Genomic DNA, 112,598 nt, shown 5'->3' on the forward strand with positions numbered 1-112,598 from the left:
CCTCGGGACTCGAGCCGACGTACGCGCTCGGAGCATGTTGAGGGCGCAGCGCCTGCGATCGCGGCCAGCTCGCGCATCGGGATCCTGGCGTCTCGCTGGAGCGCTTCCAGTATCCGGCGATCGGTCCGATCAAGGTTCGGAGTTTCGCTCATTTTCCGATCATATAGCCGACGGCCACCGCATGACCGGGTGAACCGTCCAGACTTCTATCTATGAGCCGATCAGACCTTCAATCCACCCGTTTCGATCATGAAGTGCTGCGCGTCGAGCGCGGTCCTCGTTCTGATGTCGCCATCGCCGTTGCCGTTCATTCAACGCAGGCGGGCCCTGCGATCGGCGGATGCCGGATCAAGTCCTACCCCGACTGGCGCGACGGGATCACCGACGCGACGCGCTTGGCTGCTGCGATGACCGAGAAGTGCTTGCTGGCGGGGCTCCCGCACGGTGGTGGGAAGGCCGTCGTGATGGATCCAGGGAATCTCCACGACGCTGATGTACGTCACCTGGTCCTGGAGGACCTCGCCGACGTCATCACCGGACTCGGCGGGACCTACATCACCGGTCCAGACATCGGCTCGACCCCAGAGGACATGGACGCCATCCACCAGCTGACTGGCGGCCTCTCCTTCTGCCGCCCCGAGGCCAGCGGAGGCAGCGGCAACTCGAGCAACGCGACGGCGCAGGGAGTGATCGCGGCCCTGGTCGCCGGCGCGGAGCACGTCTTCTCGACGAGCTCACTGTCAGGGCTTCGGGTCGGGATCATCGGCTATGGCAGCGTCGGCAGTCTGGTCGCCGAGTCGCTGGCGTCACGTGGATGCACGGTGACGGTGGCTGAGGCGAATCAGCGGCGGCGCGACGATGTCGAAGCCGCCGGCCTGGCCTGGGCACGGGGCGACCTTCTCGACGAGGACCTCGACATCCTCGTGCCGGCCGCGGTCGGTGGCTTGCTGTCTCCAGAGAGCGCTCGCGCATGTCGATCTCGGCTGGTCGTCGGTCCGGCCAACAACCAGCTCACAGACGAAGGTGTCGCCTCGATCTTGCATGAGAACGGCACCACCTGGGTGCCTGATGTCGTCGCGAGTGCGGGCGGCATCATTCACGCGGTCTGCCGGGAGGAGATGGGCCTGGACGAGCAGGAGACGGCCAGTCGCGTCGCCGCGATCGGCGCCACCACGGCGGAGATCCTTGCAGAGTCACGCGACGTGGCGATCACCCCGCAGGCTACCGCCCGCAACATCGCCGCGCGTCGGCTGAAGGAGATGGCATGAGCAGCCCTGCTGCCCCGCCTGCCCAACGCGTCGTACTCGTGGTCCGTGAGGACCTGCCGGTGGGGCAGGCCGTCAATGCGGGCACCGTGCTAGGGGCGAGCGTCGGTTCTCTGCTCGAACTCCCCTTGGGGGCGGGTGGCGCCGATGCTTCCGGAACCAGCTATGGCGGCATCGTCACCACGCCAGTACCGGTGCTGGCGGCCGGCGAGAAGGAACTCACGCGGCTGTTCCGTGCGGCGAACATCGACGAACGCCTGGTGGCGCTGTCGCTCACCGAGACCGCCCGTCGCGCCCGCACCTATGAGGTGTACCTGGCGAGTCTGGCCGATACGGACGAAGCCGATCTCGACATCGCGGCACTCATCGTCGCGGGGCCGCGAAACCGCGTCACGCGGGCGACGAAGCATCTACCTCTTTTCGGAGCCGACTCTGCTTGACGACTGACGTGGACATGCAACATTCTCCAGATCATTGCATTTCTGCATTGAATCTGGATATGTTGCAGATCCACCCTCTGAAAGGAGCCCGCGATGTCGGCGCCGGGCGAACGTCCTCGCACAACGAGGTTGTCGCGGAGCCTGCATGGCCCCAAGGCGGCAGACCGGACCGGGCCGCTGATGGCGTTCGACATCTCCAGGAAGGCATTCATTGCCGGAGAGCGCGTGGACATGCAGGGGTTGGCCTCGACGCTCGGAGTGGACCGGGCCACGCTCTTTCGCTGGGTCGGGAACCGTGACCAGCTGTTGGGAGAGGTGATCTGGTCGGTCGCAGAGCCGACGCTGCGCCGAGCGTTCGACGCTGCCGAAGGAGAGGGAGCCGAGAGGGTTTCCGATGCCATCGCGGGGTTCGTCGTGGCGGTCACCGAGGCAGAGTTCTTCGGTGTCTACCTCAGACGCGAGCGCGAACGCGCCCTGCGACTCCTGACCACGCAGGCGAGCAGCTTCCAGCACAGGCTGATCGGTGCCTTCGAGGAGCTCCTGGTCAAGGAGAACGTGGCTTCGGGGGCAACTGGCCTATTACCCGTGCGCGACCTCGCCTACGTGATCGCGCGTATCTGCGAGTCGTTCATCTACTCCGACCAGATCACTGGCGAACCCCCGAATCCCGACAAGGCGGCGCTGGCCATCGCGGCCCTTCTGGGCGTCGTTCACGAAAGGCATTCCAGCGCGGACCACGACACCAACGGAGAGGTCGGATCATGAGGTCGAACATGCGTCAGGCACGGGTCAAGGCAGCCATGACGGCCGTCGTCACGATGGCAATGCTGTCGCTCGGCGTCGGCCCTGCCGGAGCCGATCCCACGGTTTCCGTCGGTGCTGATGCCGAGGGCTACGCTCCCGTCGACCGCCCGGGCCCAGCCCTCGAGGTGCCCGCCGCGAAGCTCGCCGCCAGCGTCGAATGCACTGCCAACGCCACCCGTGCGACCAGGGAGGTGGCCCTGTTCGTGCCCGGAACCACATTGACTCCGGACGAGTTCGCTTGGAACTGGTTCAATGCACTGGATGACCTCGGGTTCCCGTACTGTGCCGTCACCCTGCCCGGCAACGCCATGACCGACGCCCAAGTTTCGGCCGAGTACGTCGTCTACGCGATCCGTCACGTGAACAGGATCAGCGGCCGCAAGGTGGACATCCTCGGACACAGTCAAGGCGGCACTGAGCCTCGCTTCGCGTTGCGCTTCTGGCCAGACCTACGGCAGATGGTCGACGAGTACATCGCCTTCGGCGCGACCAACCATGGGAGCCCGCTGATCCACGCCCTGTGTCCACCGGCTCTGGGCTGTGCCCCCTCCTTGCATCAGCAACTTCCCGACTCGGAATACATCAAGGCGATGAACTCGGGCCAAGAGACCTTCCCCGGCATCTCCTACACCAACATCTACACCCGCACGGACGAGTTCGTGCAGCCGAACCTGGACGACACCGGCACCTCCAGCCTCCACGGCGGCGGAGGGCGGATCACCAACGTCGCGATCCAGGACGTCTGCCCGGCAGACCTTGCGAGCGAGCACATCGCCATCGCGACCTACGACCCGGTGGGCTATGCGTTGGCCCTTGACGCGCTCACACATGACGGGCCGGCGGATCCAGCTCGGATCGCCCCCTCGACGTGCCGCAGGACGTTCATGGCGGGGGTCGATCCGGTCACCTTCGCCACGGACCTGGCCGCTCTGGACGCGACGATCGCCCGGGAGCTCGCGCTCCACCCCAGGGTGCAACGCGAGCCGGCCCCGAAGCCGTACGTCTTCGCGGACTAGGTCGAAGAGGGCTTGATGCTGCGCTGTGCCGACGTCACGTCGTGACGTAGGCCCGCAGATGGGCCATCGTCGCGTCGAGCAGGTCGGGGAGCGAGGCGTCCTCGTCGGCGAGCCATGCCTGGTAGGAGGTCAGGGCGAGGGCGAGGGAGACCTGGCCGATGGTCTGGGGGAGGAGGTCGTCGGGGCGCCCATCGGTGCGCTCGGCGACGTACTCGGCGATGACCTCGCGCCAACTGGCGTAGCGGAGCACCGAGTGGGCCTGTAGCGCCGGGGTGGTCAAGATCAGGCGCATCCGGTCGCGGTGGCTGGGGCTGGCGTCGGTGGGGAAGTCGTTGAAGGCGAGTACGCCGCGGTGGATCGCCTCGTGCAGCGGGAGGTCGGCGGGCATGGCGTGCAGGATCTCGCGGAAGCCGTCGAGGGTGCGGTCGAACTGACCCCAGGGGATGTCGTTCTTGGAGGGGTAGTAGCGGGTAATCGTGCGCCTGCCGACCCCGATCGCCTCGCCGATGTCGTCGAGGGTGGTGGCCTCGAAGCCCCTGGACACGAAGAGCCGGAAGGCGGCCTGCTCGATCTCCGCGTGCGTGGTCGCGGCGGGGCGTCCGCGGAGCGAGCTGCGCCGCGTCGCGGGAGCGGGGCTGGTCGGCATTCGTCGGAATCTATCAGCCGCCTCAGGCGCGCCGACGGCAAAAGAGTTCCAGGTTCGAGACAACCTCTATCTTTTTGACCTTGAGTGTCATTAATGTGTTGTGCGTCACCCGAGATGAAGGAGAGCTGTCATGAACCCTGAAGAGAACACCCAGGTCGTGGACGAGGCCCTGACCGAGGAGTCGCTGATCGAGGAGGTCTCGATCGACGGCATGTGCGGCGTCTACTGATGCTCGTCACGCTGGAGAGCGCGTGGGCGCTGTCGCCGTCGGTCGAGCTGCGGCCCGAACCCTTCGGGGCGCTGGCCTACCACTTCGGGAACCGGAAGCTGACCTTCCTCAAGCGTCCCGAGCTGGTGGCGGTCGTACGTGCCCTGGGGTCGCACCCGGACGTGCGCGGTGCGCTCGTGGCATCGGGGGTGCCGGAGGGCCAGCACGCTGCGTACGTCGCTGCGCTCTCCGGCCTGGCCCGGACCGACATGATCCGTCCCGTGACGTGAGGAGCCTGTGATGAAGCTGGTGGAGCACTTCGAGCTCGGCCTGGATGCGCCGATCTGCCTGACCTGGGAGCTGACGTATGCGTGCAATCTGGAGTGCGCGCACTGCCTGTCGAGCAGCGGCCGGCGCGACCCGCGTGAGCTGACTACCGAGCAGTGCGAGTCGGTGATCGACGAGCTGCAGCGGATGCAGGTCTTCTACGTGAACATCGGCGGTGGCGAGCCGACCGTACGTCCCGACTTCTGGCACCTGGTCGAGTACGCCGTCGCCCACGATGTCGGGGTGAAGTTCTCGACCAACGGCGTTCGGCTCACGCCGGAGCGGGCGCGGTGGCTGGCCGCGAGCGACTACGTGGATGTCCAGATCTCGCTCGACGGGGCAACGGCCGAGGTCAACGACCGGGTGCGGGGGACGGGGTCCTACGACACTGCGATCACCGCGCTGCGCAACCTGCACGAGGCGGGGTTCCGCGACGCCAAGCTCAGCGTGGTCTGCACCCGGGAGAACATCGGGCAGCTCGACGAGTTCAAGGCGATCGCCGACCGGTTCGGGGCGACGCTGCGGCTGACCCGGCTGCGTCCTTCGGGCCGCGGCGCCGATGTGTGGGACGAGCTCCACCCGCTGCCTGAGCAGCAGCGGGAGCTCTATGAGTGGCTTGTCGCCAACGGCGAGGACGTGTTGACCGGCGACTCGTTCTTCCATCTGGCCGCCTTCGGGCCCGAGGACGGCAGCGGTGCGTTGCCGGGGCTCAACCTGTGCGGCGCCGGCCGGGTGGTGTGCCTGATCGACCCTGTCGGGGATGTCTACGCCTGTCCGTTCGCGATCCACGACCAGTTCCTGGCCGGCAACCTGCTCACCGACGGCGGCTTCGACAAGGTGTGGAAGACCTCGGCGCTCTTCCAGGAGCTGCGTGAGCCGCAGACCGGTGGGGCCTGCTCGGGCTGCGCCCACTACGACTCCTGCCGCGGCGGCTGCATGGCTGCGAAGTTCTTCACCGGCCTGCCGCTGGATGGGCCGGACCCGGAGTGCGTCCAGGGGTACGGCGAGACTGCGCTGGCCGGTGCCCGGACCATTCCCGCGGTCGGTCAGGACCACTCCCGCAGCACCCCGAGCCGCAACGCGCCGGTGCTGCTGACGCTCTCCCGACGGCGTCCGAACTCGGATCTGGCCCCACCCGTGAGCCCGCCGGTGAGTGCGTGCGCCGAGTCGCCGCTGGCCGGCTTCGCACGCAACTGACCTTTGAGAACAGAAGCGAGAAGAGACATGGCCTGGAAGAACCCCTGGAAGCAGAACCCGTGGTTCGAGTCCGTCGCGGTGGCGCAGGAGCGTGCCCGCAAGCGGCTGCCGAAGCCCGTGTACGCAGCTCTGCTGGCCGGTTCGGAGCGCGGCCAGACGATCGCGGACAACCAGCAGGCGTTCGCCGATCTCGGGCTGGCGCCGCATGTGGCCGGCCACCATGACAAGCGCGAGCTGGCGACCTCGGTGCTGGGCCAGGAGATCGGGTTCCCGGTGATCATCTCGCCCACCGGCGTACAGGCAGTCCATCCCGACGGTGAGGTCGCGGTCGCGCGGGCGGTGGCGGCCCGGGGCACGGTGATGGGGCTGTCCAACTTCGCCTCGAAGTCGGTCGAGGAGGTCGTGGCGGCCAACGCGGCGACGTTCTTCCAGATGTACTGGACCGGCGACCGCGACGTGATGATCCGCCGGATGCGCCGGGCCCACGCGGCCGGGGCGAAGGCGCTGATCGCCACCCTCGACTGGTCCTTCTCCATGGGCCGTGACTGGGGCAGCCCCGAGATCCCCGAGAAGGTCGACCTCTCCGCGATGCTCAGGTTCGCGCCCCAGGTGATGAGCCGGGGGAGATGGCTGGCGGCGTACGCCCGCAGCGGCGGCATTCCCGACCTGACCGCCCCCAACCTGGCACCGATCGCCGACGACGGCAGCCTGGGGGAGCCGCCCACGTTCTTCGGTGCCTACTACGAGTGGATGACCACGCCGCCGCCGTCGTGGGACGACGTCGCCTGGATGGTGAGCACCTGGAAGGAGCTGAGCGGAGGCAAGCCGTTCATGCTCAAGGGCGTGTGCCGGGTCGACGACGCGCTGCGCTCGGTCGACGCGGGTGTGGACGCGATCTCGGTCTCCAACCACGGCGGCAACAACCTCGACGGCACCCCGGCCACCATTCGGGTACTGCCCCCGATCGCCACCGCGGTGGGCGACCAGATCGAGGTGCTCCTCGACGGCGGCGTACGCCGCGGCTCCGACGTCGCCAAGGCGCTCGCCCTGGGTGCACGTGCGGTGATGGTCGGGCGCGCCTACCTGTGGGGCCTGGGTGCCAACGGTCAGGCCGGCGTCGAGAACGTCCTCGACATCCTCCGCAACGGCCTCGACTCCGCGGTCCTCGGCATGGGCAAGGCCTCCATCCACGACCTCACCCCGGAGGACCTGGTGATCCCCGACGGCTTCGAGCTCGCCCTGGGCCGCCCACTGGACCGGCCGTGAGCCTGGTCGACCGTCCCTGGCCGGAGATCGTGCCGGGCGGCGCGGTCCTGGTGCCGGTGGGGTCCACCGAGCAGCACGGCCCACATCTGCCCCTCGACGTCGACACGGTGATCGCGACCGCGGTGGCCGACGAGCTCGCCCCGCTCATCGGCGCGTCCGCCGCCCCGGCGGTGCCGATCGGTGCCAGCGGGGAACACCAGTCGTTTCCCGGGACCATCTCGATCGGGACCGCGGTGCTGACCTCGGTCCTCGTCGAGCTCGGCCGCTCGCTGACCACCTGGGCCTCCCGGGTCGTCCTGGTCAACGGTCACGGCGGCAACCTGGACGCGGTCACGGCCGCCGTCACCGTCCTTCGCGCCGAGGGGAGGGAGGTCTCCTGGGTGCCCTGCCAGGTCCCGGACGCGGATCCGCACGCCGGCCACACCGAGACCTCGCTCATGCTGCACCTGGCCCCCGAACGGGTACGTCTGCGGCAGGCCGTCCCCGGCAACACCCGCCCGATCGCCGAGCTGCTGCCGGCGATGCGGGCAGGCGGCGTCGAAGCGGTCTCAGCCAACGGCATTCTCGGCGACCCGACCGGAGCGAGCGCCGAGCACGGCAAGCGCATCCTCGAGGCGATGGTCGTCGGTGCCTATGACCGTCTCCGGATGGGAGCGGCGGCACGATGAGTGTCGAGGCGGGACGGGTGGCGCTGGTGACCGGCGCCGCGCGCGGGATCGGCGCGGCGACCGTGCGCGGTCTGGTGGCCGAGGGCGTACGCGTCGTCGCGCTCGACTGGTGCGCGGGCGAGGACTCTCCGGCCGGCTATCCCCAGGCCACGAAGGCCGACCTGGACACCCTGGTCGCCTCGCTGCCGACCGGCTGGGTCGAACCGGTCGTCGGTGACGTACGGGACCCAGCGGCGCTGACCGCCGCGGTCGATGCCGCGCAACAGAGGTGGGGTCGGCTCGACATCGCCGTCGCAGGTGCGGCGGTGATCGCCGGCGGACGCCCGCTGTGGGAAGACACCTCGCTCGCCCTGCAGTGGCAGATCGACGTCGCCGGGGTCTGGAACACCGCGGCGGCCGCCGTCCCGGCGATGCTCGCCGGGCCCGATCCCAGCGGCTGCCGGTTCGTCGCGCTCGCCTCCGCCGCGGGCTCGCGCGGGCTGTTCCACCTCGCCGCCTACAACGCCGCGAAGCATGCCGTGGTCGGTCTGGTGCGAGGCCTGGCCGCCGACCTGGCCGGCACGGGCGTGACCGCCTGCGCCGTCTCACCGGGCTCCACCGACACCGCGATGCTCGCCGCGACCGCGGACCTCTACGGGGTCGGCCCGGACGACCTCGCCGCACACCAGCTCCTGCGCCGCCCGCTCACGCCCGACGAGGTCGCCGCCACCGTCGTACACGCCTGCTCGCCTGCCGGGGCGGTGCTCAACGGCTCGGTCGTCGCCGCTGACGGAGGCTTCAGCGGATGACACAACGGATGACGCTGCCGCATGGGTTCACGGTGCGGGTGCGCGATGACGTACGTCTCCTGCCGACGGCGGACGGTGGGTTGTCGCTGGTAGGAGGCTCCCCGTTGCGGTCCATGCGCTTGGCGTCCGCGGCTGCCGACCGGGTGGCCGGCAGGCAGGTGCAGGTCCACGATGCCACCTCCGAACTCGTCGCTCGCCACCTGCTCGACGGCAACCTCGCCGATCCCGCGGGCCTGGCGCCCGTCGACCCGGCCGAGCTCACGGTCATCGTCCCGGCCCACGACCGGCCCGAGCTCCTCGACCGCTCTCTGGCCGCGCTGAGCGGGCTCGGCGTCATCGTCGTCGATGACGCCTCCCGCGACCCGGACGCCGTCGCGGAGGTCGTACGTCGCCACGGCACCACCCTCCTCGCGCTGACCGACAACCTGGGACCCGCCGGCGCCCGCAACGCCGGACTCGCCCAGGTCGACACGACCTACGTCGCCTTCGTCGACTCCGACGTCACCGCCGCCCCGGACATGCTCGCGCAGCTGGCCGGTCATCTCGCGGACCCTCGGGTCGCGCTGGTGGGGCCGCTGGTGCGAGGGCACAGCGACAAGGCTCGGCCGGCGTGGTTCGAACGCCACGACATGGCCGCCTCCTCGCTCTCCCTGGGCACCAGAGCCTGCTCGGTGCGCCCCGGCGCGGCCGTCGGCTGGCTCCCGTCGGCCTGCCTGGTCGCCCGCACCTCGACCCTGCGAGAGGTCGGTGGGTTCGCCGGCGACCTGCGCGTGGGCGAGGACGTCGACCTGGTCTGGCGCCTGGTCGAGGCCGGGCACGGGGTCCGCTACGCGCCGGATCTCGAGGCTCTGCACGAGGTCCGCGGCACCGTACGCGGCTGGCTCGGCCGCAAGCTCGTCTACGGCACCGGGGGTGCCGAGCTCGGGCGCCGCCACGGGGACGCGATCGCCCCGGCCGTACTCTCCCCGGCCATGGCCGCCGCCGGAGCCGCGATCCTCGCCGGCCGCTGGTGGTCGGCGCCCGCGGCGCTCGCCTCGCTGGTCTGGGGCAGCCGCGTCGTCTCGGATGCCCTTCCCGACGTACCCGGCCGCCGTGGCCTCGCCTCCCGCCTCGCCGTGAGAGGACTCGGCTGGTCGCTGCGCCAGGAGTCAGCGCTCCTGCTGCGTCACTGGTGGCCGCTCACGCTGGTCGCCTGTCTGTTCAGTCGCACCGCACGCCGGATGGTGCTCGTCGCGCTCGTCGTCGACACCGCCGTCGCCTTCCATGAGACCGACGTCCGGCCCACGACCCTCCTAGGTCGCCGCCTCGATGACCTCGCCTACGGCGCCGGACTCTGGCTCGGCGCCGCGAGATCGCGGTCCGTGCAGTGCCTCGCCCCGCGCCTCGTGCGCCGGGCATCCCGATAGACCCTAAGGGACTTTCGAAAGAAACTTGCATACTTTCGCATGGTGAATTTGGACTATTGACTGGTGCTTGGCTGAAACCGTAAGTTGACGATCGCACAACGTGACGCAGGTCACAGTTGCGGCTCACTTGGCTTCACCCTCCCGAAGGAGCACTGATGCGCAACCGTCCCACCCCTGCCGCGAACCACGAGGTTCCGGCTATCGCACGCAAGCTCGGGCTCAACCGTCGGCAGCTGCTGGCGGCCACGACAGGCATGGCCGCGGCGGGAATCGCCCTCGGCGGTGTCCCTCTCGCTGGATCCGCAGCAGCCGACGCGCTGCTGATCCCGCGGCCGCGGCGCGGCATCATCCTCTACACGGTGCGCGACGCGATCAGCCGCGACCCGGCCACCAGCCCGTACGCCTCGGGGTTCAAGGCGGTCTTCGAGGAGCTGTCGAAGATCGGCTACCGGCAGATCGAGTTCGCAGGCTACAACCAGAACGCCAACGCTCCCGGCGGCAACGTCAACAACATCGATGGCGCACACCAGTTGCGGATGTGGCTCGATGACAACGGCCTCGAGGCCGAGGGGAACCACGGGTCGGTCCCTTCCACGATCACCGATGCGTCGCTGGCCTCGTTCGACGCGGCGTGCGAGATCGCGAACATCTTGGGGATGAGGCACATCGGGACCGGAAGCGATCCCACCGGGTCGGCCTACCTGGCCGACTGGCAGGCCGCAGCCGATCGCTGGAACATCCTCGGCGAGCGAGCAGCCGGACACGGGCTCAAGCTCTACACGCACAACCACGACATCGCGTACAGCTTCCTCTTGGACAGCGGACCCACCGACGCGCTGGGCCGCCCGACCCGGTCGTCCGGGGTGCGCCGGCTGGAGTGGTTCTTGGCGAACACGGACCCCGGCTACGTCTCGCTGGAGATGGACATCTACTGGGCGCACGTCGCCCAGTACAAGCACCACACCTACACCGCTGCCGACGGCAGTCTCGTCGAGGACCGCTTCGACCCGCTCGAGGTCGTCAAGTCCGCGCCGATGCGCTTCCCGCTGTTCCACGCCAAGGACGGCAAGAAGGACGAGACGCAGGCCAACGGCTATGTGATGGCGCCGTTCGGGGAGGGCGACATCGACTACCAGGCCTTCTTCGGCGACATGCCGGCGCGCGGCTACCACAACCCGATGTGGGAGCAGGACACCGCGCCCGGCGGTGCGATGAACCCAGGCCAGTCCCTGGCCTTCGCCAAGCTGAGCTACCAGAACATGGACGAGCTCCGCGGCTGACCGGCCGCCACCTCTCCCTTCGCGAACAGCCGGAGCGCGCCCTCACCGGGTCGCGCTCCGGCCACCGGCGTGCTCGCACGCCGTTCCGGCTTCGCCCGCCCTCGCTCTCCAAGGAACCGTCATGCCCATACCCAGCTCAGCCGGTGGGGTACCCCGCCGTCGTGCCCGGCGATCACTCCTCGCGGTGACCTCCGGGCTCGCGCTCGCTCTCGCCTCCGGGGTCGCACTCGCGACGCCCGCTGCCGCCCACGACGGCGTCGACCACGGCACCGAGCCCGGGGCCGGTCTCGCCCTGGACTGGTCCAACTACGAGAAGGTCACTCTCACCAAGGACACCGGTGAGCCGATCGACATGGCCGTCCTGCCGGACCGGCGCGTGCTCACCACCGCGCGCAACGGCGACATCCGGCTCGTCGACCCCGACGCCGGTACGACCCGCGTGGTCAACACGATCGCGACGTACAACAACTCTGAGGACGGCCTGCAGACGGTCACCCTCGCGCCCGACTTCGAGGAGTCGGGCTGGGTCTACCTCTACTACGCGCCGCGCACCATGACCGGCCCGTACCCGACGACCACTCCGTCCGGCTCGGCACCGAACACGCTGCCCGCCGGTCAGACCGAGGCCTACTGGGACCAGTGGAAGGGCTACAACCAGCTCACCCGCGTGAAGTGGGACGAGGCCGCCGACAAGCTGGACCTTGCGACCGAGCAGGTGATCCTCAAGGTCGAGGTGCAGCGCGGTCAGTGCTGCCACGTCGCCGGCGACGTCGACTTCGACGACCAGGGCAACCTCTACCTGGCCACGGGTGACAACACCCCGGCAGGTACGCCGGGCGCGAACGGGTTCGCGCCCAACAACGACGCCCCAGGGTTCAACCCCGGCTTCGACTCCCGCCGCGGCGCGGGCAACACGAACGACCTGCGCGGCAAGATCCTGCGGGTCGCGGTCCAGGAGGACGGCTCCTACACCATCCCCGAGGGCAACCTCTTCGCCCCCGGCACGGAGAAGACGAGACCGGAGATCTTCGCGATGGGTCTGCGCAACCCGTTCCGGATCGATGTCGACGCCGCCACGGGCTCGGTGAGCTGGGGCGACTACGGCCCGGACGCCGGGGCGCCGAACCCGGAGCGTGGCCCGATGGGGTACGTCGAGTGGGAGACGACCGCGATCGACGAGCCGATCAACGGCGGCTGGCCCTACTGCACCGGCGACCACTTCAACTACAACGAGTGGGACTTCGAGACGGCGACGCCGGGGGAGTTCTTCGACTGCGCCGCTGGTGCGGAGAACAACTCGCGATGGAACACGGGACTCTCGACGGTCCCGCCGGCCACGGCTGCGACCCTCTACTACGGCGACAACAACACCCACCAGCCGTGGCCGGAGCTGACCGACTTCGGTCCGGCGGGCGGCCAGGGACCCATGGGCGGTCCGGTGTACCACTACGACGCGGAGAACCCCTCGCCGACGAAGTTCCCCGAGTACTGGGACGGCAAGGCGTTCTTCGCCGAGTTCTCCCAGGACTACCTGGCGGCGTTCACCGTCGACTGGCCCAGTGGCCCGGTCTCGCACATCGAGCAGTTCCTGCCCAACACCGATCTCGAGACGAACCGGCAGCCGATCACCGACAGCCCGATCGACATCGAGTTCGGGCCGGACGGATCGCTGTACGTCCTCGACTACGGTGATGGCTTCTTCCGCGCCAACCCGGACGCCGGGCTCTATCGGATCGACTACAGCGTCGGCAACAAGGCACCGCGAGCCGACATCGTCGCCGACCCCATCTCCAGCAGCTCGGCACCGCTGACCGTCGACTTCGACGGCTCGGGCTCGGTCGACCCTGAAGGCGGCGCGCTCACCTACGAGTGGGACCTGGACGGCAACGGCACCTTCGACGCCACCGGGGCGACCACGACGCACACGTACGCCGAGCTCGGCCGCTACACCGCCCGGCTCCGGGTCACCGACGCCGAGGGGCGTCGCGGCATCACCTCGACCTCGATCAGCGTGGGCAACGTAGCGCCGACGATCGAGGTGGCCACGCCGGCCGAGGGAGGCTTCTTCGACTGGGGTCAGGCGGTGCCGTTCGATGTGAAGACCGACGATGCCGAGGACGGCAACGCGACGGTGTGCTCACGGGTGACCTGGACGTTCGGCCTCGGCCACGACGTCCACGCCCACCCGCTCAGCCAGGGGACCGGGTGCCGATTCGCGATCCCGACGCCCGCCGACGCCACCGAGCACGGCGAGACGGAGAACATCTACGGAGTCGTCGTCATCGGCTACACCGACAACGGCGCCAACGGTGTCCCGGCGGCCCGGTCCGAGGTGTCGATGATCCTCAACCCGAAGTCGCAGGAGGCCGAGTGGGCCGACGCCTCCGAGGGCGTCGCCATCGCTCCGGACGACACTGCCAGCGGCCTGCGGAAGGTCACCTCGCTCGATGCGGGCGACTGGCTCTCCTGGAAGCCCGTCAACCTCGCCGGCATCACCTCGGCCAAGCTGCGCGCCAGCGGCACCGGCACCGTGGAGCTGCGATGGGGGTCGGCCAATGCGACGCCATTCGCCTCCTTCGACGTCGCCGGCGAGGACTGGTCCGAGACGACGTCTGACCTGACCGGAGCGCCGTCGGGCAGCGGCGAGCTGTTCGTGACCTCCACTGGCGGCGTCACCTTGGATCGGATCAGGTTCGTCGGCGACGGCTTCGCCGACGTCACGGCTCCCACGGTCTCCGCGACGCTCAACCCGGCGCAGCCGACCGGGCAGAACGGCTGGTGGACGGGGAACGTGTCGGTGGCGGTCGCCGCGACCGACAACGGCACCGTCGCCTCACGGCAGCGCTCGACCAACGGTGGCCAGACCTGGGAGAACGCGAACAACCCGCTCACTGTGTCCGCGGAGGGCGTCACGACCGTGCACTACCGCGCGACCGACAACGGCGGCAACGTCTCCGAGGTAGGACAGGTCGTAGTGCGGATCGACAAGACCGCTCCGCAGGTCGCGGTCGACGGTGTCACCGACGGCGCCACGGTCGGCAACTCCGGGAATGCGTCATGGTCGGCCACCGACGCCACCTCCGGTGTCGGGTCCGTGACCGCGACCCTGGACGGTGCCGCAGTCACAGGCGACGTACTTGCCCTGTGGCGACTCTCGCTCGGGTCACACACCCTCGCGATCACCGCGACCGACAAGGCGGGACACGCGACGACGAGAACGGTGACGTTCACGACCACCACCTCGTTGGCCGAGCTCACCGCCCTGACCGAGCGGCTCGCCCGCTCCGGTGAGATCACGCCCGCGGGGGAGAGCGTCCTCGAGAAGCGGCTCAGGCAGGCGGCCAAGCATGTCGACGCCGGGCGCCTCGCCTCCGCGCGGTCGCAGCTGGGGGAGTACGCCGACCTGGCGGCCAGCTCGCTCAACGTCGCCGATGCCGAAGCTCGTGCCGCCCTGCAGCGGGACGCCAGGGCGGTGATCAGCCAACTCTGAGGTGACTCATCCGTGCGGGTCCAAGGGCATGCCCTTGGACCCGCACCGGCGTGTAGGTCAGTCGGTGAGGAAGTCGGCGGCGACCGGGGCGAACTTCTCGTAGAACTGGAAGATCCCGCCGTGACCGGAGTTGGGGTAGATGATCAGCTGGCTGCCCTTGATGCGGCGATGGAGGTCTTCGGAGAGAGCCGTGGGCACCATCCGGTCGTGGTCGCCGTTGGCGATCAGCGTCGGCATGGTGAGCGCCGAGAGATCTGACGGGGCGGAGCGACCGTACTTCTGGATCGCCTTCAGCTGGGTGCGCAACGCCTTGATGGTGGCCGGCCGGTCGCGGTCGATGGTGCGTTCCTGGAGCCGCTTGACGAACGCCTTCGCGGCCGATTTTCCGGTGGCGTCGCGGTTGAAGAAGAGGAACTCCTTGGGGTCCGACCTGGTCAGCGTCGCCCGGAGGATGTCCCGGTAGGTGACTCCGGCGACCTTCTCGATGTCCTTGCCGCCCCGGGGCCCGGTCCCGGTCAGCACGAGCCTTCGGACCAGGCCGGGGTGCTCGAGGATCAGGTCCTGGGCGATCATGCCGCCCATCGAGAAGGAGAAGATGTCGATCTCCTCGAAGCCGAGCGCCGCGATGAACTCGTAGGCGTGATCGGCGGCTTCCTCGATGGTGTCGGGCACCTCTCCGGTCGAGGCGCCGACGCCGCGCTGGTCGAAGGTGATGACGTGTCGCTTCTCGGCGATGGGGTCGACGATGCGGGGGTCCCAGTTGTCCAGGGTCGCCGCGAGATGGACGAAGAAGATGACGGGTACGCCGCCCTTCGGGCCGAGCTCGCGGTAGGCGTACGTCACGTCGCCGACGGTGACGGAGCGGGTCGGGGCCTGCTCGTAGGAGGTGATGACGGGCTCGTTGCCGGGGATGCTCATCGGGTCACCACGATCTTGCCGTTGGCCTTGCCCTGCTCGACGTACGCCATCGCTTCGATCGTGTCGGCGAAGGGAAAGGTGCGGTCGAGGACCGGCCGGAGGATGCCGTCGTCGTAGAGCGCGGCGAGGGTCGTGAGCTGGGTGCCGTTCGCCTCCATGAAGAGGAACGAGTAGCGCACGCCGAGCTTCTTGGCGCGGGACCGGATCTTGCGGCTCAACAGGGCCATGACGGGCTTGAGGAGCGGCTTGGCCAGCTGGTCCGCCATGTGCGGGTCGGGTGGACCGACCACGCTGATCGCCAGACCGCCCGGCTTCAGGACGGTCAGCGACTTCTCGAGGCTGGCGGTCCCGAGGGAGTCGAGCACGACGTCGTAGCCGGACAGGACCTCGGCGAAGTCGGTGCTGGTGTAGTCGATGACCTCGTCGGCACCGAGCGCCCGGACCCTTTCGACGTCTCGGGTGTGGGCGGTGGTCGCGACGTAGGCACCGAGGTGCTTGGCGACCTGAATGACGGTGGAGCCGAGGCCACCGCCTCCGGCGTGGACCAGGACCTTCTGGCCGGGCTTGACGCTGGCCAGGCCGACCAGGGCCTGCCATGCGGCGAGGGCGACCAGGGGTACTGCCGCGGCCTCCTCGAACGACAAGGACCTCGGCTTGAGGGAGATGTCGTCGGCGTCGATGGCGATCTGCTCGGCGAAGGTGCCGATGCGCAGGTCGCGCGGCCGGGCGTAGATCTCGTCGCCGACCTTGAAGTCACGGACCTCCGGCCCGACCTCGGTGATCACGCCGGAGACGTCGTGGCCGAGGGTGAAGGGCGGCTTGTAGTTCAGCAGCTGCTTGAACTCCCCGTTGCGGACCATCTTGTCGAGCGGGTTGATGCTCGCGGCGCGGACGTCGACCAGGACGTCGCGAGGCCCTACCGTCGGCGCCGGGACAACGGCCGCCTCGAGCCCGTCCGGGCCGTAGTGGGTAACGACGAAGGCCTTCATGGTGACTCCTGGGTGGGTGTTCCCGCGGGGCCCGGACGGGCTCCCGCGATGGTCATGGCTTGGGTGTAGGCCGCGGCGAGGATGCGGTCGGAGAGCTCGGCGTCGGTGACGGCGCGAGCCAGCTGCAGGGACCCGACCAGGAGCGTGAAGATGCCGATCGAACGCTCGTCGGTCTGCTGGGCGTCACCCTCGTCGAGGTGGCGTGAGATCGCCTCGATCATCGAGCGGGCGCCGTCGGTGTAGGCGTCTCGGGTCGTCGCGTCGCAGCGACCGATCTCGTCCAGGAGGGCTGCCGACGGACAGCCTTCGGCGGGATCGTCGCGGTGCTCGGCGGAGAGGTACTCGCGGAGGAAGGCCTCGACGGATGCGAGGCCTGCGGGCAGCGCGTCGACGACGGCGACCTGGTCCGCGAGCTGCTGGGTCACGACCGAGGCGACCAGGTCCTCCTTCGATGCGAAGTGACCGTAGAACGCTCCGTTGGTCAGTCCGGCGTCGGCGACCAGCGTCGCGATGCCCGAGCCGTCGATGCCGTCGCTCTTCAACCGGCGGCCGGCGGTCTCGATCATCCGGCGCCGCGTCGCTTCCTTGTGCTCCGGGCTGTATCTCGCCATGAGGTGAATCTCCTTCCAGGGGTTGTCAATACCTTAGCATTATGACCATACTATTACGAACGTACTGCAATCCACGAACTGGAGCATCCATGGCCTCGCTTGCTGATCCGCTCGACCTTCCGTCCGGCGTACGCCTGCCCAATCGCATCGCCAAGGCGGCGCTGAGCGAGGCTCTGGGCGATGCGGACAACTCGCCCGACGAGCGCATCGTCACGCTCTACCGCCGCTGGGCGCAGGGCGGCTACGGCCTGCTGATCACCGGCAACGTCATGGTCGACCGCCGGCACCTGGGGGAGCCGGGCAACATCGTGATCGAGGACGACCGTGCCCTCCCGCAGCTGACCGCGTGGACCAAGGCGGCGCACGACGGCGGCGCCGCGATCTTCGCCCAGCTCAACCATCCGGGCCGGCAGTCCAATCTGATGGATATCGGCCACCAGCCGGTCGCGCCGAGTCCGGTGCCGCTCGCGCTTCCCGGTGCGACCGTTCCGCGCGAGCTCACCGGTGCGGAGATCGAGGAGATCATCGAGCGCTTCGCTGTCGCGGCGAAGGTCTGTGAGGAGGCCGGCTTCGACGGCGTACAGCTCCACGCGGCGCACGGCTACCTCGCCACCCAGTTCCTCTCCCCGCTGACCAACCTGCGCGAGGACGAATGGGGCGGCGACGCCGAGCGGCGCATGCGCTTCCTGATCGAGGTCGTACGCCGCGTACGCGGCCGGGTGGGTCCCGGGTTCGCGGTGTCGGTCAAGCTCAACTCCGCCGACTTCCAGCGTGGCGGGTTCACCGAGGAGGACTCGCGCGCCGTCGTGGAGGCCCTCGCAGTGGAGGACGTGGATCTGATCGAGGTCAGCGGCGGCAACTACGAGTCACCGGCCATGTCTGGCACGGCCGCCTCCTCGACCCGGGCGCGTGAGGCCTACTTCCTCGACTACGCCCGGTCCGTCCGCAAGGCGGCCGGAGACGTGCCGCTGGCGGTGACCGGCGGTTTCCGTTCGCGCTCCGGCATGCAGGACGCGCTAACCGCCGGGGACTGCGACCTCGTCGGCATCGGCCGCCCGACGGTGACGACCACCGACTCCGCCGATGCGATCCTCCGGGGGCATGCAGCGGAGCTGAGCACCCACGAGATCGAGGCCGGCATGCGTGGCCTGCTCGGCCGGTTCGCGGATCTGAAGACTCTCGACGGAGTCCTCAACCTCGCCTGGAACACCGACCAGATGCACCGGCTGGCCCGCGGGCAGGAGCCGGATCTCGACCGTGGTGTGCTGCGCACCGCGGTGGCCATGGTGCGCCGCAACGGCCGGGTGTCGTTCGCGCCGCGCCGGGGCCTGAAATGAGCCGCCTCGCGTACGACCTCGCCGGCAAGGTCGTCCTGGTCACCGGTGGCAACGGCGGGATCGGGGCCGCCACGGTCGGCACCCTGCTCGACCGGGGAGCCCGCGTGGCGGTCGCCGACATCGACCCGACGACGCCCGAGCGGGCCGGCGGGCTGCATGCGTCCGACTCCTTCGGCTGCGTGGCCGACGTCCGCGACCCCGCCTCGCTCGAGGCTGCGGTCACCCAGACCGTCGACCGGTACGGCCGGCTCGACGTCGTGATTGCCAACGCCGGTCTGCTGGCCAAGGCGGCCACACTGCGCAACACGCCCACAGCGGACATCGAGGCCACCCTCGCGGTCAACGTGACCGGTGTCGCGAACACGGTCTCGGCCGCGCTACCCCAGGTGATCGCACAGCGGGGCCAGATCGTCCTGATCAGCTCCGTGTTCGCCTTCCTCAACGGCATGGGCACGATTCCGTACGCCATGAGCAAGGCAGCCGTCGAGCAGCTCGGGCGCGGACTCCGCGTCGAGCTCGCCGACCACGGTGTCTCGGTCCTCACGGCCTACTTCTCGCTCGTCCAGACCGACATGATCGCCCGTGGCGTCGACGAGGACCCGGTCGTCATGGAGCTGCTCGGCGCGCTGCCCAAGGCGATGCTGAAGCGGATCACCCCGGCGCAGGCCGCGGCCGGCATCGCCGAAGGGCTCGAGGCGCGCGCAGCCCGCGTCATCCTGCCGAACCTGTGGCGTCCGGTCTCCTCCTGGCGCGGCTTCCTGGGCCCCGTGCTCGACTCCCGCTTCGCCCGCGACCGCCGCATCCTCGATGTCCTCGCCCGTCTCGACGCCCGTCTTTCCACGCCTCCCGCCGCCGTCCCGGCGGCACTCTCACAAAGGAACAAGTCATGACCACCACCTGGAAGACCACCCCGAACAAGACGATCGACGTCGGCGGCACCTCGTTCGCCTATCGCGAGCTCGGCAGGCCCGGCGGCGTACCGGTGGTGTTCCTGCATCACTTCACCGCCGTCCTCGACGACTGGGACCCGCGCGTCCTCGACGGGGTCGCCGCGCAGCACCACGTGGTCGCCTTCGACAACCGCGGCGTCGGTGCGACCGGCGGCAGGGTGCCGAACGACATCGAGGAGATGGGTGCCGACGCCATCGCCTTCATCCGTGCGCTCGGCCACGAGGAGGTCGACCTGATCGGCTTCTCGCTCGGCGGCGCCGTCGCCCAGATGGTCGCCCTCCAGGCCCCCGATCTCGTACGCCGCATGGTGGTCGCCGGCAGCGGCCCGCGCGGTGGCGGCGGCATCTGGAAGATGCCGTTCATCGTCGGTGGTGCCTACACCAAGGCGTTCCTGGCCCGGAAGGACCCGCGCCACTTCCTGTTCTTCCAGCGCACCCCGGAGGGCAAGAAGGCGGCCAACGCCTACTTCGAGCGGCTCGCGGAGCGTACGGCCGGTCGGGACAAGCCGATCTCCGCGCAGGCGGGCCTCGCTCAGCTGCGCGCGATCACCAGCGCGGGGATGCATCCCGCCGACGACCTGGAGCAGATCAAGATCCCGGTCTTCGTTGCCAACGGTGACAAGGACCTGATGGTCGCCAGCGAGCACTCCAAGGACATGGCGGCCAGGCTGCCCGACTCCCGCCTGCGGATCTACCCGGCCTCCGGCCACGGCGGTGTGTTCCAGTACCACCACGAGTTCGTCCCCGAGGTCCTGGACTTCCTCGGCTCGAAGACCGAGTCCGCGGCCTGAGCGGGCAGTGATGAGCCGGCCGGACTTCCTGACCGTCGATGCCTTCCTGCGGCCGCCCGGCGGGCGGATCAGATGGCGGCGCGACCTCAGGCGCACGATCGACACCGGCATCGACGGCCTGCGTGGGGTCACGGTGAACTACGCCAACAACGGCACCCACTCCCTCGCGCCGAATCTCCTGCCGGGCGGCTGTGCGCTCGTCGCCGCGTGGGAGTCGGCGGAGGCGGCCGAGGCCGCCTTCGCCGGTCCGCTGCGCCGAGCCATCGACGGGCCCGGACGGTTCAGCCTCGACAGCGAGATCGTGCGGGTGAGGATCGACTCCGAGTCCGAGCGCGACCACTGGCACGGCTGGAAGCCCAGCGCCGAAGGGGCGGAGCCGCTCGCGGACGGCGAGCCCATGGTCGCGGTCGTCCACGGCATCCTCCGGCATGGCCGGCTCGTCGAGTTCATGCGCAACAACCTGCACGCGGCGAGCCGCGCCGCCCACCACCCCGGGCACCGCGGCAGCATCGACATCTCGGCGCAGCTGCCGTACGAGCACACCTCGATCAGCCTCTGGAAGACCTACGCCCTGGCCCGGGACTTCGCCTACAAGAAGGGCGGCCATGCCAGCGCCATGAGCCATGCGCTGAAGCAGAAGACCCATCGCGTCGGCGTTTTCCTGCAGGCCCGGCCACTGGCCTGCACCGGGACGCTGGGCATCGACCAGCCGCCCTACCCGCAGCTGCCCGAGGCGCGGCGCGCGGGCAGCTAGTCGCTGGGCTCGCCGCGGGTGTCGCGGCCTCGGCCATGCGCCTTTGCCGGATGGGCCCTGGCCGTTTGGGAATACGATCATCATCCCATGTGCTATTGTCGTATGAACGTACTCCTAAACGTCAGGAACTCATGATGACAACGACTCCGCAGATCGCCCTCGTGACGGGCGCCTCCTCAGGCATCGGCAAGGCCACCGCGATCGCCCTGGTCGCGGCGGGCTTCCAGGTGATCGGCACCAGCCGCAACACCGCGCGACTCACCGCGCCCACGGGGGTGACGTACCTCGACCTCGACGTGACCAGCGATGACTCGGTCGCCTCGGCGGTCGAGCAGGTCATCGACCGGTTCGGGCGTATCGACGTCCTCGTCAACAACGCCGGCGTCGGGTCGACCGGGGCGGGCGAGGAGTTCTCGATCCGCCAGACGCAGGACATCTTCGACATCAACGTCTACGGCGTCATGCGGATGACCAAGGCGGTCCTTCCGCACATGCGCGCTCAGCGCAGCGGGCGCGTCATCAACGTCTCCTCCCTCAGCGGATTCGTCCCCAGCCCGTTCATGACCGTCTACGTGGCGACCAAGCACGCGGTCGAGGGCTACTCCCAGTCGCTGGACCACGAGGTGCGCGAGTACGGCGTCCGGGTCCTGCTCGTCGAGCCCGGCCCGATCAACACCCCGTTCGCCGGCCACAGCGTCGAGGCCGACACCCCCATGCCGCTCTACGCGGCCGGACGGCGCAACTACGACGAGCTGATCACGAAGAACCTCAGCAACGGCGACGACCCCGCGGTCGTCGCCAAGGTGATCGTCGGGGCAGCCACCGACCGCAACCCGAAGCTGCGACGTACGGCCGGCTCGACCGCCCGGACCATCAACGCGGTGCATCGCATCGCTCCGGCGCGCAGCTTCGACCGCGTCATCCGCAAGTTCAACCGGATGCCGAGCTGAGACGATGGTGCGCTACACGGAAGAACACAAGCAGGAGACCCGGCAGCGGATCATCTCGACCGCAGGTCGACGTCTCAAGCGTGATGGCATCGACGGCTCCGGGGTCGCGACGCTGATGAAGGACGCGGGCCTGACCAACGGCGCCTTCTACCGACACTTCGAGTCCAAGGACAACCTCGTCGCGGAGGCGATCACCGACCAGCTGCACACGCTGCACGCCAACATCGTCGAGCGGGCGGAACCGGGCCGGGCCGGCCTGGAGCAGATCGTGCGCTGGTATCTGTCGGCCGAGCATCGGGACAACCCGGTCGACGGCTGCCCCAACGCCGCCCTCCTCGACGAGATCGCGCGCAGTGAGGAGGCGACCAGGCAGGCGTACACCGAAGGCGTGCTGGTCGTCATCGACGGCCTCGCGGCGCGGATGGCATCCGACGATTCGCCCTCGGCCCGCGTGAAGGCGCTCAGTCTCCTCGGCCTGATGGCCGGGACGCTCCAGCTCTCTCGCGCGCTGGCCGACCGGCAGCTCTCCGACGACCTTCTCGAGCAGGGCCTCCGCAATGCGTTGTCCCTGGTGGACGCCGAGGTCGGCCGATGACCCGCGAGCAGACCTTTCATCCGCAGCTGCGGATCGCGCGGTTCCTTCCGCGCACGATCATCACGGCTCGTACGCTGCCGACGCTCCGTCGCCTCACCAAGCTCTCCGCGCGTACCCGGCGGCCCGACGCGCAGGTCGTCGCCGTGGACGACAACGTGTCCGTGCACGTCTTCCGGCCGGCAACGGCTCGGCCCCGCACCCCGGCGCTGCTGTGGATCCATGGCGGCGGAATGGTGCTCGGCGACGCGGGGCAGGACCGCGCGTTCTGCCGCCGGGTCGCCGACGAACTGGGTGTCGTGGTCGTCTCGGTGGAATACCGGCTCGCTCCCGAGCACCCGTTCCCGACGCCGCTGGAGGACTGCTACACCGCGCTGCAATGGCTCGCGAGCCAGCCCGACATCGACCCAGCACGCATCGCCATCGGCGGGCAGAGCGCCGGCGGCGGCCTGACCGCCGCACTGGCGCTGCTGGCGCAGGAGCGTGGCGAGATCCGTCCGGTCCTGCAGTTGATGTCCTACCCGATGCTGGACGACAGGACGACGACCCGCACCGACATCGACCCGCGCCGCCTACGCATCTGGAGCCCGGCCAGCAACCGGTTCGGCTGGAGTGCCTACCTCGGCGCATCGGGCGGCGAGGTCTCCCCACTGGCCGCGCCGTCCCGCTACGAAGACCTCTCCGGGCTGCCGCCCGCATGGATCGGCGTCGGCACCAACGATCTCTTCCACGACGAGGATGTCGCCTACGCCCGGCGCCTGCAGGAGGCCGGCGTCGACTGCGCCCTGCATGTGGTCCCGGGTGGGTACCACAACTTCGACTTCACCGAAGCGAAGGCTCCCGTCTCCCGAGCTTTCGTCAAGGCCCAGATCACGGCACTGGACGAAGCGCTCAACGGAGACTGAAGGAGGGTCAGGGGCCCGGGTGCCAGGCTCGCCGGAGTGCGGTCTCGTGCGAGGCGAGGGCGGAGGCGGGATCGGCTCCGAGGCCGACGCAGAACGTGACCCCCATCGAGACCAGCACCTCTCGGACCGGGTCGGCGAACTCGACGAAGTGGTTGGCCAGGTCGAGGGTGATGTAGCCGTGGACGTAGCTCCACATGGCCCCGGCGGCCGCTCTCGGGTTGTCGATGGTGAGGTCGCCGGTGGTGCTCAGCCGCGTGGCCGCCTCGACCACGTGGGCGTAGGCGGCGTTGAACGCGGGGGAGTGGCCGGCTCGCCGTTCGCCCTTGGTCGGGGTGGGCCGGTAGGTCGCCCGGGTGGAGAGGCCGAACATGGCGTCGTACAGGTGCGGGTTCGCCTGTGCGTAGGAGAGCGTGGTCAGCGCCATCGTGAAGAGGTCGGCGATGGCGTCCTCACTGGCGCCCACCTGGGCGAACGCCTCGCCCAGCTGGTCGAAGCCGTGGTCCACCACCGCACCGAGCAGCTCCGGGACGCCGCCGAAGTAGTTGTAGACGACCATGCTCGACATGCCGGCCTTCGCGGCGACCGTCCTGGCCTTGATGGCGGAAGGTCCTTCCTCGGCGAGCATCGTGACGGCGGCGGCGATGAGTCGTTCCGGGATCCCGTTGGAGGGGCCGTCCGTCACCGTGGAATCTCTCGACATGGCCGTCATCGTCCCAAACCGGCGTCGGGGATGTGCGACATGGCGTGCTCGGCCAGCGCCGTGATCGTCAGCGCCGGGTTGACACCGGGGTTGGCGGGCAGGGCGGCGGCGTCGCAGACGACCATGTTCCGGTAGCCGAACACCTGCAGCTCGGCATCGACGACTCCGGTGGCCGGGCTCGTGCCGACCACGGCTCCACCGAGTACGTGGGCGGTCATCGGCCGGTTGCCGAAGACCTCGAAGACGCTGCTCTGCGCGACGCCTCCGGTGCGGTCCGCCAGCCAGTTGGCGACCTGGTGGCCTGCGTCGATGTACGTCGGCGCGGGCCGTTCGCGGTCACGCTCGGTGGTGAGCTGATATCCCCGCCCCAGGAGTCGTTTCCTCGCGGTGAACCGGATCGCGTTGTCTCGCGGCTGCATGACCAGCATCATCAGCGTGCGCGCGGACCAGCCCGATCGCATCGTCGAGAACCAACGGCGTGGGTGGCGGATCACAGTGCGGAGCCAGGCAGACAGGCGGCGTACACCCCGGCCCTCGCCCACCAGGACCGTGAACATCAGGCGCATGAAGTCGCCTCGCGGTCCATAGGTGAGGAACTCGATCTGGGTGTCGCCGTCGAGGACCACCCGGCTGCTCGCAGTGACGTCGCGCCAGGTGCCGACGTCCTCGGGAAGCAGGACGGAGAGCACTGCCTCGCTGTTCGTACGCGCGAGGTGGCCCAGTCGGTCGCTGACCGCGGGCAGTGACCCGCGGTGCTTGCAGTCCGCGAGGAGGGCGTTGGTGCCGACCGCGCCGGCGGCGAACACGACGCCGCGCGTGGTGATGCTCTCGCGGCGGCCGCCCCGGACCCCGGACACGCGGGTGGTGATCCGGTAGCCGTCGCTCCCGTCGGCCGCCCCGAGCGGAGTCACGTCGACCACCTCGCGCTCCGCGACGACCTGGGCGCCGTGCTTCTCGGCGAACCAGAGGTAGTTCTTGGTGAGCCGGTTGGCGGCACCGACCCGGCACCCGGTCATGCACTGCCCGCAGCGGGTGCAGCCGGTGCGGTCCGGGCCCTCGCCGCCGAAGTAGGGATCCGGCACCGTGACGCCGGGCTCGCCGAAGAAGACCCCGACCGGCGCCGCGGAGAAGCTGCCGCCGAACCGGTCGGCGACCTCGCGGGTCAGTCCGCTCGTCACCGACTCCCACGGCGTCGTGCTCGCGCCGAGCATCCGCTCCGCCGTGGCGTAGTGACGCTCGAGGACCTCCTCCCAGCGGGCCGGCCGCGGCCATTGCGGGTCGGCGAAGAAGTCCTTGTGCGGGCGGAACAGGACGCCGCCGTAGACGAGGCTCCCGCCGCCGACTCCGGTCTGGGTGGAGCTGAACACGTGGCGGAAGAGCACGTTGCGCATGATCCCGCGCAGCCCGACCGACGGTGCCCAGACGAAACGGCGGCTGTCGGATGCCGACGCGGGCAGCTCCTCGTCGGCGTACGCGCGGCCGCGCTCGAGGACCGCGACCCGGTGGCCCTTCTCGGCCAGTCGCAGGGCGGCGACGCTACCGCCGAAGCCCGACCCGACGACGACCCAGTCATGGTCCAGCGGGGGATGGGTGGTGCTGTTCACGGCGGCTCCTCGGGGTTGTGACATCAGGATAACTTCGTTATCGTCGTGAGGACAAGGGTCGCACGAAACGCCCTCACCGCACTCAACGGAGACCGGTCATGACAGAAGAAGTACGAGGCAACCTCGAGATCGAGGACCGCGGCGCGGTGCTGGTCGCCCGCGTCGACGGCGGCCCGCTGGGGCTGTTCGGCAACGACATCGCCGAGCAGCTCGACGCGCTCGTCGACCGCGCGGACGGCGATCCGGCGATCCAGGCCGTCGTGTTCACCGGCACCCACCCGGACCGCTTCGTCTCGCACGCCGAGGTGCGCTGGCTGCAGGAGGGCGGCGCCACCGTCCCCTCGGTCGGCGTCCGGGGCGCCTCCGCCCTCGCCCACACGGCACGCGGGGTGAATCGGGCCGGCGGCCTGAAGGCAGCGCTCGGCAGGACACCGCTGTGGCCGGCGGTCCAGCTGGAGCGGGTGCACCAGACGTTCCTGAAGATGAACCGCAGCGGCGTCGTCTTCGTCGCGGCCCTGAACGGGTCGGCGCTCGGCCTCGGAGCCGAGTTCAGCTGGGCAAACGACCTGCGGGTGATGGCCGACGGCGAGTACGTCATCGGTCAGCCGGAGGTCCTGCTCGGGATCATGCCCGGCGGCGGTGGCAGCCAGCGGCTTCCGCGCCTGGTGGGCAACCACAAGGCGCTGCTGGCGATCCTGTCCGGTGAGCCGTTCACACCTGCGCAAGCGCTGGAGATCGGTGCGGTCGACGACGTGGTGGCGTCCGATCGGCTGCTCGACCGAGCGATCGAGCTGGCCGAGCGCCTGGGTTCGCGACCGAAGACGTCGCGGGCGGCGATCAAGCGATCGGTCTACTTCGGCGGCTCGGTGAGCCTGGAGGTGGGGCTGCACATCGAGCGCTCCGAGTTCCTCGCCACCGCGCTCTCGGACATCGGCCAGGAGCTGATGCTCGACTACATGGCCAACACGGAGGCGAGCGGCGAGCTGCCGCTGTACCAGCCTGGAGTCTTCGAGGAAGTGCTCCAGGCGGGCAACACCCGTGGTGCCGGTGCCGCGGACAAGGGGGCCCGGCGATGAGCGGCCATACCGTCACCCGCCACGACGTCGGCTTCGAATCGGCCGGGGACACCTGCGCCGCCTGGCTCTTCCTCCCCGACGGCGTCACCAACCCTCCCGTGGTGATCCTCGGACACGGCCTGGGCGCCACCCGGGAGATGCGTCTGGACGCATTTGCCGAGCGATTCGCCCAGGCCGGGATCGCGGCGCTGGCCTTCACCTATCGCCACTTCGGCGACTCCACCGGCCAGCCCCGGCAGCTGCTGTCGATCAAGCGGCAGCTGGCCGACTGGGATGCCGCCATCGCCCACGTCAAGGCGCGACCCGACGTCGACGGCACTCGCGTCGCGGTCTGGGGAAGCTCGTTCGGTGGCGGTCACGCCATCGTCGTCGCCTCCCGCCACCCCGAGCTGCGCGCGGCGGTATCCCAGTGCCCGTTCACCGACGGCCTGGCATCGGCTCGGGCCCTCGGCCCGGTCGGCACGATGCGACTGCTGCCCACCGTCGCCCGCGACCTCGTCGCTGCGACTCTGCGGCGGGACCCGGTGCTCATCACGCTCGCTGGGGCGCCTGGGGAGAAGGCCCTGATGACCGCTCCGGACGCCCTGCCCGGCTACCTCGCCCTCGTCCCGGAGGGCGCCGGCTTCACCAACGAGGTCACCGCCCGCGTCGCCCCCACCATCACCCGGCACCGTCCGGGCAAGGTCGCCAAGGACGTACGGATGCCGATCCTCTTCTGCATCTGCGACCACGACTCCGTCACGCCGCCCGAGGAGACGCTCGCCTACGCGCGCACGGCGCCTCGCGGCGAGATCAAGCGGTACGACGCCGGCCACTTCGACATCTACCTCGGCGACGCGTTCGAGACCGTCGTCGCCGACCAGACCGAGTTCCTCACCCGTCACCTGAAGGCCTGAACCATGACGTTCTCCACCATCATCGACCGGCGCGCCACCGACGACCCGTCCGGTCCGGCCCTCGCCGACTCGTCCCAGCGGCTCACCAACGCCGAGCTCCTCGACCTCGTCCGTGCCGGCGCAGCGCATCTCGCCGAGCTCGGCGTCGGCGTCGGGGATGTCGTCGCACTCAAGCTCACCAACCGCGTCGAGTTCGTCGTGCTGCTCTTCGCCGCATGGCGACTCGGAGCGACCATCACACCGGTCAACCCGGCCCTGACCGACGCCGAGGTCGCTCGACAGCTCGACGACTCCGGCGCGAAGCTGCACGTCATCGAAGACGGCGCTCGCCCGATCGGTGACGTACCCGCCCTCTCGGTCTCCGACCTACGCCGGGAGCCGGGGCAGGACGAGCCCGCGCCGGTCGTGGACAGTGCGCTCCTGGCGCTGCTCATCTACACCTCGGGCACCACCGGCGTACCCAAGGGGGTGATGCTCGACCACGCCAATCTCGAGGCCATGACCGCCATGGGGCGCGACGCGCTCGAGGTCGGTCCCGAGGACCGCTGCCTGCTGATCTTGCCGCTCTTCCATGTCAACGGCATCGTCGTCAGCATCCTCACCCCGCTCCTCGTCGGTGCCAGCGTGGTCATCGCGGACCGCTTCAATCCGCACACGTTCTTCGACACGCTCGAGAAGGACCGCCCGACGTTCTTCTCCGCGGTCCCCACGATCTGCAGCATGCTCGCCGCGCTTCCCGATGACGTACGTCCCGACACGAGCTCGGTCAGGTTCGCGGTCTGCGGTGCTGCCCCGGCGTCGGCCGACCTGCTCGCCCGGTTCGAGGACCGCTTCGGCTTCCCGCTGATCGAGGGCTACGGACTCTCCGAGGCCACCTGCGGCTCGACCATCAACCCGGTCGGAGGCCCGCGCAAGGCGGGAACCGTCGGGCTCCCGTTCCCCGGTCAGGAGCTGCGCATCCTCGGCACCGACGGCAAGCCGGTGCCGCCGGGCGAGAACGGCGAGGTCAGCGTCCGCGGGGCCAACGTCATGCGCGGATACCTGGGCCGTCCGGACGACACCGCCGCCGTGATCAGCGATGGCTGGCTCTCCACCGGCGACCTCGGCCACGTCGACGAGGACGGCTACCTCACCATCGTCGGCCGGTCGAAGGAGATGATCATCCGAGGTGGCGAGAACATCTACCCGAAGGAGATCGAGGACGTCCTCGCCGGCGACCCGACCGTCCTCGAGGTCGCGGTCATCGGACTGCCCGACGAGAAGTGGGGCGAGGTCGTCGTCGCCTTCGTCCAGGCCCGCCCCGGCGCGACGGTCGACGTCAAGGCCCTGATGGCGAGGTGCCGGGAGCAGCTCAGCGGCTACAAGCGACCGACCGCGATCCATGTGCTGGATGCTCTGCCCAAGAACACGGTGGGCAAGCTCGACAAGCGGGCACTTCGCAACCACCGAGGGAGCGACGCGCCTGTAGATTCATCTGTGTGAAGAGGCCTCGAAGTTCCAACCGCTCACCCAGGTTCCGATCGGACGGTGAGCGGGCCTGATGGACAGCCAGACGTTCCTCAGCCTCGGGCTGGTGCTGGTGTTCGTGCTGGTCGGCGGCGTCTTCGCCGCGACCGAGCTGGCGCTGGTGTCGCTGCGAGAGAGCCAGCTCGCCGCCATCGAGCGCAAGGGCCCACGTGGCGCACGGGTGGCGGCGGTGGCCCGCGACCCCAACCGCTTCCTCGCCGCGGTGCAGATCGGCGTGACCGTCGCGGGCTTCCTCTCCGCGGCCTACGGCGGCTCGGCGATCGCTCCCGACGTCGCGCCCTACCTCGAGCGGCTCGGCCTGACCGAGGCGCTGGCCGAGACCACGGCGCTGATCGTGCTGACCCTGTTCATCGCCTATCTCTCCCTGGTGCTGGGCGAGCTGGTGCCCAAGCGACTGGCGCTGCAGAAGGCCGCCGGCATCTCGCTGGCCGTCGCGCCCGTGCTGGACAGGTTCGCCAGCGTGATGCGGCCGGTGATCTGGCTGCTCTCGGTCTCCACCGACGCCGTCGTACGGCTGCTCGGCGGTGACCCCAAGGCCTCGGCCGAGCAGGTCTCGGAGGAGGAGCTGCGCGAGATGGTCTCCACCAACCGGGACCTCGAGGAGGACGAGCGCCGGATCCTGCGTGACGTGTTCGCCACCACCGAGACGACGTTGAGGGAGGTGATGCGTCCGCGCGGCGACGTCACCTTCATGCCCGCCTCGATGCCGCTTCCCGCGGCCGCCGAGACCGTGCGTGACCTGCCCTACTCCCGCTACCCGGTGACCGGAGAGGGCTTCGACGACATCCTCGGTTTCCTGCACGTGCGCGATCTGCTCGGTGTCGTCGCGACGGACGAGCGCACGATCCGGGACATCTGCCGCCCGGTGCTCTCGCTGCCCGGGAGCAAGCGGGTGATCCCGTCGGTCGCCACGATGCGCGAGGGCGGCACCCACCTGGCGATGGTCGTGGACGAGTACGGCGGCACCGACGGCATCGTGACCCTCGAGGACCTCGTCGAGGAGATGATCGGCGACATCCGCGACGAGTACGACCACGGCGAGGCCCGCATCCGCGACCACGGTGACCTGTCCCGGATCGACGGCGCGATGACGATCGAGGACTTCGCGGACACCACCGGCATCGAGCTCGAGGACGGCGCCTACGAGACCGTCGCGGGCTATCTCATTTCGCGGTTGGGGCACATCCCGCAGGTCGGGGAGGTGCTGGCGCTCCGGGACGGCACCCTGGAGGTGACCGCCCGGAACGGCAACCGCATCACCGAGATCGCGCTGCGCCCCGAGGCGTCACCTCCGGCACCGGAGTGAGGACGGTGCCGTCGGCGAGCCAGCGGTCGAGGTTGTCGAGGGTCAGCTGCTCCATGGCGGCACGGGTCTCGACGGTGCCGCTGGCCAGGTGGGGGAGGAGCACCACGTTGTCGAGGTCCGTCAGCGCCGCGGGGACCGCGGGCTCCTCGGTGTAGACGTCGAGGCCGGCGCCGGCGATGCCGTCCTCGAGGAGCAGCTCGACCAGCGCGTCCTGGTCGACCACGGAGCCACGCGCGATGTTGATGAGATAGCCCTCGGGGCCGAGCGCCTCGAGCACCTTGCGGTCGACGAGGTGCTGCGTACCGCTGCCGCCGGAGGTGGCGAGGACCAGGATGTCGACGTCGGCGGCGAGCTGTGCGGGGGAGGCGGCGTAGGTGTAGGGGGAGCCGGGGACCTCGCTGCGGGAGTGGTAGGAGATCGGGCAGCCGAACGCCTCGAACCGGGTTGCGATGGCCTGGCCGATCCGGCCCAGACCCAGGATCCCGACCCGCTTGCCCGAGACCTTGCGGGTCAAGGGAAAGTTGCCGGCTTCCGGCCACTCGCCCCGGCGTACGAACCGGTCGGCGGCGCTGAGTCCGCGCAGGGTGTCGATGGCCAGGCCGATCGCGGTGTCGGCCACGCAGTCGGTCAGTACGTCGGGGGTGTTGGAGACCAGCACCCCACGCGCGGCCGCGGCCTCGACGTCGGTGGTGTCGTAGCCGACCCCGAAGTTGACGACGGCGCCGAGCTCGGGCAGCTGGGCCATCAGCTCGGCCGGTACGCCGGTGCGTCCGGTGGTCACCACGGCGCCGATCGAGGCCCCGTGCTCGGCGAGGAACGCGGCGCGGCTCTCGTCGTCGGGCAGCACCAGGGCGTCGTAGCGGTCGGTGAGGGTGGCGGCCAGCGACGGCTTGAGCGGTCCTACCTGGAGGATGCGGCGGGTCACGGTTTCTCCTGTCGGTCGGATGGCCGTCAGATGACGGTCTTGACGAGGGCGGTCAGCTCCGCCAGCTCGTGCTCGGTGAGGTCGGTCAGCGGGGGACGTACGGGACCGGCCGGACGGCCGGCCGCGGTGAGCCCGGCCTTGACGATCGAGACGCCGTAGCCGGCCCCACGGTCGCGGATCGCGATGTAGGGGACGACGAAGTCGCGGAGCCGGGCGAGCACGTCCTCGCGGTCGTGGTTGCGTACTGCGGTGTAGAACTCGACCGCCCACTGCGGTGCGAAGTTGAAGATCGCCGAGGAGTAGGTGCTGACGCCGAGCTCCAGATACGGCAGGGCGTACGTCTCGGCGGTCGGCAGCCCGCCGACGTAGAGCAGCCGATCGCCGAGGCGGGCGTTGAGCGTGGCGAGCAGGTCGATGTCGCAGATGCCGTCCTTGAACCCGATGAGATTCGGGAACTCCTCAGCCAGCCGGACGATCGTGTCGGCGTCGTGGCGGGCGTTGGCGCGGTGGTAGACGATCACGCCGAGCGAGGTGGCCGAGCAGACGCGGGCGACGTGCTCGTACAGGCCGCGCCCGGGCAGCTCGGTGAGGTAGGGCGGCAGCAGCAGGATGCCGTCGGCGCCGTCCGCCTCGGCGCGCTGCGCCATCGCGACGGCCTGGGAGGTGCCGTAGCCGGCCGCGCCCATCACCGGGGTGCCGTCGCCGACCTCCTCGACGGTGGCCCGCAGGACCCGGGACACCTCGTCGTGGGTCAGCGAGAAGAACTCGCCGGTGCCGCCGGCGGCGAAGAGGCCGGCGACGTCGAACCCGTCGAGATGCTGCAGGTGCGCGCGGTAGCCGTCCTCGTCGAAGGCGTAGTCGGCGGTCGCGTGCGTCACCGGGAACGACAGCAGGCCGGCGCCGAGGGCGTCACGGAGCTCGGTGGGGGAGTAGCGGCCCATGGGGTCTCCTCAAGGGGGTCGGACGACGTCGGAGATCCCGAGGCTAGGTAGCGGAAGCGATACGCGTCCAACATCGTGACAGCATCGCTCGATGCCCTATGGGCATTGCCTGACGTGCTTGACGTCACACAAAACTCGCTCGTACGGTTCATCCACGAATGACAACGACGTCCACATATGTAGATGTCGCCGATCGACTGGAGGAACAGTCGCATGAACTTTCGTCCCTCGCTGCGGTCCCGCTTCGGTCTCGCAAGCGCCTCGCTCATGGCTGCCTCGCTCACCCTCTCGGCGTGCGGCGTCGCCAACTCCGACAGTGCCGGCGCCACTGGTGACACGGTCCGGATCGTGCTCCCGCAGGAGCCGCCGACCCTCGAGCCCTGCGATGCCAACCTGACCTCTACGGGCGTCGTGGTGCGCTCCAACATCACCGAGCCGCTGGTCGAGCGCGACCCCGCCTCCGGTGAGCTCCAGCCGCTGCTCGCCACCGAGTGGGAGCAGACCGAGCCGACCAAGTGGACCTTCACGCTGCGTGAGGGCGTGAAGTTCTCCGACGGCTCCGCCTTCGACGCCGAGGCCGCCGCGCACTCCATCGACCGTGCGGTCAACGGCACCTTCGGCTGCAACGTCGAGGGGTACGTCTTCGGTGACGACGACCTCCAGGTCAAGGCCGTCGACGCCACCCACCTCGAGGTGACCACCACCGAGGCCGACCCGATCCTTCCGCTCCGCCTCTCCTTCATCGAGGTCGTGCCCGCGAAGACGAGCGACACCGCCAAGGTGCGCGAGCCGATCGGCACCGGCCCCTACAAGATCGAGGACTGGCAGAACGGCACCAAGCTGACCCTCGCCGTCAACGACGCCTACTGGGGCGACGCCCCCGCCTTCAAGAAGGCGGAGTACCAGTGGCGTGAGGAGGGCAGCGTACGCGCCGCCATGATCACCAACAACGAGGCGGACATCGCCACCGGCCTCGCGCCCGAGGACCTCTCCGGCGACGCCGCGGTGCGCTACCCGAACAACGAGACGACCGCGCTGCGGTCGACCGGGACGTACGCTCCGCTCGACGACATCCGGGTGCGCCAGGCGATCAACTACGCGATCGACCGCGAGTCCATCGTCGACAGCCTCTTCGAGGGCTACGCCGACGTCGCCTCCCAGCTGGTGCCCGAGGGCGTCGTGGGCCACAACCCCGACCTCGAGGCGTGGCCGTACGACCCGGAGAAGGCCAAGTCGCTCATCGCCGAGGCGAAGGCCGACGGCGTGCCGACCGACACCAAGATCCGGCTGATCTCCCGCAACGGCCTCTTCCCCAAGGTCGGCGAGACCGTCGAGGTCGTGCAGAAGGCGCTCGAGGACATCGGTCTCAACGTCTCCATCGAGATGATGGACACCGCCGCGTCGGTCGAGTACCAGTCCCGCCCGTTCCCGAAGAACACCGGGCCGTACATCATCCTCGTCCAGCACGGCAACCAGGCCGGTGACGCCCAGTTCTCCGTCGACCAGTACATGCTCAGCGACGGCGCCCAGTCGACGTTCGGTACGCCGGAGTTCGACGCCCAGATCGGGGCCGCCGACAAGGCCGAGGGCGATGACCGTCAGGCCGCGTTCGCCGGCATCTTCGCCGACGAGCCCGAGAAGGTCTCGCAGTTCGCCTACATCGCGCATATGACCGGGATCATCGGCGAGTCGGACAACGTCGAGTACGAGCCCAACTCGGCGACCGGCGACGAGATGCGCGTGACCGAGATGAAGCCGGCCAAGTGATCCCGGCCGCGACTCACCCAGGAGGTCATCGATGGTGACGTTCCTCCGCAAGCGAGCCCTCACCTCGCTGCTGCCGCTCGTCGTGGTGCTACTCGGGGTGTTCTTCCTGGCCCGCCTCACCGGTGACCCGGCCAGCCTGTACCTGCCGGAGAACGCCACCGAGGCCCAGAAGGAGACCTTCCGAGAAGTCAACGGCCTCGACCTGCCGGTCTGGCAGCAGCTGATCGACTACCTCCAGGGCATCCTCCGCCTCGACTTCGGCACCTCGCTGAGCACGGGTGAGTCCGCGGCCGCGATGGCGTTGCGGGCCTTCCCCGCGACGCTCCAGCTGGCGATCACCACGATGCTGATCGCGGTCCTCCTCGCGGTCGTGATCGGCTCGTGGGCGGCGTACCGTCCGAACTCGCTGGCCGACCGGTTCGCGTCGTTCCTCTCGATGACCGCCGCGAGCGTCCCCGACTTCTGGCTCGCCATCATGGGTGTCTGGGTCTTCGCGGTGATGCTCGGTGTGCTGCCGACCTCGGGTGTCGACGCCGGGCTGCTCTCGTGGGTCCTGCCGATCGCGACCCTGCTGCTGCGCCCTGTCGGCGTGCTCACCCAGGTGGTGCGGGGCGCGATGGTGGCGGCCCTCTCTGCGCCGTACGTCCGGCTGGCACGCAGCAAGGGTGCCGACAGCCGTCGGGTCGTCGCGCACCACGCCCTGCGCAACGCCGCCGCCCCGGCGCTGACCGTGGCCGGCGACCTGGCGGTGGGGCTGGTCAACGGTGCCGTGGTCGTGGAGTCGATCTTCGGCTGGCCCGGCATCGGCAAGCTGATGATCGACTCGATCACCGGCCGCGATTTCGCCATCCTGCAGGCGGCCGTGCTGCTCACCGCGGTGACGATCTTCCTGCTCAACATCGCCATCGACATCTGCTACGCCCTGCTCGACGCCCGTGTGCGCGACAAGGCGATGGTGTGAGAGAGGAGAACCGATGAGCATCTCCATCGATCCCGTCGACGCCCCGCCGGTCGACGCCCCCAGCCGCTCCGGCAAGGTGAGCTACTGGCGGATGCTGCTGCGCGACAAGGTCGCGACCGTGGCCGCCGTGATCCTCTGCTTCATCCTGCTCGTGGCGGTCTTCGGGCCGGTCCTGCTCGGCAGCGAGGCCAACGCCCAGGACCTGACCCGAGGCAACAAGGCACCGCTCGAGCTCGACGGCTGGCTCTACGTACTGGGGACGGACTCGCTCGGCCGCAGCATCCTGGCCCGGATCATCGTCGCGACCCGGACGACCCTCGGCGTCGCCATCCCGGCGGTGCTGATCTCGCTGGTCATCGGCTCGGTGGTCGGCATGTGGGCCGGCTACCACCGCGGCTGGCGCGAGACGCTCGTGATGCGGATCGCCGACGTCATCCTGAGCTTCCCGTCGCTGCTGATGGCGGTCGTCGTGCTCTACGTCTACTCGCCGAGCCCGCGCAACATCGTCATCGTGCTGGCGATCACCCGCATCCCGATCTACCTGCGCACCGCGCGGGCGGAGTCGGCCGAGCTGCAGAGCCGGGTCTTCGTCGACGCGGCTCGTACGTTCGGGGCGGGGAGCTTCAGCATCATCCGCCGTCACGTCGTCCCGATCGTGCTGCCGACGCTGCTGACGGTCGCCACGCTCGACTTCTGCTACGTCATGCTCGCCGAGTCGTCACTGAGCTTCCTCGGCATCGGCATCCAGGCGCCCGACGTCAGCTGGGGCCTGATGGTCGCCCAGGGGCAGAACTACCTGCAGACCGCATGGTGGCTCTCGTTCTTCCCCGGCCTGGCCATCGTGATCGCGACGGTGTCCGCCGCCGTGCTCGCCGCCTGGGTGCGGCTGGCCACCGATCCCGCTCAGCGGTGGCGGCTCACCGTCCCGCGCCGGCAGCGGCGCCGCGCCACCCCGACCGTCACTCAGACCGCTACGGAGGACGCCCAGTGAACAGCGCTCTGACCGAGAAGGCCGTCGCCCTCGACGTCGACGGCATGAGCGTCGACATCCGTACGCCCCATGGTGTCGTCCGAGCCGTCGACAAGGTGACCTTCCAGGCGCGCCGGGGCGAGACCCTCGCGCTGCTCGGGGAGTCGGGCTGCGGCAAGTCGATGACCGCCACCGCGGTCGTCGGTCTGCTGGAACCGGTCGCCGACGTCACCGAGGGTGCCGTCCGCATCACCGGTGACGGTGGCACCACCGACCTGCGGACCGCCTCGGCGAGGCGCCGGCGCGACATCGCCGGCAAGGAGCTGGCGATCGTCTTCCAGGACGCCCTCACCGCGCTCAACCCCGTCTACACCGTGGGTACGCAGCTGGCCGAGCCGTTCCGCATCCACCGAGGTATGTCCAAGAAGGCCGCCCGCAAGGAGGCCATCGAGCTGATGCGCCGGGTCGGCATCCCCGAGCCGGAGACCCGGATCGACTCCTACCCGCACCAGTTCTCGGGCGGCATGCGGCAGCGACTGCTGATCGCGATCGGCGTCGCACTGTCGCCGGCCGTGCTGCTCGCCGACGAGCCGACCACCGCGCTCGACGTCACGGTCCAGGCCCAGATCATGAGCCTGCTCAAGGACCTGCGCGAGGAGCGCGACATGGCGGTCGTGCTGATCACCCACGACCTCGCCCTGGTCTTCGAGCAGGCCGACCGGGTCGTGGTGATGTACGCCGGCAACGTGGTCGAGCAGGGCCTGGTCGAGGAGGTCTTCGGCTCCCCGAAGCACCCCTATACGGCGGGCCTGCTGGAGTCGGTGCCCGTGCACGCCGAGCGCGGTGCCGAGCTCAAGTCGATCGGCGGCTCGCCGCCCGAGCTGGCCGCGATCCCGGCCGGCTGCGTCTACCAGGACCGCTGCCCGATCGCGCGCGACCGCTGCCGCGACGAGCGGCCCGCGGCCCGTGAGGTCGCCCCCGGCCACCTGTCCGCCTGCCACTTCCCCGACGAGGTGAACCGATGAGTGAAGCACCGCTTCTCGAGGTCCGCGACCTCACCAAGATCTTCCCGGTACGCCACGCCGGCAAGCGCAAGGAGCTGCGAGCGCTCGACGGCGTCAGCCTCGACCTGCACCGGGGCGAGACGCTCGGCCTGGTGGGGGAGTCCGGCTGCGGCAAGTCCACGCTGGCCCGCACGCTGCTCATGCTGGAGACCCCCGACGGCGGCTCCGTACGCTTCGACGGGGTCGACCCGACGACGACCAAGGGAGCCGACCTGCTGGCGTTCCGGCGCCGGGTGCAGATGGTGTTCCAGGACCCGTTCGCCTCGCTCAACGCCAGGATGTCGGCCGGCGACATCGTGAGCGAGCCATGGCGTACGCACACCGGCCTCCACAAGACCTCGCGTGAACGCGCTGCCCGGGTGCGGGAGCTGCTGGACCTCGTCGGGCTGCGGCCGGGCGACGCCGGGAAGTATCCGCAGGAGTTCTCCGGTGGCCAGCGGCAGCGTCTCGGGATCGCCCGCGCGCTGGCGCTCAACCCCGACGTGATCGTCTGCGACGAGCCGGTCTCCGCGCTCGACCTGTCGGTGCAGGCACAGGTGCTGAACCTGCTCAACGACCTGCAGCAAGAGCTCGGGGTGGCGTACCTGTTCATCTCGCACGACCTGTCGGTGGTGCGGCACGTCGCCGACCGCGTCGTGGTGATGTATCTCGGCCGGATCGTCGAGCAGGGCGAGACCGAGTCGACCTTCGAGCGGCCTCAGCATCCCTACACCGGGGCGCTCCTGTCGGCGGCGCCCTCGCTCGACCACGAGCGCCGGCGCGAGCAGATCATCCTGTCCGGCGAGATCCCCTCGCCGCTCAACCCGCCGTCCGGCTGCCGGTTCCGGACCCGATGCTGGAAGGCGACCGACGAGTGCGCCACCGCGCTTCCGCCGCTCGCCATCGACCCGGTCGACGGCGGTCACACGGCGGAGTGCTTCCATCCACTGGGGGCGGAGGAGCAGGAGCTGGCCGCGGCGCAGGCGGGCTGATGGGGCTCTCGATCGGGTCCTTCGCGCTCGTCGCGGTCGCCGTCGTCCTGGCATCGGCGCTCCAGGCCTCGATCGGCTTCGGCATGGGCATGCTCGCCGCCCCCGTCGTAGCGCTGGTCGATCCGGGGCTGCTGCCCGGCACGCTGGTGATGCTCGCCTTCGTGGTCACGGTCATGGTGGTGGTCACCGAACGGCAGCACATCGACCTCGGCGGCACCGGGTGGGCGCTGTTCGGCCGGGTGCCCGGGACGATCGCGGGAGCGCTGCTCGTGGCGGCGCTGCCCGAGCGGGGTCTCGCCCTGCTGCTGGCCGCCGTCGTGCTGGTCGGTGTCGCGCTCAACTCGCTGGGCTGGCAGCCGCGGCCGGTGCGCCGCAACCTCGTCACCGCGGGTGCGGCCTCGGGGCTGCTCGGCACCGCCACCTCGATCGGCGGCCCGCCGATGGCGTTGGTCTGGCAGCAGAAGCACGGTGCGGTGCTGCGCAGCTCGATGAGCTCGTTCTTCCTGGTCGGCTCGGTGCTGTCGTTCCTCGCCCTGGCCACCACCGGGTCCGTCGACCAGCGCACCCTGCTGGTCACCGCGGCGCTCGTGCCGGCTCCGTTCGTCGGATGGGGGCTGTCGCTGCTGCTCAACCGGGTGATGTCGCCGGTACGTCTGCGGCGTACGGCGATCGCGGTGTCGATCTTCGGCGCGGTGGTGCTGGTGGTCGACCAGCTCCTCGGCTAGCTCCTCGTCACCGGGTTGCGCAGCGGCCGGCCGTCGGCGAGCGCGTCGACGTTGTCGGTGATGTCCTGCGCACGGCCGGCGAACACCTCGGCGGTGTGCCCCGACTGGTGCGGGGTCAGCACGACGTTGGGCAGCTTCGTGAAGTCGAGGTGCGAGGGCGGGGGAGCGTCGGGGTCGCGCGGGTTGCGCCACCACACGTCGATACCGGCCCCAGCGATCGTGCCGGCGGTGAGCGCGTCATGGAGCGCCTGCTCGTCGGCCACGGCGCCGCGGGCGACGTTGATCAGCACGGCGCTGGGCCGCATCGCGGCGAGGGCGGCGGCGTCGATGAGCCCACGGGTCGCATCGCTCAGCGGCACGGTCACGACGACCACGTCGGAGGCGGCCAGCAGCTCGTGCAGGGCCGAGTCGGGCCCGACCCAATCCAGCTCGACGCCTTCGGGCAGCGGGGCGTCGGGGTTGCGGCGTACGGCCCGGACCTTCATCCCCATCGCGGCGCCGAGCCGGGCGACGCTGGAGCCGATCTCGCCGAAGCCGACGATGCCCAGGGTGCGGCCGGTCAGTACGCCGCCGAAGGGGTAGTCGCCGGACACGATCGCGTTGCTCCACACGCCGCGGCGCATGTCGGCCTCGGACCGCAGGACGCCGCGCAGCAGCATCATCGACACCATCATCACGTGCTCGGCGATGGAGCGGCCGTGGTGGTAGGTGTTGGCCAGACGTACGTCACTTGGCAGCGCCTCGAGCGGGATCCTGTCCACGCCGGCACCGGTCACGTGCACCAGCCGGAGCCGGGGCATCGCGGCCAGCAGCTCCGGCGTCGTCGAGGAGCAGACCAGCACCTCGGCCGTCGCGGCGGCCTCGGCGAGCCGGGGGTCGTCTCCCCAGGCGAACGTCCACTCGTGCGGCGAGGCGTCCTCGCGGGTCAGGACATCGGTGAAGCGGGCCATGATCGGCTCGGTCACCAGCACGTTCAGCGGCGTGGCGGGAGAGGACACGTCCGCGATTGTGTCATGCGTCTACATCTGTGGACAAGCGTTCCATATGAAGGTCAGGTCCAGGTGAGGGAGTTGCGGATCGGGCCGACCACGCGGACGATCCGGTCCGCGGCCTGGCGCAGGGCGGCGATGACCTCCGCCTCCCGCTCGGGGGTGAGCCGGGCGATCGGGATGGAAGCGCTGATCGCGTCGGAGACCGGCTCGTCATAGTCCAGGGCGACGGCGATGCAGCGCAGTCCGAGGGTGTTCTCCTCGTTGTCGATAGCGTAGCCGCGTCGGCGGGTCGCATCGAGCTCGGCGGCCAGTGCGCCACGGTCGGTGAACGTGTGCGGTGTGAGCGGTGCGAGCTCGGCCGGCAGGTGGTCGGCGACCTCGTCCTCGGGCTGCGCGGCCAGGACCGCCTTGCCCAGCGAGGTGGAGTAGGCGGGCAGCCTGCGGCCGACCCGGCTGTAGGGGCGGAGGTACTGCGACGACTCGCGGGTGGCGAGGTAGACCACATCGGTGCCGTCCAGACGCCCGAAGTGGAAGGTCTCGTCGAGCTGCTCGCGGAGCTCGACGAGGAACGGGGTCACCTGGGGCAGGTAGGGGTCGGTGTCGAGGTAGCTGGTGCCGGCCAGCAGGGCACGGATGCCGATGCCGTAGAGCGTGCCGGTCGGGTCGCTGCGTACCCAGCCGTGCTTGGCGAGCGTACGGAGCAGGGCGTGCAGGCTGCTGCGAGGGACCCCGAGCGCCTCGCTCAGCTCGCGCAGCCGCACCGGGCGGTTCTGGCGCGCGGCGAGGAACTCGAGGATCTCCACTGTGCGGGCGGCGGACTTCACCTCGCGCACCCCTCCGGTGGTGGCGTTGGGCGCGGCAACGTCGTTCATGTCCGCAGAGTAGTGCGCACGTCAGATGCCCGTCCACGTATGAAGACGGGTCGGCGGGCTATGGCTGGTTCTGCTCGTCGCGCACAGGTGCTGCCGGGGCGGCGGGTCCCGGCCCGGCGCCGTTGCGCAGCCGCGTCTGCCAGCCCTGCTGGTCCCACGTCGCCGGCGCGGTGCTCCGGATGAACTGCTCGACGGCCATCACGAAGCGGCCGGGGTCGGAGCGGAACGGGAAGTGGCCGGCACCCTCGAACACCTCGAGCGTGGCCTGCGGCATCGCCGCCTGCGCCTGCGCGGCGTGGCGGTAGGGGATGACGCCGTCGCGGTCGCCCCAGATCATCAGCAGCGGGATGTTCTCGGCCAGGTAGCAGCGATCGAGCATCGTGACGACCTGGCCGCGCCAGTCGACGACGGAGCGTAGGGTCCGGGCGAACGCCTGGCGGGAGTGGGTGTCGGGCAGTGCGTCGACGATCCGGGCCAGGTCCAGGACGTCGACGCCGAGATCGTGATCGATGCGGCGCAGCAGGCCCAGGGAGACGGACATCCCGGTCCGCGAGATCGGCAGCCGCAACAGCTTGAGCAGCTCTGGTGCCATCGGCAGGGTCGCGAGTCGCAGCCAGGTCGAGACGCCGCGCCCGGAGCCGCCGTTGGAGACCAGCACGATCCGCTCGACCAGCTGTGGGTACTGGTAGGCGAGCTGCATCGCGATGCCGCCGCCGAGCGAGTGGCCGACGAGGGTGACTCGCTCCACGTCCAGCACGGACAGGAGGTCGCGCATGCCGTTGGCGAACCCGCCGATCGAGTAGTCGGCGCGTGGCTTGTCGGAGTCGCCGTGACCGAGCAGATCGGGAGCGATGACCAGATGGTTGTCGGCGAACATGGGCAGGACGTCGTCCCAGGTCCGCGAGCTGTCGCCGATCCCGTGGATGAACATGATCGCGGAGCCGTCACCGCCGGTGCGGAACGCGCGCTTGTAACCGTGGATCACCCGCGACTGCTGCTCGATCACCCGCGTCATGATTGCACGCTAGTCGCCATGGGTTTCAAGCGTGTTGCCGCTGTGCCGGCGAGGGTGCCCGAAGGGGCCGCCCGGTGAACCGGGCGGCCCTTCGGTTGGGGTGGAGGTGGGGGATCAGGGGTCGATCACGATGGTGCAGGTGACCGTCCGTGGTGACGGGTCGATCGCGATGCCCTCATGGGTGATCGTGTCGTCCCAACCGGTGGCGGTGCCGGTGTCCGGCGCGACGCCGGTGTTCTCGCAGGTCATCGACGTCAGGCTGGTCTCGCCAGAGCCGCCGTCACGGAAGTTGACCTGGATGTCGGCGAGTGGCGCGTTGGTGAACGTCGCGACCGCCGCACCTGTCGGCTGGTTGTCGGTGCAGTTCGTTCCGCTGACCACGGTGACGCTCTGTGCGTCGCCGGGGGCGTCGGCGTACCCGGGAGGCGGCGACGTCTCCGTCACGTCGTAGTCGCCGAGCGAGAGCCCGGAGACGCAGACCTCACCGACATCGGCATCCTGATCGCCGGCGCCGTTGTCGGTCACGCTGGTGCCGTCGTACGAGAAGACCGCTCCGGCGTTGGTGACTGCGCCACCCTTGGTGCTGTTCTTCACGATCTTCAACGCCCCGAGCTGGAGCTGGTTGGTGTAGGTGCAGTCGAGTACGTCGTCGGCGTCGTTGATCGCGAACGTCACGGTGGCCCCGTTGATGCTGGGACTCACCCCGGTGCTGGCATCACAGTTGACGCTGACGAAGGCCCAGTCGGATGGGATCACGTCCTCGACGACGGTGTAGCCGGTGCCGAAGAGCACGGTCTTGCCGTAGTTCTTCACGCCGTCATCCTGGAGCGTGAACGTGTTCACGGAGGCGGGGTCGGTGCCGAACGCCTTGGTGTAGCCGAAGTTGGTGGCGTTGGGGTCCTCGTCCGGGAGCGTCTGCTTGCGGATGATCACCTGGCCGCAGTTCTGCAGGTTGATCCCGACAGGGGCCACGAAGTCCTTCAGCTGAGAGGTGAAGGAGTCCGAGGACCGGCTCTTCAGCATCGCGCTGCCGAACGACGCGCACTTGTTGGGCTGGAACAGCAGCCGCAGGTCGAGCTGCGCCTCACCGAAGGTCCGAGCCTGCTTCGAGCCGGTGCTGATCAGGCCGTCGGATTCTGCAGCGGGGATGGCCGAGGAGTTGATGGTGCCTGCCGCGCACGGAGCGCCGCCGCAGGTGGCGGAGGGGACGTCCAGGTCGGTAGAGGGACCCCACGCGGTGCCGGTCCAGCGGCGCGCGGAGATGTCCGCACGGGAGCCGCCCTGGTCGATGGCGTACTCGATGAGCAGGTCGCCGGCGGTGCGGACGACATTGGGTCCGGAGGCGCACTTGGTGCTCGACTGGTTGAACTCGAAGTCCATCAGCGTGGTGCCGCTCGGCTCGCTCACCCGGCTCCAGGCGAGGTTCAGGAACCCGGGGTGGCTTCCGGTGCCGGCTTCGCGGTAGACGTGGAAGCTCAGCAGGTCGCTCTTGTTCGGCGGGATCGAGTCGGTCACCTCACCGGGACAGGAGGTGTCCTCCTTGACGCCGCCGGCGTAGGAGTTGTCGCCGGTGCCGTTGACCTTGTCGGTGGCCCGGATCTCGGTGACGCTGGCCCAGTCGAGCGACGGGGCCGGGTCGTCGACCTTGAGGTTGGCGTCGACGTCGATCTCGAAGTTGCTGCCCGCGAGGCTGGCTTCGGGGTGGGACGCCGAGGCGCCGGAGGCGACGAGTGCGGTGGCGACGAGAGCGGTGGCGCACAGCGCCGCCAATCTCTTGAAGAACCTCGGCTTGCGTGCGCGAGGCATGAGTGGGCTCGGTATCGAGCGCATGGCGTGTCCCCTTTCAGGAGACTTCGCGGTCGCTGTCTACAGGAGAGGGCGGGCTCGCTCCCCAGAGGCGGGCTCCGTCGGCGCGTGTGGCTGCGGCCTGGACGGTTGGTGTCTGCAACGGGGACGGGCGCCGGCTGGGGGTTCGATGCTTTTCCGCGTTATTCGATCGTTATCCCGCTTGGGGTACCAGCGCATGCCGAAGATCGGGTATGTGCTCTTTACCTTGCTGCCGCCGCGGTGCTCGTCCGGGTAGGCCCGCGACCGATCTCGCTCCGCTGCCCTTACCTGCCCGTTACCGGACCTCAACGACTCGGTCATCCCGGCCCCGGATCATGGATACCGAGGACCTTCCCCCACCTGTGCCCGAACCACGAGAAGGAGCCGGAGATGGCCGTCGACGTCCCGAACATCCACCGCGAGAGCCGCATGGCCCGGCTCATCCGGTGGGCCGACGACTACACGCTGTGGGCGTTCAACCCGCCCGATGCGCTGGCACCGGGCGGATCGCCGACCCGCCGGGCCATTGCCGACCTGCCGGACGACCCGGCCGCGACGCTCCGTGACCTGGAGAACCAGCGCTGCCAGGTCGACAGGCACCTCGAGGATCTGCATGACGAGAGTGCCCGGGCCGTACGGCTGCTGCGGCGCCGCGGCTGGTCGTTCGGGCGGATCGCGGCGGAGACCGGGATCAGCAACCAGCGCGTCGCCCAGCTCGCTCGAAGCTCACTGGGCGCCGCCAGGTGACGATCCGGTGGTGACCGCGGCTCAGCGTGCCGCGGTCACCGTCTCGGGTCCGTCAGCGTTCTCCATCGCGGCGGCGCTCCGGCCGAGCAGCGCGCGGGAGCACACCAGGGAGATCACGGTGGTCACGACGCCGAAGGCGACGGGCACCACGATGCTGCCGGAGGTGTCGAGGAGCCACTGCAGGATCATCGGCGTGGTCCCGCACAGCGCACCGGAGAGGCCGTACGTCACCGAGATGCCGGTGTAGCGGACCCGGGCAGGGAAGGCCTGGGCGAGCATGCCCGCCATGACCGCGTAGAACATCACGTCGGGGATGGTGGCCATCACCGCGCCGATCATCGCCAGGGTCCAGTTCCCGGTGCCCATCAGCACGAACATCAGCGCAAGCGCGGGAATCTCGAGGGCGAGCAGGACCGTGACCAGGGTGCGCGGGTTCCAGCGGGTGGCCAGCACGGCGCCGAACGGCTGCACGAAGAACTGCACGACGCTGGCGATCAGGATGATGGTGAGGAAGGAGTCCTTCTCGAAGCCGAGGTGGGTCGTGGCCCAGGAGAGCGCGAAGGTGTCGCGGGCGTAGACGACCACGAAGACGCACAGGATGCCGAAGACTCCGAGGGTCAGCTCGCGGGAGTTGCTGCGGAACAGCTCGATCACCGGGACCCGGACGACCTCGTCGCGCTCCTGGAGGTCCTTCATCGCCGGCGACTCCTCGAGGCTGAGCCTGATCACGAGCCCGACCACGACCAGCGCGGCCGACGCCAGGAACGGCAGTCGCCAGGCCCACTCGAGAAGCGCGTCGTCGGGGAGCAGACCGGTCACGGCGAGGAAGCTCAGGGTCGCCAGGATCCGGCCGGCGGGGGAGCCCTGCTGGGCGAAGGCACCGAACAGGAAGCCGCGGTCGGGACGGGTGTGCTCGGTCGCGATCAGCACCGCGCCGCCCCACTCGCCGCCCACGGCGAGGCCCTGCAGCAGCCGGAGGATGATCAGCAGCACCGGTGCGGCGGCGCCGATGGCCGCGTGCGTCGGCAGCAGGCCGACGCCGACCGTGGTGACGCCCATCAGCAGCAGCGTCAGGATCAAGGAGCGCTTGCGGCCGATCCGGTCACCGAGGTGCCCGAAGACCACACCGCCGAGCGGCCGGGTCAGGAACCCGACGGCGAACGTCGCGAAGGAGAGCAGGGTCGCGACCGCGGGCTCGGCGTTGCTGAAGAACAGTGGCCCGAAGACCAGAGCGGACGCGGTGCCGTAGATGTAGAAGTCGTACCACTCGATGGTGGTGCCGACGAACGCGGCGATGCCCGCCTTGCGGGCCATCCGTTCGTCGGGGACGCGCGTTGACTGGGTCATGGGACTTGCTCCTCCGGGGGTTGTGTGTCGTCACGCACCGGAATGCTGTGTGACCGCGTTCACACTAGGAACCCGCGCCATTGCACGTCCAACACCAAATCTAGATGGCATTGATATCACCCATGAGCCTAATAATGCTCCGGGCATGCCGAGGCCGCCGATCGTCCGCAGGGAGGATCGGCGGCACTCGGGAGGCGTCAGGGAAGGACCAGCGTGATGCTCTCCGCGACGCAGACCGGTCGCTCGGCGCCCTCGGCCTCGACGGTCCAGGCGACCAGCACCTGGGTCCCGGCCGGGACCGCCCGGACCTCCTTGATCCGGGGTGTGGCCCGGATCTTCGTGCCGACCTTGACCGGCGCTGGGAACCGCACCTTCTCGAGACCGTAGTTGAGCCGGGCGGACCCGGTATCGATGGTGTAGAGCTCGGCGGCGAAGGCGGGCAGCATCGACAGCGTGAGGTAGCCGTGCGCGATGGTGCCGCCGAAGGAGGAGGCGGTGGCGCGCTCGACGTCGACGTGGATCCACTGCTGGTCGCCGCTGAGTTCGGCGAAGCGGTCGACGCCCTCCTGGGTGATCTGCACCCAGTCCGTGGTGCCGAGATCGTCGCCGGCAGCGGCCTCGATCGCCGCGATCGAGGTGAACGTACGCATCAGACCACCCGCTCGAAGACGGCGGCGAGGCCCTGGCCGCCGCCGATGCACATGGTCTCGAGGCCGTAGCGGGCCTCGCGGCGGTGCAGCTCGCGGGCGAGCGTGCCGAGCATCCGTACGCCGGTGGCGCCGACGGGGTGGCCGAGGGAGATGCCGGAGCCGTGGACGTTGGTGCGTTCGAGGTCCTCGTCGGTGAACTTCCACTCGCGCATCACCGCCAGCGCCTGAGCGGCGAACGCCTCGTTGAGCTCGATGACGTCGATGTCGGCCAGGGTCAGACCGGCCTTGGCGAGGGCCGCCTCCGTGGCGGGGACTGGGCCGATGCCCATCACGTCAGGACGTACGCCGGCGGCGGCCCAGGACACGAGCCGGACCAGCGGCCGCAGACCGAGTCGCTCGGCGAGGTCGGCGGTGGTGACCAGGCACATCGCGGCGGCATCGTTCTGGCCGCTGGCGTTGCCGGCGGTGACGGTCGCCTCGGAGTCTGAGGAGCCGAGGATCGGCCGCAGCTTCGCGAGCGACTCGAGCGTGGTGTCCGCGCGGGGGTGCTCGTCGGTGTCGACCACGACGTCGCCCTTCCGGGACGGCACGGTGACCGGCACGATCTCCTCGGCGAAGACACCGCTCTGCTGGGCGGCGACGGCGCGCTGGTGGGAGCTGACGGCGAGCCGGTCCTGCTCCTCGCGGCCGATGGCGTACTCCCGGCGCAGGTTCTCGGCGGTCTCGAGCATGCCGCCGGGCACCGGGTGGAACCGGCCGCCGGGGGTCTGCCGGCCGCGGGTGAGGCCGTCGTGGATCTGTACGCCGGTGCGCGCGCCGCCCCAGCGCATGTCGAGGGAGTAGAAGGCGACGTTGCTCATCGACTCCGCGCCGCCGGCCACCACGATCTCGCTGGCGCCGGAGGCCACCTGCATCACCGCGTTGGCGACGGCCTGCAGCCCGGAGCCGCAGCGACGGTCGACCTGCTGACCGCCGACGGTGACCGGGAGCCCGGCGTCGAGTCCGACCACCCGGCCGATCGCCGGTGCCTCGGCATTGGGGTAGCAGTGGCCGAGGATGACGTCGTCGATCCGCTCCGGGTCGATGCCGGTGCGGGCGAGCAGCCCCTGCAGTGCGGTGACGCCGAGGTCGACCGGGCTCAGGTCCTTGAAGACGCCGCCGTAGCGGCCGATCGGGGTGCGGACGGGTTCGCAGATGACCACGTCGAGGGCGGTGTCACTCATGGTTGGTGCCTTTCAGAGGTGAGGGTGGCCAGCTCGGCCGTCAGGCCGGCCAGCGCGGTGCCGTCGGGGCGCCGCAGCGCCATCTCGGCAGTGTCTGGGGCGGTGTCGGGAGCGGGGCGGTCGACGGCCACGTGGGCAGGGTCTCCGCAGAACAGCGGTGCGGTGTTGCGGTGCTTCAGACGGCGTACGACGCGGTCGGGGTGGACCAGACGCAGGGCCTCGGCTAGCACCAGGGTCGAGAGTGGGCCTTGCACGACCAGCCCGGGATAGCCCTCGACCCGGGTGGCGTAGGGCCAGTCGTAGTGGATCCGGTGCGGGTTGGCGGTCGCCGCGCTGAACCGCATGAGCAGGGTCGGGTCGGTGACGAACCGCCAGCCACCGTCCTCGGCCACCAGCGGCGGCCCGGCCGGTGCGATCGCCGAGGCGGGCTCGGGGTCCGGGAACGACGTCGGCGATGGCGCGGCATCGCGGTAGATCAGGTCCTGCCGCTCGTCCACGAGCAGGTCGTCCCGGCCGGCGTCGACCAGCCGGGTGACCACCGTGACGATCGCCAGCCGCCCGCTGCGGCCCGACTTCTCCTCGACCGAGACCACCTCGGACTCGCGGACGACCTCGGTGCCGACCCGGAGGTCGCCGTGGAACGTCACCTCGCCGCCGGCGAACATCCGCCGAGGCAGGTCGATCGAGGGCAGGAAGTCGCCGCGGCGCGGATGACCGTCGACGCCGATGCCCGACGACGCCGGCCAGCGCGGCAGCGCCACCCAGTGCCACAACGGCGGGAGTACGTCCCCGGCGGCAGGCACCGGAGCGCCACTGTCGAGGAGAGCGCCGAGAGCGGCGACCGGCCCCGCGTCGAGGGTCTCGACCGAGGTCACCCCCCGCGGCCGCCAGGTCACATGAACCTTCCGCCGGTCACCTCGGCGACCGTTCCGGTCATGTACGAGGAGAGCGAGGAGGCGTAGAAGAGCGCGACGTTGGCGATCTCGGCCGGCTCACCGGCGCGGCCCATCGGGATCTCGGCCATCTTCTCGTCCCAGATCCGCTGCGGCATCGCCTCGGTCATGGCGGAGCGAATCAGCCCGGGCTGGATCGCGTTGACCCGGACCCCGTGGTGGGCCATCTCCTTGGCCGCGGCCTTGGTGAGGCCGACGATGCCGGCCTTCGCGGCCGAGTAGTTGGTCTGCCCGACCATCCCGACCTTGCCGGAGATCGAGGAGATGTTCACGATCGCGCCGGACTTCTGCTCGCGCATCCGGGCGGCGGCGAGCCGGGTGCCGTGCCAGCAGCCCTTGAGGTGCACGGCGATCACCTGGTCGAACTGGTCCTCGGTCATCTTCCGCATCGTCGCGTCGCGGGTGATGCCGGCGTTGTTGACGACGATGTCGAGTGAGCCGTACGTCGCGACCGCGGTCTCCAGCGCGCGCTCGACGTCCTCGGCGCTCACCACGTCGCAGGCGATGCCGGTGGCCACGTCCGGGCCCAGCTCCTTGGCCGCAGCCTCGGCGGCGGCGCCGTCGAGATCGGCGAGCACCACCCGCGCTCCTTCCGCCACGAAGCGCTCGGCGACGGCGAGGCCGATGCCCTGCGCACCTCCGGTGATGACCGCGGTCCGGTTCTCGAGAAGTGCCATGTCAGTTCTTTCCCTTCTGGTCGCGCGCCACCAGCTGGGCGGCGATCACGTTGCGCTGGATCTCGTTGGTGCCCTCGCCGACGATCATCAGCGGGGCGTCGCGGAAGTAGCGCTCCACGTCGTACTCCTTGGAGTAGCCGTAGCCGCCGTGCACCCGCACCGCGTCGAGGGCGACCTGCATGGCCGCCTCCGAGGCGAAGAGCTTGGCCATCCCGGCCTCCATGTCGGCGCGGTCGCCGGCGTCGAGCCGCTCGGCCGCGTCGAGCGTCATCAGCCGGGCGGCGCGCATCTTGGTGCCCATCTCGGCGAGCAGGTTGCCAACCGACTGGTGCTTCCAGATCGGCTTCCCGAAGCTCTCCCGGGTCTGGGCGTAGGAGAGAGCGTCGTCGAGCGCGGCCTGGCCGACGCCGACGGCGCGGGCGGCGACCTGGATCCGGCCGACCTCGAGGCCGCGCATCATGTGGCCCCAGCCGAGGTCAGGCGTGCCGCCGAGCACCGCGGTCGCCGGCACCCGCATGTGGTCGAAGGTGAGCTCGCAGGCCTCGATGCCGCGGTAGCCGAGCTTGGGGATCTTGCCCGAGACGGTGAGCCCGTCGCCGGGTTCGACCAGCACCACGCTCATGCCCTGGTGTGCGGGCGAGGCGGAGCGGTCGGTGACGCAGAGCAGCCCGATCAGGCCGGCGTGCTGGGCGTTGGAGATCCAGGTCTTCGAGCCGGTGATGACCAGTTCGTCGCCGTCGGCGTCGGCGAACGTACGCATCCCCTGCAGGTCGCTGCCGCCGGACGGCTCGGTCAGCGCCATCGTGGCGCGCAGGCTACCGTCGGCCATCCGGGGCAGGTAGGACTCCTGCTGCCCCGGGGTCCCGAAGTGACGGACCAGATAGCTGATCACCGAGTGTCCCCCGATCGCGCCGGCCAGGCTCATCCAGCCGCGGGCGAGCTCCTCGGTCACCCGCGCGAAGCAGGCCGTGCTCACGTCGACGCCGCCGTGCTCGGCGGGCACCAGGAGGCCGAAGAAGCCGAGCTTCTTCATCTCCTCGATGAGCTCCTCGGGGTAGATGTCGTCGGCCTCGAACTCGCGCACCCGGGGGCGTACGCGCTCGTCGACGAAGTCGGCGACGAGCCGGACCATGTCCTGCTCGTCGGGGGTCAGGCTGTTCATCTGGCTGCTCCTGGGGTGGGTCGGTTGAGGGAGACGATGCGGCGGGCGCGGGCGACGACGGGGGCGTCGACCATCCGGCCGTCGACGAGGGCGACGCCGTCCTCGGTCGCGGCGGCCAGGACGCGCTCGGCCCAGGCGAACTCGTCGGGTGTGGGTGCCAGGGCCGCGGCGGCGGGGGCCACCTGGCCGGGGTGGATGCAGAGCTTGCCGGTGAACCCGAGGGCGGCGGCCGCGGTGGCGTCAGCGGTCAGCCGCTCGTGGTCGCGTACGTCGCCGGTGACGCCGTCGATCGGGCCGGCCAGGCCGCCGACCGCCGAGGCGAGCACCAGGTGGCCGCGCGCGGGCGCGAGGGCGGGTGCGTGGTCGGGATCGACGCCGAGCTCGGCGGCCAGGTCGAAGCTGCCGAAGGCGAGGCGTACGACTCCGGGGGAGCGGGCCAGGTCGATGGCCCGCGCGACGCCGAGCGCGGTCTCGACCAGGGCGACGACGGCGGAGCCGTCGGGGAGCGTGGCCAGGACGGCCGCCACGGTCTCGGGGCTGTCGGCCTTCGGGAGCACCACCAGCGACGGCCCGCCGAGGGCGGCGAGCGCGGCGACGTCGGCGTCGTGCCAGGTGGTGCCGGCGGCGTTGATCCGCACGGCGACGGTGACACCTGCTCGGGGGAGCCAGTCGGTGACGTGGGTACGGGCCGCGTCCTTGTGCGCCGGGGCGACGGCGTCCTCGAGGTCGACGACCACGACGTCGGGGCCGGCGGCGGCAGCCTTGGCGAACCGCTCCGGCCGGTCCCCGGGGACGAACAGCCAGGTGCGTGCCGCCCCGGCGATCTCGGCGGTGCTCATCGCGACACCACCTCCCGGGTGCCGATGACGCCGCGGCTCAGCAGGTCGTCGAGCCGCTCCGTGGCCAGGCCGAGGGCGCCGGCGAGCACCTCGCCGGTGTCCTGCCCGACGGCGGGGGCGGGCCGGGGAGCGCTCCGGTGGCCGTCGACGGTGATCGGCGCGCCGGGAGCGAGCAGCTCGCCGACACCGGGCTGGCTGACGGTCGAGAACAGCGGATGCTCGCGCAGCAGCCGGGCGTCGTCGGCGGCGAGGTCGCGGAAGCTGCGGTAGGGCGACCACAGGATCCGGGTCTTCGACAGCGCCCTGGTGACGTACGCCGTGTCGTGCTGCTCGAACCAGGCGGCGATGAGGCCGCCGAGCACGGTGCGGTGCCGGAACCGCGCGCCCTCGTCGGAGAAGTCGGCATCGAGCGCGCGGGCCAGCGCGGCCACCGCCTCGGCGAGGCCGGTGATGCCCAGCAGGTCCGACCACTGTCGTGGGGTGAGTGCCACCAGCATGAAGCGGTCGCCGTCCGCGGTGGTGAAGTCGCGACCGAAGGTGCCGTACACGTGGTTGCCGATCGAGCCGCGCTCGCCCGCCGGCCGCAGCTGCGCCTCAGCGAGATAGCCGAGGTTGCCGGCGGCAGCGAGGGCGACGTCCTCCAGTGCGACGCGCACCTCGGCGCCCTCGCCGGTGACCGCGCGTCGTCGCTCGGCGGCGAGCAGGCCGGTCGCGAGGTGGAGGCCGGCCGCGAGGTCCCACGCCGGCACCACACCGTTGACCGGTGCCGCATGCTCCTCCGGGCCGGTCACGAGCGGGAAGCCGGTGCCGGCCTGCACGGTGTAGTCGACGGCGGTCCCGCCGTCGTGGCGCCCGGTGAGGAGCACATGGATGACGTCGTCGCGGCGGGCGCGCAGCGCGGCGTACCCGAGCTCCGACCAGCGTTCGGTGTTGGTGACCACGATGCCGCCGGACGGACCGCCCGAGACGACCAGGTCCGCGACCAGCTGCCGCCCCTCCGGGTGGGTGCAGTCGACTGCGATGGCCTTCTTGCCGGGGTTGAGCCCGTTCCAGTAGAGGCTGGCGCCGCCGTCGCTGAGCGGCCAGCGAGTTCGGTCCGGGCCGCCTTCGAGCGGCTCGACGCGGATCACCTCCGCGCCGAGCTGCGCCAGGGTGGTGCCGCACAGCGGAGTGGCGACAAAGCTGGACACCTCGACCACCCTCAGGCCCGCGAGTGGTCCGGAAATGGGGTCAGGCGTGGGATCAGCGGTGGTCATGGAACACCCTTTCTGCGGAGGGCTCGGAGGACGGGGCCGAGGGGCCGGCCATCGCCCAGGTCAGGGCGACCGCGGCGACCGGGACGCCGTAGACGAGGGAGAGGTTTCCGGTCGGGTAGGCGATCGCGACCCAGGAGTAGCCGACGGCGAGGCCGGTGAAGCGGAGCATGTTGTGGAGGCCGAGCGCGACACCGTCGGCGGCGGCCGGCGAGGTCATCAGACCGAGCGCGGAGGTCGCCTGGACGACACCGATCGCCGCGCCGGTCAGCACGAGCGCGGCCACGGTGAACGTGACGATCGTGCCGGACCCGGACCCGGAGGCGGTCGCGGCCAGGGGGAGCGCGAGCAGGCCGAGCGCGAGGAGCACCAGCCCGCCGCGCAGCGTGCGCCGGGCGGTGAACCGTTCGGTGACCCGGGAGGAGAGCGGCGCCGCGAGCGTCATCGCCAGGGCCAGCGCGAGCATGGTGATGCCGATGTGTCCCGGGCCCAGGCCGAGGTCGCGGCCCAGGTGCAGGGGAGTGGCGACGATCGCGACACCGAGGCAGCCCATCACCGTGCCGGCGGCCATCGTGCTCGCGACGAACCTCCGCTCGGTGAGGAGGCCGGGCGGGACGAACGGTCCGGCGCTGGTGCGCCCGAGCTGGCTGTGCACGGCCAGGGCGAGCACGCCCACGGCCGCCATCCCCGCGGCCACCGCGACCTCGCCGTGCTGTCCGAGCCAGCTGACGGCGCCCACGAGCGCGCCGATCCCGACCAGGAGCGTCGCCATCCCGCTGACGTGGAGCGGAGCGTACGACGCGGGCACGTCGGGCACCACGGTCAGGCACAGCACCAGCAGCACGGCGCTGAGCGTGGCGTGGGTGATGAACACCCACCGCCAGCCGAGCGTGTCGGCGACCAGTCCGCCGAGGGGCGGCCCGAGCGCCTGACCGACGCCGATCGCGGCTGCCCAGGCGGCCATCACCCGGGCCCGGTTGCCGGCCCAGTGCCGGCCGAGCACCTGCTGGATCGCGGGCGGCACCGCGGAGCACGCAATCCCCTGCAGGGCACGCATCACGACCAGGAACCCGAGCCCCTGGCTGAAGGCCGCGCCCGCCTGTGCGGCCACCATCAGCAGCAGCGACCCCGCGAGCACCCGCCGAGAGCCGAACCGCTGGCACATCCAGCCCGAGATCGGTGCGAAGACGACCATCGCCAGCGTGAACGCGCTGACCGCGAAGACGATCCCGCGCGGCGAGGCCCCGATCGCGTGGGCGATCACGTTGATCGGGGCGCTGATGATCGTGCTCGACAGGGTGCCGAGCGTGGAGCACGCCAGCAGGGCGACGTACGCCGACCGGCGCGGTTCCAACGTGATGGTGGAGGGGCTCATCGGAGGTAGAGCCGCACCGTGTCGATCTCGTCGCGGAGCAGCCGGACCTCCTCGACGGTCGGCCGGCCGGTCTCGCGTACGTCATCGGCGACGCGGATGTCCCACCCGGTGGCGGCGCGGACGTCGTCGACGGTGAGGCCGGGGTGGACCTCGCTGATCTCGAGCTCGCCGAGCTTGTCGGGGCGGCGCAGCACCGCCATCGGGGTGATCACGGTGGAGACCCCGTGGCCGCGAGGCACCATCCGGGGGTCCTCCTCGTACGCGCGCACCGGGCTGGGCGAGGTGCAGAAGTCGAGCTGCGCCGGAAGGGCGCCGGGGTCGTGGCGGCGCAGCACGACGATGCACTCGCCCGCGTTCGGCATGATCTCGGCGGCGCCGCCGGCACCGGGGAGGCGGACGGCGGGCTTGTCCCAGTCGCCGATGAAGCTGGTGTTGAGGCTGCCCCAGCGGTCGATCTGGGCGGCGCCGAGGAAGCCGACGTCGACATGGCCGCGCTGCAGGACGTAGCCGAAGAGTGCGGGCATGCTCAGCACCGCGGCGGCCCCGGAGACCAGCACCGAGTCGGCGATGCCCTCCGCCAGGCCCTCCGGCTGTGCGCCGCAGATGCCGGACTCGTAGACCAGCTCGACGTCGGGGTTCACGGTGCGGCGCGCCAGGTCGACGGCGAGCGTCGGCAGCCCGACGCCCGCGAAGACCCGGTGCTTGCCGACGAGCTGGCGGGCGGCGACCGCGGCGAGGAACTCGGTGCTGGACGGAGCCACGTACGAGAGCGGGGCGTTCACGAGGCCACCTCCTTGGCGGCCACCCGGCGGCGGCCGAAGTCGACGGGCTGCGAAGGCCGAGGAGCGACACCGAGCCCGTCCCAGCGCTCCGCTCCGAGCTTGTCGAGGTACGCAGCGCGGTCGGGCACCTGGTGCACCCACTCCTCGAGCCAGCCGAGCACCGCCTCGCGGTCGCGGCTGATCGGCGTCCACTCGCGGTAGAAGGCGTTGTCGCGGTCGTAGTGGCCCTGCGTGTAGGACGGGTGCGCGCCGCCGGGAACCTCCACCACGGCGGTGACCGCGTGGGACGGCAGCACGGTGCGGTTCGGATCCGAGCGGACCACGTCCTCCTCGACGATCTCCTCGACGGTCGCGATCACGGTCTCGGCTGCGTACGCCGCTTCCTGCTGGGCTCCGACGATGCCCCACATCTGGACGTTGCCGGAGCGGTCGGCACGCTGGGCGTGGACGATGGTCACGTCCGGGCGCAGCGGCGGCACGACGTAGATGTCTGGTCCGCCGTAGGGATCGGAGACCTTGCGGATCAGCGGGTTGAGCTTCGGGAGGTCGCTGCCGGCGTACGAGCGGAGCGGGAAGAACGGCAGCCCGGCGGCGCCCGCCTGGTAGCGGCAGACCATGCCGTAGTGGCTGTACTCCTCCACCTCGAGCGGTTGCGGGTCGGCGTTCTCCACCCGGCGCCGGACCTCGTGCAGGGAGCCGGCCGAGCCGCTGGCGAAGAAGGAGGCCACGAGCTTCGAGACGCAGCCGGCGGCGATCATCTGGTCGGCTAGCAGGTCGGGAGTCATCCGGCAGAACGTCAGGTCCCGACGGCCCTGGCGGATGATCTCGTGGCCCGCGGCGAACGGGATCAGGTGGCCGAAGCCCTCGAGCGCGACCGTCATGCCGTCCTGTACGTGAGCGGCCACCGCCGAGCTGAGATCGGTGACCTTGTCGGGCGCGGCCATGGGTGCTCCTCGGGGGCGGGCAGGGGTTGGTCAGTGGTCCCAGCCTGACGCCAGCCGCGTGCCGAACTCCAATACTTCTTCCGCCGCTCATTGTTGACGGATACGTATGAATAGTTCGAGACAGATATCGAATGTGATGACAAACGACGGCACAATGAGCCGGGTGGACCCTGCCTCTCCTGCCGCTGACACCCGTGCTGCCGTGACCCTCGACGAGCTGCTCGACCTCCTCGACCTGAGCTGCGTCGACGAGCCGACCGGCCGGGTCAGTCACTGGATCGGACAACCGCAGCAGCACCCCGCCGGCAGGCTCTTCGGTGGCCTTCTCCTGGCTCAGGCGCTGGTCGCCGCCGGCCGTGGGGTCGGGGCCGACCAGCGGATCATTAGCCTGCAGGCCGACTTCGTCGGCGGAGTGCCGACGGACCGGCCGCTGCACTGGGAGGTCACGGTCGTCTCCGACGCGCCCTCGCTGGCGACCCGGCGCAGCCGGCTGCTCGACGACGCGGGGGAGGAGCTCTTCGGAGCGGTCACCCGATGGGCGACCGTACGTACCGACCTGCCGTCGCACAGCTCGCTCCGGCCGCGGCCCGCGCCCGACCCCGAGACGCTGCCGGACCTGGCCGATCGGTTCGGCTCGGACGAGCGGATCCCGCCCTGGTGGCGGCTGCACCGACCGGTCCACTTCCGGCACGCGGTGGCCCCGCCGTACTTCACCGTCGCCGAGCCCGGCGACCGGCAGAGCAGCTTCTTCCGGGCGACCGGCCCGCTGCCGGACGACCCGGTCCTGCGGGCCGCGCTGGTCGCCTACGTGAGCGACATGAGCATCCTCGAGGCGTCGTTCCTGGCGCTCGGGTCGGCCCGGCACAAGCCCGGCGCCCGGATCCTCAGCCTGACCCACGCGCTGACGTTCCACGCCGCGTCCGACCTGACCGACTGGCACCAGTTCGACTGCCGCGTGGAGTCGGTCGCCCACGGACGTGCCCACGGCGTCGGTGAGCTGTTCGACGAGACCGGTCGCCATGTCGCCACCGCGTCGCAGGTCGGTCTGGTGAAGGTGGCGACCGACCGCTGACCGGTCTCAGGCGGGCGGAGTCGACGGCAGCTCCGGTGTTGGCAGCGCCTCCTCCGAGGCACGCAGCACCGCGTGCAGCGCCGGGCTCCGGTCCTCCTGCCGCCAGGCGAGCTGCTGGAATGTGGGGCGGTCGCACTCGCTGATCCGGACCACCTCGATGCCGGTCTGCACGACGTTGGCGATCGCGGTGTCGAGCGTGAACGTGATGCCGACACCGGCCGCGACCAGCGCGACCGCGGTCCAGCTGTCGGGTGCGGTCTGCACGATGTTGGGCACGAACCCTGCCTGGGACGCCGTCTCGATGAAGGCGTCGCGCACGCTGGAGCCGGGGTCGGCCGGCAGCGCCACGAACGGCTCGTCCCGGCACTCCGCCATGCTGACCTCCCCGCGGCCGGCGAGCCGGTGACCGGCCGGCACGGCGAGCACGTAGTGCTCGACCGCGATCACGCGGTGCGCGAGGCCCTGCGGCTCGATCCGCCATCGAGCGATGGCCAGGTCGAGCTCGCCGTCCTGCAGCGAGCGCAGCGCCTCGTAGTTGTACGTCGTGCTCTGCAGCATCAGCTCGATCCCGGGATGCTGCTCGCGGACGATCCGGCCGAGCTGGCCGACGAGCACGTGGGAGGAAGGACCGGCGAATCCGATCCGGACCCGGCCGGTCTCGCCGCGGCCGGCCGAGCGGACCGCCCGGCGCGCGGTGCGCAGGCCCTCGAGCACCTCCTGGGCGGGACGGACCAGTGCCTCACCGGCCGACGTCAGCCGTACGCTCCGGGTGGTGCGGTCGAACAGCTGGGCGCCGAGGTCGCGCTCGAGCTGCTTGATGGTGCGGCTCAGCGGCGGCTGGGCGATGTGCAGCCGCTCGGCCGCCCGGCCGAAGTGGAGCTCCTCGGCGACGGCCAGGAAGGCCTCGAGATGGTGCAGGTCCATAGGGACAACTCTTGCATCAGTGGGAACAATCCTCCAAGGATTAGGTATTGGACGCGCATAAGAAGTCGCGGGATGCTTTCTGCATGACCACCGACATGGGCATCGACCTGCTGCCGCTGGAGGGCATCACCGTGGTCGCCCTCGAGCAGGCCGTCGCGGCCCCGCTCGCCACCCGTCACCTCGCGGACCTCGGCGCCCGCGTGATCAAGCTGGAGCGGGTGGGCGAGGGTGACTTCGCCCGCAACTACGACCATGCGGTGCACGGCCTCGCCTCCCATTTCGTCTGGCTCAACCGCGGCAAGGAGTCGGTGGCGCTCGACCTCAAGTCGCCCGACGGCGCCGAGCTCGCGCGACAGTTGGTCGCCCGCGCCGACGTCTTCCTGCAGAACGCCGCGCCCGGAGCTGCCGAGCGGCTCGGCCTCGGCGCGGAGGAGCTCGCCGAACGGCACCCGAGGCTCGTCGTCGCCGGCATCTCCGGCTACGGCACCGGCGGCCCGCTGCGCGACCGCAAGGCGTACGACATGCTGATCCAGGCGGAGTCCGGGCTGATCTCGGTCACCGGCACCCCGGAGACGGCGACCAAGACCGGCGTCCCCAGCTCCGACATCGCCGCGGGCCTCTACACGAGCCAGGCGATCGTCGCGGCACTGTTCCGGCGCGAGCGCACCGGCAAGGGCGGCATCGTCGACGTGTCGATGTTCGACGCGACCGTCGAGTGGCTCGGGCACCCGATGTACATGCAGATGTATGGCGGCCGCCAGGTGCCGCGGATGGGGCTCAGCCATGCCTCGATCGCGCCCTACGACGCCTACCCGACCGCCGACGGGGAGATCCTGATCGGAGTGCAGAACGACCGCGGCTGGCGGGCACTGGTGACCGACGTCTTCGAGCGGCCCGATCTGGTCGACCATCCCCGGCTGGCCACCAACCCGCTGCGGGTCGCCCACCGCGAGGAGTGCGACGCGGTCGTCGCCGAGCACACCCGCGGCTTCGCCACCGCCGACCTCGACGCCCGGCTCGCCGCCGCCGGCGTCCCGGCGGCCCAGATCAACGACATGTCCGGCCTGGTCGAGCACCCGCAGCTCGCCGGTCGCGACCGGTGGCGCGAGGTCGCCACTCCTGCCGGGCCGGTTCGCGGCGTACTGCCGCCGATGACGTTCCGCGACGTCGAGCTGCCGATGGGCGCGATCCCGGAGCTCGGCGCCCACACCGATGCCGTGCTCGCGGAGCTCGGCCTCGCCGCCGGCGCGATTGACAGGCTGGCCGCCGGTGGCGTGGTCGGCCGGCCCACCGACGTACCCGTTCCCACGCCTTGACCACGCCTTGACCCTCCCGCACGAAGGAGCACCCATGGAGCCCGACGAGTTCACGTCGATCCTCGACGCCGTCCGCGCGTTCGTCCGCAAGGAGGTCGTCACGGCCGAGGACGAGATCGAGGAGACCGACCAGATCCCCGACCGTCTCCGGCAGCAGGCCGCGGCCATGGGGCTGTTCGGCTACGCCATCCCCGAGGAGTACGGCGGTCTCGGCTTCACCATGTCCGAGGAGGTCCGGCTGGCGATGGAGCTCGGCTGGACGACGCCGTCGTTCCGCTCGATGTTCGGCACCAACAACGGCATCGCCGGTCAGGTGCTGGTCAACTGCGGCACCGAGCGGCAGAAGCAGCAGTACCTGCCCGGGCTGGCGAGCGGCGACCTGGTGGCCTCGTTCGCGCTCACCGAGCCCGAGGCCGGCTCCGACCCGAGCGGCCTGCGCACGCGCGCGGTCCGCGAGGGCGAGGAGTACGTCATCAACGGGCAGAAGCGCTTCATCACCAACGCGATCTGGGCCGACCTGCTCATGGTCTTCGCGCGCACCGGTGACCTCGGTGAGGGCGCGAAGAACATCTCGGTCTTCGTGGTGCCGACCGACACCCCCGGCGTCACCATCGGTCCGAAGGACCACAAGATGGGCCAGCGCGGATCCGTGACGTCGGAGATCTTCTTCGACGGTGTCCGGGTGCCCGCCGAGAACCTCGTCGGCGAGGTCGAGGGCGAGGGTTTCTCCGCGGCGATGCGGTCGCTGGCCAAGGGCCGGCTGCACATCGCGGCGATGACCGTCGGCCTGGCCGACCGGCTGATCGAGGAGAGCCTGCGCCACGCCACGACCAACGGCCAGGGCGGCCAGAAGCTGGCGGAGTTCCAGCTGATCCAGGCGATGCTCGCGGAGAGCCGGACCGAGGCGTACGCCGGTCGCGCGATGGTCCTCGAGGCCGCCCGCAGCTGGGACGACGGCAGCGACCGCCGGACGGCACCCTCGATGTGCAAGCTGTTCTGCACCGAGGCGGTCGACCGGATCGCCGACCGTGCGGTCCAGATCCACGGCGGTCTCGGCTACATGCGCGAGGTGCCGGTCGAGCGGTTCTACCGCGACGCGCGGCTGTTCCGGCTCTACGAGGGCACCAGCGAGATCCAGAAGCTGATCATCGCCAAGCAGATGGTGAAGGAGTTCCAGGGGTGAGCGGCGGCCGCGCCGGCGCGGTCCGGTTCGAGGACCGTGGCCACGTCCGGATCCTCACCCTCGACCGCCCCGAGCGCCGCAACGCGCTCGACCTCGCCGACCGGCTCGACCTGCTCACCGCGCTCCGGGCCGCCGACCAGGAGGCGCGTGCCGTCGTCCTGACCGGCGCCGGCTCGGTGTTCTCCGCGGGCGGCGACATCCGGTCGATGTCGCAGGACCGCGACGTCGCCCGGCAGCGGCTCGAGGTCGTCAACGCCGTCGTACGCCAGCTGGTCACCGGCGCCCGACCGGTCCTCGCCGCGGTCGAGGGCGGGGCGTACGGGCTCGGTCTCGCGCTGGCCGCCGCCTGCGATCTGGTGGTCGCCGGCCGCTCGGCGACCTTCTCGACGTCCTTCGGGAAGATCGGGCTCGGCCCGGACACCGGGCTCGCCTACACGCTCCCGCGGCGCGTCGGGCAGGGCAGGGCGCGTGAGCTGCTCCTGACCGTACGCACCTTCGACGCGGCCGAGGCCGAGCGGATCGGAGCGGTCGAGACCGTCGTCGACGACGGCACCGCCCTCGACCACGCGGTCGAGCTGGCCTCGCGTCTGGCCGAGCTCTCGGCGCCGATGGTCGCCGGCACCCGGCGCATCCTCACCCAGCCCGACCAGAGCCTCGACGGCGTACTCGCGGCCGAGGCCGACCTCCAGGTCGAGCTGCTCACGGGCCGGCAGTTCGCCGAGGGCCGGTCGGCCTTCCTCGAGCGCCGGCGGCCGGACTTCATCAGCGCCTGAGCGGGTTGTAGGTCCGGCCGATCCGCGCGAGGCTTCGGGTATGAAGTCCCCGCTGGTCCGGGTCCACTCGCTGACGACGCTCGTCGAGGCGCCGGTGGAGGAGGTCTTCGGGTGGCATCGGCGTCCGGGGGCGATCCACCGGCTGACGCCGCCGTGGATGCCGGGTGAGGTGCGCGTGGAGGCGACCGACCTGGCCGACGGGACGGCGGTGATCTCGCTCGGCCGAGGCGCCGACTGGGTGGCCCGGCACGATCCTGACGCCTACGACCCTCCGCACCTGTTCACCGATCGACTCGCCTCGCTGCGGCCGCTGACCTGGACCCACCGGCACGAGTTCGCCGCCGACGGCGACGCGACGCTGGTCACCGACAGGGTCGAGACGAACGTGCTCGGGCGGATGGTGGACCGGATGCTCGGCTACCGCCACGCTCAGCTGGCCGCCGACCTCGCGGTCCACCACCGGACGTACGCAGAGGGCAAGGCACTCACCATCGCGATCACCGGCTCGAGCGGCACCGTCGGGCGGGCTCTGGTCCCGTTCCTCACCACGGGCGGCCATCGGGTGATCCGGCTGGTCCGGCACGCCCCGGAAGGGGCAGACGAGCGCCGGTGGGATCCGGCGGCACCCGGCGCCGACCTGCTCGACGGCGTGGACGCGGTTGTCCATCTGGCCGGGGCGTCCATCGCGGGCCGCTTCACCACGGCGCACAAGGCGGCCATCCGCGACTCCCGGATCGAGCCGACCCGGCTGCTCGCCGAGGCGGCGGCACGAAGCGGCGTACGCACTTTCGTCAGCGCCTCCGCGATCGGCATCTACGGCGCCGACCGCGGCGACGAGGTCCTCACCGAGACCTCGTCGCGGGGCACGGGTTTCCTCGCCGACGTGGTCGCCGACTGGGAGGCGGCGAGCCGGGTGGACGGGCCGCGGGTGGTCCAGGTGAGGACCGGGATCGTGCAGACGCCCGTCGGGGGAGCGCTGAGGCTCCAGCGACCGCTGTTCGCGGCCGGCCTGGGTGGCCGGCTCGGCAGCGGCGAGCAGTGGCTGAGCTGGATCGGCATCGACGACCTGGTCGACATCTACCACCGCGCCGTCCTCGACGAGACGCTCGCGGGTCCGGTGAACGCGGTCACCCCCGAGCCGGTCACCGGCCGGGTCTACGCCCAGACCCTCGCGCACGTCCTCCGCCGGCCCGCGCTCCTGCCCACGCCGGTCCTCGGGCCACGGCTCCTGCTCGGCAAGGAGGGCGCCGAGGAGATGGCGTTGGCGAGCCAGCGGGTCGAACCGGTCGCGCTCGCCGGTCACGAGTTCCGCCACCCCACGTTGGAGGCGGCACTGCGTCACGTACTCGGGCGGTGAGGGTCAGGCCTCGCCGCTAAGCAGCAGCTCCGCGGCCACGGCCGCTCCGTCGACCCTGGCCTCGGCAGCCAGCGCGATCGCCCGCGCGCGGACCTCGGGCGCCAGGGCGGCGCCGAGTGCGGCGGTGAGCGACTCGACCGTCGGTGCGGCGCCGTCGTGGGCGACCCCGGCGCCGAGCTCGGCCACCCGCCCTGCCCAGTAGGTCTGGTCGCCGGCCTGCGGCACGACCACCTGCGAGGCACCGGCCTGGTAAGCCGTCGTCGTGGTGCCTGCGCCGCCGTGATGGACGACGGCGCAGACCCGGCCGAAGAGCCGCTGGTGGTTGACCTCGCCGATGACGAAGCAGTCGTCACGACCGTCGATGACGTCCAGCCCGGCCCATCCGCGCCCGATGACCACGCGCCGGCCGTGGGTGCGGATGGCCTCGACCGTGACCCGCACGCTCTCCTCGCCGACCGTGCGCATGCTGCCGAACCCGACATACACGGGCTCCTCCCCGGCGTCGAGGAAGGCGAGCAGGTCGGCCGGGAGTGGTCGGTCGTCCTCGAGCATCCAGGCGCCGGTCTGCACGACGTCGAGGCTGGAGGTCCCGTGCCACGGGCCGAGGACGGGATCGGCCGCGAGGAGGGGACGAGTGGTGAACATGAACTCGGTGACATCGCTGACCGGCGGCAGCCCGATCGAGGCCCGGTGGGCGTCGATCGGCTCCTTGAACAGCTCGTTGAAGCCGCGCCCGTCCAGGCCGTCGACGACGTCCGGGCAGAAGAGGACGTAGTGATAGGGGATGCCCCGCGCCTCGGCGACCGAGGGCGCGACGAACTGCGACATCGCGGTCGCTACCACCACGTCACAGCCCGCGGCGGCCTCGGCCACGGTGTCGTACTGCGCGGTGATGAAGTCGGTCACCCGCTGGTGACGCTCCTCGGACGTCGGCGGCCGCTCCCAGGACCGCCACGGCTTGAGGAACGGCACGTGCGGCACACCCTCCCGCGCCAGCAGGTCGACGAACTCCTCGTCCGGCGGCGCGCACATCCGCACCTCCGCGCCGCGCCGCTGCAGCTGCACCGCGAGGGCCACCAACGGCTCGACGTCTCCCCGTGACCCGTACGTCGACAACAGCACGCGCACCCATGGCTCCGTTCTATGGACATCGGGCCGAACCCGAGAATGACGGCAGCATAAGGCTCCAGCGCCGCCGGGTCAGGACGTCGGGAGCGCGGTCCTGGTGAGGCTCGCGGAGAGCTCCCACAGCCGGGCGGCGTCCTCGGCGCTGACGAGCGGCCGGTAGAGCGCCTGCTCGGCGGGGGTCCCACCGAGGTGCCCGGGGCCGCTGGGGCCGTAGAGCCGGCCACCGGTCGCGTCGGGCGAAGTGGCGGCCAGCAGCGCGGGAAGGGCAGCGGTCTCGGGGGTGCCCAGGAGGATCCCGCGGGCCGAGAGCCAGCGGATCATGCGTACGGAGAGGGTGTCGGTCGTACGTCCGATCTCCGGTCGCGCGGCGAGCAGGTTGGTCGGGGCGACCCCGGGGTGGGAGAGGTTGCTGGTGATGCCCCAGTCGTTGGCCCGGCTGCGCCGGTCCAGCTCGAGCCCGAAGAGACCGACGGCGATCTTGGACTGGCTGTAGGCCTTCATGTCCTCATAGCTCTGCTCCCAGCTGGGGTCCTCCCAGTTGACCGCGCCGCGCCTCGCGGCGACGCTGACCTGCGACGTCACCCGGGCCTGCCCTGCTCGTAGCAGTGGCAGGATCCGGGCGACGAGGGCGAAGTGGCCGAGATGGTTGGTGCCGAACTGCAGCTCGAACCCGTCGGCGGTCGTCTGCCGCTCCGGCGGCGTCATCACGCCAGCGTTGTTGATCATGATGTGAAACGGCTGGTCCTCACCCAGCAGCGTCTCGGAGAGTGCCGCCACCGACGACAGCGAGGACAGGTCGACGTCGCGCAGCGAGATCTGGGCCTCCGGGACATGTCCGCGGATCGTGGCCAGCGCCTTCTCGCCCTTGCGGGCGTTGCGTACGGGCATCACGACCTCGGCCCCGGCCGCCGCCAGCCGGGTGGCCATCACCAGGCCCATGCCGTCACTTGCCCCGGTGACCAGGGCTCGCTTGCCGGACAGGTCGGGGATCGTGATGTCGATGGGACGACGTGGCATCGGTCTGCTCCTGGAGAGAGGATCTCGGGTCGGATCCATCCTCGGTCGCCCACCAGGATCTATCCAGGGTCTGCCGATCCCAGCCTGCGTCGGCAGCGCATGTGCCCGGCTCACGGCGGGTACGTCGACAGGGTGAGCAAACGGGACCGCGACCTGGTGCGGCGTCTGCTGGACGCCGGCGGCACGACGTACGCCGAGGAGGCCGGCATTCGGCTCCGGGACAAGCCGTCGCCGCTGTATCGCCTCCTCGTTCTCGCGATGCTCTCCTCGACCCGGATCTCGACCGACATCGCGGTCGCTGCGGCGCGGGAGCTGTCTGCCGCCGGATGGCGTACGCCGCACCGACTGCTCGACTCGACCTGGCAGCAGCGGGTGGATGCCCTCGGCCGGGCTCACTACCGCCGCTACGACGAGAGCACCGCGACCAAGCTCGAAGAGCAGGCGCAGTGGCTGCTGGAGACCTGTCGCGGCGACCTGCGAAGGCTCCGCCCGACCTCGCCCGACGGCGCCGACGCACTGATCGATGCCCTCACCGAGTCGCCCCGCATCGGCCCGGTGGGCGCCCGGATCTTCTGCCGTGAGGTGCAGGACGTGTGGCCCGAGCTGTCGCCCTTCCTCGACGGCCCGCTCCTCGACCAGGCTCGCGACCTGGGCCTGCCCGACGACCCGGAAAAGCTCGCTTCGCTGGTCCCCGGCGGCCGCTGTGCCCCGCTCGCGGCGGCCCTCACCCGAGCACGTCACGGACTTCCCGATCTCGAGGAGACCTGAGGCAGTCCCGCTGTGCGCGGTGATGCCGCTTAGGATCACCGCATGGTCAACGGGGAGTCGAAGAACGCGCCGAGCATGGCAGATGTCGCGGCCCTGGCAGGGGTCTCGCACCAGACCGTGTCCCGGGTCGTCAACGGCTCCGACGCCGTACGCGGCGACACCCGCGACCGCGTGCTGGCAGCGATCGAGGAGCTGGGCTACCGGCGCAACAAGTCGGCGCGGGCTCTGGTGACGCGGAAGTCGGGACGGCTGGGCCTGCTCTACACCCAGCCGCACCTCTACGGGCCGGGCACGCTGGCCGCCTCGGTGCACCAGGCCGGTCAGCGGGCCGGCTACGACATCATCCTGAGCCCGGTGCCGCACCTGGAGGCGACCTCGGCGGAGCGGGCGATCGAGGCGCTCCTCGACGACGCGGTCGAGGCCGTGCTCCTCGGCGTCTCGCACCAGTCGTTCGAGGACCTGGTCGCCCAGCTCACGGAGACGGTCGAGGTCGTGATGATCCACAGCGACCCGCCGGCGGGGGTGCGCTCGGTGGGGATCGACCAGCACGCCGGAGCCGTGCTGGCCACGCAGTACCTGCTCGACATCGGCCACCGCAACATCGCCCACGTGGCCGGTCCGGTCGGCTGGATCGACGCCCGGCAGCGCCGGGAGGGGTGGCTGGCCGCGCTCCGGGACAGCGACGTCCAGCCCGGGCCCGAGATCTTCGGCGACTGGTCGAGCAAGAGCGGTTACGAGGCCGGGGCCGAGATCGCCCGGGACCCCTCGGTCACCGCGGTCTTCGCGGCCAACGACTCGATGGCGCTCGGCGTGATCCGGGCGCTGCACGAGGCCGGCCGCCGGGTCCCGCAGGACGTGAGCGTCGTCGGTTTCGACGATGTCCCGGACGCTGCGTACCTCTGGCCGCCGCTGACCACGGTCCGGCAGGACTTCGCGTCGCTGGGCGAGCTCGCGGTCGAGGTGGCCATCACAGCTATCGCCGACGGGACCGTCGAGGTGCCGCCGCTGCTGGCACCCGAGCTGGTCGTGCGGTCCTCGGCCGCCCCGCTGTCTCCTCGCCGAGACGTCAGCTAGGTCGGCCGAGTTGGCACCACGCTGCCCACTCGGCCGACGGGAGCGACGCTTCGGCCGACCGGAGTGACGCTTCGGCAAGAGCTCTACGGGGAACCCAGCGGTAACCTGCCCGTCATATGTTAGCGTTCACATCGCCTCGAAACCCCACCCCGAGCCGTCGGGCAGAAACGGAGCCGTGATGACGCAGCGAGCAGGGCACCTGCCTGACCTCGGAGAGACCGCGCTCGGCATCGAGCTGGGCTCCACCAACATCAAGGCGTGCTTGATCGGGCCCGACCATACGACCGTCGCCACGGGCTCCCACCTGTGGGAGAACGAGCTCGTCGACGGCCTGTGGACCTACTCGCTCGAGGCGGTCTGGGCAGGCGTACAGGGCGCCGTCGCCGCCCTCGGCGACGAGGTCGAGCGCAGCTACGGCACCCGTCCGACCACGTTCGGGTCGATCGGGGTCTCGGCGATGATGCACGGCTACCTCGCCTTCGACGAGGCAGGCGAGCTGCTGGTGCCGTTCCGCACCTGGCGCAACACCAACACCGCTGTCGCCGCCGCCGAGCTGTCGGAGATCTTCGGGGCCAACATCCCGTTGCGCTGGTCGGTCGCCCACCTCTATCAGGCGATCCTCGACGACGAGCCCCACCTGCCCAAGATCGCCTCGCTGACCACGCTCGCGGGCTACGTCCACCGGGCGCTGACCGGCAACCACGTGCTCGGCGTCGGCGACGCCTCCGGAGTCTTCCCCATCGACCCGGCCACCGGGACCTACGACCAGCGGATGCTCGAGCAGCTCGGCCACCTGGCCGCCGCCAAGCGCCCCGGTCTGCGGGTAGAGGGGCTGCTCCCGCAGGTCCTCCCGGCAGGGGCCGACGCCGGCCGACTCACTCCCGACGGCGCCGCGCTGCTCGACCCCACCGGCACGCTCCAGCCGGGCATCCCGCTGTGTCCGCCCGAGGGCGACGCCGGCACCGGCATGGTCGCGACCAACTCCGTCGCCAAGCGCACCGGGAACGTCAGTGCCGGCACCTCGATCTTCGCCATGGTCGTCCTCGAGGCGCCGCTGGCCACCGTCCACCACGCCATCGACATCGTCACCACCCCGGCCGGCGACCCGGTCGCGATGGTGCACTGCAACAACGGCGCCAGCGAGCTCAACGCCTGGGCCGGGGTGTTCGGTGAGTTCGCCGCCGCGCTCGGTCATCCCTGCGAGCCCGACGCCGTCTTCGGCGCCCTGCTCACTGCTGCCCTGAAGGGCTCACCCGACGGCGGCGGTCTGCTGGCCTACAACTATCTGGCCGGCGAGCCGATCACCGGCCTCGACGAGGGCCGTCCGCTGTTCGTACGCACCCCCGGCAGCCGCCTCGACCTCGCCGGGTTCGCCCGCGCCCAGGTCTACGGCGTCTTCGGCACCCTCGCCCTCGGCATGCGTGTGCTCGCCGACCAGGGCGTCGAGATCGACGCGATGTTCGCCCATGGCGGCCTGTTCCGCACCGCGGGCGTTGCGCAGCGGCTGCTCGCCGCGGCCATCGGCGCCCCGGTCGCGGTCGGCCGCACCGCCGGTGAGGGCGGTGCCTGGGGGATCGCGGTCCTGGCTGCGTACGCCCGGGCGGCTGAGGCCGAGGGCGACCTCGGCCTGAGCGCCTACCTCGCCGAGCGCGTCTTCGGCGACATCGACCTCGAGGTCGTCGAGCCGGACGCGGACGACCTGGCCGGGTTCAGGACCTACCTCGAACGCTACGAGGCCGGCCTGGACATCGAGCGCGCCGCCGTGGCCTCGCTCGCAACGAACGAAGGAGACCGGTGATGACCGGCGTACCCACAGCTCTTCGCACCGCCGTCGACGCCGCCAAGGAACGCGTCGCCGCGCTGCACGCCGAGCTTCCCCGCTGGGAGCTGGTCGTGTGGACCGCCGGAAACGTCTCCGAGCGCGTGCCCAACCCGGACGGCGAGGACCTGCTGGTCATCAAGCCCTCCGGGGTCGCCTACGAGGACATCACCGCCGAGGCGATGGTCGTGTGCGACCTGGCCGGCAACCTCGTCGAGGGCGAGCGGTCGCCGTCCTCGGACACGGCCGCCCATGCGTACGTCTATGCCAACATGCCCGAGGTCGGGGGAGTGGTCCACACCCACTCCACCTACGCCACCGCCTGGGCCGCCCGCGGGGAGGAGATCCCCTGCGTGCTCACGATGATGGCCGACGAGTTCGGCGGACCTGTCCCGGTCGGCCCGTTCGCGATCATCGGCGACGACTCGATCGGGCGCGGCATCGTGGAGACGCTGCGGGAGTCGCGCAGCCCTGCGGTGCTGATGCGGAACCACGGTCCCTTCACCATCGGCAAGGACGGCCGCTCCGCGGTCAAGGCCGCGGTGATGTGCGAGGAGGTCGCCCGCACCGTGCACATCGCGCGCCAGCTCGGCCAGCCGCTGCCGATCGACCAGAGCCACATCGACTCGCTCTACGACCGCTACCAGAACGTCTACGGCCAGCACTGAGCTGCCTGCACTGAGAGGAACCCCCACATGAGCAAGCCCTACGCAGACCGCGAGGTCTGGTTCTTCACCGGCAGCCAGGACCTGTACGGCGAGGAGACCCTTCGTCAGGTCGCCGAGCAGTCCCAGGAGGTCGCCCGCGCCCTCGACGCCTCCTCGGACGTACCGGCGAAGGTCGTGTGGAAGCCCGTCCTGAAGGACTCCGCGTCGATCCGCCGCGCGATGCTCGAGGCCAACTCCGACGACAACGTCCTCGGCGTCATCACCTGGATGCACACCTTCAGCCCCGCCAAGATGTGGATCGCCGGCCTGGATGCCCTCCAGAAGCCGCTCCTGCACCTGCACACCCAGGCCAACGTCGAGCTCCCCTGGTCGGAGATCGACATGGACTTCATGAACCTCAACCAGGCCGCCCACGGCGACCGTGAGTACGCCTACATCGCCACACGTCTCGGCGTCGCCCGCACCACCGTCGTCGGCCATGTCTCCAACCCGGCGGTCACCCGCCGCGTCGGCACCTGGGTCCGCGGCGCCGCCGGCTGGGCCGCCACCCACGGGCTCAACCTGGTCCGCTTCGGTGACAACATGCGCAACGTCGCGGTCACCGAGGGCGACAAGACCGAGGCCGAGCTGCGCTTCGGCGTCTCGGTCAACACCTGGGGCGTCAACGACCTGGTGGCGGCCGTCGAGGCCGTCGACGAGGCCGCGGTGGACGTGCTCGTCGCCGAGTACGAGGACCTCTACGACGTGGTGCCCGAGCTCCGCAAGGGCGGCGAGCGCCACGACTCGCTGCGCTACGCCGCCCGCCAGGAGATCGCCATGGAGGCGTTCCTGGTGGAGCGCGACGCGAAGGCGTTCACCACCAACTTCGAGGACCTCGGCGGCCTGCGCCAGCTCCCCGGCATCGCCGTGCAGCGGCTGATGAGCAAGGGCTACGGCTTCGGCGCCGAGGGTGACTGGAAGACCGCGGTCCTGGTGCGGGCCGCGAAGGTGATGGGGGAGGGGCTGCCCGGTGGCGCCTCCCTGATGGAGGACTACACCTACGACCTCACCCCCGGCGCGGAGGTCATCCTCGGCGCCCACATGCTCGAGGTCTGCCCCTCACTGACCACGTCCACCCCGCGCGTCGAGATCCACCCGCTCGGGATCGGCGACCGCGAGGACCCGGTCCGGATGGTCTTCGACGCCGACGCCGGCGAGGGTGCCGTGGTCGTCTCCCTGGCCGACATGCGCGACCGCTTCCGGCTGACCGCCAACGTGGTCGACGTCGTCCCCCCGACGCAGGCGCTGCCCAACCTGCCGGTCGCGCGCGCCGTCTGGACGCCGCGTCCGGACTTCGCGACCTCGGCCGAGGCCTGGCTGACCGCCGGCGGCGCGCACCACACGGTGATGTCGACCGCCGCCGGGATCGAGGCTTTCGAGGTCTTCGCCAACATCGCCCGTACCGAGCTGCTGGTCATCGACGAGTCCACCACCCGCCGCGGCTTCGCCGACCAGGTGCGGTGGAACCAGGTGTTCTACCGGGTCGCCCAGGGCTTGTGAACGATCGGTGCACTCACCGAGCCTTGGTGAGTGCACCGATCGCTCATCGGCTCGATCCGTGCATCGGAATGGGGTGTTCCAGTGCACGGATCGTGCACGATCGGCTGAATAGGATCATCGTCGCCGGTCGCGAATCTGGTAGATGCGCTGCACGGAGACACCGGCGATCTCCGCGAGATCCTTCGCGGTGTGGCCGTCGAGGATGGCTTCGCGTACGCAGGCTGCCCAGAAGCTGTCGCGTCGGGAGGCCTCGCGTTGCGCGATCTCGCGATCGGTCTTTGCTTGTTCGACCACGACCTTCCAGTCGCGCGGCGCGATGGCGATCGTGCCGTCGGGCCACCCTCCGCCTGAGGCGCCCACGACCGTCCAGCCGGATAGAGCGAGAGCGTCCGCGGCCGTGCTCGAGACGGCGAGCTCGGCAAGGAGCTCGCCGTCGTCGTTCCTTACCTGCACCGAGTCGGTCGAGCCTCCTTCGTGGTTGACGACGGCCGCTCTGAACCGTGTCTCGCGGACGACCCCGAACGGCGAGCCGATGACGACGGTCTCGAGCGGCGCCCACCCGATCTCTCGTAGGAGATAGGTGATGCGATGTTCGGGAGAGATGAACGGGTCGGGGTCGGGTCCACCCGGACGCAATGCCGACGTGATCGTTGCCGCTGGGGTCGCCGGTGCCGACGCGGGCAGGTCGCCACTCGGCACAATCTCGATGACGACCTCTTCAGGTTCGTGCTGTGCGATCGTCGCGAGTGCCCTGAATCCCATGCTCGTATTATAGCGCGCTTTAAAATCTGGGAACGACGCAACTGTGTTGGTCTCGACACGGATTCGTTCATTCCTCACGAACCCGGCTCGACCAGCGGAAGCGTCAGGCCAGCACCTTCCGAGGGTTCATGACCCCGTCGGGGTCGATCGCCTGCTTCACGGCGCGCATCAGGTCGACCTCGACATCTGTCTTGTACGCAGCGGCAGCATCCCGCTTGAGCGTGCCGATGCCGTGCTCGGCGGAGATGCTGCCGCCGAGCGCGGTGACGGCGTCGTAGACGATTCGGGTCAGGGTGGGGGCGTCCCGCTTCAGCGCCGCGTCGTCGCCGACGGGCGCCGAGATGTTGTAGTGCAGGTTGCCGTCCCCGATGTGGCCGTACGTCACCAGCCGCAGCCCCGGCAGCGCCGCGAGCAGCGCCGGGCCGACCTCGGCGACGAACCGGGACAGGGCGGTGATCGGCAGGGTGACGTCGTGCTTGAGGGTCGCGCCCTCGCTCTTCTGAGCCTCCGAGACGCCTTCGCGCAGGGCCCACAGCGACTCGCGCTGAGCGGGGCTGCCTGCGACCACGGCGTCGAGGAGCAGTCCCTGCTCGGCGGCGGCCGCGAGGGCATCCTCGAGCCGCTCGTCCACGTCGGCGGAGGTGCCGGCGAGCTCGACGAGGCCGTACCACTCGTGCCGGTCCGCGAACGGGTCGCGCACGCCCGGCAGGTGGGCGAGGACCAGGTCGACGGCCTGGCGTCCGAGCAGCTCCCAGGTGGTCAGCTGCCCGCCGCCGTGCTCGCGGAGCAGGGGGAGGAGCGACGTCGCCGCCTCGACCGACTCGAGTGCCACGAACGCCGTCGCCCGGCGCGGTGTCGCCGGCAGCAGCCGCAGCACGGCCGCGGTGACGACGCCGAGCGTGCCCTCGGAGCCGATGAACAGCTGCTTGAGGTCGTAGCCGGTGTTGTCCTTGCGAAGCGGCCGCAGCCCGTCCCAGACCCGGCCGTCGGGGAGCACGACCTCGAGGCCGAGCACCAGCTCGCGCATCATCCCGTAGCGCAGCACCGCGGTGCCGCCGGCGTTGGTCGCGATCGTGCCGCCGATGGTGCACGAGCCCTCCGAGCCGAGGGAGAGCGGGAAGAGCCGCCCGGCGGCCGCGGCGGCCTCCTGGACGGTGGCCAGCGGGGTGCCGGCCTCGACGGTGAGGGTGTCGGCGACCGGGTCGACCTCCCGGACGCGGCGCATCCGGCCGAGCGAGAGCACCACCTGGTCGCCGCGGGAGTCCGGTACGCCGCCGCCGACGAGGCCGGTGTTGCCGCCCTGCGGGACGACCGCGACGCCCGCCGCCGCGCACAGCCGGACCGCGGTCGCGACCTGCTCGGTCGAGGCCGGGCGCACGACCGCGATGGCGGTGCCGGTGAAGCTGCCGGTCCAGTCGGTGACGTACGCCGCCATGTCGGCCGGATCGGTCAGTACGGCGCTCTCGCCGAGGGCGGTGCGCAGGTCGTGGACGAGGTTCATGCCGACCTCAGCCGTACGTGCTCGGGGCCGATCGCGGCGATGTCGGGAGTGCCGAGCAGGCACATCGCCCGTCGCAGCTCCTCGACCAGCAGCGTCAGGGTGGCGTCGACGCCCTGCTGCCCGGCGACCATCAGGCCGTAGAGGTAGGGCCGGCCGATCACCACGCCGCGGGCGCCGAGGCCGAGCGCCGCCGCGATGTCGCCGCCGGAGCGGACGCCGGAGTCGACGTACACCTCGGTCCGGTCGCCGACCGCGTCGACCACCGCCGGCAGCAGCTCCAGCGGCACCGGGGCGCGGTCGAGCTGGCGGCCCCCGTGGTTGGAGAGCACCAGCGCATCGGCACCCGCGTCCACACAAGCCACCGCATCGGCGACCGAGAGCACGCCCTTGACCACAACCGGGCCGTCCCAGTGCTCCTTGAGCCAGCCGATGTCCGAGGGCCGGATCGCCTGCTCGCGCAGCTCGTTGGACATGCCCCAGCGGCCGTAGTGCGACCCCTCGGGGAACGTCGCGAACCGCAGCGGCTCGGTGGTCAGGATGTTGGCGACCCAGCCGGGGTGACGGGCCATGCCGGCGAACGTACGCAGGCTCAGCTGGGGCGGGATCGCGAACCCGTTGAGCTTGTCCTTGCGCTTCATCCCCGTCACGGTCGTGTCGATGGTCAGCATCAGCGCCTCATAGCCGTGGGCGGCCGCCTCGGTGATGTGGTCCAGGGTCACCGCCCGGTCCTTCATCAGGTAGACCTGGAACCAGTTGCGTCCCTGCGGAGCCGCGTCGGCGACGTCGGTGATCGAGGTCGTCGCGTACGTCGAGAGCGTGTAGGGCAACCCGGCCGCGGCCGCCGCCGCGGCGACCGCCCGCTCGCCGGTGTGGTGGCTGAGCCGGGTGTAGCCGGTCGGTGCCAGCACGATAGGCGCCGCCGCCGGCCGCCCGAGGATCGACGTACGCACCTCCGGCTCGGCCACCTGGCCGAAGGCCGTGGGCCGCAACTCAACGCGGTCGAAGGCCGCCCGGTTCCGGCGCATCGCGTGCTCACCGTCCGAGCCGCCATAGACGTAGTCCCAGACCGCCGTCGGCACCCGCCGGCGCGCGGCCCGCTCCAGGTCGTCGACGCTGAGGCAGCGGGCCAGCCGGCGGTCGGCTGCGCGCCACCGGAACGGGCGCGGTCGCAGGAAGGGCGCGAGATCGCGCCATCGGGGGACCTGCCGGACGAACTGCTGGACGACCTGAGAATCGGCGGCCACGCTCTGGACTCCTCACCACTCATCGGATAAGTTCTGAACTTGTCATACAACTTAGCCCATCGAGGAGCATCCCGCCATGGCCGCCGACCGCATCACGTCATTGACCCTCTCCCACGTCGTCCTCCCGCTCGAGAACCCGGTCAGTGACGCCAAGGTGCTCACCGGGCGGCAGAAGCCGCTCACCGAGACCGTGCTGCTCTTCGTCGAGGTGACCACCGAGCAGGGCTTCGAGGGAATGGGCTTCAGCTACTCCAAGCGGGCCGGTGGCCCGGCGCAGTACGCCCACCTCAAGGAGATCGCCCAGGTCGCCATCGGCCAGGACCCCTCCGACATCGCCAAGATCTACGAGTCGCTGATGTGGGCCGGCGCCTCGGTCGGTCGCAGCGGCGTGGCGACCCAGGCGGTGGCCGCCCTCGACGTGGCGCTCTACGACCTCAAGGCGCGCCGCGCCGGCCTGCCCCTGGCCAAGCTGCTCGGCGCCCACCGCGACTCCTGCCGCGTCTACAACACCTCCGGCGGCTTCCTCCAGGCGAGCGTCGAGGAGATCAAGGAGAAGGCCACCGCGTCGCTCGAGGCCGGCATCGGCGGCATCAAGATCAAGGTCGGCCAGCCCGACTGGGCCGAGGACCTGCGCCGCGTCGCCGCGATGCGTGAGCACCTCGGCGACGCCCCGCTCATGGTCGACGCCAACCAGCAGTGGGACCGCGCCCGCGCCCGCCGGATGTGCCGTGAGCTCGAGCAGTTCGACCTGATCTGGATCGAGGAGCCGCTCGACGCCTGGGACGCCGTCGGCCACGCCGACCTGTCGCGTACGTTCGACACCCCGATCGCGACCGGCGAGATGCTCACTTCGGTGCCCGAGCACATGGCCCTGATCGACGCCGGCTACCGCGGCATCGTGCAGCCCGACGCGCCGCGCATCGGCGGGATCACCCCGTTCCTGAAGTTCGCCACCCTCGCCGCCCACGCCGGTCTGGCGCTCGCGCCGCACTACGCGATGGAGATCCACCTGCACCTGGCCGCGGCCTACCCGACCGAGCCGTGGGTCGAGCACTTCGAGTGGCTCAACCCGCTCTTCGAGGAGCGCATCGACATCCACGACGGCCAGATGTGGGTGCCGGACCGTCCGGGTCTCGGCTTCACGCTCAGCGACCAGATGCGCAAGCTCACCGTGGAGAGCGCTAAGTTCTCGGCATGACGATAAGCGCCGGCCTCGCCGACCGTGTCGTGTCCGGGGTCAAGGACCAGATCCTGGCCGGGGACCTCGCTCCGGGGGCGAAGCTGCCCTCGGAGTCCGACCTCGTCGCCACCTACGGGGTGTCGCGGACCGTGGCGCGCGAGGCGGTCACCCGCCTGCGTGCCGAGGGTCTGGTCGAGACCTTCCAGGGGCGCGGCTCCTACGTCCTGGCGGTGCCGGAGCCCTCTCCGTTCGCGCTGGAGTCCTCCGCGATCCGCACCCAGCACGACGTGCTCGACATGGTCGACTTCCGGCTCGGCGTGGAGTGTGAGGCGGCGGCCCTGGCCGCCGCCCACCTCGACGAGCAGGGCTCGCGCGCCATCGAGGAGGCGCTCGCCGCGCTGGCCACCGCGCATCCCGACGGCGCCGTGGAGGCCGACTTCGCCTTCCATCGCGCCGTCGCGGCCGCGACCGGCAACCGCTTCTACCTCGACCTGATGGACTCGCTGGGCCCGATGATGATCATGCTGCCCCGCACCCGGCTCGGCGACGCCTATTCGCCCAGCGACGCGCTCCACGTCGAGCGCGTGCAGCGCGAGCACGACAACATCGCGGCCGCGATCCTCGCCGGTGACGCCGACACCGCCAGGGCCGCGATGCGGGTGCATCTGGGCAGCACTCGCCGCCGTCTGCGGCAGTGAAACACGTTGCCCCCACGGGCATCGCGTGAGTCTGCATCGGTATTGGCTGTCCGGGTGTGAGCCTCGTCACGATTGAGGGATGAATTCACCTGCGAAGAAGTCCCCACCGAGCTCGACACTGACCCGGCGTCGGCTCGTCCAAGCAGCAACGGCCGCGCCGCTCCTCGGTGCCGCGAGCGGCGTCACCACCGCCGGCCTCACCACCTCGGCCGCGGCCGCCACCTCCACCTCCACCTCCGTTCGTGACGCGATGCTCCGGGCGGCGACCTACATGGACGAGACGGTCTCCTACGAGGGCGCCTACGTCTGGAGCTACCGCCCCGACATGTCGCTGACCTGGGGTGAGATGGAGGCCCGGCGCACCATGTGCTGGGTCCAGCCGCCAGGCACACCGACGGTCGGGCACGCCCTGCTCGATGCGTACGTCGCGACGGGGGAGAAGCGGTTCCTGCACGCCGCCCGGCGCACCGGCCGGGCTCTCGTCCGTGCGCAGCGCCCCGAGGGCGGCTGGAACTACATCCACGACTTCGCGGGCGCGAAGTCGCTGCGGCGCTGGTACGAGTCGATCGGGATCAACGGCTGGCGCCTGGAGGAGTTCCAGCACCTCTACGACAACTCGACCTTCGACGACGCGGCCACCTCGACGGCCGGACAGCTGATCCTCCGGCTGCACCTGCTCGACCCGCGCGACCGCGGCTTCAGACGGTCGCTCAACAAGGTCATCGGCTTCATCACCGACGCCCAGATCAGCGGGGGCGCAGGGGACGGCGGCTGGCCGCAGCGGTGGCCGTACGACCCGAAGGCGACCACCGAGATGCCGTGGCCGAGGAAGCTGCCGTCCTGGCTCCCCGACGACGCCCGTGAAGGGATGGTCGACGGCGACTACACCCAGCACGTCACCTTCAACGACAACGTCCTGGGCGAGAACATCAAGCTCCTGCTGATGTGCGTCATCGCCCTGGGCCGTGAGGACCTCGTCGAGCCCGTGCGCCGGGCCATGGAGTGCGTACGCCGCATGCAGCAGCCCGCGCCCCAGGCCGGCTGGGGCCTTCAGCATCTCGCAGAGGACCGCGACGGTCGTCCAGCGGGTGCGGTGGCCGCCGGGCGCTCCTACGAGCCGCGCGCGTTGACGACCCACACCACCCAGACCAACGTCGAGCAGCTGTTCACGTACTTCCAGCTCACCGGCGACCGTACGTTCCTCGACGGCGTCCCCACCGCGCTGGACTGGCTGGCGAGCTGCCGGCTGACCGCCCAGCAGCGGGCGGAGAACCCCCTGATCGCGAGCCGGACGCACCCGACCTTCGTCGAGCCCGGGACCAACCGGGCGCTGTTCGTGCACCGGTTCGGCTCGAACATCGTCAACGGCGCCTACTACTACGACTACGACCACCACGACACGCTCAGCCACTACTCCGGTGGCCGGTCGGTGGCCGAGGCACGCCTGCGTACCGAGTACGACCGGCTCAGCGCGCTCCCCGATGCCGAGGTCGCCGATCTGGTCGCGCGCTCACCGCTGACTTCCGGGCCGACGTACGACCTGCCGCCGTTCTTCTCGCTGCACGACCTGGGCCTGCTCGAGCTGCTCCGCGACACCTCCCACGAGGTCGAGGCGCCCGAGGAGACCGAGGTCGCGGAGGTGATCGCGGACCTCGGCGAGAAGGACTACTGGCTCTCCGCGGCCGAGGCGGTCACCAACCCGTTCCGTGGCCCGGGCACCCGGCATCCCTATGCCGGGAAGGCGTACATGAGCAAGCACGTCGGGGACACGTTCGACACCTCGCCCTACCCCGCCGACAACCCGCCCGCCATGCCGCCCTACCAGCCGGCCGAGCCGCCCCAGCTGATCAACACCTCCACGTTCGTGGAGAACCTCGGGACGCTGATCCGCGCCGCCGCCTCCTGACCCCCCGAAAAGAGGAACGGGTGGCCCGGCGTCAGCCGGACCACCCGTTCCCCATGGGGGCCTATTTCTTCTGGTGCTCGCCCAGCGGGGTGAAGCAGAACTTCCCTCCGGCCAGGCGCTCCTCCGGGCCCTGCGGGCCGTCGTCGATCGCGTCACCGAGCAGCTCGGCGGCGTAGACCTCGGAGTCGTCCTGCGGGTGGTAGCCGATCGCCTCGCCGGCCTCCAGGGACCACCAGTTGCGGGTGTTGCGGGAGACGCCCCACACCACCCGGAAGCCGGGCTCGGGAGTGGCCAGGCAGGCCGCGAGGAGCCGGGCGCCGTCGTCGGGCGACATCCACGTCCACAGCGAGCGGCGGTCCCACGGCTTCTCGAAGCACGAGCCGATCCGCAGCGCGGTCACGTCGATGCCGTAGCGGTCGTGGAAGAGGCTCCCGAGCGCCTCCATCGCGACCTTGCTGACCCCGTAGTAGGTGTCCGGGCGCGGGAAGGCGTCGGCGGCCAGCCCCTCGGCGGGTGCGTCGTCGAGGTCGTAGAAGCCGGCCGCGTGGTTGCTCGAGGCGAGCACCACTCGCGCCACCCCGGCATCCCGGGCGGCTTCCATGACCACCCGGGTGCCGTCGATGTTGGCCGAGAGGATGCCGTCCCACGGGGCCTCGACGCTGATGCCGCCGAGATGGATGATCGCCTCCACGCCCTCGCAGGCGGCACGCATCGCCGCCTCGTCGGTCACCGACGCCTCGATGACCTCGACGGCCTCGCCCTCGGCGGGGTCCTCGGGACGTACGACGTCGAGGAGGCGAAGCACCCGGCCCTCGCGGGCCAGGCGGGTGCGCATCAGCCTCCCCACGCCGCCGTTGGCTCCGGTGATCAGAACAACCTGTGTCATGCGGTGCGCAGCTCCTCGACGGCGGAGATGTACTCGCCCAGCTTGGCACCGTGCTTGTCGATGACGGACTTGGTCGCCTCGCGCCACGGGGCGAGGTCGCTGATCTCGTTGATCGTGACGCCCTCTCCGCGAAGCTTCTCCAGGTCGGCCTCGACCTGAGCGTCCCACTTCTCGCGCTGGAACGGGGCGGCCTCGTCGGCGGCCTTCTGGAGCGCCTCCTGGTCCTTGGTGTCGAGTCCGGCCCAGGTGTCCTTGTTGATGAGGAGCACCTCGGCGACGCGCATGTGCCGGTCGAGGGTGTAGTTCTTCGCCACCTCGTAGTGGGAGGCGGAGTAGTAGGAGGGCTCGTTGTTCTCCGCGCCGTCGAGCAGACCGCTCTGCAGGGAGCTGTAGACCTCGCCGTAGTCCATCGGGGTGGGGGAGCCGCCGAGAGCCTTGATGAAGTCGATCTGCACCTGCGACTCCTGGGTCCGGATCTTGAGTCCCTTGACGTCCGCCGGCGCCTTGATCGCCTTCTTCGAGGTGTAGAAGCTGCGGGCACCCGGGTCGAAGTAGCCGAGGCCCTTGAAGCCGGCGCCGTCGGCCTCGCCGAGCAGGTTCTTGCCGCTCTCGCTCTCGAGGAAGCGCCACAGGTGGTCGGCGTCGTCGAAGAGGTATGGCAGGCTGAACAGCCCCATCGCGGGCACGAACTCGCCCATCGGGGCCGAGCTGATCCGGGTCATCTCGATCGAGCCCATCTGGACCTGCTCGATCGCGTCGGACTCCTCGCCGAGCTGGGCGTTGGGGTAGACCTGGATCTTGATCCGGCCGTCGCTGTACTTCTCGGCCAGCTCGGCGAACTTCTTGTCGCCCAGCGTGGTCGGGTAGTCGTCGGGGTGGGTCTCGGCCAGCTTGAAGGTCTTCGAGCCGCCGCCTCCGCCGCCGCTGCCGGCGAGAGAACCGCCGCCACAGGCACTGAGCGCGAGTCCGCCGGCGACGGCTGCGGCGCCGAAGGCGCCTGCCTTGAACAGGGAGCGCCGGGCAACCGGCTTGGGGGATGTGGTGTTCACGGGTGGTTCCTTTCGATTGGTGGAATTACTTGGCCCGACCTATTGGCCCAGCGCATCGGGGAGGGCGAGCGAGAAGAACGGGACGTAGGTGATCAGCAACAGGACGATGACCATCGGGATGAGGAAGAGGCCGACGGTCTTGATGACCTTCTCGATGGACGTACGCCCGATGGCGCAGCCGACGAAGAGGACGTTGCCGACCGGCGGGGTGATCAGGCCGATGGCGAGGTTGAAGACGAGCATGATCCCGAACTGGACCGGGTCCATGCCGAGCCCGGTGGCGACCGGCAGCAGGATCGGCGTCATGATCACGATGAGCGGGGCCATGTCCATGATCGCGCCGAGCACGAGCAGCAGCAGGTTGATCAGCAGCAGGACCACGACGATGTTGTCGGAGATGCCGAGGAGGGCGTCGGTGGCCAGCGCCGGCACCTGCAGGAACGCCAAGAAGTAGCCGAAGGCACCCGCCGCCGCGATGATGAACAGCACCACGCCGAGTGTGCGCAGGGCGCTCTGCAGGATCGGGATCATCGCCTTGAGCGGCAGGTCGCGGTAGACGAAGAAGGTCAGGATGAAGGCGTACAGGCAGGCGATCGCCGCCGACTCGGTCGCGGTGAAGATGCCGCTGAGGATGCCGCCCAGGATGATCACCGGCATCAGCAGGCTGAGCAGACCCTCGGCGACGATCTTCGGTACGTCCTTGAGCGGGACGAGCTCCTCTTTGGGGTAGCCCCGCTTGACCGCCAGGATGTAGGCCATCACCATCAGCGACGCACCGAGCAGGAGCCCCGGGACCACGCCTGCGGTGAACAGGGCGCCGATCGAGACGCCACCCGCGGCCATCGAGTAGATGATCAGGTTGTGGCTCGGCGGGATCATGACCGCCTGGGTGGCGCCGGAGACGGTGACGGCGACCGCGTAGTCGGTGTCGTAGCCGCGCTTCTTCATCATCGGGATCGTCACCGACCCGATCGCGGAGACGTCCGCGACCGAGGAGCCGGACAGGGCACCGAAGAAGGTGCTGGCGCCGATGTTGACCATCCCGAGGCCGCCGCGGACCCAGCCGACGAGCAGCCCGGCCAGGGCGATCAGGCGGCGGGAGATGCCGCCCGTGCCCATGATCTCGCCGCCGAGGATGAAGAACGGGATGGCCAGCAGGGCGAAGGTGTCGAGACCGGCGACCATGCGCTGGCCCACGGTGGTCAGCGGAAGGCCGATGTAGAGCGCCTCGAAGATGGCGGCCAGGGCGAGAGCGAGGGCGACCGGGACGCGGAGCAGGACGAGGACGGCGAAGCCACCCAGCAGGATGGCGATGGCAAGTGGATCGATGGGCATGGGGGAGTCCTTCGACTTTCGGCGGCTCAGCCGAGCTCGGCTGCATCGTCAGGCTCGGCGTACCGCTGGGTACTGATGCCGAAGGCCTGGAGGACGGTGTAGAGGATGATCATGGCGCCGGCGACCGGCATCATGAGGTAGAGGACGCTGCGGGGGAGCCCGGTGCCGGCCAGGGACGCCGTCTGGGCGTCGATGACGAACTGGGTGCCCTGGACGACCAGGAAGAGCCCGAACCCGAGCAGCAGCACCTGGACGAACCGGTCGATCACCGACTGGAGCGTCGCCGGGAACTTGTCCACCAGGAAGGTGACCGCGATGTGGGCGCCCTCGCGGAAGCCGATCGCAGCGCCGAGGAAGCCGATCCAGACCAGCAGGATGCGGGCCGTCTCCTCGCTCCAGCTGGGGGAGTTGCTCAGCAGTTCGCGGCTGAACACCTGCCACAGCACGATGAGCAGCGTGGCGACCAGGCACAGGATGCAGAAGGCCTCGAAGACCGTGTCGACGGCGCGCCAGGCGCGCTTGAGGGTTCCGTTCTCGTTGCGGGTGTTCATGGGCGTCATTCCGTCCTCGTCGCGGCGGTGGTGGGGACCTTGGTCGCCTCGGCGAGCAGGTGCTGCCTGTCCGCGCCCGCCAGACCGAGGTGGTAGAGGTGGATCTGGTCGATCCCGGCATCGACCAGCGCCCGCACATGGCCACCGAAGGCGTCCTCGGTGGTGGGCGGGAGAACGGTGACGTACGCAGCGGCCGCTGCCTTCCCGTCGACTGCCTGGACGAGCCGGCGCCCGGTCTCGACCGAGGCCTCGGTGGTCGGCCAGCAGAAGGAGACGACCAGGTCGACGTCATCGGCGGTGGTCGGGGTCAGGCCCGGGCTGGCGCCAGTGGCCCAGGGATCGGGCTGGGCGTGCAGGGCGATCTCGACGACGTCGGGAGCGGCCTCGCGGACGGCCGCGATCACCCGGTGGCGGAGCTCGTCGGCCGCGGCGTGGCGGGAGGCGAGGATCGTGTCCAGGGTCGTCGCGTCCACCGTCGCGCTGGCGGGGTCGGCACCGGTCGCGGCACGCAGGGCCGCCACCGTGGCCTCGGCGTCGAGCCCGCGGACGGTCCAGTCCTCGCGGCAGCCCGGGCAGCAGCAGATCGAGAGCAGCTGCTGGGTGGAGGCGTCGTAGGCGCCGTCGGTCTTCTCGTGGTGCCCGCCGTGGCCGAAGCCGAGCTGGCCGCACGCCTCCAGGATGACCGTGGCGGTCGGGGTGTCGCGTACGGCCTCGGCGGCCAGGGTCTCCGCGTAGCGGCGGACGTCCTCGTGACGGGCGCACAGGGCGTAGGGGTAGGGCTCGCCCCAGCAGTTGACGACCGCGAGGTCCGGGTTGGCCTCACCGAGGAGCGTGGAGTGGGTCAGCACGATCCAGGCGGCGACCTCGAACCCAGCCTCGGCGAGGAGGGTGGCGGCTTCGCCGTAGGGGTCGTCCGCGGCGACCCAGGTTGCGGCGGGCGGCACCAGCCGCGCGCCGGCCCATGCCCCGGCCCGCACCGGGCGGTAGAGCGCTGCGCTGCGGGCCTCGACGATCCGGTGCTCGGGGTGGAGCGGGGTCGCGGCGCGGGTGGTGTGGTAGGCCGCGGCGAGGGCGACCTTCGTGACTCCGAGGCTGCGGGCGCGATCGGCGAAGGTCGGATCGCCGATCACGTCCCAGGGGTAGGCATAGCCGACGACCGGTATGGTTCCGGTCTCGCCTCTGTCGATCTGTGTCACCGGTGGTTGCTCCTGGCTCGTCGTACTGTGACCGGGCCCACGTGTGGCCCCGGTCACAGGAGACTGTCAGGATTGGCGATTCGTGTCCAAGCCACTTATCGCATTAGGCGATACCCTGACGGTATTGCCTCAGAGGGTCACCAGCGCGACGTGTTCGGCGTGAAATCCGGCTCGAACGAACGCATGTAGACGGTGTCCTCGCGGCGGCGCACGCCGCAGCCGAGGTACTGCTCGTGAAGCTCGCCGAGCAGGTCACGATCGAGCTCCACGCCCAGGCCCGGGCCCGTCGGCACCGTGATCGCGCCGTCGCTGAAGTCGAGCACTCCGGGGCGTACGACGTCCTGGGTCTTCCACGGGTAGTGGGTGTCGCAGGCGTAGGTCAGGTTGGGGGTCGCGGCTGCCAGGTGGACCATCGCAGCCAGGGAGACGCCGAGGTGGGAGTTGCTGTGCATAGACAGGCCCAGCCCGAAGGTGTCGGTGATGCCGCCCAGCAGCGCCGACTGGCGCAGCCCTCCCCACAGATGATGGTCGGAGAGCACGATCTGGACCGCGTCGACCGCGATCGCGGGCTTGAGGTGCTCGAAGGCGATCACGCACATGTTGGTGGCCAGCGGTACGTCGGTGCGGGCCGCGACCTGCGCCATCCCGTCGATCCCGGGGGTGGGGTCCTCGAGATACTCCACGACGCCGGCGAGCCGCTCGGCGACCTTGACCGAGGTCTCCGGCGTCCAGGCGCCGTTGGGGTCCAGCCGCAGCGGCAGGTCGGGGAAGGCGTCGCGCAGTGCCTCGATCGCGGCGCACTCCTCGTCGGGATGGAACACCCCACCCTTAAGCTTGAGCGAGCCGAAGCCCCAGCCCTCGACCAGCCGCTTCGCCTGCGCGACGATCTGCTCGGGGTTGAGCGCCTCGCCCCACTCGTCGTCGGGCTGGCCGGGGTGGCCGGCCCACTTGTAGAACATGTAGCCGCTGAACGGCACCCGGTCGCGCACCGCGCCGCCGAGCAGGTCGCTCACCGGACGGCCCGCCTCGCGGGCGACCAGGTCGAGGCAGGCGACCTCGAAGGGGGAGTAGACGGTGTCGACCGCGGAGGAGACGTCGAGCATGCCGCCGAAGGAGGCACCGGCCCCGCCGGTCTCCTTGCCGAGTACGTCGACGACGAGCCGTCGCAGGCCGTGGGTGTCGTAGGGGTCGGCGCCCGGGAGTGCCCGGGCGACGGCGTCGAGCCGGGCGAGATGGGTCTCGTCTGCGTACGTCTCCCCGAGGCCGACCAGGCCGGTGTCGGTGTGGAGCTCGACGATCGCGCGCAGCGCCCACGGCTGGTGGACGCCGACGACGTTGAGCAGCGGCGGGTCGGCGAACGCGACCGGGGTGACGACGACCTTCGAGATGCGGCTGGCGTTGGGGCCGCTCATGCCGCCACCTCCGTAGGGCAATGCGAAGAATACGGACGCGGCGGCCTGAGGCCTTTTGTCGCTCGCTGGCGCTCGCTCATGCGGTCGGCTTCACGGCCAGGACGGGCACGCCGGCGTCGAGCAGGATGCGCTGGGCGTCGCTGCCGAGCAGCGCCTTGCCGACCGGGGAGCGGCGGCGCAGGCCGATCACGATCAGCCGGGCGCCGGTCGAGGCGACCAGGCCGTCGAACGTCTCCACGACGTCGGCGCCGTGCGTGGTGTGGTCGACGCGGGCGTTCACCCCCGCCTCGGCGGCGCGGGCGACGAGCTTCGCGGCCGCGGCCTCGTCGACGAGGTCGGCGTCCACGGTGGCACCGCGGCGCGGGCTGTTGACGATGACGACGTCGTCGCCGCGGGCCGCCGCCTCGGCCAGGCCGGCCTCGAGTGCCGCCTCACCTACCGGTGTGGGTACGTAGCCGATCAGGATGGTCATGGTGTGCCTTTCTCAGCGGGTCGGGCTCAGCGGGTCGGGGTGTCGACGTCGTCGCGCTCGGCCGGGGCCGCGGCGACGGGGGCGGTCTTGCGCCGGGCCAGGATCGCCTTGGCGGCGGGCCAGAGGGCGACCAGGACGAAGGCGGCCAGGAGGGTGCCCGAGATCGGGCGGGTGAAGAACCCGGTCGGGTCGCCGTCGAAGATCAGCATCGAGCGGCGTACGCCGTCCTCCACGATCGAGCCCAGGACGAAGGCGAGCACCATCGGGCCGGGCTCGAAGCCGACCTTCTTCATCAGGTAGCCGATCAGACCGAAGACGATCATCACGAAGATATCGAAGGTCGAGTTGTTGATCGTGTAGACGCCCAGGATCGTGATCAGCGCGGTGATCGGGGCCAGGATCGCCGGCCGCACCCGCAGGATGCGTACGAAGATGCCGACCAGCGGGATGCTCAGAACGAGCAGGATCAGGTTGCCGATGTACATCGAGTTGATGACGCCCCAGAACAGGTCTGGGCGCTCCTCGACCAGCTGCGGACCGGGCGAGATCCCGAGGATGAGCAGGGCACCGAAGAGCATCGCCATCGACGCGTTGGCCGGGATGCCGAGTGTCAGCAGCGGGATGAACGAGGAGGTCGCGGCGGCGTTGTTGGCGGACTCGGGGGCAGCGACGCCCTCGATGGCACCGCGCCCGAAGCGCTCGGGGTGCTTCGAGATCCGCTTCTCCGTGGCGTACGCGGCCAGGGAAGCCATCACCGCGCCGCCACCGGGCAGCACGCCCAGGACGAAGCCGATCAGCGAGCCGCGGCCGATGGCGCCGGAGGACTGCTTGAGGTCCTTGCGGGAGGGCCAGATGTTGGCCACGGCGGCGGGGACGTGGGGCTTCCCGTGCCGCTCCTCGAGGTTGTAGAGGATCTCGCCGACGCCGAAGAGACCCATCGCGACGACCACGAAGTCGATGCCCTCGGTCAGCTGCAGGCTGCCGAAGGTGAAGCGCTCGGCGCCGCTGAAGCTGTCGCGGCCGATCGTGGCCAGCAGGAGGCCGAACGCGGCGGCGATCATGGCCTTGAGCTTGTTGCCGTTGCCGATGGTGGCGACCAGCAGGACGCCGAGCAGGGCCAGGGCGGCGTACTCCGGGTCACCGAAGTTGAGCGCCCAGCCGGCGATCAGCGGCGCCACCAGGGTCAGGCCCAGGATGGAGACGGTCGCGCCGACGAAGGAGCCGATCGCGGCGATGCCGAGGGCGGTGCCGGCCTTGCCCTGCTTGGCGAGGGCGAAGCCGTCGAAGACCGTGACGACCGATGAGGCCTCACCCGGCAGGCGGAGCAGCACCGAGGTGATCGTGCCGCCGTACTGGGCGCCGTAGTAGATGCCCGCCAGCATGATGATCGCGGAGACCGGGTCGATGCTGTAGGTGATCGGCAGCAGGATGGCGATCGTGGCCGCCGGCCCGAGGCCGGGGAGTACGCCGATCAGCATGCCGATGAGCACGCCGATCAGGCAGTAGAGCAGGTTCTGCGGTTCGGTGACGAGCCCGAAGCCGTCGAGGAATGCGTTGACGTCCACTGGGGGCTCCGCTCAGAACAGGTGGGGCAGCGGGATGCGCAGCCCGTAGAGGAAGAGGAAGTAGAAGGCGGCGACCGTGGCGACCGAGGTGATGATCGTGCTGCGCCAGGACTCGCCGCCGAGGAACCTCAGCCAGACGACGCACAGCAGCAGCGAGGGGATCTCGAAGCCGATCACGGGCATCAGCAGGGCCAGCGCGATGAAGGTGACCAGGCCGACCGCGGGGAGGATGCTGGAGCGAGTGAACTTCTCGCTGTCGGTCAGTCTGCGGCCGAAGACGAGCAGGGCCACGGCCATCAGGGTGATGGCGATGCTGACCACGAACGGCCACAGGCCGGGCCCGGGCTGGCGCAGCGAGCCCAGGCCGTAGCCGTAGGCGAGGACCGCGCCGCCGATGCCGACGACGAGAGCGACGAGCGCACCCACCACCTGGTAGACCGGTCCGCCGGCCGGAGGTCGTTCTTCCTCCAGCTCATGGGCCACCTCGGCCTGGATCTCGGCCAGGATGTCCTGGTCAGGAGAGGGGGTACGTTCGTCGCTCATCGTCATGCCTTCGTCGTGTGGGGCGGGGTCAGCTCGCGCCGAGGTTGAGACCGTACTGCTCGACCAGGTCGGCGAACCGCTTCTTGTCCTCCTCGAGCTGGGTCACCACCTCGTCACCGGAGATCTCCATCGGGGTGAGGCTGTTCTGCTCGTTGAAGGCCTGGTACTCCTCGGTCTTGAACGTCGCCTGCATCGCCTCGGCGATGGCGTCCTTGACGTTGTCCGGGGTGCCCTTGGGGACGGTCATGAAGCGGTACTGCGCGACCTCGACGTCGAGACCCTGCTCCTTGGCGGTCGGGACGTCCGGCAGGTAGTCGACCCGCTCGGGACCGAAGACGCTCAGCGGGGTCAGCTTGCCGGACTCGATGTTCTCGATCGCCTCGCCGACCTGGATGCAGGCGGTGTCGACCTGGTTGCCGAGCACCGCCGTCAGCGCCGGGGCGCCGCCGTCGAACGGCACGGCCTCGGCGTCGACGCCGGCCGAGGCGTACGTCAGGCCGCACGAGAGCTGCGCGCCGGTGCCGACGCCGGTGGTGCCGTAGGTGACCTTCTTCTTCGCGGCCTTGATGTCGTCGAGCGTCTTGAAGCCACTCTTCGGGCCGGTGACCATGACGTAGTCGTCGCGGGAGACGCCCTGGACGACGTCGAAGTCGTCGAGGCTGGTGGCCTCGTCCTCGCTGACCGCCAGCGGCGTGATGGCGAAGAGCGAGGCGTTCTGGATGGCGATGGTCTGCCCGTCGGCCTTGGCCTTGGCGACCTTGTTGGCGGCGAGCGCGCCGTTGGCGCCCTCCTGGTTGATCACCGGGAAAGAGGCGCCGAGCTCGTCGGAGAGGCCCTTGGAGACCGCTCGGCTGATCAGGTCGCTGGAGCCGCCGGCTGAGGCACCGACGTACATCTCGACGTTGCCGGCGGGATACTCCTCACCGTCCCCGCTGCCTCCGGTGGTGTTCGAGACACCGCAGGCGGAGAGGGCCAGGGCCGCGACGCCGGCGGTCGCGGCGAGTAGGTGGGTGGTCGTACGCATCGTTGCTCCTAGGTCCTGGTGGCCGGGCTCGGTTGTGGCATGGGGATGGCCCGACGTCGTGTGACCACCGACACTAAGAGTCTTAGCGATACCGGTCCAAGCCCGATTCGGCATAGAGTGTTCCACCTGGTGCATCGTGGTCTACTCTGGCCAGATGATCACGCTCGACCAGGTGCGCTCCTTCGTGGCGGTCGCCGAGGAGCTCCACTTCGGCCGGGCTGCCGAGCGCCTGCGGATGACGCAGCCGCCGCTGTCCCGACAGATCCAGAAGCTGGAGAAGGCCGTCGGTGCGCAGCTGCTCGAGCGGGACAACCGCCGGGTCGCCCTGACGGGTGCCGGAGCGGCCTTCCTCGACGAGGCCTACCGGATGCTCAACCTGGTCGAGAGTGCCGGTGACCTGGCCCGTCGCGTGGATGCCGGCGCCGCCGGCGTGGTCCGGCTCGGCTTCACCGCGGTCTCCGCGATCTCGATCCTGGGGCCGCTGCTCCGCCGCCTCACCGCCGAGCTTCCGGATGTCGAGGTGCGGCTCTCCGAGCGAGTCACCTTGGCCCAGGTCGACGGCATCCGCCACGGCGAGATCGACATCGGCCTGGCCCGTCCGCCCTTCGACACCGAGCTGCTCTCCTCGAGGGTCATCTCCCGCGAGCCGCTGATGGCCGTACTCCCGCAGGGTCACCCGCTGGCCGAGCTCGACCGACCGCTCACGCCGCAGGACTTCGAGGGCCAGCCCGTCATCGGCTACCACCCCCAGCAGTCCCGCTACTTCCACGAGCTCTCCGTACGCTTCCTGGCCAACGCCCACCCCCGCATCGAACAGCGCGTGCACCAGGTCCTCACCGCCATGCTCCTGGTCTCCGCCGAGCGTGGCGTCGGCTTCGTCCCGGTCTCGGCCAGCTCGCTGCACGTAGAAGGTGTCGTCTTCCGTCCCATCGAGCACGGCGGCGGCGACACCCGTCTCGACAAGGACCCCGAGCGTCCCGTCGAGCTCCATGCGATCTGGGCGCGGGGGTCTGTCAGTCCGGTCGTACGCCGGGTTCTCGATGCGATCATCGAGATGAATCGGTAGCTGGGGAACGGTCCCCGCCCTGTCCTTGACTCCGGGGTCTGGCGAGAAGACCCTCGAGAAAGGGTCGGCTGCCCACGCCAACCCCGAAGAAGCACTCCGCGACGAGCGGTCAAGACGATCTCGGACCACCCGAGCCGCCGCGATGCCGCCAAGGCATCACGAGATTCAAATTCGGGCTTGGACAGGCATCACCGAACGTTCATAACGTGATGGTCACCACCTTCCCCACTGCAACCCTCACAACATCTGAAGGACGTGACTCGTGACCGAGTACAGCCCGATCGACCTGGCCGCCCAGCTCAAGAGCGGGCTTCTCTCGTTCCCGGTCACCCATTTCACCGAGGACCTCCAGGTCGACGAAGAGGGCTACCGCAAGCACCTGAGCTGGCTGGCGGAGTACCCGGTTGCAGGTCTCTTCGCGGCCGGCGGCACGGGGGAGGGCTTCTCGCTGAACGCGGAGGAGACCGACCAGGTCGTACGTGCCGCGGTCGACGAGGTCGCTGGTGCCGTGCCGGTGCTGGCGCCGGCGACGGGCAGCACGGCCAACGCGGTCGCGCAGGCGAAGGCGGCCGAGGCCGCGGGCGCGGACGGGATCCTGCTGATGCCGCCGTACCTCACCGAGGCCGGGCAGGCGGGGCTCGTCGAGCACGCCAGCCGGGTCTGCGAGGCGACCGGCCTCGGTGTGATCGTCTACAGCCGCGCCAACGCAGTGCTGCGCGACGAGGCCGTCGACCAGCTCGCCGAGCGCAACCCGACGCTGATCGGCTTCAAGGACGGCGTCGGCAACATCGAGCAGATGACACGTACCTATGCCCGGGTCGGCGACCGGCTGATCTACATCGGTGGCCTGCCGACGGCGGAGACGTTCGCGCTGCCGCTGCTCCAGCTCGGCGTGAGCACCTACTCCTCGGCGCTGTTCAACTTCGCGCCGAAGTGGGCGGTCGAGTTCTACGACGCCGTACGTGCCCAGGACCGCGACGAGGTCTACCGTCGTCTCAACGAGTTCGTGATCCCCTACCTCGACATCCGCGACCGCACGGCCGGCTACGCCGTGTCGATCGTCAAGGGCGGTCTGACCGCGATCGGCCGGCCCGCCGGCCCGGTCCGCCCGCCCCTGACCGACCTGCGCGAGGACGAGATCGACGAGCTGCGCGAGCTGATCGCCCGGATCGCCTGACGCCGGCCGATCTGCACCCTGAGAGACCGACCCGATAGGAAGGGAACATGAGCTACCGCTCGATCATCGCCGGAGCCGACTCCGAGCAGCCCGACGTCACCGCCGCCACCAGCGCCGCGGCCGAGGCCTTCGCCGGCTACCGCGCCACATCCCCCGAAGCCCGGGCGGACTTCCTCGAAGCCGTCGCCGCCGAGATCGAGGCGGCCCGCGCCGAGATCGTCGAGGCCGCTGTCGCCGAGTCGCACCTGCCCGAGGGCCGGATCAGCGGCGAGGTCGGCCGCACCACCGGCCAGCTCCGGATGTTCGCCGGCGTCGTGCGCCGCGGCGACCACCTGGGCGTACGCATCGACCCGGCCCTCCCGGACCGGACCCCGCTCCCGCGGTCCGACATCCGTCAGCGCCAGATCGCGCTCGGCCCGGTCGCGGTCTTCGGCGCCAGCAACTTCCCGCTCGCCTTCTCCACCGCCGGCGGCGACACCGCCTCGGCGCTGGCCGCCGGCTGCCCCGTCGTGGTCAAGGGCCACCCGGCGCACCCGCTCACCGGCTACCTGGTCGCCCAGGCCATCATCCGCGCGGTCGAGAAGGCCGGGCTGCACGCCGGCACCTTCTCTTTCCTCCTCGACACCGACTTCAAGGGCGGCATCGAGCTCGGCCAGGCGCTGGTCGTCGACCCGCGGATCAAGGCCGTCGGCTTCACCGGCTCCCGCGGTGGCGGGCTGGCGATCGTCGCTGCCGCGGCGGCCCGGCCCGAGCCGATCCCGGTCTACGCCGAGATGTCCTCGATCAACCCCGTCGTCGTCCTTCCCGGGGCGCTCGACGGCGACGTCGACGCGCTCGCCACTGCGTACGTCGGCTCGCTGACCCTCGGCTCCGGCCAGTTCTGCACCAACCCCGGCCTGCTCTTCCTCCCGAAGAGCGAGGCGGGCGACGCCTTCCTGGCCGCCGCCGGCCGGGCCACGGCCGAGGCCGTCGGCGCGACCATGCTGACCTCCGGCATCGCCGCCGCCTACGCGAAGGGCACCGCGGCGCTCCGTGCCACCGACGGCGTGACCGTCGTCGGCGAGGGCACCGCCGGTGACACCGACGCTCCCGCGCCCCAGATCGTCGAGGCCGCCCGTCTCGCAGGCGTGACCGACGAGGTCTTCGGCGCCTCCGGCGTCGTGGTCCGCTACGACACCGTCGAGGAGCTGCTGCCCAGCCTGGACTCCCTCGAGGGCCAGCTCACCGCGACGGTCCATGCCACCGACGCCGACAACGAGGCGGCCGCCCAGGTCGTCTCCGCGCTCGAGCTCAAGGCGGGACGGATCCTCTTCAACGGCTGGCCCACGGGAGTCGAGGTCGGCCACGCGATGGTCCACGGCGGCCCGTACCCGGCCACCTCCGACTCCCGCACCACCTCGGTCGGCAGCCTCGCGATCGAGCGCTTCCAGCGCCCGGTCGCCTACCAGGACGTACCTGCCGCGATCCTCCCGGAGGCCGTACGCGACGACAACCCGTGGCACCTCGCCCGCCGGATCGACGGCGAGCTGCAGCTGCCATGACCAACACGACCATCGCCAAGGTCGAGGTCGTCCCCGTCGCGGGCCACGACTCGATGCTGCTCAACCTCAGCGGTGCGCACGCGCCGTTCTTCACCCGCAACATCGCGATCCTCACCGACTCCGAGGGACGCGAGGGTGTCGGCGAGGTCCCCGGCGGTGAGCCGATCCGGCGCACCATCGAAGAGGCCGCAGAGCTGCTCGTCGGCCAGCCCGTCACCCGCTACCGCAGCCTGCTGCGGCAGGTCGCGGAGCGGTTCGCCGACCGCGACGCCGGCGGCCGCGGAGCCCAGACCTTCGACCTGCGTACGACGGTTCACGCCGTCACCGCGCTGGAGTCCGCGCTCCTCGATCTCGCAGGTCAGGAGCAGGGTGTGCCGGTCGCCGAGCTGCTCGGCGACGGGCAGCAGCGCGACTCGGTGCCGATGCTCGGCTACCTCTTCTACGTCGGTGACCCCGACAAGACCGACCTGCCCTACCTCCGGGAACCAGACGGCGCCGACGACTGGGATCGCGTCCGGCGAGAGGTGGCGCTGACCCCCGAGGCGGTCGTACGTCTCGCCGAGGCCGCCCAGGCCCGCTACGGCTTCGCCGACTTCAAGCTCAAGGGTGGCGTCCTCGCCGGTGAGGAGGAGGTCGCCGCGGTGACCGCTCTCCATGAGCGTTTCCCCGACGCCCGGATCACCCTGGACCCCAACGGCGGCTGGCTGCTCGCTGACGCGGTCCGGTTGCTCAATGGCAAGGACGACGTGCTCGCGTACGCCGAGGACCCCTGCGGCGCTGAGGGCGGCTACTCGGGCCGCGAGATCATGGCCGAGTTCAAGCGCGCCACCGGGCTGCGTACCGCGACCAACATGATCGCCACCGACTGGCGTCAGATGTCTCACGCGATCCGCACCAACGCCGTCGACATCCCGCTGGCCGACCCGCACTTCTGGACCATGTCCGGCTCCGTCCGGGTCGCCCAGATGTGCCATGACTTCGGGCTGACCTGGGGATCCCACTCCAACAACCACTTCGACGTCTCGCTGGCCATGTTCACCCACGTCGGCGCCGCCGCACCGGGGGAGATCACCGCGCTGGACACCCACTGGATCTGGCAGGACGGCCAGGGGCTGACCGAGTCGCCGCTGGAGATCCGCGACGGTGCCGTCGCGGTCCCGACCGCCCCGGGGCTCGGGATCCGGATCGACCGCGACCGGGTCGCGGCCGCGCACGACCTCTACCTCGAGCACGGGCTCGGCGTACGCGACGACGGCGTCGCCATGCAGTACCTGGTGTCGGGGTGGACCTTCGATCCCAAGCGCCCGTGCCTGGTTCGTTGACCGCCCCGATGCCCGCACTGATGACAACCCGGTGAGCGCCGAGCTCGCCTGGCTCCTGCTCGCCGGCATCGGTGCGGGACTGACCGGCTCGGTGGCCGGTCTGGCCTCGCTGGTCAGCTACCCCTCCCTGCTGGCCGCGGGGCTGCCGCCGGTCGTCGCCAACGTCACCAACACGGTGGCCATGTTCGGCGTCACCGGCGGCACCGTCGCCGGCTCGCGGCGCGAGCTGCGCGGCCAGGGCAGAAGGATCGCCTGGCTGGCCCTGGCCTCCTTCCTCGGCGGCGCGCTCGGCGCGGCGCTGCTGCTCACCACGCCGGCCGAGGCGTTCGAGACGGTGGTGCCGTGGCTCGTCGGCGCCGGTGCGGTGCTCCTGCTGCTCCGCGACCGGATCCGAGGCTGGGCCGCTGCCCGCGCGGCCGCGCGCCCGCCACGGTCGGCCTCATCAGCAGGCGGTGAGGAGCGACGTACCTTGGCCCGCGGGTTCGGCTGGGGCGTCATCGTGTTCGTGCTCGGCATCTACGGCGGCTACTTCGGCGCCGGCGTCGGCATCATCGCGCTGGCCGTCCTCGTGCTCGAGCGCACCGAGGCCCTGGCGATCACCAACGCGGTCAAGAACGTCGCCACCGGCGTCGCCAACGGCACCGCCGCGATCGCGTACGTCTTCTTCGCCCCCGTGGACTGGCCCGCCGCGATCGCTCTCGGATCGGGCGCCGTGATCGGCGGCTTCCTGGGGCCCGCGATCGTCCGGGTCGCCCCCGAGAGCCCGCTGCGCTGGCTGGTCGGTCTCGCCGGGCTCGGGCTCGCGCTGCACCTGGCGATCCAGTAGATCCCATGCAGTAGGCTCCCCGCCGCTGTCACGGGTCACAGGAGGACGAAGCGAACATGGGTTCGGAAGACATCTCGGTGCGCGGCCGGATCCGCGCGCTGGTCGACAACGACACCTTCCAGAAGGTCATCATCGGGGTGATCATCCTCAACGCGGTGGTCCTCGGTGTGGAGACGATGGTCCCCGAGCACCTCGCCCACGAGCTGGCGCTGCTCGACGGCCTGCTCCTCGCAGTCTTCGTCGTCGAGCTGGTGCTGCGGCTGGTGGCGTACGGACCCAAGTTCTTCCTCGACCCGTGGAACATCTTCGACACTGTGATCGTCGCGATCGCGCTGGTGCCGGCGACCGGGCCGATGTCGGTGCTGCGGGCGCTGCGGATCCTGCGCGTGCTGCGCCTGGTCAACTCGGTCCCGTCCATGCGGCGCGTCGTCGACGGCCTGATCGCGGCGATGCCGGGGATGGGCTCGGTCGCGGCGCTGCTGGTGCTGATGATGTACGTCGCGGTGGTGATCTCGACCAACCTCTACGGCTCCATCGCGCCGGAGTACTTCGGCGACCTCGGCACCAGCGCGTTCACGCTGTTCCAGACCATGACCGGCGAGGCCTGGCCCGACATCGCCCGCGAGGTGATGGCCGAGGACCCCTCCGCCTGGATCTTCTTCGTGGTCTTCATCCTGGTGATGACCTTCGCGGTCCTCAACCTCTTCCTCGCCGTGGTCGTCTCCGGCATGGAGAGCGTCGAGAGCCTCGCCGAGCACGAGGAGGAGTCCGACGCCGAGATGATGGCCATCCTCACCTCGTTGCGGGAGGACCTCACGGCCGTACGCGAGGATCTGGCCGCGACCCGGGCCGAGCTGCAGAGCGCTCGCACGGAGGTCTAGCCCGTCCGGGTCGCACCCGTGACCACAATGACCACAAGGTCCAATACCTCCGGATGCTTCCGGGGGTCTCCGCGCCGCGCCTACCTTCACGGCCATGAAGTGACGTACGTCACTCTTGAAGGAGACCCCCATGAACCCCCTCATCCGTACCGCCGCGATCGCCGTCGCCACAGCTGTGGCCGGCACGTCGCTCGCCGCCTGCAGCTCCGTCAACAGTTCCGATTCGTCCTCCGGCGCAGCGCCGACGAGCGTGAACATCGTCGTCCCCGCCGACCCGGGCGGTGGCTGGGACCAGACCGGGCGAGCGTTCTCCGAGGTGCTGACCGGCGAGAAGATCGTCGAGACCGCCTCGGTGTCCAACGTTCCCGGGGCTGGCGGCACCGTCGGTCTGGCGCAGCTCGCCAACGAGACCGACGCCAACACCCTGATGGTGATGGGCTTGGTCATGGTCGGCGCGATCGAGACCAACAAGTCGGCCACCAAGCTCGCCGACACCACCCCGATCGCGAAGCTGACCGAGGAGCAGGAGGTCGTCGTCGTCCCGGCCGACTCGAAGTACCAGACCATCAACGACCTGGTCGACGACATCAAGGCCAACGGGCAGGACGTCGCGATCGCCGGTGGGTCCGCGGGAGGCACGGATCAGATCCTCGCCGGCCAGCTGCTCAAGGCGGTCGGCGTAGCCCCCGAGGACATCGCCAAGAGCCTCAACTACGTGCCCTTCGACGGCGGCGCCGAGTCGGTGACCGCGCTGCTCGGCAACAAGGTCGACGCCGGGATCTCCGGTGTCGGTGAGTACGCCGAGCAGATCAAGGCCGGCAAGCTCCGTGCGTTGGCCGTCTCCGGCGAGGAGCCCTCCGGCCTGTTGCCCGACGTCCCGACCCTCACCGACGAGGGCATCGACCTGGTGCTCACCAACTGGCGCGGCATCGTCGCCCCCGGCGACCTCGACGACGCCGACCGGGAGGCCCTGACCGACCTGGTCACCGAGGCGGCCGAGTCCGACGCCTGGGGCAAGGTCCTCGAGACCAACGACTGGGACGACGCCTTCATGGCTGGTGACGAGTTCGACACGTACGTCGACGGGGAGGTCACCTCAGCACAGACCACGCTCAAGGAAATCGGTCTCGTCCAGTGAGCGAGCAGACCCCCACCCAGCCTGGCCGGCTCTCCTTCGGGGAGCCGGCCATGGCCGGGGGCATCCTCGCCCTCGGTGTGTTCGCGCTGGTGCGTGCGGGAAGCATCGCCGAGCCGGTCACCGCGGCCGGCGCGATCGGGCCGCGGACGATGCCCTACCTCGTCGGTGGTCTGCTGGTCGTGACCGGTGGCATCACCCTGGCGCGGGTCCTGCGTGGTGAGCGTGGTGTGCCCGAGGGTGGCGAGGACGTCGACCTCTCCGGCACCACCGACTGGCGCACCGCCGTCCTGCTGGCCGTGGCCGTCCTGGGCCACGCCCTCCTGATCGGCCCGGTCGGCTGGCCGCTGGCCGGCGCCGCGCTGTTCACTGCGTGCGCGGTCATCCTGGGCGCCCGCCCCTGGTGGCGCTCGCTGCTGATCGGCCTGGTCATGGCGTTCGCGATCCAGCTGGTCTTCGCCGGCGGCCTGGGCGTCTCGCTGCCGCCGGGCCCGTTCCTGGAAGGGGTGTCGTTCCTCCATGGATAACCTCACCCTGCTCCTGGAGGGGTTCGCCACCGCGGCGCAGCCCGAGTACCTCGTCTTCGCCTTCATCGGTGTCATCCTCGGCACCGCGGTCGGTGTCCTGCCCGGCATCGGACCGTCGATGACGGTCGCCCTGCTGCTGCCGCTGACGTACGCCTTGGACCCGACGGCCGCGCTGATCACCTTCGCCGGGATCTACTACGGCGGCATGTACGGCGGGTCCACGACGTCGATCCTGCTCAACACGCCCGGCGAGGCGTCCTCGATGATCACCGCCCTCGAGGGCAACAAGATGGCCAAACGAGGCAGAGGCGCCGCGGCGCTGGCCACGGCGGCCATCGGGTCGTTCGTGGCGGGCACGCTCGCCACGGTCGCGCTCACCTTCCTGGCCCCGATCGCCGCGGATCTGGCCGTCAAGCTCGGTCCGGTCGAGAAGGTGGCCCTGATGGTTCTCGCCTTCACCACGGTGGGGGCACTGCTGGGCCGCTCGGTCTCGCGCGGGCTGGCCGCCCTGGGCGTGGGCATGTTCATCGGGCTCATGGGCGTCGACGGCATGTCGGGGCAGATGCGGTTCACCTTCGGCGTACCCGTGCTCAACGACGGCATCGACGTCGTGGTCGTCGCGGTCGCACTCTTCGCCGTCGGCGAGGCGCTGTACGTCGGTGCGCAGCTGCGCCGGGGACCGCAGCAGCTCGTCCCGGTGACCGGCGGGTGGCGCACCTGGATGTCGCGTGAGGACTGGCGGCGTTCCTGGAAGCCGTGGCTGCGCGGCACCGCGATCGGCTTCCCGATCGGCACTCTGCCGGCCGGTGGTGCCGAGGTCGGCACGTTCCTGTCCTACTCCGCCGAGCGCAAGCTGGCTCGCGGGAGAGCGAAGGAGGAGTTCGGCCACGGTGCCATCGAGGGGGTCGCCGGGCCGGAGGCGGCCAACAACGCCTCGGCCGCCGGCGTGCTCGTGCCGCTGCTGACGCTCGGCATCCCGACCTCGGCCACGGCCGCGGTGATCCTGGTGGCGCTGCAGCACTACAACATCCAGCCGGGGCCGCTGCTGTTCAAGGACCACGGAGACCTCGTCTGGCCGCTGGTGGCGAGCCTCTATATCGGCAACGTGCTGTTGCTGGTGCTCAACCTGCCGCTGGTCGGGCTGTGGGTGAAGGTGCTCCAGATCCCGCGTCCCTACCTGTATGCCGGCATCCTGCTGTTCGCGGCCCTGGGGGCCTTCGCGGTGCACTTCAGCCCCCAGGACGTCATGGTGCTCCTCGTGCTCGGCATCCTCGGCTTCTTCATGCGCCGCTACGGTTATCCCGTGGCGCCGATGGTGGTCGGCCTGATCCTGGGGCCGATCTTCGAGCGGCAGCTGCGCTCGGCCCTGCAGATCGCCCAGGGTGACTGGCTGACGCTGGTGCAGTCGCCGTTCGCGATCGTCGTGTACGTCGCGCTGCTGCTCGCGCTCGGCGGGTCGGTCGTGCTCCGGCGCAAGGAGGAGGACCTGGAGCACGAACTGGTCGAAGCCAGCAGCTGATCCGACCGGCTGCGACCGTTCGGGTCCGGTCGCAGCCCGTCGTCACATCAGCTGCCCGCTGAGGCGATCTCCTGCAGCACCATGTTGCGGGGGCCGTCGGCGGTGCTCTTGACCACCCGCAGGAAGTAGGGCTGGTCGGGATTGTGGTTGGGGTCGAAGGACCAGCTCCCACGGGGGCTGACGATGGTGCCGACCGACCCGAGAGAGTCGGCGATCTCGTTGCGGTTGACGTCGTCGGAGAGGTCGAGCGCCTTGTCGAGGGCGGCCGCGGCGTCGTAGGCCTGCACCGAGTAGACCGTCGGGGTGGCGTCGTACGCCTCGCGGTAGTCCTTCACGAAGGCGTCGTTCATCAGCGAGTCCATCGCGTCGCTGTAGTGCAGGGCGGTGCGCACGCCGGAGGCCGCACTGCCCAGCTCGGACAGCACGTCGCCCTCGGTGAGGAAGCCCGGGCCGTAGAGCCGGACGCTCTTGGCCAGCCCTGACTCGCGGTACTGCTTCACGAACGCCTCCGCCTCCTTGCCGGCGTAGGCCGCGTAGATCGCGTCGGCGCCAGAGTCCTTCGCCTTGTCGAAGAGCCCCGACCACTCCTCGGTCACGCCGGCAGGCGTGTAGCTCTGGCCCGCCACGTTGCTACCTGATGCCTCGAGGGCGATCATGAAGCTGTCGGAGAACTCGTGACCGGTCGCGTCGTCGGAGGCGATGACGTACGCCGAGCCCCGCTCGGTCTCCTTGGCGACCGCCGTCCCGAGCGCGCCGCCCAGGTCCGCGTTGGACGAGGACGTACGCCACAGGTAGTCGGAGCCGTCGGCGAACTCGTCGGCGCCGGCGCCGGTCACGATCAGCGGCGTCTCGCTGCTGATCGCCACGTCCTTGGCCGCCAGCGCCGTCTCCGAGCTCACCACCCCGACGACCGCCTGGACCTCGTCGTCCTGGATCAGCCTGGTCACCGCGGCGACGCCGGTCTCGACACGGTCGCCCTCATCGGCCTCGACGACGTCGATCAGCCGGCCGCCGAGCTTCCCGCCGTGCTGGTCGAGGTAGAGGTCGAAGCCACGGCTCATGTCGGTGCCGATCGACTTGTGGACGCCGGAGGTGGGCACCACCAGACCGATCGAGACCTTCGTCTCCGAGGTCGTGGCACAGGCCGTGAGGCCGAGCGCGAATGCCGAGATGGGCGCGAGAACGAACAACTGCCGGTGAGCCGAGCCTGTCACGGGAGACTCCATCTATGGGGGTGGCCTCGGGAGATTTCGAGTAGGCGAACACTGGCACAAACCGCGGTCGGACAGCGAGCAATTCGGCGCCGTGTCCGCAAGTCGGTAGTCTCGCCCTGCCAGTCGTACTCCATGCCTGATGGGGTCAGGGAACCCGGTGAAAGTCCGGGACTGACGCGCAGCGGTGAGGATGACGGGCGGGGCACGCCCTCCTTCCGGGGAGGACAGCCACTGGAGCCTGGCTCCGGGAAGGCGCTCCGCTCCGATCGATTCCGAGTCCGAAGACCTGCTGGCTCTGGCGGCGCCCGCCGCCAGGTCACCACGTGCCCCGCGCAAGGGCACATGACGCAGAGCAGGTGTCCTGATGTCGCGAGTCCGAACCGACCGGTGCCCCGGAGTCGGTCGTCCGTGGGCGGCCGAGGACGGCCTGCTGGTACGGCTGCGCCTGATCGGCGGGTCCGTCTCGTCCGCCGCGCTGCTCTCGCTGATCTCCGTGGCGGAGACCTACGGCGACGGGCGGATCTACCTCACCGGTCGCGCCAACCTGCAGGTCCGCGGCCTGCCGAGTGTCGACGGCGGCCTTCCGGGTGAGGTGCTCACTGCGCTGAAGGCGACCGGTCTGGTGCCGGCGCAGACCCACGAGCTCGTACGCAACGTGATGGTCTCCCCGCAGACCGGGCTCGCCGGAGGGCGGGCCGACCTGCGCGGCGTCGCGGCATCGCTCGACCGGCTGCTGTGCGCCTCGTCGCGGCTGGCCGCGCTGCCGGGGCGGTTCCTCTTCGTGCTCGACGACGGCCGCGGCGACCTGGTCTCGCGGGAGTGCGACCTCGGGCTGGTGGCACTGTCCGCCGCCGAGGGACAGCTCCGGGTCGGTGACTCGTGGGGGCCGGTCGTGCCGCTCGCCGAGGCCGCCGCTCGGCTGGTCGCCCTCGCTTCACGCTTCTTGGACGTACGCGGCGAGGGGCCGTCCGCGCCCTGGCACGTCTCCGAGCTCGACGCCCCGCTGGTCGAGCCGGTCGCGGCCGACGATCGGGTGCCCGCCGCGGCCGAGGAGCTCGGCTACGGACCGGTGCCCGGCGGCGAGCACATCGCGGCCCCGGACGGGGCCTTGGACCAGGCCGCGGTCTCGGCCCTTGCGGCGCGAACGCCGGCGGTGGTGGTGACGCCGTGGCGCGGCGTACTCGTGCCTTCGCCGCAGGTGCGCCCGACCCGGCGCTACGACTACATCGACCAAGGGCCGGCGATCTACGTCGACTCCTTCGCGACCATCCGCCGCGAGGCCGACCTCTCCGCGGTGCCGGCCGATGCCGAGCGGCTCGCGGTGCGGATGATCCACGGCAGCGGGCAGGTCGATCTCGCCTCCGACCTGGTCATCCACCCGGGCCTGGTGAAGGCCGCGCGCGGTGCGCTGGAGGCCGGTGCGCCGATCCTGTGCGACGCGACGATGGTCGCGACCGGGGTCACCCGCAGCCGGCTCCCGCGCGACAACGAGGTGCTCTGCATGCTCGGCGACGACCGGGTCCCGGCGCTCGCCCGCGAGTGGACGACGACCCGCACCGCCGCCGCGCTGTCGCTGTGGGAGCCCTACCTCGAGGGTGCGGTGGTCGCTATCGGCAACGCCCCGACGGCGCTCTTCCACCTGCTCGAGATGATCCTCGACGGCGGTCCGCGGCCGGCCGCGATCGTCGGCTGCCCGGTGGGCTTCATCGGCGCCGCCGAGTCCAAGGAGGCGCTCGCCTCGTTCGCCGCCGATCACGGGATCGACATCCCCTACGTCACCGTCCGGGGACGTCGCGGCGGCTCCGCGATGACCTCCTCCGCCCTCAACGCACTCGCCCAGGAGCAGGAATGAGCACCCCCGGACGGTTCACCGTTGTCGGCATCGGACCCGGGGATCCCGAGCTGATCACCCTCAAGGCCGCCCGGCTGATCGGCGCGGCTCCGGTGATCGCCTATCACGCCGGGGTGCGCAAGCAGTCGCATGCTCGCCGGATCGCGTCCTCTCTGATCCCCGCCGGCGCGGTGGAGGAGGAGCTGCGCTACCCGGTCACCACCGGGACCACCTCGCACCCGGGCGGCTACGTCGGGGCGATGGCCGAGTTCTACGAGTCCTGCGCGGTCCGGCTCTCCGCTCATCTCGACGCCGGCCGCGACGTGGTCCTGCTCGCGGAGGGCGACCCGCTCTTCTACGGCTCCTCGATGTACCTCCACGACCGGTTCAAGGAGGTCTACGAGACCTCCGTCGTGCCGGGCGTCCCCGCCTTCGCGGCGGCCACCGCGGCTGTCTCCACGCCGCTGGTGCGCCAGACCGACGTGCTCACGGTGCTGCCGGGGACCCTGCCCGAGCCCGAGCTCGCCCGTCGTCTGGCCGACACCGAGGCGGCGATCATCATGAAGCTCGGCCGGACCTTTCCCGCGGTTCGTTCCGCGCTCGCGGCTGCCGGGCGGCTCGAAGGTGCCTGGTACGTCGAGCGTGCCTCCCAGCCCGAGGAGCGCTGGCTGCCGGTGGCCGACGTCGACCCGTCCTCCGTGCCGTACTTCTCCCTCATCGTGGTTCCGGGAGACACGGCTCCCGCACCTGCCGCCGCGCGGCTGCGGCAAGAGCTACCCGCGGTCGAGCCTGTCGAGGCGATGCGCGGGGGCGTCTCGACAGACTCGACCAGCGGGGAGGTGTTGGTCGTCGGGCTCGGGCCCGGGCCGGACGGGTGGCTGACGCCGGAGGTGAGCTCGGCGCTGGCCGAGGTCGGCCACGTCGTCGGCTACGCGCCGTACGTCAACCGGGTGCCGCAACGCGAAGGGCTGCGGCGGCACGCGTCGGGCAACACCGTCGAGGTCGACCGGGCCCGGCACGCCCTGGACCTGGCGCTCGCGGGGGAGCGGGTCGCCGTCGTCTCCGGCGGTGACGCCGGGGTCTTCGGGATGGCGTCCGCCGTGTTCGAGGCTGCCGAGGATCCGGCCTATGCCGGCGTACGCGTCCGGGTGCTGCCCGGGGTCAGCGCCGTCCAGGCGGTGGCCGCGCGGGCGGGCGCCCCGGTCGGGGCCGACTTCGCGGTGATGTCCCTCTCGGACCGGCTCAAGCCGTGGACCGTCGTCGAGGACCGGCTGCGCGCGGTCGCTGCCGCTGACCTCGTGCTGGCCATCTACAACCCGGCCTCGCGCTCGCGCACCGAGCAGATCGGCCGGGCTCGCGACGTACTCCTGGAGCAGCGCAAGCCGGACACCGTCGTCGTTGTCGGCCGCGACGTCGGGCGGGCCGAGGAGTCGCTGACGGTGACCACTCTCGGTGACCTCGACCCAGAAACCATCGACATGAAGTGCCTGGTCATCGTGGGGGCGAGCTCGACCCGGGCGACCGCGGCCGGGCAGGTCTGGACGCCGAGGTACGTGCAGTGACCGCCCCGCAGACCGTCCACTTCGTAGGCGCCGGCCCCGGCGCGGCCGACCTGCTGACCGTACGCGCGACGAGGCTGCTCGAGGCCGCCGACGTGGTGCTCTACCCCGGCACCTACCTGGACCCCGAGGTGCTGGCGCACTGCAGCCCCGCGGCTGAGCTGGTCGACACCCAGAAGCTCGATCTGGACCAGATCGTCGACGCGATCGTCGCCGCTCACCGGGGCGGCAAGCAGGTCGTACGCCTCGTCTCCGGCGACCCGTCGGTCTACTCGGCGGTCGCGGAGCAGACCCGGAGGCTCGACGCCGCCGAGGTCCCCTGGGACGTCACGCCTGGGGTCCCCGCCTATGCGGCGGCGGCCGCGCTCGTCGGACGGGAGCTGACCGTGCCGCTGGTGGCGCAGTCGGTCGTCCTCACCCGGACGCAGGCCCGGTCGACGGCCATGCCGGAGGGTGAGTCCCTGCCTGCGTACGCCGCGACCGGTGCCACGATCGTGCTCCACCTGGCGATCCGGCGCACCCGCGAGCTGATGGCCGAGCTGCTGCCCTACTACGGCCCGGAGTGCCCGGTCGTGGTCGTCTACCGTGCCAGCCAGCCCGAGGAGCGGGTGCTGCGCGGGACGGTGGCGACGATCGCCGACGCGGTCGAGGACGCTGGTCTGAGGCAGGCAGCCGTCATCCTCGCCGGGCCCGCGCTGGCCCGCGACGGAGGCGAGTCGTTCCTCTACGACGTTGCTCGCCCGCGAAACCTGAAGGAGCGTGCCTGATGGAGCTCTACGACGCGATCAACCGGCGCCGGGACACGCGTGCGGAGTTCACCGGCGAGCCGGTCGATCCCGCTGTGCTCGAGCGGGTCCTGTCGGCCGCCCACGCCGCCCCGAGCGTCGGGATGACGCAGCCGTGGGACTTCGTGCTGGTGCGCTCGCCGGAGACGCTGTCGGCCTTCCGCGAGCACGTCGCCACCGAGCGGGACGTCTTCGCCTCCTCCCTCTCCGGCGAGCGGGCCGAGACCTTCTCTCGGATCAAGATCGAGGGCATCTGCGAGTCCGGTCTCGGGGTCGTCGTCGGCTACGACCCGACCCGCGGCGGGTCGCAGGTCCTCGGGCGGCACGCCATCGCCGACGCCGGGCTCTACTCGACCGTCCTTGCGATCCAGAACCTCTGGCTCGCCGCCACCGCCGAGGGTCTCGGTGTCGGCTGGGTCAGCTTCTACCGTGAGGAGTTCCTGCGGTCGCTGGTCGGGCTTCCGTCACACGTACGTCCGGTGGCCTGGCTCTGCGTCGGTGCGGTCGAGGGGGTGCCTGAGGTGCCGGATCTGGAGCGGTTCGGGTGGAGGCATCGGTCGGGGCTGTCGTCGGTGGTTCATGAGGAGAGGTATCTCTCGGGGCGCTGAGGGTGCCGTATTTTGTGGTTGGGGTTTGCCGCCGACCTGTTCTTGGAGGGTGTTCTCGGCGACGCCCGGAGTAAAGGACGGCCTTCGGCCGCCGGCTTCGCCGGTCGCCTGCGGCGATCCTTGACACCGGTCGTCGCCGAGAAATTTGGCTGGTTATCGGGTCGGCGGCAGGGGTTTGGCGCGGAGTTTTGAGTTGGGCACGGGCTTGGGGATTTTGGGTTGTCCCGATCCCGGGCAGTCGGGCGGTTGATCGGTGGAAGAAATTTTTCTTTCACGCTGCGACTCCACTCGGTGAAGGACCTGGAGGCGAACGAAAATTCGTTCGGTGCCGAGACGTCCAGTCGGACCGGTTTGGTCGGGGAAGGAATTTTCCTTCCGCAGGTGTGGGGTCAGGCGCGCGGCGGGCGAACGAATTTTCGTTCGCCCGAAGTACCCCGAGCGCCAGTTATCGGACCGACACGGACCACTGCGTCACAGCCCGTGCCGGGGTCCAGCCCGTGAACGTGCCGATCGGAGCGGAGGTCTCCACCGAGATCCGGGTGAGCTCGCCGCCATGCTTCTGGTAGGCCGTGGCCAGCAGTTGCTCGGTCTCCAGCGTCACACCATGGACGACGAGCCGGCCACCGGGGCGGAGGGCGGCTAGGCAGGTGTCGAGTACGCCGGATCGGGTCGCACCGCCGCCAATGAAGATCGCGTCGGGCGCCGGAAGATCGCGCAACGAATCGGGGGCGCGGCCCTGGACTACGGCCAGGCCGGGTACGCCGAGACGGGTCGCGTTGCGGGCGATCCGGGCGGCCCGCTCGGGGGAGGCCTCGACCGCGGTCGCGGTGCATGACGGGTGCGCCCGCATCCACTCGATACCGACCGAGCCGGCACCGGCGCCGACGTCCCACAGGTGCGCTCCGGGAGTGGGGGCGAGGCGCGCCAGAGCAGAGGCCCGCAGGTCGCGCTTGGTCAGCTGGCCGTCGTTCTCGAAGACGTCGTCGGGAAGGCCGGCGGCCCAGCCGAGGAGGGGTGTGCCGACGCACTCGATCGCCACGATGTTGAGCCGCGGCGACTCGGCATCCCACTCCGAGGCTGTCGCGGTCCGGGTGCTCTCGGTCTCCGCTCCGAGCTCGCCCAGGATGGTCATCGCCGAGGCCCCGAAACCGGCGGTGACCAGCAGGTCCGCGACGAGTCCAGGAGTGGATCCGTCCGAGGAGAGCGCCAGGATCCGGCGGCCGGGAGCGAGCTCGCGCGCGATCAGCGAGACGTCGCGGCCGACGAGGCTGACGACCACGCACGACTCGGCCGCCCAGCCCATCCGGGCACGGGCGAGGGCGACGGAGGAGACGGCTGGCTCGATGCGTACGTTCGCCGGGCCCAGCACGTCGATCAGGGTCGTCCCGATGCCGGAGACCAGCGGGTCGCCCGAGGCCAGCGCCACGACGGGTTCATCGTTGGGCAGTGACTCGAGTAGCGCCGGGAGGCCCTCGCGCAGCGGCGAGGGCCAGGGCTCGCGGCGCTGGCCGGGGACGTCGGGGACGAGGTCGAGATGACGCTTGCCGCCGAGGAGGACGGCGGACTCCCGGATCAGCTGCTGGTGACGTACGGGAATCTCGTCCCAACCTCCGGCACCGATGCCCACCACGACGATCATGAGGCCAGACGCTACAGTGGCCGCTCAGGCGCGAGGTGCCCCGACTGCCCAGTCATCGGCTCTGTCACAGGAGCTGGTGAGGACGGTGGGAAGGGAGAATCTGGGAAGCCGGTGAGAATCCGGCACAGGCCCGCTGCGGTGAACGAGCCCCTTTCGTGGGACTCGACAAGTCCGAAGACCGGCCCCGCGTCCATCCAATCCAAGCGATAGGGAGCGGGAGCCTCTCCATGCCGGTGCATTACCCATTTTCTGCCGTCCTCGGCTGCCAGGCCGATGACCTCGACGACATGGGCCTCGCGCTCGTGCTCACCACGATCTCCCCGGCGATCGGCGGGGTCCTGGTCCGTGGCGAGAAGGGGACCGCGAAGTCGACGGCCGTACGTGGTCTGGCGGCCGTGCTGCCCTCGATCTCGGTCTACGCCGGGGATCGGTTCTCGATCGATCCGGCCGACCCCTCCGCGGAGTCGCCGGACGGGCCCTTCGGGTCCGCCGCCGTCGTGGAGAGCCGGCCCGTGCGGCTGGTCGAGCTGCCCGTCGGTGCGACTGAGGACCGCGTCGTCGGCTCGCTCCACCTGGAGAGCGCGCTGTCGCGCGGTGCGGTCGAGTTCGAGCCGGGGCTGCTGGCGCGGGCGCACCGCGGCCTGTTGTACGTCGACGAGGTCAACCTGCTCCATGACCACCTGGTCGACCTGCTGCTGGACGCGGCGGCGATGGGGCGGGTCAGCGTCGAGCGGGACGGCGTCTCGGTCGAGCACGCCGCCCGGTTCGTGCTGATCGGCACCATGAACCCCGAGGAGGGCGAGCTGCGTCCGCAGCTCCTGGACCGCTTCGGGCTCACCGTCGAGGTGGCCGCACCCAGGGATCCGGCGCTGCGCGCCGAGGTCGTACGCCGCCGGATGGCCTTCGACCTGGACGCTCCTGCGTTCGTCGAGCGCTATGTGGCCGCCGAGCGCGACCTGACCGCACGGGTCTCCACCGCGCGCGCCCTCGTCGGGAAGGTCCGGCTCACCGCGCCCGGGCTGCTGAAGATCGCCGAGGTCTGTGCGGCGTTCGAGGTCGACGGGCTGCGCGCCGACATCGTCACCGCCCGCACCGCGGTCGCGCACGCGGCCTGGGCCGGTCGCTCCGAGGTCACCCGCGAAGACATCCGCAGGGCCGCCCTGCTGGCCCTCCCGCACCGCCGCCGACGCAACCCCTTCGACGCTCCCGGGCTCGACGAGGACCTGCTCGACCGCATCCTCGGCGACGAGGAGCTGCCGCCCGAGCCGCCGGAGGGCGGGCCGGAGCACGACGACCCTCAGGACGGACCGCAGGACGGACCCGAGTCCGAGCCGGAGGTCGGGCAGGCCGAGAGCTCCCACGAGGACTCCTCGGAGACCGAGCCCGTCGAGACGTCCCAGGACGAGACCTCGACGACGGATGAGGCCCTGCCCACCCCGTCCGCGGGGAACACCTCGACCACTGCCGCAGGCACCGCGTACCGCCCCCGCCTCCTGACCGTGACCGGCCTGGGCACGGGCCGCACCGGCGGCCGGAGCAAGGCGATCGGCAGCAGCGGCCGTCGGATCGGCGCGAGCGTCAGCACCCGCGGCTCGCTCCACCTCGTCGAGACGCTCAAGGCGGCCGCGGGGAAGCAGGGCGCCAGGGACCGTACCTCGGCGAAGGTCGAGCTGCGGATCGAGGACCTCCGCACCGCTGTCCGTGAGGGCCGCGAGGCAAACCTGGTGCTCTTCTGCGTCGACGCGTCCGGCTCGATGGCCGCGCGCAAGCGGATGGCGCAGGTCAAGGCGGCGGTCCTCTCGCTGCTCCTCGACGCCTACCGGCGCCGCGACAAGGTCGGGATGATCACGTTCCGGGGCGAGGGCGCCGAGCTGGTGCTGCCGCCGACCGGGTCGGTCGACCTCGCCGCGGCACGTCTCGACGAGGTGCCCGCCGGAGGACGTACGCCGCTGGCCGAAGGCCTCCTCGAGGCCGCCCGCGTCCTCCAGCGCGAGCACCTGCGTGACCCGGATCTGCGGCCACTTCTTGTGGTCGTCACCGACGGTCGCGCCAACTCCAAGATCCACGGCAAGGACGCCGTCCGGCGCTCGCAGCAGGCCGCCGCGTACGTCGCCGGTCTGGGCGTCACCACCGTCGTCATCGACTCCGAGAGCGGGCCGATGCGGCTCGGGCTGGCCCGCCAGCTGGCCGCACACCTGGGCGCCGAGCACGTGCCGGTCGCCGAGGTGAGCGCCGAGGCGCTGACCTCCACCGTCCACGGGTTCACCGGATCCACCATGGGAAGGGGCGCTGCCTGATGCCGAAGGGACAGCCGCTGAACGTACCCGACGACGGGCTCACCACCCGCCAGCGCCGCAACCGGCCGCTGGTGATGGTCCACACCGGACCCGGCAAGGGGAAGTCGACCGCCGCCTTCGGGCTCGCGCTGCGCGGCTGGAACCAGGGCTGGCGGATCGGGGTCTTCCAGTTCGTGAAGTCGGCCAAGTGGCGCATCGGCGAGCAGACCGTGCTCGAGCGCCTCGGCAAGCTGCACGAGGAGACCGGCGAGGGCGGGCCGGTCGACTGGCACAAGATGGGCTCCGGCTGGTCCTGGAGTCGCAAGCAGGGTGACGCCGAGGACCACGCCGCGGACGCCGCCGAGGGCTGGGCCGAGATCAAGCGGTGCCTGGCCGCGGAGACGTACGACCTGCTCGTCCTCGACGAGTTCACCTACCCGATCAAGTGGGGTTGGGTCGACGCCGCCGAGGTCGCCACCGTGCTCTCCGAGCGGCCGGGACGCCAGCACGTCGTGATCACCGGTCGCGACGCCGACCCCGCCCTGCTCGAGGTCGCCGACCTGGTTACCGAGATGACCAAGATCAAGCACCCGATGGACGCAGGCCAGAAGGGCCAGCGGGGCATCGAATGGTGACCCTGCCCCGGCTGGTGGTCGCTGCTCCCTCGACCGGCTCGGGGAAGACGACCATCGCCACCGGGCTGATGGCGGCGCTGCGTTCCGCCGGGCACGAGGTCAGCGGTCACAAGGTCGGGCCGGACTACATCGACCCGGGCTACCACGCGCTCGCCACCGGGCGTCCGGGCCGCAACCTCGACCCGCACCTGGTGGGGGAGTCGCGGGTGGTGCCGCTGCTTCTCCATGGCGCCGCCGGCGCGGACGTGGCGGTCATCGAGGGCGTCATGGGCCTCTACGACGGCCGCCTCGGCACCGACGGCTTCGCCTCCACCGCCCACGTCGCGGAGCTGACCTCCTCGCCGGTGGTCCTGGTCCTCGACGTCGCCCGGATGTCCCGCTCCGCTGCCGCGATCGCCGCCGGGATGGCGGCCTTCGACCCGTCGGTACGCATCGGGGGCGTCGTGCTCAACCGCTGCTCCCCGGGCCGCAACGCCGAGGAGATCCGGCGAGCGCTGGAGCAGGTCGGGCTGCCCGTGCTCGGCATGCTCCCACGCGACGAGACGCTCGCGTCCCCGTCGCGCCACCTCGGCCTCGTCCCGGTCGCCGAGCGTGACGAGTCGGTCGCGCTGATCGAGCGGCTGGGCGAACAGGTCGCCGCCCACCTGGACCTCGATGCGCTCCTCGACGTCGCCCGCTCGGCGCCCGCCGTCGCCGCAGACCCCTGGGATCCGGCCGAGGCGTTGGAGGCGGTTGCGACGTCTACGCGGAGCCAGGGCCGTCCGGTGGTGGCGGTTGCCGGCGGGCGCGCCTTCACCTTCCGCTATCCCGAGACCGAGGAGCTCCTGGCGGCTGCCGGATGCGAGGTCGTCGCCTTCGATCCGTTGACCGACCCCAAGCTCCCGGCCGGCACCCGGGGGATCTACCTCGGAGGTGGCTTCCCAGAGATGTACGCCGCCGACCTCGCCGCCAACACGAGCCTCCTCCGCGACCTGCGGGCGGCCGTCGAGGCCGGAGTGCCGACAGTCGCCGAGTGCGCCGGTCTCCTCTACCTGGCCGAGTCCCTCGACGGCGTACCCATGGCCGGCGCCATCCCCGCCCGCGCCGCCATGAGCGAGCGCCTGACCCTGCGCTACCCGGTAGCCACCGCCGCCTCCGACTCGCTCCTCACCCGTGCCGGCGAGCAGGTCACCGGCCACGAGTTCCACCGCACGACCACCTCGCCCCCCACCGGGGCCCAGGCCGCGTGGACCGTCGACGGCACGCCGACCGGTTTCAGCAACGACACCCTGCATGCGTCGTACCTCCACGTTCACTGGGCCGGCCATCCGCACCTGGCCCGCCGCTTCGCCGACGCGGTTCACAGGTCCGCTGGTCGAGCCGCCACACCCACCGTCGGTCGAGCCGCGAGCGCCAGCGAGCGTGTCGAGACCAACACGGTCCCCTCGAGCGCGACAGCGGACCGTGTTGGTCTCGACACGCCTCCGCCGCCCTCGCTTCGCTCGGGGGCTCCTTCGCTCGGCGCGCCCGGACGAGCAAGCTCGCCGGGCGGCCTCGCTCAGTCGCCAAGCGGCTCCGGCGGCTCGACCAGCGGGAGCGGCGGCTCGACCAGCGGGGGCGTCGGGGTTGCTGACCCGCTGCGGCACCACGGGGATGTCGAGGTGGGGGAGGGGCTGCTCGACTTCGCGGTGAACGTCTACCCAGAGCCGCGGCCGGGGTGGCTGGATGAGGCGCTCCACGAGTCGCTGGCGTCGGCGGCCTATCCCGACGAGGAGCCAGCGCGGGCGGCGCTGGCCAAGCACCACGGCCGCGAGCGGGCGGAGGTGCTCCCGACGGCGGGGGCGGCGGAGGCGTTCACGCTGGTCGCCCGGACCCGGGCATGGCGGAAGCCGGTCGTGGTCCACCCGCAGTTCACCGAGCCCCACGCGGCGCTCGAGCAGGCCGGCCACACGGTCACCGAGGTGCGCCTCCGAGCCGAGGACGGGTTCGCCCTCGACCCGGCGGCGGTGCCCGACGACGCGGACCTGGTCGTCGTCGGCAACCCGACCAACCCGACCGGCGCGCTCCACCCGGCCGAGACCCTCCGCGCCCTCCTCCGGCCCGGCCGGCTGGTCGTGGTCGACGAGGCGTTCATGGACGCGGTTCCCGGCGAGCCCGAGACCCTCACTGCGGAGCGCGCAGAGGGCCTGCTGGTCATCCGCAGCCTGACGAAGCACTGGTCGATCCCCGGCGTACGCGCTGGCTACGTCGTCGGCGACGCCGCCGCGATCAGCGACCTGGAGGCGGTGCGTACGCCGTGGTCGGTCGCGGCCACGGCCGCTGCCGCGATGCTCGCCTGCGCCACCGAGCGCGCCAGCGCCGAGGCCCGTGAGCGCGCGGAGCGGATCGCCGCCTGGCGCGACCATCTCGAGGCCGGCCTACGGGACCAGCAGATCGAGTACGTCCCCTCGGCCGCCTCCTTCGTCCTGGCCCGCCCGGGCGCCGGAGTCCGTGAGGCGCTGCGCGACCAGGGCATCGCGGTACGCCGCGCCGACACCTTCCCGGGCCTCGGCCCGGACTGGGTGCGGATCGCGGTACGCCCCGAGGGCCTGACCGACCAGCTCCTGGCCGCGCTGCGCCGGACCCGGGAAGCCTCGTGAGCCCGCGGGCGATCGGGCTCCTGGCCGGCTTCGCGCTGGACCGCCTGCTCGGGGACCCGCGGCGATACCACCCGGTCGCCGGCTTCGGCACGGTCGCGATGAAGGTGGAGCAGGCCTGGTACGCGGACGACCGGGCCCGAGGCGTCCTCCACACCGCGACGCTGGTCGGCGGAGCGGTGGTCCTCGGTGCTGCCGCGGAGCGCCTCGCCCCAGGGCGAACAGGGAAGACGCTGGTGACCGCGGCCGCGACTTGGGGGGTCCTCGGGGGCCGCTCGCTGGAGCGGGAGGCGCTGGCCGTCCACGCCCATCTCGACCGCGACGACCTTCCGGCCGCGCGGCAGCGGCTGACCCACCTCGTCGGCCGCGACACCGACGAGCTCGATGCCTCCGAGGTCTCCCGGGCCGTGGTCGAGAGCGTCGCCGAGAACACCTCCGACGCGGTGGTCGCGCCGCTGGTGTGGGGCGCGATCGCGGGCGTACCCGGCCTGCTCGGCTACCGCGCCGCCAACACCCTGGACGCGATGGTCGGGCACCACAACGCTCGCTACGAGCACTTCGGCTGGGCCAGCGCCCGCCTCGACGACCTGCTCAACCTGCCCGGCTCCCGCCTCTCCGGCCTGCTCACGCTGGCCGCCGCACCGACGCGGGCCCGGCAGGCGTGGGAGGCCTGGCGCCGCGACGCCGCTCGCCACCCGAGCCCGAACGCCGGCGTCGTCGAGGCATCCTTCGCGGGCGCCCTCGACATCCGCCTCGGCGGCACGAACCGCTACTACGGCAACCGGGTCGAGCACCGCGCGGTGATGGGCGACGGCCGCGACGCGACCCCTGCCGACGTCGTCAGCGCCACCACGCTGGCCCGCAGGGTCGGCATCGGCGCGGCCCTGGTCGCGGCGGCGTACGCGGTGGTCGTTCAGCGCTCCTGACGGAAGGCCCGGGCCAGGACCGCGGGCGGTGCCTCAGCGATGCCCGGTCCGCCGGCGCGGGTCCACTGGGCCAGCGCGTCGGCGACCCTCGCCGAGCCGGCCCGGGCGACCCAGACCGGCCGCGCGCCGCGCCGCCGCCCCTCGGGTGAGGGGCCGACCACCACGACGTCGGCCCGCTCGCAGGGGCCGAGGCAGTCGGCGACACGTACCGTCGCCGACTCCCCGGCCGCCGCGTTCAGCGTCGTGAGCACGGCCGCATGGTCCACCCCGGGCGACTTCCGCTCCGTCCCGCAGCAGCATCCGCGGCAGACCGTCAGCGTCGGCCGCCCGGCCGCGTCCCTCATCCCGGCCGCCTTCGGCGGCGGGTCTTCGTCGCTCGCCGCAAGTACACGAGCAAGCTCGGCACTTGGACTCACTCCTCAGCCCTCGCAGGCCGCGCAGTCAGGGCCGTTCTCGATGGCGCAGACCTCGGCGTCGCTCCAGTCGTCCCAGGTCAGGTCGTCGATGGCGTCGGTGGTGGTCGGGGTCTCGTTCATGGTCATGCCTCTCGGTCGAAGGTCGAAGGGATCAGTTGGTGCGGGTCTGCTTGCTGGCCTGGATGCCGGCCCGCGAGCGCAGGTAGTACAGGCTCTTGATGTTCGGGTCGAGCAGGGCCAGCTTGTGGATCTTGCTGATGTACTGCGGGGTCGCGTCGGCCTGGAAGAAGAGGTTGAGCGACTGGGCCTGGTCGATGTAGACCTGCCGGTCCGACGCGCGGGCGAGCAGGATCTCCTGGTCGATCTCGTAGCCGGTCTTGAAGACGTCCTTCTCGTGCTCGTCGAGCCAGTCGACGTGCTGGACCGAGCCGCCGTGGTCGACGATGTCG

The 112,598-nt window shown here is 70.7% G+C and carries 105 protein-coding genes, 1 pseudogene and 2 riboswitches (2 of these 108 cut by a window edge); of the genes and pseudogenes, 62 read left to right on the forward strand and 44 right to left on the reverse strand.

Features of this window, described 5'->3' with window-relative positions; all coding sequences use genetic code 11:
* On the reverse strand, positions 1-152 hold the start of the coding sequence (locus AB0F44_RS03775; RefSeq protein ID WP_357352811.1) for an Lrp/AsnC family transcriptional regulator. 334 nt of this gene lie to the left of the window's left edge; 152 of the gene's 486 nt are visible here — the first part of the coding sequence; it begins with the start codon at positions 150-152; its stop codon lies beyond the left edge, outside the window.
* 60 nt (positions 153-212) lie between these two features.
* Here AB0F44_RS03775 and AB0F44_RS03780 point away from each other — a divergent pair, with 60 nt between their 5' ends.
* The 4 genes from AB0F44_RS03780 (at position 213) to AB0F44_RS03795 (ending at position 3,525) form a co-directional block, all read left to right on the forward strand.
* Complete coding sequence (locus AB0F44_RS03780) at positions 213-1,268, forward strand: Glu/Leu/Phe/Val dehydrogenase dimerization domain-containing protein (protein ID WP_357352813.1); 1,056 nt, start codon at positions 213-215, stop codon at positions 1,266-1,268.
* Entirely contained in the window at positions 1,265-1,705 is a 441-nt protein-coding gene (locus AB0F44_RS03785) for a DUF2000 domain-containing protein (protein ID WP_357352815.1), read from the forward strand. Before AB0F44_RS03780 ends, AB0F44_RS03785 begins: the two co-directional genes overlap by 4 nt.
* Positions 1,706-1,885: 180 nt before the next feature.
* Positions 1,886-2,470, forward strand: a complete 585-nt coding sequence (locus AB0F44_RS03790; RefSeq protein WP_357352817.1) for a QsdR family transcriptional regulator — start codon at positions 1,886-1,888, stop codon at positions 2,468-2,470.
* A gap of 8 nt (positions 2,471-2,478) precedes the next feature.
* Positions 2,479-3,525: a hypothetical protein gene (locus tag AB0F44_RS03795; RefSeq protein WP_357352819.1), complete on the forward strand. Its 1,047-nt coding sequence runs from the start codon at positions 2,479-2,481 to the stop codon at positions 3,523-3,525.
* A 34-nt stretch (positions 3,526-3,559) separates the two neighbouring features.
* On the opposite strand, the gene mftR is transcribed toward AB0F44_RS03795, so the two are convergent.
* Complete coding sequence (mftR, locus tag AB0F44_RS03800; RefSeq protein ID WP_357352821.1) at positions 3,560-4,171, reverse strand: mycofactocin system transcriptional regulator; 612 nt, start codon at positions 4,169-4,171, stop codon at positions 3,560-3,562.
* Between the two features lie 130 nt (positions 4,172-4,301).
* Here mftR and mftA point away from each other — a divergent pair, with 130 nt between their 5' ends.
* From mftA to AB0F44_RS03845, 9 genes are all read left to right on the forward strand, one after another.
* On the forward strand, positions 4,302-4,400 hold the full coding sequence (mftA, locus tag AB0F44_RS03805; protein WP_179658722.1) for a mycofactocin precursor MftA: 99 nt from the start codon (positions 4,302-4,304) through the stop codon (positions 4,398-4,400).
* Positions 4,400-4,669 (forward strand): mycofactocin biosynthesis chaperone MftB, encoded by a 270-nt coding sequence (mftB, locus tag AB0F44_RS03810; protein ID WP_357352824.1) that lies wholly within the window; start codon positions 4,400-4,402, stop codon positions 4,667-4,669. Before mftA ends, mftB begins: the two co-directional genes overlap by 1 nt.
* Positions 4,670-4,679: 10 nt before the next feature.
* Positions 4,680-5,903 carry a mycofactocin radical SAM maturase gene (gene mftC / locus AB0F44_RS03815; protein WP_357352826.1) on the forward strand — a complete coding sequence of 408 codons (1,224 nt, stop codon included), beginning with the start codon at positions 4,680-4,682 and terminating at the stop codon, positions 5,901-5,903.
* A 27-nt stretch (positions 5,904-5,930) separates the two neighbouring features.
* Complete coding sequence (mftD, locus tag AB0F44_RS03820) at positions 5,931-7,169, forward strand: pre-mycofactocin synthase MftD (RefSeq protein WP_357352828.1); 1,239 nt, start codon at positions 5,931-5,933, stop codon at positions 7,167-7,169.
* On the forward strand, positions 7,166-7,837 hold the full coding sequence (gene mftE, locus AB0F44_RS03825; RefSeq protein ID WP_357352830.1) for a mycofactocin biosynthesis peptidyl-dipeptidase MftE: 672 nt from the start codon (positions 7,166-7,168) through the stop codon (positions 7,835-7,837). Before mftD ends, mftE begins: the two co-directional genes overlap by 4 nt.
* Complete coding sequence (locus AB0F44_RS03830) at positions 7,834-8,625, forward strand: mycofactocin-coupled SDR family oxidoreductase (protein WP_357352832.1); 792 nt, start codon at positions 7,834-7,836, stop codon at positions 8,623-8,625. Before mftE ends, AB0F44_RS03830 begins: the two co-directional genes overlap by 4 nt.
* On the forward strand, positions 8,622-10,031 hold the full coding sequence (gene mftF / locus AB0F44_RS03835) for a mycofactocin biosynthesis glycosyltransferase MftF (RefSeq protein ID WP_357352834.1): 1,410 nt from the start codon (positions 8,622-8,624) through the stop codon (positions 10,029-10,031). The genes AB0F44_RS03830 and mftF overlap by 4 nt, the downstream gene beginning before the upstream one ends.
* Before the next feature lie 155 nt (positions 10,032-10,186).
* On the forward strand, positions 10,187-11,311 hold the full coding sequence (locus AB0F44_RS03840; RefSeq protein WP_357352836.1) for a sugar phosphate isomerase/epimerase family protein: 1,125 nt from the start codon (positions 10,187-10,189) through the stop codon (positions 11,309-11,311).
* A 121-nt stretch (positions 11,312-11,432) separates the two neighbouring features.
* Complete coding sequence (locus AB0F44_RS03845) at positions 11,433-14,801, forward strand: PQQ-dependent sugar dehydrogenase (protein WP_357352838.1); 3,369 nt, start codon at positions 11,433-11,435, stop codon at positions 14,799-14,801.
* A gap of 57 nt (positions 14,802-14,858) precedes the next feature.
* Here AB0F44_RS03845 and AB0F44_RS03850 read toward each other — a convergent pair whose 3' ends face one another.
* From AB0F44_RS03850 to AB0F44_RS03860, 3 genes are read right to left on the reverse strand one after another with little or no spacing between them, the layout of a single operon-like run.
* Complete coding sequence (locus tag AB0F44_RS03850; RefSeq protein ID WP_357352840.1) at positions 14,859-15,719, reverse strand: alpha/beta hydrolase; 861 nt, start codon at positions 15,717-15,719, stop codon at positions 14,859-14,861.
* Positions 15,716-16,708, reverse strand: coding sequence for an NADP-dependent oxidoreductase (locus AB0F44_RS03855; RefSeq protein ID WP_357352842.1), 993 nt, complete (start codon positions 16,706-16,708; stop codon positions 15,716-15,718). The genes AB0F44_RS03850 and AB0F44_RS03855 overlap by 4 nt, the downstream gene beginning before the upstream one ends.
* Positions 16,705-17,319: a TetR/AcrR family transcriptional regulator gene (locus AB0F44_RS03860; RefSeq protein ID WP_357352844.1), complete on the reverse strand. Its 615-nt coding sequence runs from the start codon at positions 17,317-17,319 to the stop codon at positions 16,705-16,707. Before AB0F44_RS03860 ends, AB0F44_RS03855 begins: the two co-directional genes overlap by 4 nt.
* Positions 17,320-17,408: 89 nt before the next feature.
* On the opposite strand from AB0F44_RS03860, the gene AB0F44_RS03865 reads away from it, so the two are divergent.
* From AB0F44_RS03865 to AB0F44_RS03895, 7 genes are all read left to right on the forward strand, one after another.
* Positions 17,409-18,656, forward strand: coding sequence for an NADH:flavin oxidoreductase/NADH oxidase family protein (locus tag AB0F44_RS03865; protein ID WP_357352846.1), 1,248 nt, complete (start codon positions 17,409-17,411; stop codon positions 18,654-18,656).
* Positions 18,653-19,546 carry an SDR family NAD(P)-dependent oxidoreductase gene (locus AB0F44_RS03870; protein WP_357352848.1) on the forward strand — a complete coding sequence of 298 codons (894 nt, stop codon included), beginning with the start codon at positions 18,653-18,655 and terminating at the stop codon, positions 19,544-19,546. The genes AB0F44_RS03865 and AB0F44_RS03870 overlap by 4 nt, the downstream gene beginning before the upstream one ends.
* Entirely contained in the window at positions 19,543-20,397 is an 855-nt protein-coding gene (locus AB0F44_RS03875; protein ID WP_357352849.1) for an alpha/beta hydrolase, read from the forward strand. The genes AB0F44_RS03870 and AB0F44_RS03875 overlap by 4 nt, the downstream gene beginning before the upstream one ends.
* A 10-nt stretch (positions 20,398-20,407) precedes the next feature.
* Positions 20,408-21,151 (forward strand): hypothetical protein, encoded by a 744-nt coding sequence (locus tag AB0F44_RS03880; protein WP_357352851.1) that lies wholly within the window; start codon positions 20,408-20,410, stop codon positions 21,149-21,151.
* Positions 21,152-21,285: 134 nt separating this feature from the next.
* Positions 21,286-22,101, forward strand: a complete 816-nt coding sequence (locus tag AB0F44_RS03885; protein ID WP_357352853.1) for an oxidoreductase — start codon at positions 21,286-21,288, stop codon at positions 22,099-22,101.
* 4 nt (positions 22,102-22,105) lie between these two features.
* Entirely contained in the window at positions 22,106-22,696 is a 591-nt protein-coding gene (locus AB0F44_RS03890) for a TetR/AcrR family transcriptional regulator (protein ID WP_357352855.1), read from the forward strand.
* Positions 22,693-23,598, forward strand: coding sequence for an alpha/beta hydrolase (locus AB0F44_RS03895; RefSeq protein WP_357352857.1), 906 nt, complete (start codon positions 22,693-22,695; stop codon positions 23,596-23,598). The genes AB0F44_RS03890 and AB0F44_RS03895 overlap by 4 nt, the downstream gene beginning before the upstream one ends.
* 7 nt (positions 23,599-23,605) lie before the next feature.
* On the opposite strand, the gene AB0F44_RS03900 is transcribed toward AB0F44_RS03895, so the two are convergent.
* Positions 23,606-24,298 carry a TetR/AcrR family transcriptional regulator gene (locus AB0F44_RS03900; RefSeq protein ID WP_357352859.1) on the reverse strand — a complete coding sequence of 231 codons (693 nt, stop codon included), beginning with the start codon at positions 24,296-24,298 and terminating at the stop codon, positions 23,606-23,608.
* A gap of 5 nt (positions 24,299-24,303) precedes the next feature.
* Positions 24,304-25,902 carry a GMC family oxidoreductase gene (locus AB0F44_RS03905; RefSeq protein WP_357352861.1) on the reverse strand — a complete coding sequence of 533 codons (1,599 nt, stop codon included), beginning with the start codon at positions 25,900-25,902 and terminating at the stop codon, positions 24,304-24,306.
* A gap of 98 nt (positions 25,903-26,000) precedes the next feature.
* On the opposite strand from AB0F44_RS03905, the gene AB0F44_RS03910 reads away from it, so the two are divergent.
* Genes AB0F44_RS03910 through AB0F44_RS03925 form a run of 4 tightly spaced genes read left to right on the forward strand, consistent with a single transcriptional unit; the run spans position 26,001 to position 30,707 of the window.
* The gene (locus AB0F44_RS03910; protein WP_357352863.1) at positions 26,001-26,978 is read left to right on the forward strand and encodes an enoyl-CoA hydratase/isomerase family protein; all 978 of its coding nucleotides are present in this window, start codon (positions 26,001-26,003) and stop codon (positions 26,976-26,978) included.
* On the forward strand, positions 26,975-27,874 hold the full coding sequence (locus AB0F44_RS03915) for an alpha/beta fold hydrolase (protein WP_357352865.1): 900 nt from the start codon (positions 26,975-26,977) through the stop codon (positions 27,872-27,874). The genes AB0F44_RS03910 and AB0F44_RS03915 overlap by 4 nt, the downstream gene beginning before the upstream one ends.
* A 3-nt stretch (positions 27,875-27,877) precedes the next feature.
* Positions 27,878-29,356, forward strand: a complete 1,479-nt coding sequence (locus AB0F44_RS03920; RefSeq protein WP_357352867.1) for an AMP-binding protein — start codon at positions 27,878-27,880, stop codon at positions 29,354-29,356.
* A 58-nt stretch (positions 29,357-29,414) separates the two neighbouring features.
* Entirely contained in the window at positions 29,415-30,707 is a 1,293-nt protein-coding gene (locus AB0F44_RS03925; protein ID WP_357352869.1) for a hemolysin family protein, read from the forward strand.
* Here the strand turns inward: AB0F44_RS03925 and AB0F44_RS03930 are convergent.
* Together AB0F44_RS03930 and kdgD (AB0F44_RS03935) are read right to left on the reverse strand one after the other, a co-directional pair.
* Positions 30,658-31,632 (reverse strand): 2-hydroxyacid dehydrogenase, encoded by a 975-nt coding sequence (locus AB0F44_RS03930; protein ID WP_357352871.1) that lies wholly within the window; start codon positions 31,630-31,632, stop codon positions 30,658-30,660. The two genes, AB0F44_RS03925 and AB0F44_RS03930, sit on opposite strands and share 50 nt — an antisense overlap.
* A 26-nt stretch (positions 31,633-31,658) precedes the next feature.
* Positions 31,659-32,573, reverse strand: a complete 915-nt coding sequence (gene kdgD, locus AB0F44_RS03935; protein WP_357352873.1) for a 5-dehydro-4-deoxyglucarate dehydratase — start codon at positions 32,571-32,573, stop codon at positions 31,659-31,661.
* 213 nt (positions 32,574-32,786) lie between these two features.
* Between kdgD (AB0F44_RS03935) and AB0F44_RS03940 the strand changes: the two genes are divergently transcribed.
* Genes AB0F44_RS03940 through AB0F44_RS03965 form a run of 6 tightly spaced genes read left to right on the forward strand, consistent with a single transcriptional unit; the run spans position 32,787 to position 39,031 of the window.
* Positions 32,787-34,340: an ABC transporter substrate-binding protein gene (locus AB0F44_RS03940; RefSeq protein WP_357352875.1), complete on the forward strand. Its 1,554-nt coding sequence runs from the start codon at positions 32,787-32,789 to the stop codon at positions 34,338-34,340.
* 31 nt (positions 34,341-34,371) lie between these two features.
* On the forward strand, positions 34,372-35,301 hold the full coding sequence (locus AB0F44_RS03945) for an ABC transporter permease (protein WP_357352877.1): 930 nt from the start codon (positions 34,372-34,374) through the stop codon (positions 35,299-35,301).
* A gap of 13 nt (positions 35,302-35,314) precedes the next feature.
* On the forward strand, positions 35,315-36,292 hold the full coding sequence (locus AB0F44_RS03950; RefSeq protein ID WP_357352879.1) for an ABC transporter permease: 978 nt from the start codon (positions 35,315-35,317) through the stop codon (positions 36,290-36,292).
* A gap of 44 nt (positions 36,293-36,336) precedes the next feature.
* Positions 36,337-37,296 carry an ABC transporter ATP-binding protein gene (locus tag AB0F44_RS03955; protein WP_357353216.1) on the forward strand — a complete coding sequence of 320 codons (960 nt, stop codon included), beginning with the start codon at positions 36,337-36,339 and terminating at the stop codon, positions 37,294-37,296.
* A complete protein-coding gene (locus AB0F44_RS03960; RefSeq protein WP_357352881.1) occupies positions 37,293-38,306 on the forward strand; it encodes a dipeptide ABC transporter ATP-binding protein in 1,014 nt (337 codons plus the stop codon). The genes AB0F44_RS03955 and AB0F44_RS03960 overlap by 4 nt, the downstream gene beginning before the upstream one ends.
* Entirely contained in the window at positions 38,306-39,031 is a 726-nt protein-coding gene (locus AB0F44_RS03965; protein WP_357352883.1) for a sulfite exporter TauE/SafE family protein, read from the forward strand. The genes AB0F44_RS03960 and AB0F44_RS03965 overlap by 1 nt, the downstream gene beginning before the upstream one ends.
* On the opposite strand, the gene AB0F44_RS03970 is transcribed toward AB0F44_RS03965, so the two are convergent.
* The 4 genes from AB0F44_RS03970 to AB0F44_RS03985 form a co-directional block, all read right to left on the reverse strand.
* A complete protein-coding gene (locus AB0F44_RS03970; protein ID WP_357352885.1) occupies positions 39,028-40,029 on the reverse strand; it encodes a 2-hydroxyacid dehydrogenase in 1,002 nt (333 codons plus the stop codon). The genes AB0F44_RS03965 and AB0F44_RS03970 overlap by 4 nt on opposite strands.
* A gap of 53 nt (positions 40,030-40,082) precedes the next feature.
* Complete coding sequence (locus AB0F44_RS03975; protein WP_357352887.1) at positions 40,083-40,895, reverse strand: IclR family transcriptional regulator; 813 nt, start codon at positions 40,893-40,895, stop codon at positions 40,083-40,085.
* 58 nt (positions 40,896-40,953) lie between these two features.
* A complete protein-coding gene (locus AB0F44_RS03980) occupies positions 40,954-41,910 on the reverse strand; it encodes an alpha/beta hydrolase (RefSeq protein ID WP_357352889.1) in 957 nt (318 codons plus the stop codon).
* Positions 41,911-42,024: 114 nt separating this feature from the next.
* Positions 42,025-43,716, reverse strand: a complete 1,692-nt coding sequence (locus AB0F44_RS03985; RefSeq protein ID WP_357352891.1) for a hypothetical protein — start codon at positions 43,714-43,716, stop codon at positions 42,025-42,027.
* Positions 43,717-44,127: 411 nt separating this feature from the next.
* Between AB0F44_RS03985 and AB0F44_RS03990 the strand changes: the two genes are divergently transcribed.
* Positions 44,128-44,484: a hypothetical protein gene (locus AB0F44_RS03990; RefSeq protein ID WP_357352893.1), complete on the forward strand. Its 357-nt coding sequence runs from the start codon at positions 44,128-44,130 to the stop codon at positions 44,482-44,484.
* Between the two features lie 21 nt (positions 44,485-44,505).
* Here AB0F44_RS03990 and AB0F44_RS03995 read toward each other — a convergent pair whose 3' ends face one another.
* The 11 genes from AB0F44_RS03995 to AB0F44_RS04045 form a co-directional block, all read right to left on the reverse strand.
* Positions 44,506-45,831 (reverse strand): MFS transporter, encoded by a 1,326-nt coding sequence (locus tag AB0F44_RS03995; protein WP_357352895.1) that lies wholly within the window; start codon positions 45,829-45,831, stop codon positions 44,506-44,508.
* A gap of 197 nt (positions 45,832-46,028) precedes the next feature.
* Entirely contained in the window at positions 46,029-46,481 is a 453-nt protein-coding gene (locus AB0F44_RS04000; protein WP_357352897.1) for a MaoC family dehydratase, read from the reverse strand.
* Positions 46,481-47,704, reverse strand: a complete 1,224-nt coding sequence (locus tag AB0F44_RS04005) for an acetyl-CoA C-acetyltransferase (RefSeq protein WP_357352899.1) — start codon at positions 47,702-47,704, stop codon at positions 46,481-46,483. The genes AB0F44_RS04000 and AB0F44_RS04005 overlap by 1 nt, the downstream gene beginning before the upstream one ends.
* A complete protein-coding gene (locus AB0F44_RS04010; RefSeq protein WP_357352901.1) occupies positions 47,701-48,579 on the reverse strand; it encodes a MaoC family dehydratase N-terminal domain-containing protein in 879 nt (292 codons plus the stop codon). The genes AB0F44_RS04005 and AB0F44_RS04010 overlap by 4 nt, the downstream gene beginning before the upstream one ends.
* 17 nt (positions 48,580-48,596) lie before the next feature.
* Complete coding sequence (gene fabG / locus AB0F44_RS04015; protein WP_357352903.1) at positions 48,597-49,334, reverse strand: 3-oxoacyl-ACP reductase FabG; 738 nt, start codon at positions 49,332-49,334, stop codon at positions 48,597-48,599.
* A gap of 1 nt (position 49,335) precedes the next feature.
* A complete protein-coding gene (locus tag AB0F44_RS04020) occupies positions 49,336-50,496 on the reverse strand; it encodes an acyl-CoA dehydrogenase family protein (RefSeq protein WP_357352905.1) in 1,161 nt (386 codons plus the stop codon).
* Complete coding sequence (locus tag AB0F44_RS04025) at positions 50,493-51,335, reverse strand: CoA ester lyase (RefSeq protein WP_357352907.1); 843 nt, start codon at positions 51,333-51,335, stop codon at positions 50,493-50,495. Before AB0F44_RS04025 ends, AB0F44_RS04020 begins: the two co-directional genes overlap by 4 nt.
* Positions 51,332-52,591 carry a CoA transferase gene (locus AB0F44_RS04030; protein WP_357352909.1) on the reverse strand — a complete coding sequence of 420 codons (1,260 nt, stop codon included), beginning with the start codon at positions 52,589-52,591 and terminating at the stop codon, positions 51,332-51,334. Before AB0F44_RS04030 ends, AB0F44_RS04025 begins: the two co-directional genes overlap by 4 nt.
* The gene (locus AB0F44_RS04035) at positions 52,578-53,963 is read right to left on the reverse strand and encodes an MFS transporter (RefSeq protein WP_357352911.1); all 1,386 of its coding nucleotides are present in this window, start codon (positions 53,961-53,963) and stop codon (positions 52,578-52,580) included. Before AB0F44_RS04035 ends, AB0F44_RS04030 begins: the two co-directional genes overlap by 14 nt.
* Positions 53,960-54,745, reverse strand: a complete 786-nt coding sequence (locus AB0F44_RS04040) for a CoA-transferase (protein ID WP_357352913.1) — start codon at positions 54,743-54,745, stop codon at positions 53,960-53,962. The genes AB0F44_RS04035 and AB0F44_RS04040 overlap by 4 nt, the downstream gene beginning before the upstream one ends.
* Positions 54,742-55,689: a CoA-transferase gene (locus AB0F44_RS04045; RefSeq protein WP_357352915.1), complete on the reverse strand. Its 948-nt coding sequence runs from the start codon at positions 55,687-55,689 to the stop codon at positions 54,742-54,744. Before AB0F44_RS04045 ends, AB0F44_RS04040 begins: the two co-directional genes overlap by 4 nt.
* 163 nt (positions 55,690-55,852) lie before the next feature.
* Here AB0F44_RS04045 and AB0F44_RS04050 point away from each other — a divergent pair, with 163 nt between their 5' ends.
* Complete coding sequence (locus AB0F44_RS04050; RefSeq protein WP_357352917.1) at positions 55,853-56,761, forward strand: acyl-CoA thioesterase domain-containing protein; 909 nt, start codon at positions 55,853-55,855, stop codon at positions 56,759-56,761.
* A gap of 6 nt (positions 56,762-56,767) precedes the next feature.
* Here the strand turns inward: AB0F44_RS04050 and AB0F44_RS04055 are convergent, their stop codons facing one another.
* Entirely contained in the window at positions 56,768-57,685 is a 918-nt protein-coding gene (locus tag AB0F44_RS04055) for a LysR substrate-binding domain-containing protein (RefSeq protein ID WP_350659837.1), read from the reverse strand.
* 83 nt (positions 57,686-57,768) lie between these two features.
* On the opposite strand from AB0F44_RS04055, the gene AB0F44_RS04060 reads away from it, so the two are divergent.
* Genes AB0F44_RS04060 through AB0F44_RS04075 form a run of 4 tightly spaced genes read left to right on the forward strand, consistent with a single transcriptional unit; the run spans position 57,769 to position 62,314 of the window.
* The gene (locus AB0F44_RS04060) at positions 57,769-59,001 is read left to right on the forward strand and encodes a CaiB/BaiF CoA-transferase family protein (RefSeq protein WP_357352919.1); all 1,233 of its coding nucleotides are present in this window, start codon (positions 57,769-57,771) and stop codon (positions 58,999-59,001) included.
* Between the two features lie 34 nt (positions 59,002-59,035).
* On the forward strand, positions 59,036-60,184 hold the full coding sequence (locus AB0F44_RS04065; RefSeq protein ID WP_357352921.1) for an acyl-CoA dehydrogenase family protein: 1,149 nt from the start codon (positions 59,036-59,038) through the stop codon (positions 60,182-60,184).
* A complete protein-coding gene (locus AB0F44_RS04070; protein ID WP_357352923.1) occupies positions 60,181-60,957 on the forward strand; it encodes an enoyl-CoA hydratase-related protein in 777 nt (258 codons plus the stop codon). The genes AB0F44_RS04065 and AB0F44_RS04070 overlap by 4 nt, the downstream gene beginning before the upstream one ends.
* A gap of 40 nt (positions 60,958-60,997) precedes the next feature.
* Complete coding sequence (locus AB0F44_RS04075) at positions 60,998-62,314, forward strand: TIGR01777 family oxidoreductase (RefSeq protein ID WP_357352925.1); 1,317 nt, start codon at positions 60,998-61,000, stop codon at positions 62,312-62,314.
* A gap of 3 nt (positions 62,315-62,317) precedes the next feature.
* On the opposite strand, the gene AB0F44_RS04080 is transcribed toward AB0F44_RS04075, so the two are convergent.
* Complete coding sequence (locus tag AB0F44_RS04080) at positions 62,318-63,442, reverse strand: glycosyltransferase (protein WP_357352927.1); 1,125 nt, start codon at positions 63,440-63,442, stop codon at positions 62,318-62,320.
* A 72-nt stretch (positions 63,443-63,514) separates the two neighbouring features.
* Positions 63,515-64,459 (reverse strand): SDR family oxidoreductase, encoded by a 945-nt coding sequence (locus tag AB0F44_RS04085; protein WP_357352929.1) that lies wholly within the window; start codon positions 64,457-64,459, stop codon positions 63,515-63,517.
* Positions 64,460-64,591: 132 nt separating this feature from the next.
* Between AB0F44_RS04085 and AB0F44_RS04090 the strand changes: the two genes are divergently transcribed.
* The 5 genes from AB0F44_RS04090 (at position 64,592) to araA (ending at position 70,327) form a co-directional block, all read left to right on the forward strand.
* The gene (locus AB0F44_RS04090) at positions 64,592-65,227 is read left to right on the forward strand and encodes an endonuclease (RefSeq protein ID WP_357352931.1); all 636 of its coding nucleotides are present in this window, start codon (positions 64,592-64,594) and stop codon (positions 65,225-65,227) included.
* Positions 65,228-65,269: 42 nt separating this feature from the next.
* Entirely contained in the window at positions 65,270-66,301 is a 1,032-nt protein-coding gene (locus tag AB0F44_RS04095; RefSeq protein WP_357352933.1) for a LacI family DNA-binding transcriptional regulator, read from the forward strand.
* 178 nt (positions 66,302-66,479) lie between these two features.
* Complete coding sequence (locus AB0F44_RS04100; RefSeq protein WP_357352934.1) at positions 66,480-68,099, forward strand: FGGY-family carbohydrate kinase; 1,620 nt, start codon at positions 66,480-66,482, stop codon at positions 68,097-68,099.
* Positions 68,099-68,788: an L-ribulose-5-phosphate 4-epimerase gene (locus AB0F44_RS04105; RefSeq protein ID WP_357352935.1), complete on the forward strand. Its 690-nt coding sequence runs from the start codon at positions 68,099-68,101 to the stop codon at positions 68,786-68,788. The genes AB0F44_RS04100 and AB0F44_RS04105 overlap by 1 nt, the downstream gene beginning before the upstream one ends.
* Positions 68,789-68,815: 27 nt before the next feature.
* On the forward strand, positions 68,816-70,327 hold the full coding sequence (gene araA / locus AB0F44_RS04110; RefSeq protein ID WP_357352937.1) for an L-arabinose isomerase: 1,512 nt from the start codon (positions 68,816-68,818) through the stop codon (positions 70,325-70,327).
* 114 nt (positions 70,328-70,441) lie between these two features.
* On the opposite strand, the gene AB0F44_RS04115 is transcribed toward araA, so the two are convergent.
* The 3 genes from AB0F44_RS04115 to AB0F44_RS04125 all read right to left on the reverse strand — a co-directional run bounded on the left by AB0F44_RS04115 (position 70,442) and on the right by AB0F44_RS04125 (position 73,834).
* Positions 70,442-71,089 carry a hypothetical protein gene (locus AB0F44_RS04115; RefSeq protein WP_357352939.1) on the reverse strand — a complete coding sequence of 216 codons (648 nt, stop codon included), beginning with the start codon at positions 71,087-71,089 and terminating at the stop codon, positions 70,442-70,444.
* A gap of 103 nt (positions 71,090-71,192) precedes the next feature.
* Positions 71,193-72,590 (reverse strand): FAD-binding oxidoreductase, encoded by a 1,398-nt coding sequence (locus tag AB0F44_RS04120; protein WP_357352941.1) that lies wholly within the window; start codon positions 72,588-72,590, stop codon positions 71,193-71,195.
* Positions 72,587-73,834 (reverse strand): alpha-hydroxy acid oxidase, encoded by a 1,248-nt coding sequence (locus AB0F44_RS04125; protein ID WP_357352943.1) that lies wholly within the window; start codon positions 73,832-73,834, stop codon positions 72,587-72,589. Before AB0F44_RS04125 ends, AB0F44_RS04120 begins: the two co-directional genes overlap by 4 nt.
* A 76-nt stretch (positions 73,835-73,910) precedes the next feature.
* Here AB0F44_RS04125 and AB0F44_RS04130 point away from each other — a divergent pair, with 76 nt between their 5' ends.
* The 3 genes from AB0F44_RS04130 (at position 73,911) to AB0F44_RS04140 (ending at position 77,618) form a co-directional block, all read left to right on the forward strand.
* Positions 73,911-75,032: a mandelate racemase/muconate lactonizing enzyme family protein gene (locus AB0F44_RS04130; RefSeq protein ID WP_350659852.1), complete on the forward strand. Its 1,122-nt coding sequence runs from the start codon at positions 73,911-73,913 to the stop codon at positions 75,030-75,032.
* Complete coding sequence (locus tag AB0F44_RS04135; RefSeq protein ID WP_357352945.1) at positions 75,029-75,712, forward strand: FadR/GntR family transcriptional regulator; 684 nt, start codon at positions 75,029-75,031, stop codon at positions 75,710-75,712. Before AB0F44_RS04130 ends, AB0F44_RS04135 begins: the two co-directional genes overlap by 4 nt.
* A 79-nt stretch (positions 75,713-75,791) precedes the next feature.
* A complete protein-coding gene (locus AB0F44_RS04140) occupies positions 75,792-77,618 on the forward strand; it encodes a pectate lyase (protein ID WP_357352947.1) in 1,827 nt (608 codons plus the stop codon).
* A 61-nt stretch (positions 77,619-77,679) separates the two neighbouring features.
* On the opposite strand, the gene AB0F44_RS04145 is transcribed toward AB0F44_RS04140, so the two are convergent.
* The 10 genes from AB0F44_RS04145 to AB0F44_RS04190 all read right to left on the reverse strand — a co-directional run bounded on the left by AB0F44_RS04145 (position 77,680) and on the right by AB0F44_RS04190 (position 87,651).
* On the reverse strand, positions 77,680-78,504 hold the full coding sequence (locus AB0F44_RS04145; RefSeq protein ID WP_357352949.1) for an NAD(P)-dependent oxidoreductase: 825 nt from the start codon (positions 78,502-78,504) through the stop codon (positions 77,680-77,682).
* Positions 78,501-79,553, reverse strand: coding sequence for a TRAP transporter substrate-binding protein (locus tag AB0F44_RS04150; protein WP_357352951.1), 1,053 nt, complete (start codon positions 79,551-79,553; stop codon positions 78,501-78,503). Before AB0F44_RS04150 ends, AB0F44_RS04145 begins: the two co-directional genes overlap by 4 nt.
* A 39-nt stretch (positions 79,554-79,592) precedes the next feature.
* Complete coding sequence (locus AB0F44_RS04155) at positions 79,593-80,888, reverse strand: TRAP transporter large permease (RefSeq protein WP_357352953.1); 1,296 nt, start codon at positions 80,886-80,888, stop codon at positions 79,593-79,595.
* Positions 80,889-80,914: 26 nt separating this feature from the next.
* On the reverse strand, positions 80,915-81,448 hold the full coding sequence (locus AB0F44_RS04160) for a TRAP transporter small permease (RefSeq protein WP_357352955.1): 534 nt from the start codon (positions 81,446-81,448) through the stop codon (positions 80,915-80,917).
* Complete coding sequence (locus AB0F44_RS04165) at positions 81,445-82,635, reverse strand: hypothetical protein (RefSeq protein WP_357352957.1); 1,191 nt, start codon at positions 82,633-82,635, stop codon at positions 81,445-81,447. Before AB0F44_RS04165 ends, AB0F44_RS04160 begins: the two co-directional genes overlap by 4 nt.
* 137 nt (positions 82,636-82,772) lie before the next feature.
* On the reverse strand, positions 82,773-84,047 hold the full coding sequence (locus AB0F44_RS04170) for a glucarate dehydratase family protein (RefSeq protein ID WP_357352959.1): 1,275 nt from the start codon (positions 84,045-84,047) through the stop codon (positions 82,773-82,775).
* A 76-nt stretch (positions 84,048-84,123) separates the two neighbouring features.
* Entirely contained in the window at positions 84,124-84,519 is a 396-nt protein-coding gene (locus AB0F44_RS04175; protein WP_357352961.1) for a universal stress protein, read from the reverse strand.
* Between the two features lie 26 nt (positions 84,520-84,545).
* Positions 84,546-86,084 (reverse strand): tripartite tricarboxylate transporter permease, encoded by a 1,539-nt coding sequence (locus tag AB0F44_RS04180; RefSeq protein ID WP_357352963.1) that lies wholly within the window; start codon positions 86,082-86,084, stop codon positions 84,546-84,548.
* Positions 86,085-86,096: 12 nt separating this feature from the next.
* Positions 86,097-86,627 carry a tripartite tricarboxylate transporter TctB family protein gene (locus tag AB0F44_RS04185; protein WP_357352965.1) on the reverse strand — a complete coding sequence of 177 codons (531 nt, stop codon included), beginning with the start codon at positions 86,625-86,627 and terminating at the stop codon, positions 86,097-86,099.
* 28 nt (positions 86,628-86,655) lie between these two features.
* Positions 86,656-87,651, reverse strand: a complete 996-nt coding sequence (locus AB0F44_RS04190; RefSeq protein ID WP_357352967.1) for a tripartite tricarboxylate transporter substrate binding protein — start codon at positions 87,649-87,651, stop codon at positions 86,656-86,658.
* Positions 87,652-87,805: 154 nt separating this feature from the next.
* Between AB0F44_RS04190 and AB0F44_RS04195 the strand changes: the two genes are divergently transcribed.
* From AB0F44_RS04195 to AB0F44_RS04235, 9 genes are all read left to right on the forward strand, one after another.
* Positions 87,806-88,717 carry a LysR substrate-binding domain-containing protein gene (locus AB0F44_RS04195; protein WP_357352969.1) on the forward strand — a complete coding sequence of 304 codons (912 nt, stop codon included), beginning with the start codon at positions 87,806-87,808 and terminating at the stop codon, positions 88,715-88,717.
* Between the two features lie 262 nt (positions 88,718-88,979).
* Positions 88,980-89,894, forward strand: a complete 915-nt coding sequence (gene kdgD / locus AB0F44_RS04200; protein WP_357352971.1) for a 5-dehydro-4-deoxyglucarate dehydratase — start codon at positions 88,980-88,982, stop codon at positions 89,892-89,894.
* 47 nt (positions 89,895-89,941) lie between these two features.
* Complete coding sequence (locus tag AB0F44_RS04205; RefSeq protein WP_357352973.1) at positions 89,942-91,435, forward strand: aldehyde dehydrogenase (NADP(+)); 1,494 nt, start codon at positions 89,942-89,944, stop codon at positions 91,433-91,435.
* A complete protein-coding gene (locus tag AB0F44_RS04210) occupies positions 91,432-92,757 on the forward strand; it encodes an enolase C-terminal domain-like protein (RefSeq protein ID WP_357352975.1) in 1,326 nt (441 codons plus the stop codon). The genes AB0F44_RS04205 and AB0F44_RS04210 overlap by 4 nt, the downstream gene beginning before the upstream one ends.
* Before the next feature lie 31 nt (positions 92,758-92,788).
* Complete coding sequence (locus AB0F44_RS04215; RefSeq protein WP_357352977.1) at positions 92,789-93,583, forward strand: sulfite exporter TauE/SafE family protein; 795 nt, start codon at positions 92,789-92,791, stop codon at positions 93,581-93,583.
* Between the two features lie 56 nt (positions 93,584-93,639).
* Positions 93,640-94,464: an ion transporter gene (locus AB0F44_RS04220; RefSeq protein ID WP_357352979.1), complete on the forward strand. Its 825-nt coding sequence runs from the start codon at positions 93,640-93,642 to the stop codon at positions 94,462-94,464.
* Positions 94,465-94,594: 130 nt separating this feature from the next.
* On the forward strand, positions 94,595-95,602 hold the full coding sequence (locus tag AB0F44_RS04225; RefSeq protein WP_357352981.1) for a tripartite tricarboxylate transporter substrate-binding protein: 1,008 nt from the start codon (positions 94,595-94,597) through the stop codon (positions 95,600-95,602).
* Complete coding sequence (locus AB0F44_RS04230) at positions 95,599-96,126, forward strand: tripartite tricarboxylate transporter TctB family protein (RefSeq protein WP_357352983.1); 528 nt, start codon at positions 95,599-95,601, stop codon at positions 96,124-96,126. The genes AB0F44_RS04225 and AB0F44_RS04230 overlap by 4 nt, the downstream gene beginning before the upstream one ends.
* Positions 96,119-97,645, forward strand: a complete 1,527-nt coding sequence (locus AB0F44_RS04235) for a tripartite tricarboxylate transporter permease (RefSeq protein WP_357352985.1) — start codon at positions 96,119-96,121, stop codon at positions 97,643-97,645. Before AB0F44_RS04230 ends, AB0F44_RS04235 begins: the two co-directional genes overlap by 8 nt.
* Before the next feature lie 47 nt (positions 97,646-97,692).
* On the opposite strand, the gene AB0F44_RS04240 is transcribed toward AB0F44_RS04235, so the two are convergent.
* On the reverse strand, positions 97,693-98,859 hold the full coding sequence (locus AB0F44_RS04240) for an ABC transporter substrate-binding protein (RefSeq protein WP_357352987.1): 1,167 nt from the start codon (positions 98,857-98,859) through the stop codon (positions 97,693-97,695).
* A gap of 103 nt (positions 98,860-98,962) precedes the next feature.
* Positions 98,963-99,168: riboswitch (cobalamin riboswitch) on the forward strand.
* Between the two features lie 55 nt (positions 99,169-99,223).
* Between AB0F44_RS04240 and AB0F44_RS04245 the strand changes: the two are divergent.
* The 5 genes and pseudogenes from AB0F44_RS04245 to bluB all read left to right on the forward strand — a co-directional run.
* Positions 99,224-99,412, forward strand: a pseudogene (locus tag AB0F44_RS04245) (nitrite reductase); the annotation flags it as partial.
* 645 nt (positions 99,413-100,057) lie between these two features.
* Entirely contained in the window at positions 100,058-100,711 is a 654-nt protein-coding gene (locus AB0F44_RS04250; RefSeq protein WP_357353218.1) for a precorrin-8X methylmutase, read from the forward strand.
* Positions 100,708-102,252, forward strand: a complete 1,545-nt coding sequence (cobJ, locus tag AB0F44_RS04255) for a precorrin-3B C(17)-methyltransferase (protein WP_357352989.1) — start codon at positions 100,708-100,710, stop codon at positions 102,250-102,252. The genes AB0F44_RS04250 and cobJ overlap by 4 nt, the downstream gene beginning before the upstream one ends.
* Positions 102,249-103,016: a precorrin-4 C(11)-methyltransferase gene (gene cobM / locus AB0F44_RS04260; RefSeq protein WP_357352991.1), complete on the forward strand. Its 768-nt coding sequence runs from the start codon at positions 102,249-102,251 to the stop codon at positions 103,014-103,016. The genes cobJ and cobM overlap by 4 nt, the downstream gene beginning before the upstream one ends.
* Positions 103,016-103,642, forward strand: a complete 627-nt coding sequence (gene bluB / locus AB0F44_RS04265; protein ID WP_357352993.1) for a 5,6-dimethylbenzimidazole synthase — start codon at positions 103,016-103,018, stop codon at positions 103,640-103,642. Before cobM ends, bluB begins: the two co-directional genes overlap by 1 nt.
* A 445-nt stretch (positions 103,643-104,087) precedes the next feature.
* Here the strand turns inward: bluB and cbiE are convergent, their stop codons facing one another.
* Positions 104,088-105,281: a precorrin-6y C5,15-methyltransferase (decarboxylating) subunit CbiE gene (gene cbiE / locus AB0F44_RS04270; protein ID WP_357352995.1), complete on the reverse strand. Its 1,194-nt coding sequence runs from the start codon at positions 105,279-105,281 to the stop codon at positions 104,088-104,090.
* 62 nt (positions 105,282-105,343) lie between these two features.
* Positions 105,344-105,483: riboswitch (cobalamin riboswitch) on the forward strand.
* A 25-nt stretch (positions 105,484-105,508) separates the two neighbouring features.
* Here cbiE and AB0F44_RS04275 point away from each other — a divergent pair.
* The 4 genes from AB0F44_RS04275 to AB0F44_RS04290 are packed head-to-tail and all read left to right on the forward strand — an operon-like array spanning position 105,509 to position 111,733.
* Positions 105,509-107,578 (forward strand): VWA domain-containing protein, encoded by a 2,070-nt coding sequence (locus AB0F44_RS04275; RefSeq protein WP_357352997.1) that lies wholly within the window; start codon positions 105,509-105,511, stop codon positions 107,576-107,578.
* Positions 107,578-108,192 carry a cob(I)yrinic acid a,c-diamide adenosyltransferase gene (cobO, locus tag AB0F44_RS04280; RefSeq protein ID WP_357352999.1) on the forward strand — a complete coding sequence of 205 codons (615 nt, stop codon included), beginning with the start codon at positions 107,578-107,580 and terminating at the stop codon, positions 108,190-108,192. Before AB0F44_RS04275 ends, cobO begins: the two co-directional genes overlap by 1 nt.
* On the forward strand, positions 108,186-110,810 hold the full coding sequence (locus AB0F44_RS04285) for a cobyrinate a,c-diamide synthase (RefSeq protein ID WP_357353001.1): 2,625 nt from the start codon (positions 108,186-108,188) through the stop codon (positions 110,808-110,810). Before cobO ends, AB0F44_RS04285 begins: the two co-directional genes overlap by 7 nt.
* A complete protein-coding gene (locus AB0F44_RS04290; protein ID WP_357353002.1) occupies positions 110,807-111,733 on the forward strand; it encodes a cobalamin biosynthesis protein in 927 nt (308 codons plus the stop codon). The genes AB0F44_RS04285 and AB0F44_RS04290 overlap by 4 nt, the downstream gene beginning before the upstream one ends.
* Here the strand turns inward: AB0F44_RS04290 and AB0F44_RS04295 are convergent.
* Together AB0F44_RS04295 and AB0F44_RS04300 are read right to left on the reverse strand one after the other, a co-directional pair.
* Complete coding sequence (locus tag AB0F44_RS04295) at positions 111,721-112,077, reverse strand: (2Fe-2S) ferredoxin domain-containing protein (RefSeq protein ID WP_357353004.1); 357 nt, start codon at positions 112,075-112,077, stop codon at positions 111,721-111,723. The two genes, AB0F44_RS04290 and AB0F44_RS04295, sit on opposite strands and share 13 nt — an antisense overlap.
* A 223-nt stretch (positions 112,078-112,300) precedes the next feature.
* Positions 112,301-112,598, reverse strand: the final stretch of a protein-coding gene (locus AB0F44_RS04300; protein WP_357353006.1) for a ribonucleotide reductase N-terminal alpha domain-containing protein. 1,400 nt of this gene lie beyond the right edge of the window; 298 of the gene's 1,698 nt are visible here — the last part of the coding sequence; its start codon lies off the right edge, out of view; its stop codon occupies positions 112,301-112,303.

It is taken from the genome of Nocardioides sp. NPDC023903 (assembly GCF_040639295.1).
Taxonomy (GTDB): Bacteria; Actinomycetota; Actinomycetes; order Propionibacteriales; family Nocardioidaceae; genus Nocardioides.

Excerpts from the sequence above, each read along its gene's own strand:
- AB0F44_RS04095 (WP_357352933.1), top strand. The coding sequence starts at position 65,270 with ATGGTCAACGGGGAGTCGAAGAACGCGCCGAGCATGGCAGATGTCGCG.
- AB0F44_RS04005 (WP_357352899.1), bottom strand. The coding sequence starts at position 47,704 with ATGAGTGACACCGCCCTCGACGTGGTCATCTGCGAACCCGTCCGCACC.
- AB0F44_RS03940 (WP_357352875.1), top strand. The coding sequence starts at position 32,787 with ATGAACTTTCGTCCCTCGCTGCGGTCCCGCTTCGGTCTCGCAAGCGCC.
- AB0F44_RS04120 (WP_357352941.1), bottom strand. The coding sequence starts at position 72,590 with ATGAACCTCGTCCACGACCTGCGCACCGCCCTCGGCGAGAGCGCCGTA.
- AB0F44_RS04035 (WP_357352911.1), bottom strand. The coding sequence starts at position 53,963 with ATGAGCCCCTCCACCATCACGTTGGAACCGCGCCGGTCGGCGTACGTC.
- AB0F44_RS04235 (WP_357352985.1), top strand. The coding sequence starts at position 96,119 with ATGGATAACCTCACCCTGCTCCTGGAGGGGTTCGCCACCGCGGCGCAG.
- AB0F44_RS04140 (WP_357352947.1), top strand. The coding sequence starts at position 75,792 with ATGAATTCACCTGCGAAGAAGTCCCCACCGAGCTCGACACTGACCCGG.
- AB0F44_RS04060 (WP_357352919.1), top strand. The coding sequence starts at position 57,769 with ATGACCACCGACATGGGCATCGACCTGCTGCCGCTGGAGGGCATCACC.
- AB0F44_RS04185 (WP_357352965.1), bottom strand. The coding sequence starts at position 86,627 with ATGAGCGACGAACGTACCCCCTCTCCTGACCAGGACATCCTGGCCGAG.
- AB0F44_RS03920 (WP_357352867.1), top strand. The coding sequence starts at position 27,878 with ATGACGTTCTCCACCATCATCGACCGGCGCGCCACCGACGACCCGTCC.
- AB0F44_RS04170 (WP_357352959.1), bottom strand. The coding sequence starts at position 84,047 with ATGAGCGGCCCCAACGCCAGCCGCATCTCGAAGGTCGTCGTCACCCCG.
- mftR (WP_357352821.1), bottom strand. The coding sequence starts at position 4,171 with ATGCCGACCAGCCCCGCTCCCGCGACGCGGCGCAGCTCGCTCCGCGGA.
- AB0F44_RS04105 (WP_357352935.1), top strand. The coding sequence starts at position 68,099 with ATGACCGGCGTACCCACAGCTCTTCGCACCGCCGTCGACGCCGCCAAG.
- AB0F44_RS03865 (WP_357352846.1), top strand. The coding sequence starts at position 17,409 with ATGGCCTCGCTTGCTGATCCGCTCGACCTTCCGTCCGGCGTACGCCTG.
- AB0F44_RS04210 (WP_357352975.1), top strand. The coding sequence starts at position 91,432 with ATGACCAACACGACCATCGCCAAGGTCGAGGTCGTCCCCGTCGCGGGC.
- AB0F44_RS04130 (WP_350659852.1), top strand. The coding sequence starts at position 73,911 with ATGGCCGCCGACCGCATCACGTCATTGACCCTCTCCCACGTCGTCCTC.
- AB0F44_RS04175 (WP_357352961.1), bottom strand. The coding sequence starts at position 84,519 with ATGACCATCCTGATCGGCTACGTACCCACACCGGTAGGTGAGGCGGCA.
- AB0F44_RS04075 (WP_357352925.1), top strand. The coding sequence starts at position 60,998 with ATGAAGTCCCCGCTGGTCCGGGTCCACTCGCTGACGACGCTCGTCGAG.
- AB0F44_RS03960 (WP_357352881.1), top strand. The coding sequence starts at position 37,293 with ATGAGTGAAGCACCGCTTCTCGAGGTCCGCGACCTCACCAAGATCTTC.
- AB0F44_RS03785 (WP_357352815.1), top strand. The coding sequence starts at position 1,265 with ATGAGCAGCCCTGCTGCCCCGCCTGCCCAACGCGTCGTACTCGTGGTC.
- mftC (WP_357352826.1), top strand. The coding sequence starts at position 4,680 with ATGAAGCTGGTGGAGCACTTCGAGCTCGGCCTGGATGCGCCGATCTGC.
- cbiE (WP_357352995.1), bottom strand. The coding sequence starts at position 105,281 with ATGATCGTCGTGGTGGGCATCGGTGCCGGAGGTTGGGACGAGATTCCC.
- AB0F44_RS04030 (WP_357352909.1), bottom strand. The coding sequence starts at position 52,591 with ATGACCACCGCTGATCCCACGCCTGACCCCATTTCCGGACCACTCGCG.
- araA (WP_357352937.1), top strand. The coding sequence starts at position 68,816 with ATGAGCAAGCCCTACGCAGACCGCGAGGTCTGGTTCTTCACCGGCAGC.
- AB0F44_RS04205 (WP_357352973.1), top strand. The coding sequence starts at position 89,942 with ATGAGCTACCGCTCGATCATCGCCGGAGCCGACTCCGAGCAGCCCGAC.
- mftF (WP_357352834.1), top strand. The coding sequence starts at position 8,622 with ATGACACAACGGATGACGCTGCCGCATGGGTTCACGGTGCGGGTGCGC.
- AB0F44_RS03890 (WP_357352855.1), top strand. The coding sequence starts at position 22,106 with ATGGTGCGCTACACGGAAGAACACAAGCAGGAGACCCGGCAGCGGATC.
- AB0F44_RS03945 (WP_357352877.1), top strand. The coding sequence starts at position 34,372 with ATGGTGACGTTCCTCCGCAAGCGAGCCCTCACCTCGCTGCTGCCGCTC.
- mftD (WP_357352828.1), top strand. The coding sequence starts at position 5,931 with ATGGCCTGGAAGAACCCCTGGAAGCAGAACCCGTGGTTCGAGTCCGTC.
- bluB (WP_357352993.1), top strand. The coding sequence starts at position 103,016 with ATGGAGCTCTACGACGCGATCAACCGGCGCCGGGACACGCGTGCGGAG.
- AB0F44_RS03980 (WP_357352889.1), bottom strand. The coding sequence starts at position 41,910 with ATGACGCGGGTGATCGAGCAGCAGTCGCGGGTGATCCACGGTTACAAG.
- AB0F44_RS04045 (WP_357352915.1), bottom strand. The coding sequence starts at position 55,689 with ATGGCCGCGCCCGACAAGGTCACCGATCTCAGCTCGGCGGTGGCCGCT.
- AB0F44_RS04135 (WP_357352945.1), top strand. The coding sequence starts at position 75,029 with ATGACGATAAGCGCCGGCCTCGCCGACCGTGTCGTGTCCGGGGTCAAG.
- AB0F44_RS04295 (WP_357353004.1), bottom strand. The coding sequence starts at position 112,077 with ATGAGGGACGCGGCCGGGCGGCCGACGCTGACGGTCTGCCGCGGATGC.
- AB0F44_RS03900 (WP_357352859.1), bottom strand. The coding sequence starts at position 24,298 with ATGTCGAGAGATTCCACGGTGACGGACGGCCCCTCCAACGGGATCCCG.
- AB0F44_RS04225 (WP_357352981.1), top strand. The coding sequence starts at position 94,595 with ATGAACCCCCTCATCCGTACCGCCGCGATCGCCGTCGCCACAGCTGTG.
- cobO (WP_357352999.1), top strand. The coding sequence starts at position 107,578 with ATGCCGAAGGGACAGCCGCTGAACGTACCCGACGACGGGCTCACCACC.
- AB0F44_RS04020 (WP_357352905.1), bottom strand. The coding sequence starts at position 50,496 with ATGAACAGCCTGACCCCCGACGAGCAGGACATGGTCCGGCTCGTCGCC.
- AB0F44_RS04085 (WP_357352929.1), bottom strand. The coding sequence starts at position 64,459 with ATGCCACGTCGTCCCATCGACATCACGATCCCCGACCTGTCCGGCAAG.
- AB0F44_RS03885 (WP_357352853.1), top strand. The coding sequence starts at position 21,286 with ATGACAACGACTCCGCAGATCGCCCTCGTGACGGGCGCCTCCTCAGGC.
- AB0F44_RS03855 (WP_357352842.1), bottom strand. The coding sequence starts at position 16,708 with ATGAAGGCCTTCGTCGTTACCCACTACGGCCCGGACGGGCTCGAGGCG.
- kdgD (WP_357352873.1), bottom strand. The coding sequence starts at position 32,573 with ATGGGCCGCTACTCCCCCACCGAGCTCCGTGACGCCCTCGGCGCCGGC.
- mftA (WP_179658722.1), top strand. The coding sequence starts at position 4,302 with ATGAACCCTGAAGAGAACACCCAGGTCGTGGACGAGGCCCTGACCGAG.
- AB0F44_RS04160 (WP_357352955.1), bottom strand. The coding sequence starts at position 81,448 with ATGACGCCCATGAACACCCGCAACGAGAACGGAACCCTCAAGCGCGCC.
- AB0F44_RS04115 (WP_357352939.1), bottom strand. The coding sequence starts at position 71,089 with ATGGGATTCAGGGCACTCGCGACGATCGCACAGCACGAACCTGAAGAG.
- AB0F44_RS03840 (WP_357352836.1), top strand. The coding sequence starts at position 10,187 with ATGCGCAACCGTCCCACCCCTGCCGCGAACCACGAGGTTCCGGCTATC.
- AB0F44_RS04155 (WP_357352953.1), bottom strand. The coding sequence starts at position 80,888 with ATGCCCATCGATCCACTTGCCATCGCCATCCTGCTGGGTGGCTTCGCC.
- AB0F44_RS04145 (WP_357352949.1), bottom strand. The coding sequence starts at position 78,504 with ATGACACAGGTTGTTCTGATCACCGGAGCCAACGGCGGCGTGGGGAGG.
- AB0F44_RS04190 (WP_357352967.1), bottom strand. The coding sequence starts at position 87,651 with ATGCGTACGACCACCCACCTACTCGCCGCGACCGCCGGCGTCGCGGCC.
- AB0F44_RS04275 (WP_357352997.1), top strand. The coding sequence starts at position 105,509 with ATGCCGGTGCATTACCCATTTTCTGCCGTCCTCGGCTGCCAGGCCGAT.
- AB0F44_RS04065 (WP_357352921.1), top strand. The coding sequence starts at position 59,036 with ATGGAGCCCGACGAGTTCACGTCGATCCTCGACGCCGTCCGCGCGTTC.
- AB0F44_RS03880 (WP_357352851.1), top strand. The coding sequence starts at position 20,408 with ATGAGCCGGCCGGACTTCCTGACCGTCGATGCCTTCCTGCGGCCGCCC.
- AB0F44_RS04195 (WP_357352969.1), top strand. The coding sequence starts at position 87,806 with ATGATCACGCTCGACCAGGTGCGCTCCTTCGTGGCGGTCGCCGAGGAG.
- AB0F44_RS03830 (WP_357352832.1), top strand. The coding sequence starts at position 7,834 with ATGAGTGTCGAGGCGGGACGGGTGGCGCTGGTGACCGGCGCCGCGCGC.
- AB0F44_RS03910 (WP_357352863.1), top strand. The coding sequence starts at position 26,001 with ATGACAGAAGAAGTACGAGGCAACCTCGAGATCGAGGACCGCGGCGCG.
- AB0F44_RS04100 (WP_357352934.1), top strand. The coding sequence starts at position 66,480 with ATGACGCAGCGAGCAGGGCACCTGCCTGACCTCGGAGAGACCGCGCTC.
- AB0F44_RS03955 (WP_357353216.1), top strand. The coding sequence starts at position 36,337 with ATGAGCGTCGACATCCGTACGCCCCATGGTGTCGTCCGAGCCGTCGAC.
- AB0F44_RS03950 (WP_357352879.1), top strand. The coding sequence starts at position 35,315 with ATGAGCATCTCCATCGATCCCGTCGACGCCCCGCCGGTCGACGCCCCC.
- mftB (WP_357352824.1), top strand. The coding sequence starts at position 4,400 with ATGCTCGTCACGCTGGAGAGCGCGTGGGCGCTGTCGCCGTCGGTCGAG.
- AB0F44_RS04285 (WP_357353001.1), top strand. The coding sequence starts at position 108,186 with ATGGTGACCCTGCCCCGGCTGGTGGTCGCTGCTCCCTCGACCGGCTCG.
- AB0F44_RS04000 (WP_357352897.1), bottom strand. The coding sequence starts at position 46,481 with ATGCGTACGTTCACCTCGATCGCGGCGATCGAGGCCGCTGCCGGCGAC.
- AB0F44_RS03860 (WP_357352844.1), bottom strand. The coding sequence starts at position 17,319 with ATGGCGAGATACAGCCCGGAGCACAAGGAAGCGACGCGGCGCCGGATG.
- AB0F44_RS03875 (WP_357352849.1), top strand. The coding sequence starts at position 19,543 with ATGACCACCACCTGGAAGACCACCCCGAACAAGACGATCGACGTCGGC.
- AB0F44_RS04055 (WP_350659837.1), bottom strand. The coding sequence starts at position 57,685 with ATGGACCTGCACCATCTCGAGGCCTTCCTGGCCGTCGCCGAGGAGCTC.
- AB0F44_RS03985 (WP_357352891.1), bottom strand. The coding sequence starts at position 43,716 with ATGCCTCGCGCACGCAAGCCGAGGTTCTTCAAGAGATTGGCGGCGCTG.
- AB0F44_RS03870 (WP_357352848.1), top strand. The coding sequence starts at position 18,653 with ATGAGCCGCCTCGCGTACGACCTCGCCGGCAAGGTCGTCCTGGTCACC.
- AB0F44_RS03975 (WP_357352887.1), bottom strand. The coding sequence starts at position 40,895 with ATGAACGACGTTGCCGCGCCCAACGCCACCACCGGAGGGGTGCGCGAG.
- AB0F44_RS03850 (WP_357352840.1), bottom strand. The coding sequence starts at position 15,719 with ATGAGCATCCCCGGCAACGAGCCCGTCATCACCTCCTACGAGCAGGCC.
- AB0F44_RS04025 (WP_357352907.1), bottom strand. The coding sequence starts at position 51,335 with ATGAGCACCGCCGAGATCGCCGGGGCGGCACGCACCTGGCTGTTCGTC.
- AB0F44_RS03795 (WP_357352819.1), top strand. The coding sequence starts at position 2,479 with ATGCGTCAGGCACGGGTCAAGGCAGCCATGACGGCCGTCGTCACGATG.
- cobJ (WP_357352989.1), top strand. The coding sequence starts at position 100,708 with ATGAGCACCCCCGGACGGTTCACCGTTGTCGGCATCGGACCCGGGGAT.
- AB0F44_RS03990 (WP_357352893.1), top strand. The coding sequence starts at position 44,128 with ATGGCCGTCGACGTCCCGAACATCCACCGCGAGAGCCGCATGGCCCGG.
- AB0F44_RS03895 (WP_357352857.1), top strand. The coding sequence starts at position 22,693 with ATGACCCGCGAGCAGACCTTTCATCCGCAGCTGCGGATCGCGCGGTTC.
- AB0F44_RS03995 (WP_357352895.1), bottom strand. The coding sequence starts at position 45,831 with ATGACCCAGTCAACGCGCGTCCCCGACGAACGGATGGCCCGCAAGGCG.
- AB0F44_RS03965 (WP_357352883.1), top strand. The coding sequence starts at position 38,306 with ATGGGGCTCTCGATCGGGTCCTTCGCGCTCGTCGCGGTCGCCGTCGTC.
- AB0F44_RS03780 (WP_357352813.1), top strand. The coding sequence starts at position 213 with ATGAGCCGATCAGACCTTCAATCCACCCGTTTCGATCATGAAGTGCTG.
- AB0F44_RS04220 (WP_357352979.1), top strand. The coding sequence starts at position 93,640 with ATGGGTTCGGAAGACATCTCGGTGCGCGGCCGGATCCGCGCGCTGGTC.
- AB0F44_RS03925 (WP_357352869.1), top strand. The coding sequence starts at position 29,415 with ATGGACAGCCAGACGTTCCTCAGCCTCGGGCTGGTGCTGGTGTTCGTG.
- AB0F44_RS03915 (WP_357352865.1), top strand. The coding sequence starts at position 26,975 with ATGAGCGGCCATACCGTCACCCGCCACGACGTCGGCTTCGAATCGGCC.
- fabG (WP_357352903.1), bottom strand. The coding sequence starts at position 49,334 with ATGGCACTTCTCGAGAACCGGACCGCGGTCATCACCGGAGGTGCGCAG.
- AB0F44_RS03845 (WP_357352838.1), top strand. The coding sequence starts at position 11,433 with ATGCCCATACCCAGCTCAGCCGGTGGGGTACCCCGCCGTCGTGCCCGG.
- AB0F44_RS03790 (WP_357352817.1), top strand. The coding sequence starts at position 1,886 with ATGGCGTTCGACATCTCCAGGAAGGCATTCATTGCCGGAGAGCGCGTG.